The sequence below is a fragment of the Acidovorax temperans genome (genome assembly GCF_028596105.1).
Taxonomy (GTDB): domain Bacteria; phylum Pseudomonadota; class Gammaproteobacteria; order Burkholderiales; family Burkholderiaceae_C; genus Acidovorax; species Acidovorax temperans.
The window spans coordinates 2,825,303-2,937,898 of the sequence record NZ_CP117193.1 but is presented as its reverse complement, the minus strand read 5'-3'; the positions used below and the strand labels follow the sequence as shown (position 1 = coordinate 2,937,898).

General features: G+C 64.8%; 102 protein-coding genes and 1 pseudogene (2 of these 103 only partly in view). 32 read left to right on the top strand and 71 right to left on the bottom strand.

Going from position 1 to position 112,596, the window contains the following annotated elements; all coding sequences use genetic code 11:
• Positions 1-1,637, bottom strand: partial view of a xanthine dehydrogenase molybdopterin binding subunit gene (gene xdhB, locus PQV96_RS13790; protein WP_273625260.1) — the 5' portion only. It extends 652 nt beyond the left edge of the window; only the first 1,637 of its 2,289 coding nucleotides appear in the window; the start codon lies at positions 1,635-1,637; its stop codon lies beyond the left edge, outside the window.
• A 59-nt stretch (positions 1,638-1,696) separates the two neighbouring features.
• Complete coding sequence (gene xdhA / locus PQV96_RS13785; protein WP_273623205.1) at positions 1,697-3,220, bottom strand: xanthine dehydrogenase small subunit; 1,524 nt, start codon at positions 3,218-3,220, stop codon at positions 1,697-1,699.
• 99 nt (positions 3,221-3,319) lie between these two features.
• Between xdhA and PQV96_RS13780 the strand changes: the two genes are divergently transcribed.
• From PQV96_RS13780 to dcd, 10 genes are all read left to right on the top strand, one after another.
• The gene (locus tag PQV96_RS13780; RefSeq protein ID WP_207374551.1) at positions 3,320-4,252 is read left to right on the top strand and encodes a LysR family transcriptional regulator; all 933 of its coding nucleotides are present in this window, start codon (positions 3,320-3,322) and stop codon (positions 4,250-4,252) included.
• A 90-nt stretch (positions 4,253-4,342) separates the two neighbouring features.
• Positions 4,343-5,938 (top strand): ABC transporter ATP-binding protein, encoded by a 1,596-nt coding sequence (locus PQV96_RS13775; RefSeq protein WP_207374550.1) that lies wholly within the window; start codon positions 4,343-4,345, stop codon positions 5,936-5,938.
• Positions 5,931-7,001, top strand: coding sequence for an ABC transporter permease (locus tag PQV96_RS13770; RefSeq protein ID WP_207374549.1), 1,071 nt, complete (start codon positions 5,931-5,933; stop codon positions 6,999-7,001). The genes PQV96_RS13775 and PQV96_RS13770 overlap by 8 nt, the downstream gene beginning before the upstream one ends.
• On the top strand, positions 7,001-7,921 hold the full coding sequence (locus PQV96_RS13765; protein WP_207374548.1) for an ABC transporter permease: 921 nt from the start codon (positions 7,001-7,003) through the stop codon (positions 7,919-7,921). The genes PQV96_RS13770 and PQV96_RS13765 overlap by 1 nt, the downstream gene beginning before the upstream one ends.
• Positions 7,922-7,976: 55 nt before the next feature.
• Positions 7,977-9,140 carry a BMP family ABC transporter substrate-binding protein gene (locus PQV96_RS13760; RefSeq protein WP_044398879.1) on the top strand — a complete coding sequence of 388 codons (1,164 nt, stop codon included), beginning with the start codon at positions 7,977-7,979 and terminating at the stop codon, positions 9,138-9,140.
• A 128-nt stretch (positions 9,141-9,268) separates the two neighbouring features.
• On the top strand, positions 9,269-10,321 hold the full coding sequence (locus PQV96_RS13755; RefSeq protein WP_207375526.1) for an adenosine deaminase: 1,053 nt from the start codon (positions 9,269-9,271) through the stop codon (positions 10,319-10,321).
• A gap of 276 nt (positions 10,322-10,597) precedes the next feature.
• Entirely contained in the window at positions 10,598-12,178 is a 1,581-nt protein-coding gene (locus PQV96_RS13750; protein WP_207375525.1) for a methyl-accepting chemotaxis protein, read from the top strand.
• An 83-nt stretch (positions 12,179-12,261) separates the two neighbouring features.
• Positions 12,262-13,356, top strand: coding sequence for a BMP family ABC transporter substrate-binding protein (locus PQV96_RS13745; protein WP_207375524.1), 1,095 nt, complete (start codon positions 12,262-12,264; stop codon positions 13,354-13,356).
• A 379-nt stretch (positions 13,357-13,735) separates the two neighbouring features.
• Positions 13,736-15,034 (top strand): guanine deaminase, encoded by a 1,299-nt coding sequence (gene guaD, locus PQV96_RS13740; RefSeq protein ID WP_207375523.1) that lies wholly within the window; start codon positions 13,736-13,738, stop codon positions 15,032-15,034.
• A gap of 91 nt (positions 15,035-15,125) precedes the next feature.
• Positions 15,126-15,698: a dCTP deaminase gene (gene dcd / locus PQV96_RS13735; RefSeq protein WP_044396909.1), complete on the top strand. Its 573-nt coding sequence runs from the start codon at positions 15,126-15,128 to the stop codon at positions 15,696-15,698.
• 55 nt (positions 15,699-15,753) lie between these two features.
• On the opposite strand, the gene PQV96_RS13730 is transcribed toward dcd, so the two are convergent.
• A complete protein-coding gene (locus PQV96_RS13730) occupies positions 15,754-17,466 on the bottom strand; it encodes a sensor domain-containing diguanylate cyclase (RefSeq protein ID WP_273623203.1) in 1,713 nt (570 codons plus the stop codon).
• 285 nt (positions 17,467-17,751) lie between these two features.
• On the opposite strand from PQV96_RS13730, the gene ypfJ reads away from it, so the two are divergent.
• Positions 17,752-18,627 carry a KPN_02809 family neutral zinc metallopeptidase gene (ypfJ, locus tag PQV96_RS13725; protein ID WP_044396911.1) on the top strand — a complete coding sequence of 292 codons (876 nt, stop codon included), beginning with the start codon at positions 17,752-17,754 and terminating at the stop codon, positions 18,625-18,627.
• Positions 18,628-18,831: 204 nt separating this feature from the next.
• Positions 18,832-20,325 carry a DEAD/DEAH box helicase gene (locus PQV96_RS13720; RefSeq protein WP_207374989.1) on the top strand — a complete coding sequence of 498 codons (1,494 nt, stop codon included), beginning with the start codon at positions 18,832-18,834 and terminating at the stop codon, positions 20,323-20,325.
• Between the two features lie 115 nt (positions 20,326-20,440).
• On the opposite strand, the gene PQV96_RS13715 is transcribed toward PQV96_RS13720, so the two are convergent.
• The 8 genes from PQV96_RS13715 to PQV96_RS22395 all read right to left on the bottom strand — a co-directional run bounded on the left by PQV96_RS13715 (position 20,441) and on the right by PQV96_RS22395 (position 29,879).
• Positions 20,441-21,109, bottom strand: coding sequence for a nitrous oxide reductase accessory protein NosL (locus tag PQV96_RS13715; protein WP_242638287.1), 669 nt, complete (start codon positions 21,107-21,109; stop codon positions 20,441-20,443).
• 2 nt (positions 21,110-21,111) lie between these two features.
• Positions 21,112-21,690, bottom strand: coding sequence for a nitrous oxide reductase accessory protein NosL (locus PQV96_RS13710; RefSeq protein WP_273623202.1), 579 nt, complete (start codon positions 21,688-21,690; stop codon positions 21,112-21,114).
• Positions 21,687-22,502: an ABC transporter permease gene (locus PQV96_RS13705; RefSeq protein WP_273623201.1), complete on the bottom strand. Its 816-nt coding sequence runs from the start codon at positions 22,500-22,502 to the stop codon at positions 21,687-21,689. Before PQV96_RS13705 ends, PQV96_RS13710 begins: the two co-directional genes overlap by 4 nt.
• Before the next feature lie 3 nt (positions 22,503-22,505).
• Positions 22,506-23,462 carry an ABC transporter ATP-binding protein gene (locus PQV96_RS13700; RefSeq protein WP_273623200.1) on the bottom strand — a complete coding sequence of 319 codons (957 nt, stop codon included), beginning with the start codon at positions 23,460-23,462 and terminating at the stop codon, positions 22,506-22,508.
• Positions 23,437-24,714, bottom strand: a complete 1,278-nt coding sequence (locus tag PQV96_RS13695; protein ID WP_273623199.1) for a nitrous oxide reductase family maturation protein NosD — start codon at positions 24,712-24,714, stop codon at positions 23,437-23,439. The genes PQV96_RS13700 and PQV96_RS13695 overlap by 26 nt, the downstream gene beginning before the upstream one ends.
• Positions 24,714-27,335, bottom strand: coding sequence for a NosR/NirI family protein (locus PQV96_RS13690; RefSeq protein WP_273623198.1), 2,622 nt, complete (start codon positions 27,333-27,335; stop codon positions 24,714-24,716). The genes PQV96_RS13695 and PQV96_RS13690 overlap by 1 nt, the downstream gene beginning before the upstream one ends.
• 229 nt (positions 27,336-27,564) lie before the next feature.
• Entirely contained in the window at positions 27,565-29,496 is a 1,932-nt protein-coding gene (nosZ, locus tag PQV96_RS13685) for a TAT-dependent nitrous-oxide reductase (protein WP_273623197.1), read from the bottom strand.
• An 11-nt stretch (positions 29,497-29,507) separates the two neighbouring features.
• Positions 29,508-29,879, bottom strand: coding sequence for a DUF2946 family protein (locus PQV96_RS22395; RefSeq protein WP_353888087.1), 372 nt, complete (start codon positions 29,877-29,879; stop codon positions 29,508-29,510).
• A gap of 218 nt (positions 29,880-30,097) precedes the next feature.
• Between PQV96_RS22395 and PQV96_RS13680 the strand changes: the two genes are divergently transcribed.
• Both PQV96_RS13680 and PQV96_RS13675 read left to right on the top strand, forming a co-directional pair.
• Positions 30,098-30,505 (top strand): c-type cytochrome, encoded by a 408-nt coding sequence (locus tag PQV96_RS13680; RefSeq protein WP_066698730.1) that lies wholly within the window; start codon positions 30,098-30,100, stop codon positions 30,503-30,505.
• A gap of 10 nt (positions 30,506-30,515) precedes the next feature.
• Positions 30,516-31,556, top strand: coding sequence for an FAD:protein FMN transferase (locus PQV96_RS13675; RefSeq protein ID WP_207374982.1), 1,041 nt, complete (start codon positions 30,516-30,518; stop codon positions 31,554-31,556).
• Between the two features lie 63 nt (positions 31,557-31,619).
• Here PQV96_RS13675 and PQV96_RS13670 read toward each other — a convergent pair whose 3' ends face one another.
• The gene (locus PQV96_RS13670) at positions 31,620-32,465 is read right to left on the bottom strand and encodes a symmetrical bis(5'-nucleosyl)-tetraphosphatase (protein WP_207374981.1); all 846 of its coding nucleotides are present in this window, start codon (positions 32,463-32,465) and stop codon (positions 31,620-31,622) included.
• 359 nt (positions 32,466-32,824) lie between these two features.
• Here PQV96_RS13670 and PQV96_RS13665 point away from each other — a divergent pair, with 359 nt between their 5' ends.
• The 3 genes from PQV96_RS13665 to PQV96_RS13655 all read left to right on the top strand — a co-directional run bounded on the left by PQV96_RS13665 (position 32,825) and on the right by PQV96_RS13655 (position 37,977).
• On the top strand, positions 32,825-33,112 hold the full coding sequence (locus tag PQV96_RS13665; protein ID WP_044396922.1) for an H-NS histone family protein: 288 nt from the start codon (positions 32,825-32,827) through the stop codon (positions 33,110-33,112).
• A gap of 608 nt (positions 33,113-33,720) precedes the next feature.
• On the top strand, positions 33,721-36,648 hold the full coding sequence (locus PQV96_RS13660) for an aconitate hydratase (RefSeq protein WP_273623196.1): 2,928 nt from the start codon (positions 33,721-33,723) through the stop codon (positions 36,646-36,648).
• Positions 36,649-36,738: 90 nt separating this feature from the next.
• Positions 36,739-37,977: an FAD-dependent monooxygenase gene (locus tag PQV96_RS13655; RefSeq protein WP_066698709.1), complete on the top strand. Its 1,239-nt coding sequence runs from the start codon at positions 36,739-36,741 to the stop codon at positions 37,975-37,977.
• Between the two features lie 65 nt (positions 37,978-38,042).
• Here the strand turns inward: PQV96_RS13655 and PQV96_RS13650 are convergent, their stop codons facing one another.
• A complete protein-coding gene (locus PQV96_RS13650) occupies positions 38,043-39,302 on the bottom strand; it encodes an MFS transporter (RefSeq protein ID WP_273623194.1) in 1,260 nt (419 codons plus the stop codon).
• Positions 39,303-39,539: 237 nt separating this feature from the next.
• On the opposite strand from PQV96_RS13650, the gene PQV96_RS13645 reads away from it, so the two are divergent.
• Positions 39,540-40,529 carry a DNAJC11 domain-containing protein gene (locus PQV96_RS13645; protein ID WP_273623192.1) on the top strand — a complete coding sequence of 330 codons (990 nt, stop codon included), beginning with the start codon at positions 39,540-39,542 and terminating at the stop codon, positions 40,527-40,529.
• Positions 40,530-40,657: 128 nt separating this feature from the next.
• On the opposite strand, the gene kynA is transcribed toward PQV96_RS13645, so the two are convergent.
• From kynA to PQV96_RS13625, 4 genes are all read right to left on the bottom strand, one after another.
• A complete protein-coding gene (gene kynA, locus PQV96_RS13640; protein ID WP_273623191.1) occupies positions 40,658-41,545 on the bottom strand; it encodes a tryptophan 2,3-dioxygenase in 888 nt (295 codons plus the stop codon).
• Positions 41,546-41,563: 18 nt separating this feature from the next.
• Positions 41,564-42,901, bottom strand: coding sequence for a kynureninase (gene kynU / locus PQV96_RS13635; protein WP_273623190.1), 1,338 nt, complete (start codon positions 42,899-42,901; stop codon positions 41,564-41,566).
• 90 nt (positions 42,902-42,991) lie between these two features.
• Positions 42,992-43,633 (bottom strand): arylformamidase, encoded by a 642-nt coding sequence (kynB, locus tag PQV96_RS13630; RefSeq protein ID WP_273623189.1) that lies wholly within the window; start codon positions 43,631-43,633, stop codon positions 42,992-42,994.
• Positions 43,634-43,915: 282 nt separating this feature from the next.
• Positions 43,916-44,962, bottom strand: a complete 1,047-nt coding sequence (locus tag PQV96_RS13625) for a metal-dependent hydrolase (RefSeq protein WP_273623188.1) — start codon at positions 44,960-44,962, stop codon at positions 43,916-43,918.
• Positions 44,963-45,277: 315 nt separating this feature from the next.
• On the opposite strand from PQV96_RS13625, the gene PQV96_RS13620 reads away from it, so the two are divergent.
• Genes PQV96_RS13620 through PQV96_RS13610 form a run of 3 tightly spaced genes read left to right on the top strand, consistent with a single transcriptional unit; the run spans position 45,278 to position 47,780 of the window.
• Positions 45,278-45,619: a FeoA family protein gene (locus tag PQV96_RS13620; RefSeq protein ID WP_273623187.1), complete on the top strand. Its 342-nt coding sequence runs from the start codon at positions 45,278-45,280 to the stop codon at positions 45,617-45,619.
• Entirely contained in the window at positions 45,616-47,547 is a 1,932-nt protein-coding gene (feoB, locus tag PQV96_RS13615) for a ferrous iron transporter B (protein WP_273623186.1), read from the top strand. Before PQV96_RS13620 ends, feoB begins: the two co-directional genes overlap by 4 nt.
• Complete coding sequence (locus PQV96_RS13610; RefSeq protein WP_207375241.1) at positions 47,547-47,780, top strand: hypothetical protein; 234 nt, start codon at positions 47,547-47,549, stop codon at positions 47,778-47,780. The genes feoB and PQV96_RS13610 overlap by 1 nt, the downstream gene beginning before the upstream one ends.
• Before the next feature lie 124 nt (positions 47,781-47,904).
• Here the strand turns inward: PQV96_RS13610 and PQV96_RS13605 are convergent, their stop codons facing one another.
• The 3 genes from PQV96_RS13605 to PQV96_RS13595 form a co-directional block, all read right to left on the bottom strand.
• Positions 47,905-48,582 carry an HD domain-containing protein gene (locus PQV96_RS13605; RefSeq protein WP_207375240.1) on the bottom strand — a complete coding sequence of 226 codons (678 nt, stop codon included), beginning with the start codon at positions 48,580-48,582 and terminating at the stop codon, positions 47,905-47,907.
• Between the two features lie 173 nt (positions 48,583-48,755).
• Entirely contained in the window at positions 48,756-49,676 is a 921-nt protein-coding gene (gene argF, locus PQV96_RS13600; protein WP_198847093.1) for an ornithine carbamoyltransferase, read from the bottom strand.
• A 37-nt stretch (positions 49,677-49,713) separates the two neighbouring features.
• Positions 49,714-50,910 (bottom strand): aspartate aminotransferase family protein, encoded by a 1,197-nt coding sequence (locus PQV96_RS13595; protein ID WP_207375239.1) that lies wholly within the window; start codon positions 50,908-50,910, stop codon positions 49,714-49,716.
• Between the two features lie 240 nt (positions 50,911-51,150).
• Here PQV96_RS13595 and PQV96_RS13590 point away from each other — a divergent pair, with 240 nt between their 5' ends.
• Positions 51,151-51,474 (top strand): DUF3579 domain-containing protein, encoded by a 324-nt coding sequence (locus PQV96_RS13590; protein ID WP_066693411.1) that lies wholly within the window; start codon positions 51,151-51,153, stop codon positions 51,472-51,474.
• A gap of 418 nt (positions 51,475-51,892) precedes the next feature.
• Here the strand turns inward: PQV96_RS13590 and PQV96_RS13585 are convergent, their stop codons facing one another.
• The 20 genes from PQV96_RS13585 to PQV96_RS13490 all read right to left on the bottom strand — a co-directional run bounded on the left by PQV96_RS13585 (position 51,893) and on the right by PQV96_RS13490 (position 73,367).
• Positions 51,893-52,138 carry a DUF2274 domain-containing protein gene (locus PQV96_RS13585; protein ID WP_038212423.1) on the bottom strand — a complete coding sequence of 82 codons (246 nt, stop codon included), beginning with the start codon at positions 52,136-52,138 and terminating at the stop codon, positions 51,893-51,895.
• Positions 52,135-53,394 carry a TraB/TrbI/VirB10 family type IV secretion system protein gene (locus tag PQV96_RS13580; RefSeq protein ID WP_038212420.1) on the bottom strand — a complete coding sequence of 420 codons (1,260 nt, stop codon included), beginning with the start codon at positions 53,392-53,394 and terminating at the stop codon, positions 52,135-52,137. Before PQV96_RS13580 ends, PQV96_RS13585 begins: the two co-directional genes overlap by 4 nt.
• Before the next feature lie 2 nt (positions 53,395-53,396).
• The gene (trbG, locus tag PQV96_RS13575) at positions 53,397-54,377 is read right to left on the bottom strand and encodes a P-type conjugative transfer protein TrbG (RefSeq protein ID WP_103519348.1); all 981 of its coding nucleotides are present in this window, start codon (positions 54,375-54,377) and stop codon (positions 53,397-53,399) included.
• Positions 54,374-55,078, bottom strand: a complete 705-nt coding sequence (gene trbF, locus PQV96_RS13570; RefSeq protein WP_024537618.1) for a conjugal transfer protein TrbF — start codon at positions 55,076-55,078, stop codon at positions 54,374-54,376. Before trbF ends, trbG begins: the two co-directional genes overlap by 4 nt.
• An 18-nt stretch (positions 55,079-55,096) precedes the next feature.
• Complete coding sequence (gene trbL / locus PQV96_RS13565; protein WP_024537619.1) at positions 55,097-56,461, bottom strand: P-type conjugative transfer protein TrbL; 1,365 nt, start codon at positions 56,459-56,461, stop codon at positions 55,097-55,099.
• Entirely contained in the window at positions 56,458-56,781 is a 324-nt protein-coding gene (locus PQV96_RS13560) for an EexN family lipoprotein (protein WP_009523295.1), read from the bottom strand. The genes trbL and PQV96_RS13560 overlap by 4 nt, the downstream gene beginning before the upstream one ends.
• An 11-nt stretch (positions 56,782-56,792) precedes the next feature.
• Entirely contained in the window at positions 56,793-57,518 is a 726-nt protein-coding gene (gene trbJ / locus PQV96_RS13555; RefSeq protein WP_009523294.1) for a P-type conjugative transfer protein TrbJ, read from the bottom strand.
• On the bottom strand, positions 57,515-59,968 hold the full coding sequence (gene trbE, locus PQV96_RS13550; RefSeq protein WP_142082051.1) for a conjugal transfer protein TrbE: 2,454 nt from the start codon (positions 59,966-59,968) through the stop codon (positions 57,515-57,517). The genes trbJ and trbE overlap by 4 nt, the downstream gene beginning before the upstream one ends.
• A 10-nt stretch (positions 59,969-59,978) precedes the next feature.
• The gene (locus PQV96_RS13545) at positions 59,979-60,251 is read right to left on the bottom strand and encodes a VirB3 family type IV secretion system protein (protein ID WP_009523292.1); all 273 of its coding nucleotides are present in this window, start codon (positions 60,249-60,251) and stop codon (positions 59,979-59,981) included.
• Positions 60,248-60,625 carry a TrbC/VirB2 family type IV secretion system protein gene (locus PQV96_RS13540; protein ID WP_009523291.1) on the bottom strand — a complete coding sequence of 126 codons (378 nt, stop codon included), beginning with the start codon at positions 60,623-60,625 and terminating at the stop codon, positions 60,248-60,250. The genes PQV96_RS13545 and PQV96_RS13540 overlap by 4 nt, the downstream gene beginning before the upstream one ends.
• Positions 60,622-61,656, bottom strand: a complete 1,035-nt coding sequence (gene trbB / locus PQV96_RS13535; protein WP_103519349.1) for a P-type conjugative transfer ATPase TrbB — start codon at positions 61,654-61,656, stop codon at positions 60,622-60,624. Before trbB ends, PQV96_RS13540 begins: the two co-directional genes overlap by 4 nt.
• Positions 61,653-62,099, bottom strand: a complete 447-nt coding sequence (locus tag PQV96_RS13530; RefSeq protein ID WP_009523289.1) for a ribbon-helix-helix protein, CopG family — start codon at positions 62,097-62,099, stop codon at positions 61,653-61,655. Before PQV96_RS13530 ends, trbB begins: the two co-directional genes overlap by 4 nt.
• Positions 62,096-64,093 carry a conjugal transfer protein TraG gene (locus PQV96_RS13525; protein WP_024537622.1) on the bottom strand — a complete coding sequence of 666 codons (1,998 nt, stop codon included), beginning with the start codon at positions 64,091-64,093 and terminating at the stop codon, positions 62,096-62,098. Before PQV96_RS13525 ends, PQV96_RS13530 begins: the two co-directional genes overlap by 4 nt.
• Before the next feature lie 218 nt (positions 64,094-64,311).
• Positions 64,312-64,584, bottom strand: a complete 273-nt coding sequence (locus tag PQV96_RS13520) for an EexN family lipoprotein (protein ID WP_009523287.1) — start codon at positions 64,582-64,584, stop codon at positions 64,312-64,314.
• 35 nt (positions 64,585-64,619) lie between these two features.
• A complete protein-coding gene (locus tag PQV96_RS13515) occupies positions 64,620-65,513 on the bottom strand; it encodes a LysR family transcriptional regulator (RefSeq protein WP_009523286.1) in 894 nt (297 codons plus the stop codon).
• A gap of 69 nt (positions 65,514-65,582) precedes the next feature.
• Positions 65,583-68,771 (bottom strand): CusA/CzcA family heavy metal efflux RND transporter, encoded by a 3,189-nt coding sequence (locus PQV96_RS13510; protein ID WP_066787373.1) that lies wholly within the window; start codon positions 68,769-68,771, stop codon positions 65,583-65,585.
• A gap of 16 nt (positions 68,772-68,787) precedes the next feature.
• Positions 68,788-70,380 carry an efflux RND transporter periplasmic adaptor subunit gene (locus tag PQV96_RS13505; protein ID WP_142082053.1) on the bottom strand — a complete coding sequence of 531 codons (1,593 nt, stop codon included), beginning with the start codon at positions 70,378-70,380 and terminating at the stop codon, positions 68,788-68,790.
• A gap of 2 nt (positions 70,381-70,382) precedes the next feature.
• A complete protein-coding gene (locus PQV96_RS13500; RefSeq protein WP_066787370.1) occupies positions 70,383-71,708 on the bottom strand; it encodes a TolC family protein in 1,326 nt (441 codons plus the stop codon).
• A 166-nt stretch (positions 71,709-71,874) separates the two neighbouring features.
• Positions 71,875-72,228 carry a cation efflux protein, CzcI family gene (gene czcI / locus PQV96_RS13495; RefSeq protein ID WP_066787367.1) on the bottom strand — a complete coding sequence of 118 codons (354 nt, stop codon included), beginning with the start codon at positions 72,226-72,228 and terminating at the stop codon, positions 71,875-71,877.
• 176 nt (positions 72,229-72,404) lie between these two features.
• Positions 72,405-73,367 (bottom strand): IS110 family RNA-guided transposase, encoded by a 963-nt coding sequence (locus PQV96_RS13490; RefSeq protein WP_420482148.1) that lies wholly within the window; start codon positions 73,365-73,367, stop codon positions 72,405-72,407.
• Positions 73,368-73,586: 219 nt separating this feature from the next.
• Between PQV96_RS13490 and PQV96_RS13485 the strand changes: the two are divergent.
• A pseudogene (locus PQV96_RS13485) lies at positions 73,587-74,279 on the top strand (ATP-binding protein); the annotation flags it as partial.
• Between the two features lie 35 nt (positions 74,280-74,314).
• Here the strand turns inward: PQV96_RS13485 and PQV96_RS13480 are convergent.
• From PQV96_RS13480 to PQV96_RS13470, 3 genes are read right to left on the bottom strand one after another with little or no spacing between them, the layout of a single operon-like run.
• Positions 74,315-75,007 (bottom strand): ZIP family metal transporter, encoded by a 693-nt coding sequence (locus PQV96_RS13480; RefSeq protein WP_009523279.1) that lies wholly within the window; start codon positions 75,005-75,007, stop codon positions 74,315-74,317.
• Between the two features lie 3 nt (positions 75,008-75,010).
• A complete protein-coding gene (locus tag PQV96_RS13475) occupies positions 75,011-75,313 on the bottom strand; it encodes a double zinc ribbon domain-containing protein (RefSeq protein ID WP_082136747.1) in 303 nt (100 codons plus the stop codon).
• A gap of 22 nt (positions 75,314-75,335) precedes the next feature.
• Positions 75,336-77,774: a heavy metal translocating P-type ATPase gene (locus tag PQV96_RS13470; RefSeq protein WP_027477924.1), complete on the bottom strand. Its 2,439-nt coding sequence runs from the start codon at positions 77,772-77,774 to the stop codon at positions 75,336-75,338.
• A 103-nt stretch (positions 77,775-77,877) separates the two neighbouring features.
• On the opposite strand from PQV96_RS13470, the gene cadR reads away from it, so the two are divergent.
• Entirely contained in the window at positions 77,878-78,333 is a 456-nt protein-coding gene (gene cadR / locus PQV96_RS13465) for a Cd(II)/Pb(II)-responsive transcriptional regulator (RefSeq protein ID WP_024537628.1), read from the top strand.
• On the opposite strand, the gene PQV96_RS13460 is transcribed toward cadR, so the two are convergent.
• From PQV96_RS13460 to PQV96_RS13415, 10 genes are all read right to left on the bottom strand, one after another.
• Complete coding sequence (locus tag PQV96_RS13460; protein WP_142082055.1) at positions 78,334-80,328, bottom strand: relaxase/mobilization nuclease domain-containing protein; 1,995 nt, start codon at positions 80,326-80,328, stop codon at positions 78,334-78,336.
• A gap of 448 nt (positions 80,329-80,776) precedes the next feature.
• Entirely contained in the window at positions 80,777-81,340 is a 564-nt protein-coding gene (locus PQV96_RS13455; protein ID WP_142082059.1) for a S26 family signal peptidase, read from the bottom strand.
• A complete protein-coding gene (locus PQV96_RS13450) occupies positions 81,337-81,894 on the bottom strand; it encodes a DUF2840 domain-containing protein (RefSeq protein ID WP_060983862.1) in 558 nt (185 codons plus the stop codon). Before PQV96_RS13450 ends, PQV96_RS13455 begins: the two co-directional genes overlap by 4 nt.
• Entirely contained in the window at positions 81,891-82,175 is a 285-nt protein-coding gene (locus tag PQV96_RS13445) for a hypothetical protein (RefSeq protein ID WP_060983861.1), read from the bottom strand. Before PQV96_RS13445 ends, PQV96_RS13450 begins: the two co-directional genes overlap by 4 nt.
• Positions 82,172-82,810, bottom strand: coding sequence for a ParA family partition ATPase (parA, locus tag PQV96_RS13440; RefSeq protein ID WP_142082554.1), 639 nt, complete (start codon positions 82,808-82,810; stop codon positions 82,172-82,174). The genes PQV96_RS13445 and parA overlap by 4 nt, the downstream gene beginning before the upstream one ends.
• A gap of 253 nt (positions 82,811-83,063) precedes the next feature.
• The gene (locus PQV96_RS13435) at positions 83,064-83,921 is read right to left on the bottom strand and encodes a replication initiator protein A (RefSeq protein WP_142082061.1); all 858 of its coding nucleotides are present in this window, start codon (positions 83,919-83,921) and stop codon (positions 83,064-83,066) included.
• A gap of 26 nt (positions 83,922-83,947) precedes the next feature.
• Positions 83,948-84,238, bottom strand: coding sequence for a helix-turn-helix transcriptional regulator (locus tag PQV96_RS13430; protein ID WP_142082064.1), 291 nt, complete (start codon positions 84,236-84,238; stop codon positions 83,948-83,950).
• Between the two features lie 83 nt (positions 84,239-84,321).
• On the bottom strand, positions 84,322-85,083 hold the full coding sequence (locus tag PQV96_RS13425; protein WP_060987426.1) for a DUF2285 domain-containing protein: 762 nt from the start codon (positions 85,081-85,083) through the stop codon (positions 84,322-84,324).
• A gap of 330 nt (positions 85,084-85,413) precedes the next feature.
• On the bottom strand, positions 85,414-85,764 hold the full coding sequence (locus PQV96_RS13420) for a DUF2958 domain-containing protein (protein ID WP_060987425.1): 351 nt from the start codon (positions 85,762-85,764) through the stop codon (positions 85,414-85,416).
• Between the two features lie 109 nt (positions 85,765-85,873).
• Positions 85,874-86,824, bottom strand: a complete 951-nt coding sequence (locus tag PQV96_RS13415) for an IS30 family transposase (protein WP_031635932.1) — start codon at positions 86,822-86,824, stop codon at positions 85,874-85,876.
• Between the two features lie 373 nt (positions 86,825-87,197).
• Here PQV96_RS13415 and PQV96_RS13410 point away from each other — a divergent pair, with 373 nt between their 5' ends.
• Complete coding sequence (locus PQV96_RS13410; RefSeq protein WP_059400234.1) at positions 87,198-87,488, top strand: helix-turn-helix domain-containing protein; 291 nt, start codon at positions 87,198-87,200, stop codon at positions 87,486-87,488.
• A 383-nt stretch (positions 87,489-87,871) separates the two neighbouring features.
• Here PQV96_RS13410 and PQV96_RS13405 read toward each other — a convergent pair whose 3' ends face one another.
• Positions 87,872-88,186, bottom strand: coding sequence for a DUF736 domain-containing protein (locus PQV96_RS13405; RefSeq protein WP_273623179.1), 315 nt, complete (start codon positions 88,184-88,186; stop codon positions 87,872-87,874).
• A 710-nt stretch (positions 88,187-88,896) separates the two neighbouring features.
• Here PQV96_RS13405 and PQV96_RS13400 point away from each other — a divergent pair.
• Positions 88,897-89,031: a hypothetical protein gene (locus PQV96_RS13400; RefSeq protein WP_273623178.1), complete on the top strand. Its 135-nt coding sequence runs from the start codon at positions 88,897-88,899 to the stop codon at positions 89,029-89,031.
• Between the two features lie 6 nt (positions 89,032-89,037).
• On the opposite strand, the gene PQV96_RS13395 is transcribed toward PQV96_RS13400, so the two are convergent.
• From PQV96_RS13395 to rpsT, 7 genes are all read right to left on the bottom strand, one after another.
• On the bottom strand, positions 89,038-89,250 hold the full coding sequence (locus tag PQV96_RS13395; protein WP_009523265.1) for a hypothetical protein: 213 nt from the start codon (positions 89,248-89,250) through the stop codon (positions 89,038-89,040).
• A gap of 61 nt (positions 89,251-89,311) precedes the next feature.
• Positions 89,312-91,354: a ParB/RepB/Spo0J family partition protein gene (locus tag PQV96_RS13390; protein WP_273623177.1), complete on the bottom strand. Its 2,043-nt coding sequence runs from the start codon at positions 91,352-91,354 to the stop codon at positions 89,312-89,314.
• A gap of 65 nt (positions 91,355-91,419) precedes the next feature.
• The gene (locus PQV96_RS13385) at positions 91,420-92,250 is read right to left on the bottom strand and encodes a DUF932 domain-containing protein (RefSeq protein ID WP_114482660.1); all 831 of its coding nucleotides are present in this window, start codon (positions 92,248-92,250) and stop codon (positions 91,420-91,422) included.
• Between the two features lie 782 nt (positions 92,251-93,032).
• Entirely contained in the window at positions 93,033-93,425 is a 393-nt protein-coding gene (locus PQV96_RS13380; protein WP_060987422.1) for a hypothetical protein, read from the bottom strand.
• A 314-nt stretch (positions 93,426-93,739) separates the two neighbouring features.
• Positions 93,740-94,903, bottom strand: coding sequence for a PDDEXK nuclease domain-containing protein (locus PQV96_RS13375; RefSeq protein ID WP_142082068.1), 1,164 nt, complete (start codon positions 94,901-94,903; stop codon positions 93,740-93,742).
• Positions 94,900-96,105: a tyrosine-type recombinase/integrase gene (locus PQV96_RS13370; protein ID WP_142082071.1), complete on the bottom strand. Its 1,206-nt coding sequence runs from the start codon at positions 96,103-96,105 to the stop codon at positions 94,900-94,902. Before PQV96_RS13370 ends, PQV96_RS13375 begins: the two co-directional genes overlap by 4 nt.
• Positions 96,106-96,380: 275 nt before the next feature.
• Positions 96,381-96,680: a 30S ribosomal protein S20 gene (rpsT, locus tag PQV96_RS13365; protein ID WP_044398144.1), complete on the bottom strand. Its 300-nt coding sequence runs from the start codon at positions 96,678-96,680 to the stop codon at positions 96,381-96,383.
• A gap of 224 nt (positions 96,681-96,904) precedes the next feature.
• On the opposite strand from rpsT, the gene murJ reads away from it, so the two are divergent.
• Positions 96,905-98,470: a murein biosynthesis integral membrane protein MurJ gene (gene murJ, locus PQV96_RS13360; protein ID WP_207375238.1), complete on the top strand. Its 1,566-nt coding sequence runs from the start codon at positions 96,905-96,907 to the stop codon at positions 98,468-98,470.
• 95 nt (positions 98,471-98,565) lie between these two features.
• Positions 98,566-99,417, top strand: a complete 852-nt coding sequence (locus PQV96_RS13355) for a SirB1 family protein (protein WP_207375237.1) — start codon at positions 98,566-98,568, stop codon at positions 99,415-99,417.
• A gap of 26 nt (positions 99,418-99,443) precedes the next feature.
• Here PQV96_RS13355 and PQV96_RS13350 read toward each other — a convergent pair whose 3' ends face one another.
• Together PQV96_RS13350 and PQV96_RS13345 are read right to left on the bottom strand one after the other, a co-directional pair.
• A complete protein-coding gene (locus PQV96_RS13350; protein WP_207375236.1) occupies positions 99,444-100,310 on the bottom strand; it encodes a ParB N-terminal domain-containing protein in 867 nt (288 codons plus the stop codon).
• Positions 100,311-100,386: 76 nt separating this feature from the next.
• Positions 100,387-101,457 (bottom strand): transporter, encoded by a 1,071-nt coding sequence (locus PQV96_RS13345; protein ID WP_273623176.1) that lies wholly within the window; start codon positions 101,455-101,457, stop codon positions 100,387-100,389.
• Between the two features lie 156 nt (positions 101,458-101,613).
• Between PQV96_RS13345 and ppk2 the strand changes: the two genes are divergently transcribed.
• On the top strand, positions 101,614-102,528 hold the full coding sequence (ppk2, locus tag PQV96_RS13340; RefSeq protein ID WP_207375235.1) for a polyphosphate kinase 2: 915 nt from the start codon (positions 101,614-101,616) through the stop codon (positions 102,526-102,528).
• A 36-nt stretch (positions 102,529-102,564) separates the two neighbouring features.
• On the opposite strand, the gene PQV96_RS13335 is transcribed toward ppk2, so the two are convergent.
• The 5 genes from PQV96_RS13335 to PQV96_RS13315 all read right to left on the bottom strand — a co-directional run bounded on the left by PQV96_RS13335 (position 102,565) and on the right by PQV96_RS13315 (position 105,744).
• A complete protein-coding gene (locus PQV96_RS13335) occupies positions 102,565-102,954 on the bottom strand; it encodes a DNA-binding transcriptional response regulator (protein WP_207375234.1) in 390 nt (129 codons plus the stop codon).
• The gene (locus PQV96_RS13330; RefSeq protein ID WP_066783827.1) at positions 102,951-103,457 is read right to left on the bottom strand and encodes a GAF domain-containing protein; all 507 of its coding nucleotides are present in this window, start codon (positions 103,455-103,457) and stop codon (positions 102,951-102,953) included. Before PQV96_RS13330 ends, PQV96_RS13335 begins: the two co-directional genes overlap by 4 nt.
• Positions 103,458-103,549: 92 nt before the next feature.
• Positions 103,550-104,545: a GlxA family transcriptional regulator gene (locus PQV96_RS13325; RefSeq protein WP_273623175.1), complete on the bottom strand. Its 996-nt coding sequence runs from the start codon at positions 104,543-104,545 to the stop codon at positions 103,550-103,552.
• A 27-nt stretch (positions 104,546-104,572) separates the two neighbouring features.
• On the bottom strand, positions 104,573-105,187 hold the full coding sequence (locus PQV96_RS13320) for a DJ-1/PfpI family protein (protein ID WP_273623174.1): 615 nt from the start codon (positions 105,185-105,187) through the stop codon (positions 104,573-104,575).
• Positions 105,184-105,744 (bottom strand): isochorismatase family protein, encoded by a 561-nt coding sequence (locus PQV96_RS13315; protein WP_207375231.1) that lies wholly within the window; start codon positions 105,742-105,744, stop codon positions 105,184-105,186. Before PQV96_RS13315 ends, PQV96_RS13320 begins: the two co-directional genes overlap by 4 nt.
• A gap of 322 nt (positions 105,745-106,066) precedes the next feature.
• On the opposite strand from PQV96_RS13315, the gene PQV96_RS13310 reads away from it, so the two are divergent.
• Positions 106,067-107,188 carry an extracellular catalytic domain type 1 short-chain-length polyhydroxyalkanoate depolymerase gene (locus PQV96_RS13310; protein WP_273623173.1) on the top strand — a complete coding sequence of 374 codons (1,122 nt, stop codon included), beginning with the start codon at positions 106,067-106,069 and terminating at the stop codon, positions 107,186-107,188.
• A 77-nt stretch (positions 107,189-107,265) separates the two neighbouring features.
• On the opposite strand, the gene PQV96_RS13305 is transcribed toward PQV96_RS13310, so the two are convergent.
• The 3 genes from PQV96_RS13305 to purM all read right to left on the bottom strand — a co-directional run bounded on the left by PQV96_RS13305 (position 107,266) and on the right by purM (position 111,265).
• The gene (locus tag PQV96_RS13305) at positions 107,266-108,861 is read right to left on the bottom strand and encodes a methyl-accepting chemotaxis protein (protein ID WP_273623172.1); all 1,596 of its coding nucleotides are present in this window, start codon (positions 108,859-108,861) and stop codon (positions 107,266-107,268) included.
• A 206-nt stretch (positions 108,862-109,067) separates the two neighbouring features.
• Positions 109,068-110,186 carry an AI-2E family transporter gene (locus PQV96_RS13300; protein ID WP_273623171.1) on the bottom strand — a complete coding sequence of 373 codons (1,119 nt, stop codon included), beginning with the start codon at positions 110,184-110,186 and terminating at the stop codon, positions 109,068-109,070.
• Between the two features lie 26 nt (positions 110,187-110,212).
• A complete protein-coding gene (gene purM, locus PQV96_RS13295; protein ID WP_044398156.1) occupies positions 110,213-111,265 on the bottom strand; it encodes a phosphoribosylformylglycinamidine cyclo-ligase in 1,053 nt (350 codons plus the stop codon).
• A 175-nt stretch (positions 111,266-111,440) separates the two neighbouring features.
• Between purM and hda the strand changes: the two genes are divergently transcribed.
• Together hda and PQV96_RS13285 are read left to right on the top strand one after the other, a co-directional pair.
• Positions 111,441-112,139 (top strand): DnaA regulatory inactivator Hda, encoded by a 699-nt coding sequence (gene hda / locus PQV96_RS13290; protein ID WP_066697200.1) that lies wholly within the window; start codon positions 111,441-111,443, stop codon positions 112,137-112,139.
• Between the two features lie 70 nt (positions 112,140-112,209).
• Positions 112,210-112,596 carry the 5' portion of a histidinol-phosphatase gene (locus PQV96_RS13285; protein WP_207375554.1) on the top strand. It continues 333 nt past the right edge of the window, so the window shows 387 of its 720 coding nt (coding positions 1-387); its start codon is at positions 112,210-112,212; the stop codon falls past the right edge of the window.

Genomic DNA, 112,596 nt, shown 5'->3' with positions numbered 1-112,596 from the left:
GCGCCGCAGCCGTCCAGCCCGCACACGAAGGATGCCAGGTTGTCGCGCACATTGCGCGCGGCGTACTGGGCGGCGCGGCCGTTCAAGTCGGTGCCGCTGCTGGCGGCGGTGGCGCTGGCGTTGGGCACCTTGCTGGTGTCGCTTGCCGTCACCAGCACGCGGTGCAGCGGCACACCCAGCTCATCGGCCACGATCTGCGCCACCTTGGTGTGCAGGCCCTGGCCCATTTCGGTGCCGCCGTGGTTCACCTGCACGCTGCCATCGGTGTACACATGCACCAGCGCGCCTGCCTGGTTGAACAGCGTGGCCGTAAAGCTGATGCCGAACTTGACCGGGGTGATGGCGATGCCGCGCTTGAGCACCGGGCTTTGTGCGTTCCACGCAGCAATCTCGGCCTGGCGCTGGCGGTAGCGGGCGGTCTGCTCCAGCTGCGGCAGCAACTCGTGCAGGATGTTGTCTTCCACCGCCATCTGGTAGTGGGTGACGTTGCGGCCCTCGCTGGCATCGCGCCCGTACAGGTTGGCCAGGCGCACGTCTTGTGCATCGCGGCCCAGTGCGCGCGCGATGTCGCCCAGGATGGCCTCGATGACGATGACACCCTGCGGCCCACCAAAGCCGCGAAACGCTGTGTGGCTCTGGGTGTTTGTCTTGCAGCGGTACGAGGCAATCTCTACATCGCTCAGGTAATACGCGTTGTCGGCATGGAACACCGCGCGGTCGGCCACGGGGCCGGACAGGTCGGCGCTGAAGCCGCAGTTGGCAGCCATTTGCAGCTTCAGGCCCGTGATGCGGCCGGTGTCGTCAAAGCCCACGTCGTACTCGTACGCAAACGGGTGGCGCTTGCCGGTGACCATGAAGTCTTCGTCCCGGTCCAGTCGCAGCTTGACGGGGCGGCCCAGCTTGTTAGCCGCCACAGCGGCCCACACGGCCAGGTGTCCGGCCTGCGTTTCCTTGCCGCCAAAGCCCCCGCCCAGGCGGCGGCACTCCACCTTGACCGCATGGTTATCAATGCCCAGCGCGTGGGCTACCCAGTGCTGCACCTCACCGGGGTGCTGGGTGCTGGAGTAGATCCACCACTGTTTTTGCTCCAGCGGCAGGGCGTAGGCGATCTGGCCCTCCAGGTAAAAGTGCTCTTGTCCGCCCACCTCGAACGCGCCTTGCAGGCGGTGTGCCGATTGCGCGAGGCCTGTGGCCGCATCACCCCGGCGCACAAACACGGGGGGGAGCACATAGCTTTGTGCCTGCATTGCGTCTTGCACCGTCAGCACAGCGGGCAGGGGCGTGATGTCGAGCTTGACGGCGCGCACGGCGCGGCGCGCCTGCATCACCGAGTCGGCCACCACCAGCCCAATGACCTGGCCGATGTGCTGCACGGTGGTGTGTGCAAACACGGGCTCGTCGTGTGCAAAGGCAGCCAGCAGCTTGTCGCCGGGCACATCCTGCGCCAGCACCACGCCGCGCACACCGGGCAGGGCCAGGGCGGCGCTGGCATCCACACCGTTGAGCGTGCCATGGGCCACAGTGGAGAGGATGGGCGCGGCGTACAGCGTGCCCTTCACCTCCGGCAGGTCGTCGATGTAGTGCGCGGCACCCGCCACCTGGGCGCGGGCGCTCTCGTGGAAGTGCGATTGCCCCATGGCAGCGCGTGCGGGGGCGGGCAGGGCGGTGTCTGGCACGGTATGGTCGGTGGAAGGTTTCACAATGCGCTCTCCAAGTGGGTCGCCTGCAGTTGCGCGATGCTGGCCGGGGCGCCGCCGCCCTGGCTTTCCAGCCAAAAGCGTTGCAGCAGATTGCCCAGCACCGTGCGGCGGTAGTCGCCACTGGCGCGCATGTCCGAGATGGGGCTGAACTCGGCCTGCAGCACGCGCATGGCTTGCTGCACGGTGGCCTCGGTCCAGGGTTGGCCTTGCAGTGCGGCTTCGGTTTGTTGTGCACGCACCGGGGTGGCCGCCACGCCCCCCGCGCCGATGCTGGCGCGCTGCACCGTGCCGTCTGCGATGTCGACGTTGAGCACCAGGCAAACCGCAGAGATGTCGTCGTCAAAGCGCTTGGAAATTTTGTAGGCCCTGAGCTGTTCGGAGGAGGCGGGTTTGGGCACGACGATGCGTACCAGCAATTCGTCGGGCGCCATCACGTTCTGGCGGTAGCCGGTGTACAGGGCTTCCAGCGGCAGCGCTCGCTCGCCGCGCGCCTGGCTGGCCAGCACCACCTGGGCACGCAGTGCGATCAGCAGCGGCATGGAGTCGCCAATGGGCGAGCCGTTGGCCACATTGCCCCCCAGCGTGCCCGAGTTGCGCACGGGCAGACCCGCAAAGCGGTGGGCAAACTCGGCGAGGCTGGGCCACTGGGCGGTGAGCCGGGCAAACGCCTCGGTCAGCGTCGCGGCGGCGCCGATGGCGATGTGCTTAGGGGTGTCGTCGATGCGGCGCAGCTCGGCGGCGCGGGTCACGTCCAGCACCTGGGCAAACTGGCGGTGTTGCTTGGTCACCCACAGGCCCACATCGGTGGCGCCAGCCACCACTTGCGCCTGGGGGTGGGCAGCGCGGGCGGCCAGCAGTTCGGCCTGGGTGGTGGGGGTGATGTAAGCCAAATTGGCCTCTGGCGCTTGTGGGGTAAGCGCAAGCAGCTCTAGTTTTTGTAGCAATTCCGCTTCGTTCACGGCCATGGGGGGCAGCTGGGCCATCTGCTGCGCGGCGTCCAGAATGGGTCGGTAGCCCGTGCAGCGGCACAGGTTGCCCGACAAGTCCTTCGCGGCCTGGGCGCGCGAGATGCTGCGGCCCTGGCACACCCGGTTTTGGTACATGCCAAACAGGCTCATCACAAAGCCGGGGGTGCAGAAGCCGCATTGGGAGCCGTGGCACTGCACCATGGCTTCTTGTACCGGATGCAGTGCGCTCTTGTCCGTAGGCTGCGCCGAGGAAGCGACAGGCTGGATCAGCGGGTCTTCGGCCAGGTCTTCCGCCGTCCACAGCGCCATGCCGTCAATCGAATGGGCCAGGCGGATGCAGCTGTTGACGGCGCTGTAGCGCACCTTGCCGTGCCCATCGGCCTCGCCCAGCACCACGGTGCAGGCACCGCAGTCGCCCTCGCCGCAGCCTTCCTTGGTGCCGGTGCAGCCCAGGTCCTCGCGCAGCACCTCCAGCAAGGTGCGGTCGGGTGGTACATTGCCCAGCGCCACGGGCTGGCCTCGGCGCAGGAATTGCAAGGGTCTTGTGGTCATGACAAACGCTTCTTTGATCTTTGAAAGCCCCGCAGAGGGTAGAACGCAGCGCCACCATCGGCATACGCGCAAGCTTATGACAGCCATGCCCCTACCGCTATGAGAGACCAAGCCCTTTTCGACAAGATAGACCTCCATCTCATAAGGGTCTTGCACACCGTGCTTACTGAACGCAGCGTATCGAGGGCCGCCGTCCGTCTGGGCATGCACCAGCCGGCGGTGTCGGCCGCGCTCAAGCGCCTGCGCGACCTGGCGGGCGACCCGTTGCTGGTCCGATCGGGCGCCAGCATGATGCCCACCGACGCTGCCCTGCGCATGGTGGAGCCCGCCGCGCTGATCCTGCGCTCGGCCGAGGCACTGTTTTCTGACGCACGGGGGTTTGACCCGCGCACGGCCACCCGAACCTTCCGTGTGGCGGCCAGCGACTATCTGGACCCGCTCTTCTTGCCCCAGCTGGTGGCCCGCATCAAGTCACACGCCCCCCTGTGCCCGATTGAAATCCTGCCCCTGTCGGCTGATGCGCATTACCACGCCCACCTGGCCCAGGGCGATGTGGATGTGGTGATTGGCAACTGGCCCCAGCCGCCGGATGACCTGCACATGGGCCGTCTGTTTGGTGACGAGGTGGTGTGCCTGGTGAACAAGGACCATCCTGCCGTGCGCCGGGGCTGGACCGAGGCCGACTGGCTGGCGGCGGAGCACATTGCCCCCACGCCCACCCACCCTGGGGCGCGTGGTGTGATCGATGCGCACCTGGACAGCCTGGGCCTTTCGCGCAACATCACCGCGCGCTGTGCGCATTTCAGCGCCATTCCGCACATCGTGGCTTCCAGCTTGCTGGTGTTGACCACCGGGCGCCAGTTTTGCGAACGGTTCACAGCGCAGCTGCCGTTGGCCATCCTGCCCAGCCCGGTGGCGTTTCCAAGATTGATGTATTACCAGCTGTGGCATGCGCGCACCCACCACTCGGCTGCGGCCATCTGGCTGCGTGATACGGTCAAGTCCGTCGCCGCGTCGCTACGAAAAGAATAGCTGCTTGCGCATGCTGACAAAGCCGCAAGGCAAGATTTGCCCCTACACGCCCCGAGATAACAAGTTGTAATTCTGAGAGACAATCTCCGCATGAGTTCTCCCCCCATTCCTTCAGCGCCTGGTGCGGCGCCGCCACGGCTGCAGCTGGCGGGCATCACCAAGCGCTACCCGGCCGTGGTGGCCAACAGCGGTGTGTCGCTGACGGTGCAGCCCGGCGAGATCCACGCCGTGCTGGGCGAAAACGGCGCGGGCAAGTCCACGCTGATGAAAATCATCTATGGCTCGGTCAAGCCCGACGAAGGCAGCGTGCACTTCAACGGCCAGGCCGTGCAGGTGCGCAACCCGCAAGAGGCACGCGCCTTGGGCATTGCCATGGTGTTCCAGCATTTCAGCCTGTTCGACACCCTCACGGTGGCCGAAAACGTATGGCTGGGCCTGGACAAGAGCCAAACGCTGGCCGAAGTGACCAGCCGCATCACCGCCAAGGCCGCCGAATACGGCCTCGACATCGACCCCCTGCGCCCTGTACACACCTTGAGCGTGGGCGAGATGCAGCGCGTGGAAATCATCCGCGCCCTGCTCACCAACCCCAAGCTGCTGATCCTGGACGAGCCCACTTCGGTGCTCACGCCCCAGGCGGTCGAAAAGCTGTTTGTGGTGCTGCGCCAGTTGGCGTCCGAGGGCTGCAGCATTCTCTACATCAGCCACAAGCTGCACGAAATTCGCGCGCTGTGCACTGCTTGCACCGTGCTGCGGGGCGGCAAGGTCACCGGGGTGTGTAACCCTGCGGAAGAAACCAACGCCTCCCTGTCGCGCCTGATGATTGGCGCCGAGCCGCCTGCGCTGGAGCACCGCCCGGCGCAAGCCGGTGCTACGGTGCTGCGGGTGCAAAACCTGTCGTTGCCGCGCGCGGACCAGTTTGGCGTGGACTTGATTGACGTGGAGTTTGAGGTCAAGGCGGGCGAAGTGGTGGGCATTGCCGGGGTGTCGGGCAATGGGCAGAAGGAGCTGCTGTACGCACTGTCTGGCGAAGACCAGCGGGCCGATGCGGCCAGCGTCCAGGTCGCAGGCCAGAACGCGGGGCGCATGGGGCCTGCCCAGCGCCGTGCTTTGGGCCTGCACTTTGTGCCCGAGGAGCGGCTGGGCCGTGGCGCCGTGCCCACCATGGGCTTGGCGCATAACCTGCTGCTCACGCGCACTGACTCGGTCAGCGGCAGCGGCTGGATCAAGGTCGGGGCGTTGGAAAAGCACGCTGAGGACATCATCCGGCGCTTCAATGTGAAGGCCGGTGGCCCCCATGCCGCGGCCAAGTCGCTGTCGGGCGGCAACCTGCAAAAGTTCATCGTGGGGCGCGAGATCGACGCCAATCCCCAATTGCTCATCGTCTCGCAGCCCACCTGGGGGGTGGACGTGGGTGCGGCTGCGCAGATTCGCGGCTCGATTCTGGCGCTGCGCGATGCGGGCTGCGCCGTGCTGGTGGTGAGTGAGGAGCTGGACGAATTGTTTGAAATCTGCGACCGGCTGCATGTGGTGGCCAAGGGGCATTTGTCTCCCTCCGTGCCGCGTGCTGAGGCCACGGTGGAGCGCATTGGCGAGTGGATGAGCGGCCTGTGGCATGCCGATGTGCAAGCCCATCTGGCGCAGTCTGCGCAGCAGGCTACAGAGAAGGGGGCTCAGCATGTTTAAGCTGGAACCGCGCCCCCAGGCTTCTCGCCTGTGGACTTACGGCTCGCCGCTGCTCGCGTTGGCCGTGACGGTGCTCATCGGTATCGCCCTGTTCATGGCACTGGGCAAAGACCCGGTGCGGGGCTTGCAGGTGTTCTTCTGGGAGCCGATCAAGTCGCAGTACGCCTTGGGCGAGCTCATGGTCAAGGCCACGCCGCTGCTGCTCATTGCGCTGGGGCTGGCCGTGTGCTTTCGCTCCAATGTGTGGAACATTGGCGCCGAGGGGCAGTTTGTGATCGGCGCAGTGGTGGCGGGCGGCGTGGCGCTGCTGGCGGATAAGACCACCGGGCCGTGGATCGTGCCCGCCATCTTGCTGGCCGGGGTGCTGGGCGGCATGGCCTGGGCGGGGCTCACGGCGCTGCTGCGCGACAAGTTCAACGCCAATGAAATCCTGGTCAGCCTGATGCTGGTCTATGTGGCTACGCTGGTGCTGGGCTACCTCGTCTATGGCCCGTGGAAGGACCCCATGGGCTACAACTTTCCGCAGACCAAGACGTTCGAGAAGGTCACGCAGATTCCCCGACTGATGCAGGGCTCGCGCGTGTCCATCGGGTTGCTGCTGGCGCTCGCTGGGGCGGCGGCGCTGTGGGTGTTTCTGTTTCGCACCCGGGCGGGCTTTGCCCAGCAGGTGGGCGGGCTGGCCCCGGCAGCGGCGCGCTATGCAGGCTTTTCATCGCGCCGCGCGCTGTGGACAGCGCTGCTGATCTCGGGCGGCGCAGCGGGCCTAGCGGGTGCGCTGGAGGTGGCTGGGCCCATCGGCCAGCTCACGCCCTATGTGCCTGCGGGCTACGGCTTCGCGGCCATCATCGTGGCCTTTGTGGGGCGTTTGCACCCCGTGGGCATGATCCTCTCGGCCATCCTTATGAGCATGTTCTACATCGGCGGTGAACTGGCGCAGTCGCGCCTGGGGCTGCCCAAATCGCTCACGGGCGTATTCCAGGGGCTGCTGCTGTTCACGCTGCTGGCCTGCGACACATTGATTGCCTACCGCATCCGCTGGGTGGCCTCGAAGGGAGGCAAGTGATGGAATCGTATGCACTCCTTATCGGCGCCACGCTGAGTGCGGGCACCGTGCTGGCCATTGCGGCCCTGGGCCTGCTCATCAACGAAAAAGCGGGCATCGTCAACTTGGGGGCTGAGGGCATGATGCTCTGCGCCGCCATCGCAGGTTTTGCCACCGTGGTGCACACGGGCAACACCTGGCTGGGCTTTGCGGCAGGCATGGCCGCGGGGGCATTGCTGGCGGCCATCTTCGGTGTGCTGGTCATCTGGCTCAACACCAACCAGTACGCCACGGGGCTGGCGCTGAGCCTGTTTGGCGTCGGCTTCTCGGCGTTTGCGGGCATCAGCTACGTGCAGGCCAAGTTGCCTGAGCTGCCCAAGTACGCCATTCCCGTGCTGGGAGATCTTCCGCTGGTAGGGCCTGCGCTGTTCCAGCAGCACGCGCTGGTGTACCTCACCATGCTTCTGGTGCTGGCGCTGGTGTGGTTCCTGTATCGGTCGCGCGCCGGTTTGGTGCTGCGCTCGGTGGGCGAGTCGCCCGAGTCTGCCCACGCGCTGGGCTACCCCGTGCGCCGCATCCGGCTGCTGGCTGTGGTGGCGGGCGGCGCACTGTGCGGGCTGGCCGGGGCTTACATCTCTACCGTTTACACCCCGCTGTGGGTGGAGGGCATGGTGGCAGGGCGCGGCTGGATTGCGCTGGCGCTCACCACTTTTGCCACCTGGCGCCCGGCACGGGTATTGCTTGGTGCGTATCTGTTTGGTGGGGTGACGATGCTGCAGTTCCATTTGCAGGCCACGGGCGTGCAGGTGGCCAGCCAATTGCTGAGCATGCTGCCCTACCTGGCCACCATCGTGGTGCTGGCCCTGATCTCGCGCAACCCCACCTGGATTCGTGTGAACATGCCCGCATCTCTCGGCAAGCCGTTTTACCCCGGCTCATAATGGCTGTTTTTCGTTTTTCTCCTCCCGTTTCACAGTTTTCTCACAAGGAATCGACATGACCGATCTGCAAAAGCGTTCGTTGTTCAAAGTGGCGGCACTGTCTGCCCTGGCGGCTGCTGCCATGGTGGGCTGCGGCAAGAAGGAAGAGCCTGCGCCTGCTCCCGCCCCGGCACCTGCGGCAGAAGCCCCAGCACCCAAGCCCGAGCCACTGAAGATCGCTTTTGCCTACGTGGGCCCTGTGGGCGACGGCGGCTGGTCTTTTGCGCACGACAACGGCCGCAAAGCCATCGAGAAGGAATTTGGCGACAAGGTGGTGACCAGCTTTGTGGAAAGCGTGCCTGAGTCCGCCGACGCCGAGCGCGTGCTGCGCGACCTGGCGGGCCAGGGCAACAAGCTGATCTTTGGCACCACCTTTGGCTACATGGAGTCCATCCAGAAGATCGCGGGCGACCTGAAGGACGTGAAGTTTGAGCACGCCACAGGCTACAAGACCGCCGAGAACGTGCGCACTTACGACAGCCGCACCTACGAAGGCGCCTACATGGCCGGCGTGATCGCTGGGGCCATGACCAAGTCCAACACCCTGGGTGTGGTCGGCTCGGTGCCAATCCCTGAAGTGATCCGCAACATCAACAGCTTCACGCTGGGTGCGCAGTCGGTCAACCCCAAGATCAAGACCAAGGTGGTGTGGGTGAACGAATGGTTCAGCCCACCGAAAGAAACCGAAGCCGCCACCAGCCTGATCAACGGCGGCGCTGACGTGCTGTTCCAGAACACCGACTCGCCCGCCGTGCTGAAGACTGCCCAGGAAAAGGGCAAGCGCGCCTTTGGTTGGGACAGCGACATGACCGCCTACGGTCCCAAGGCCCACTTGGCTTCTGCCGTCATCAACTGGGGTCCTTACTACATCAAGGCCACCAAGGATGCACTGGAAGGCAACTGGAAGGGCGGCGAATCTTCCTGGTGGGGCGTGAAGGAAGGCGCGATCGACATCGTCTCCATCGCCGAAGACGTGCCTGCCGAAACCAAGGCCAAGGTCGAAGAAGTGAAGAAGGGCCTGGCCGATGGCAGCTTCGTGATCTGGAAGGGCCCCATCGCTGGCCAGGACGGCAAGCCCGTGCTGGAAAAAGACGCCGTGGCCGACGACAAGTTCCTGGGTGGCATCAACTTCTACGTCAAGGGCGTGGAAGGCAAGATCCCTGGTGCCGACAAGAAGTAAGGCACTGTTTTTCTGAAGCCAAGGCCGCCTTCGGGCGGCCTTTTTTTTATCTTGTGTCCTGGTTTGTTGGTTTGCATTGAGATGGCAAAAGGGCATGATGTTTTCAACGATACCCACGGAGTCTGCCCATGTTCAAAGTCCCCCCTGTTCCTGCCCAGCGCCTGCCCGAACTGTTGCGCCAGATGCCCAAGGCCGAGCTGCACATCCACATCGAGGGCTCGCTGGAGCCTGAACTGATCTTTGCGCTGGCCCAGCGCAATGGTGTGTCGCTGCCCTATGCCGATGTGGAAAGCCTGCGCCGCGCCTACGCGTTCACGAACCTGCAGAGCTTCCTCGATATCTACTACGCAGGCGCCAGCGTGCTGCTGCACGAGCAGGACTTCTACGACATGGCCTGGGCCTACTTCGAGCGTGCCGCGGCCGACAACGTGGTACACGCTGAGTTGTTCTTTGACCCGCAGACACACACCGAGCGCGGCGTGACCATGGCCACGGTGGTGCATGGCCTGCACCGCGCCTGCGTGGATGCGGGGCAGAAACTGGGGGTGAACGCCTCGTTGATCCTGTGCTTCCTGCGCCACCTGAGCGAAGAGTCTGCCTTTGAAACGCTGGAGCAGGCCTTGCCATTTCGCGACAAGTTCATCGGCGTGGGGTTGGACAGCAGTGAACTCGGCCACCCGCCAGAGAAGTTTGCCCGGGTGTTTGCCCGCTGCAAGGAGCTGGGTTTGCACCTGGTGGCTCACGCGGGTGAGGAAGGCCCTCCGGCCTATATCTGGAGCGCGCTGGATGTGCTGAAGGTGGAGCGCATCGACCATGGCGTGCAAGCCATCCACGACGCCGCCCTGATGCAGCGCCTGGCGCAAGACCGCACGCCGCTCACGGTGTGCCCACTGTCAAACCAGAAGCTTTGCGTCTTCCCCAACCTGGCTGACCACAACCTGGGCAAGCTGCTGGATGCTGGGCTGGCCGTCACCGTCAATTCCGATGACCCTGCTTACTTTGGCGGCTACATCAACGAGAACTTCACCCAGCTTTTTGCCGCCACCGGTCTGACGGCCAGGCACGCGTACCAACTGGCGTTCAACAGCTTTGAGGCCAGCTTTGCCACCAACCCGCAAAAACGGGCGTGGGAGCACCAGCTCAAGGAGACCTTTGAGAAGTTTGTTGAGCACGACTACTGAATCGTCGGCGGTTGATGCGGGGTTTCCATCCCCCGCAGCCTTGCCATGCTACTGGTTGGGGAAGATGGGGATTGACAATCTGTTCTCCATTTTTTGTTGTAAGGTTCGCGGGGTATCATGTTGCACTTTGTTGCGTTTGGCCCTGTGCACCAAGCGCGCGGACTGAAGCGCGACGACTCCCCCTGAGCGTTTTCCGGAGGAGGTCGCGCTGCTTGCCACCCAGCCCTCTGCGCGGCTGCTGGTCGGCCAGTTCCGTAACCCACCCCGTCATCACCTATGTTTCTCAATCAGTTATCCATTGCCAAGCGCCTGGCCTGCGTGCTCGGCCTCATTCTTTCCCTGTCGTTGCTGACCAGCCTGTTTGCCGTGTTCAAGCTGCAGCAAATGGGCGAGGTCACCGATGCCATGCTGGCCGTGAACCTGAAAACCGAGCGCGCCGCCGCCGACTGGCTGCGCAACACCACGGCTGGCGTGCAGCGTGCCGCTGCCATTGCCAAGAGCAGCGACCCCAGCCTGGTCGAGTACTTTGCCCCGGCCACGGCGGCTGCCATTTCTGAGACCAACGAGTTGCAGAAGTATGTGGAGTCGCAGATGGTGACGCCCGAGCAAAAGGCGTTGAACGACAAGGTGTCGGAATTGCGCAAGGGCTATCTGTCTGCGCGTGAGGAAGTGAACAAGCTGAAAAAAGCGGGTGATCCAGATGGCGCTGCCAAAGCCTTTGCCGAGCGTTTTGAACCTATGGCCCGCAGCTACGTGGCTGCTGTGCAGGAAGTGGCCACAGGCCAGCGTGCCCAGCTGGACGCTGCCGCCAAGCGCAATGACGACCTGCGTTCGCAAACCAGCGTGCTGCTGGTGGTTTGCGGCCTGCTTTCCTTGCTGCTGGGCCTGGTGCTGTCGTGGTACCTGTCGCTCAGCATCACCCGCCCCCTCAAGCTGGCCGAGGCCAGCGCCCGCGATATTGCCAACCTCGATCTGACCGGGCAGGCCCAGGCGTCTTACTCCAACGATGAAACCGGACATTTGCTGCGCGCCATCGACCAGATGCGCACGGTGTTGCAGACAGCGCTGCAGCAAGTGCGGGGCGTGGTGGACAACATCTCCACCGCCAGCCACCAGATTGCTTCGGGCAACCAGGACTTGAGCGCCCGCACCGAAAGCGCCGCCAGCAGCCTGCAGGAAACGGCCAGTTCCATGGAAGAGCTGACCAGCACCGTGCAGCACAGTGCCGATGCGGCTACCCAGGCCAGCATGCTGGCCAACTCGGCTGCGCAAGTGGCGCAGCGTGGAGGCGATGTGGTGGCCCAGGTGGTCAGCACCATGGACGAGATCAACAACAGCTCCAAGAAGATCTCCGACATCATCGGCGTGATCGACAGCATCGCCTTCCAGACCAACATCCTGGCGCTAAACGCTGCAGTGGAAGCGGCCCGCGCTGGCGAGCAAGGCCGCGGCTTTGCGGTGGTGGCCAGCGAAGTGCGCAGTCTGGCGCAACGTTCTGCCAATGCTGCGCGCGAGATCAAGAGCCTGATTGGCGCCAGCGTGCAAAGCGTGGAGGATGGAGCCCGCCTGGTGGGCGATGCGGGCTCGACCATGGACGAAATCGTGGCCAGCGTCAAACGTGTGACCGACATGATGGGCGAGATCAGTGCTGCCACCAAAGAGCAAAGCCATGGCATCGGCCAGGTCAACGTGGCGGTGACTCAACTCGACCAAATGACGCAGCAAAACGCAGCGCTGGTGGAAGAATCCACCGCCGCTGCGCAGAGCCTGAATGACCAGGCCCAGCGCCTGAGCGAAGTGGTGGGCCAGTTCCGTCTGGGTTACCAGGCAAACCCCAGCTTGAAGCGCCTCGCGTGATCCACCTGTAAAATCCGAATCTCTTGAAAACCGCTGCCCGGCGGTTTTCTTGTTTTTATCTTCGGGCCATGTAGAGGAACACCATGTACAAAAACCTCGCTGCCGCGCTCGCGGCCGCCTGTTTTTTCTCCCCCGCTTTTTCCCAAACCCCCGCGAAGCCGCAGGCCGAGCCCGTGAAAGCTGGCTTTGTCTATGTCTCGCCCATCACGGAGGCGGGCTGGACGCGCCAGCACGAAGAGGGGCGCAAGGCCGTCGAGGCCGCGCTGGGCAGCCAGGTCAAAACCACGTTTGTCGAGAACGTAGCCGAGGGCGCGGATGCCGAACGTGTGATCCGCGATCTGGCTGCCACCGGGCACCAGATCATCTTCACCCCCAGCTTTGGCTACATGGAGCCCACGCTCAAGGTGGCGCAGGATTTTCCCCATGTGAAGTTTGAATCCATCACCGGCTACAAGCAGACCGCCAATGTGGCTACAGCCAATGCCCGCTACTACGAAGGCCGCTACCTGGCGGGCATCGCGGCAGGCCGCATGAGCAAGACCGGTGTCGCCGGTTTTGTGGCGGGCTTCCCCATTCCTGAGGTGCTGCAGGGCATCAATGCCTTTACCCTGGGGATGCGCTCGGTCAACCCGCAGGCCACCGTCAAGGTCGTGTGGCTCAACGTGTGGTTTGACCCCCCCAAGGAACGCGATGCCGCCATGGCGCTGTTCAACCAGGACGTGGACGTGATCGCCTTCCACACCGGCTCCACGGCCGTGATGGCAGCGGCGCAAGAGCGCGGCAAGATGGCCGTGGCTTACCACTCCGACATGCGGCGAATCGGGCCTGATGCGCAGATCGTGGCCGTGACGCACCAGTGGGGGCGCTACTACACCGAGCGCGTTCGCGCTGCAGCCAACGGCACCTGGAAGAGTGCCAACCTCTGGGGCGGCGTGCGCGAAGAGATGATCCGCGTTGGTGCCTTTGGCAACCGCGTGCCGGCGGCTGTGCAGCAAGAGGTGCTGAAAGCGCAAAAGGCCATTGGAGCCGGCACGCTCCTGCCCTTCCGTGCAGGCAAGACCCCCGTGCGCGACAACGAGGGGCAGGAGCGGATTGCTGCAGGCCAGGCGCTGGGCGATGCACAGATCCTGCAGATGAACTGGCTGGTGGAAGGGGTGGTGGGCAAGCTAGCGCGTTGAGCGCGTTCGCGTTCCCGCATTGACTCGGCCCATGCCTTGCAAGCTGCCGTCCATAGCCACTATGGGGCGTGCAGTATGTGGGCATGGCGCGGTGCCAGTAAGCTAGGGCCTGTTCACACTATTTTTGCCAGATGCGTTGCAATCAAAAAGAGTCAGGCGCCAGGCGCCAAACGAAGCTGGGGTGCGGCCCCAGCGAGGCTTGGCAACGCCGCGGATGGCTCTTTTTGGTTGCAACCCGAAGGGAAGGCCATGAAAGCCGCGCCACTCGTTGTTGCGTTTCTAGCCAAGGCCCCGGCCTTGGCGTCGTCACGCGCCTAGATTGGCGCGGCTTTCATGGCCTTCGCACTGGCAAAAATAGTGTGAACAGGCCCTAGTACCCATGTCTGTATACCGTTCCGCCCTATTGCGCTTTGCCGACGACGGCCGCGCCCTGTATGACGAAGATGGCCTGCTGGCCATTGGCCCCGACGCGCAGGGCCGCCAGCGTGTGCTGGCGGCAGGTTCATGGCAGGCGCTGTGCTCGCAATACGCAGACCAGCCTGTCACCCACCTGCCGGGGCGTATCCTTGCGCCCGGGTTTGTGGATATGCACATCCACTTCCCGCAGACGGACGTGATCGGTTCGCCCGCTGACGGCTTGCTGCCCTGGCTGGAGAACTACACATTTCCGCATGAAAAACGCTTTGCAGCGCCCGATTACAGTGCGCAAGTAGCTCAGTTTTTTATAGCAGAGCTGTTGCGCAACGGCGTGACCACGGCGCTGGCATTTTCCACCTCGCACCCCGCCTCGGTGAATGCCTTGTTCACCGAGGCACAGCGCCAGCATTTGCGCCTGATCACCGGCAAGGTGCTGCAGGATCGCCACTCGCCCGATGGTGTGCGCGACGACACCGAACAAAGCCTCATCGATACCGAAGCGCTGATCCAGCGCTGGCACGGTGTGGACCGCCTGGGCTACGCCATCACGCCGCGGTTTGCCCCCACAAGCACGCCTGCGCAACTGCGCGGCGCGGGCGAGCTGGCGGCACGCTACCCCGATGTGTGGATCCAGTCGCATGTGGCCGAGAACCTGGACGAAATCCGCTGGGCGCGCGAGCTGTTTCCGCGCTCGCGCAGCTACCTTGGCGTGTACGACGACTTTGGCCTGATGCGCGAGCGTGCCGTGTATGCGCACTGCATCCACTTCGATGACGATGACCGGGCCCTGATGCGCGACACCGGCGCAGTGGCCGCCGTCAGCCCGACGAGCAACCTTTTTCTGGGCAGCGGGTTTTTCGACTACGCGAGTGCCGACCGGGTGGGATTTCGCTACGGACTGGCCAGTGACGTGGGCGGGGGCACCAGCTTCAGCCCCTTCCATACGATGATGGCCGCCTACTACGTGGGGCGTGAAGGGCAGACCAAGCCCGGCCTGAGCCTCTCGCCCCAGCAGCTGTGGTGGCAACACACGGCGGGTGCAGCCCGGGCGCTGGGCCTGGCGGGTGTGGTGGGCAACCTGCAGCCTGGGTGCGAGGCCGACTTTCTGGTGCTCAACCCCGAAGCCACGCCGCTGCTGGCGCGCAAGACGCGCCAGGCCCAGAGCCTGGATGAGCTATTGTTTGCGCTGATCGTGCTGGGCGACGACCGGGTGATCGAGCAAACCGTGATTTCTCAAGCAAAATACGCCCCTAGCGCTTGATGTAAAAGCGCTACCAGCTACATATTTAATAGCATCTCACCTGGCGCACCGATCTGCAGCCACGTGGGTGCTGCAGCGCAGGAGTCATTCGATGAGTATCAAGAGCGACAAGTGGATCCGCCGCATGGCCGAAGAGCACGGCATGATCGAGCCCTTCGAGCCTGGCCAGATCCGTGAACGCGAAGGCCACAAGATCATCAGCTACGGCACCAGCAGCTACGGGTACGACATCCGCTGCGCGCCTGAATTCAAGGTCTTCACCAACATCCACAGCACGGTGGTGGACCCCAAGAACTTTGATGAAAAGAGCTTTGTCGATTTCCACGGCGACAGCTGCATCATCCCGCCCAACAGTTTTGCGCTGGCCCGCACGGTGGAGTACTTCCGCATTCCGCGCAACGTGCTCACCATCTGCCTGGGCAAAAGCACCTATGCGCGCTGCGGCATCATCGTCAATGTCACTCCGTTCGAGCCCGAGTGGGAAGGCTACGTGACGCTGGAGTTTTCCAATACCACGCCACTGCCTGCGCGCATTTATGCGGGCGAGGGCTGCGCCCAGGTGCTGTTCTTTGAAAGCGATAAGGACGACGTCTGCGAGGTCAGCTACAAGGACCGCGGCGGCAAATACCAAGGCCAGGTGGGCGTTACCCTGCCCAAGGCCTGAGGCCCATCCGTTAGCGGGCGTTGCAGCCGAAGGCGAGTGAAGGCTCGCCCCCGCGCTACGCCTGCACCACCACGCAGTTGCGGCCCTCGCGCTTGGCCTGGTACAGCGCCATGTCGCCCCGCCGCAGCAGTTCCTGCGCCGTGTCTTCCGCGCCCCGCAGTGTGGACACCCCCGCGCTGATGGTGAGCCCGCCAATCACCGGGTAGCCCAGAGACGCTTGTGAATCCACCAGCTCCTGTGCAATGGTGCGCGCGCCTTCCAGGTCGGTGTCGGGCAAAAGCACCGCAAATTCCTCACCGCCCAGCCGGGTCACCACGTCGGATTGGCGCAGCCGCGTGGCCAGTGTGGCGGCCAGCCGCTGCAGTACCTGGTCGCCCACATCATGACCATGCGTGTCATTGATGCGTTTGAAGTGGTCCACATCCACCGTGATGATCGACAAGGGGCGGCCGCTGCGGCGTGCCAGGGCCAGGTCGTGGTTCATTTGCGCGTCAAAACCGCGGCGATTGAGCAGCCCGGTCAGCGGGTCGCTGCGGGCCTGGCGGTCCAGCTCCTGGTTGGCTTCTTCCAGCTGCTGGGTGCGCTGCCGCACCTGGGTTTCCATCGCCTCGTTGGCAGACAGCAGTTTGTGGATCATGTCGCGCAGCGCGGAGGACAGCCGCTGCACTTCGCGGCTGCTGTGGGCCGCAGGGATGTCGGCCCCACGCTTGCCTGCCTCCAGATCCTTCGCGGCCCGCGCCAGCGCGTCCAGGTCCTCGCTCAGCCGGCGCGCGGCCAACCAGGCCAGGAGCGATGCCACGGCGGCCGCTGCCAAGCCACCCAGCAGGGCTTTGGCCACGGCCTCATCGGCTTGGGCAAAGGCAATGTCCACGGGAATGCGCGCCACGATGTGCCAGCCCAGGTCGCTTTCAGCGTTGCGTGCGGGCAAGTGTGCGTGCGCGGTCAGGTAGGTCTTGCCGTCTTGCCAGCGCAGCACCTTGATTTCACGGGGCTGGTGGGCATCGCTGGGAACTTTGGCAAAGCCGGGGTCGGGCAGCGTCTGGCCCAGCCGCTGCAGCACCGCTTGCTGCCGGCCTGGGGCATGGATGAGCTGACCGCTTCTGTCAAAGATGAATACTTCCAGTTGCTGCTCACGCGCTACGGCAGGTGTCAGGGTCTGGATCATCTCGTTGACCCATTCCCAGTAGCCATGCACCCCCAGCACGCCCACCGTGGTCGATCCGATGCGGATGGGCGCGGCAAAGTCCACGAATCGGTAGGGGTCGCCGCTCTTGGTGGGCGGCAAGAGGCTTTCGAGCAGCTTGGCGGGTTGGACGTCACCCACGTAGGGCGCTTGCAGGCCAGCCCGGAACCAGGGCCGTTCTTCCACGTTCTGGCCCAGCAGCATGTTGCCGGTGGCGGCACGCACCACACCCTGGGCGTCGGCCACGCCAAGCCAGAGGCTGTGGGGTTGCATGGCGTGCTGGCGGGCCAGCACGTGCTTGACTTCGGCGGAGTCCAGCCCCTGGCGCCAGATGACTTCTGCGTCGGCCAGCACCTGCACTTCGCGAATGCGCTCAAACAAGCCATGGGCCAGGAAGGCAGCCGTGTTGTCCGTCACCATCTGCAGGGATGCGTTGGCGTCGCCCTGGATGCGGCGCTTGAGTGCCTCGCCAAATCCGAGCGACAGCAGCACCGCCAGCGTCACCACGAGAGCGCCGAACACCCAGGCAATTTGGGTGCGCAGGCTGCGCCCCGAGATGAGAGCGGGGAGGGTGTTCAATGGCACCGATGAAGTCCTTCAGGGGGCTGGTTGCCCGGGCCGCGCCTTGGCGCCTTCGTGAATGGGGGCGCGGCAAAACGGCCTGCAGGTTGCGTGGTCAGCATGGTCGCACTTTATACAGGCTTCAAGGGCGGCTGCTGTGCAAAACCCGCTATCCGGCACCGGCCAAGGGTGGCAGGCGAGCTCACTGTTGTTTACCAATCAGCGCCTCCGCGCCGGATGGACTGCCGGGAATTGGCCCTAATATCGAGGCCATACCCCGCGTGGTGGCGAGGTGCAGGGAGCAACAGCATGAAATGGGAAGGCAACCGCGAGTCGGACAACGTGGAAGACCGCCGTGGCAGTGGGGGTGGGGGCGGCATGCCCGTATTTGGGGGGCGCAGTATCGGCATCGGCACCATCGTGATCGCGCTTGTGGGCGGCTGGGTGCTGGGCATCAACCCGCTCACAATTCTTGGCCTGCTCAGTGGGGGTGGTATGCCTGCGCAGGTGCAGCAGGCCCCTGCGCAGCGCCCACCGGCAGACGACACCATGGCCCGCTTCGTATCGACCGTGCTGGCGGATACGGAAGATGTCTGGCAAGCGGTTTTCCGCGAGGGCGGGGGGCGTTACCAGGAGCCACGCCTGGTGCTGTTTCGCGGCGCCACACCCACTGCCTGCGGCACAGGGCAGGCAGCCATGGGGCCGTTTTACTGCCCCGCAGACCAGAAGGTGTACATCGACCTGGGCTTTTACGAAACCCTCAAGAGCCGCCTGGGCGCGCCCGGCGACTTTGCCCAGGCCTACGTGATTGCCCATGAGGTGGGCCACCATGTGCAGCACTTGCTTGGCATCACTTCCAAGGTGGACCAGATGCGCGGCCGGGTGAGCCAGAAGGAATACAACGCCATGTCGGTGCGGCTGGAGCTTCAAGCCGATTGCTTTGCCGGCGTGTGGGCCCACCACGCGCAAAACGCACGGCAGATTCTGGAGCAGGGCGATGTCGAAGAGGCCATGAATGCGGCCGCACGCATTGGCGACGACGCCCTGCAGCGCGCCAGTGGCGGCGCCGTGGTGCCCGACAGCTTCACCCATGGCAGCAGCGCGCAGCGCCAGCGCTGGTTCCACACGGGTTTGAAGCAGGGCTCGGTGCAGGCCTGCGACACGTTTTCTGCTCGCAGCCTGTAAAGCCGCGCTCGGCCCAGGGGAAGGCAAGCATGGCACTGCGTTGATTTTTTATGGAATCGTGCTGTAACGCCCATTAAGCAAGCGCTATTAGCTATGTTTTTGATAGCAGTTTGCATCGTCTGTCACCGCAGCTGCACGTATCCAGCCCCGCCCATCTGGAAAAAAATGCGTTCTTGGGCCTGCGGTGCGACAATAGTGGGCTAAATGACAAGTTCCTTTTCCAATTTATCGCTGGCCGAGCCGCTAGCGCGCGCCGTAGCCGAAATGGGCTACGAATCCATGACGCCCATCCAGGCACAGGCCATTCCCGTCGTGTTGACGGGGCAGGACGTGATGGGTGCGGCCCAAACAGGCACCGGCAAGACGGCAGCCTTTTCGCTGCCCCTGCTGCAGCGTCTGCTCAAACACGAAAACAGCTCCACCTCGCCTGCACGTCACCCCGTGCGCGCCTTGGTGCTGCTGCCCACGCGCGAACTGGCCGATCAGGTCGCCCAGCAGATCGCCCTGTACGCCAAGTACACCAAGCTGCGCAGCACCGTGGTGTTTGGCGGCATGGACATGAAGCCACAGACGCTGGAGCTGAAAAAAGGCGTAGAAGTGCTGGTGGCCACCCCCGGCCGCCTGCTCGACCACATCGAAGCCAAGAACGCTGTGCTCAACCAGGTGGAGTACGTGGTGCTCGACGAGGCGGACCGCATGCTGGACATCGGCTTTTTGCCCGATCTGCAGCGCATCCTGTCGTACCTGCCCAAGCAGCGCACCACGCTGCTCTTCAGCGCCACGTTCTCGCCTGAAATCAAACGCCTGGCCAGCAGTTACCTGCAAAACCCCGTCACCATCGAAGTGGCCCGCCCGAACGAGACGGCCTCCACGGTGGAGCAGCGCTTTTACAGCGCAGGCGATGATGACAAGCGCCGCGCCATCCACCAGGTGCTCAAAACCCGTGGCATCAAGCAGGCGTTCATCTTTGTGAACAGCAAGCTCGGCTGTGGCCGCCTGGCCCGCAGCCTGGAGCGCGAAGGCCTCAAGACCGCGGCGCTGCACGGTGACAAGAGCCAGGATGAGCGCCTGAAAGCGCTGGAAGCCTTCAAACGGGGCGAAGTGGATCTGCTGGTGTGTACCGATGTGGCCGCGCGTGGTCTGGACATCAAGGACGTGCCTGCCGTGTTCAACTTCGATGTGCCCTTCAATGCCGAAGACTACGTGCACCGCATTGGCCGCACGGGCCGTGCTGGCGCGTCTGGCTTGGCTGTGACGCTGGTGTCGGGCAGCGATGCCCGCCTGGTGGGCGACATTGAAAAGCTCATCAAGAAGAAGATCGATCTCGAAGCTATCGAATACGACGAAGACCGTCCCAAGGAACGTATCAACGATGGCCGCCGCGCATGGCGCGAAGGTGCGGATTCGAACGACCCGCGCAGCGCAGGCTCTGCCCACCGCCGCGAGGCGCGCGAACCCCGTGAACCGCGTGAGGGCCGCGAACCCCGTGACTACCGCGGCTTCCGCCCTGCCTCGGTGTCGCGTGACCCGTTCTTTGCCAAGCCTTACGAGCCCAGCGTCTCTGACGCAGCACCCGCTTGGGAAGCTGCCGCCAAGGTGCCCGCGCGCAGCGGCATTTCGGCCAACATCAAGCCCAAGCGCAAGGTCGCGGCACTGTTCAAGGCGGTTCCGGCCACCGAGCCCACCAGCCAGTCGTGATGAAGAAGCGCCCCTGTTGAGGGGCGTTTTTTATGGGTTAATCGAACTCCAGCGCTTGCTGGATAAGCGCTTGCAGCTATTGAAAATATAGCAAAAAGCCAGGCGTTTAGTGCGTTCAATGCGCGTGCTGGTCGCCAGTGCTGCGGCGCTGTGGTGCCAGGCTGGTGAGCAGGGGCGCGTCGATGGCGTCAAAACCCAGAATCCGCCCCCCGCGTGCCTGCACAAAGCGCTGGGCAGCGCCGCGGTCTGCAAAGGCAGGCAGGTTGCCCGCCCGCATGGGCCCCAGGGCTGAGGAGCCCGCCACATACACCGCTTGCTGCGCATCCACCCAGGCCCCACTGTCCATGTCGGTGACATAGCGGGCCACGATGGCGCTGGCCGTGCGGCCGCGCGTGTAGTGACCCACGTTGCCCAGGTACATCATCAGGCTCAGGGGGGAGTCGAAAAAGAATGCGTCCCCGTCGGCAAAGATGACCTGCCCCGCCCAGGCGCGTGAGCGAGCCGGGTACATACCGCACACCGGGCAGCGTGCGTCTGCGGGCACATCGCGCGGTGCCGCCAGGGGCTTGCCGGAAGCTGGGTCATACGGCGTGGGGGGCGCCACTACGCACACATCGCCGCCCACGGTGGGTGGCGTTGTAGTCTCTGCCTCCTGCTGTCCCCAGCCTGATTGCCACTGCCACGCGGCCGTCGCTGCAGTGCCCAGCAGCAGCGCAGCGACGGCCATGCGCCGGGTGGGCTGCGGGCCGCGGGCTGCGGGTGGGCAGGATGGCTGCGAGAGCATGGTTACATCCGCGTGTCGTGCAGCGCGCCGCCGCTCAGGTCCACCATGGCGGGCGTGATTTCAGCGAAGCGCAGCACCTTGCCGCCGTATTCGCCTGCAAACTTCTTCGCGTCGGCCTCTTGCGCAAAGCTGCCGATGGTTGGGCCCATCGAGCCATGGCGCTTGCCGCCCACCACATACACTGCTGTCTTGGCGTCAATCCAGTGGCCCTTGGGGGCGTTCCAGTCGGCCTGGCCCATGTCCTGCACGTACACCGCCTGGGCGGCCCGCACTTGTTCGCCTGCCAGCAGGGTGGCAAACAATTCCACCGTGTCGCAGAAGAACGAGGGCTTGTCTTGCCCCGCAAAGCGCACCTGCGCCTTGGGGCCGGGGTAGTCGGCCAGCAGCATGCCGTCGAGCTCGCAACTGGTGGCACCGTCAATTTCCATGGGCTTGAGGGATTGGGCGCTGCTGTTGTCGGCCTGGCTGCAACCGGTCAGCTCAGTAAGGCCCGTGATGGCGCCGATGGAGGCGAGGGCAGCCCAGCCCATCATGTGGCGCCGGGTGGCGCAGCCGCATTGAGGGTGATATGGATGGGTCATGGTTTGAATCTCCAGCTCGCCAGGCCAAGTGGCACCACAATCCAGGCCGCCATCACCGAGCCCATCAGCCATGGCTTGGCCAGGGCAGGGGGCACGATGCTGGTGAGCCCGTACAGGGTGCGCACGTCTTCCAGCGAGAACACGTTGAGGATGCGGAAAACGTCTGCGGGGTTGAGCAGCAGCAGGTAGGCCATGGCCGCACCGCCGTGGCTGCCGCCTGTGGCCACCAGGGCGCCGAGCAGCAACAAATCAAACACCAGCACAAAGAAGAACCAGGTGGCAATCGCCAGACCCGATGCGCGCGTGCGCTCATGGGTCAGGACGGACAGCAGCACGGCCAGGCTCAAGAAGGCCAGACCCAGCAGCACCGAACTGACCATGAAGCCGCCGTAGTGGAACAGGCCCGCCGAGTTGAACTGCCGGTACAGCAGCACAGCCACCAGACCAAAGCCCGCCAGGGTGGACAGCGTGAGTGCCGCCGCCAGCCCCAGGTACTTGCCCAGCAGCAGCTCAATCCGCGTGATGGGCAGGGACAGCAGCAGGTCGAGCGAGCCCCGCTCACGCTCGCCCACGATGGCGTCAAAGCCCAGCAGCAGCGCGATCAGCGGAATGAGGTAGATGACCAGGCTGACCAGGCTGGCGATGGTGAATTCGATGGAGCGAAAGCCCACGGTGCCTTGCTGCGCGCCGCCAAAGTAGGCAATGGCGAGTGAGAACACCGTGAACACCAGCGCCACGGCCAGCACCCAGCGGTTGCGCATGCGGTCGCGGAATTCCTTGCCCGCGATGGTGAGGATCTGTGTGAATTCCATGGCTCAGTTCTCCCGCAGACCGAAGTACACGTCTTCGAGCGAGGGCTCGATGATGTTGACATCCAGCACCTTGGCACCCAGTGGCCCCAGTGCGCCCAGCACGGCCATCTTGGCGCTGCGCGGACAGCTGATGCTGAGCCCGCTGGGGTTGGCGTTGGTGTTTGCGGTGGTGGTGATGCCCGCCAAGGGTGCCAGGGCCAGCACCGCAGCGGGGATGTCGGCTTCGTTCAGCGCCAGCTCAATGGTCAGCGGCATCTGGGCCTGTTCACGCAGTGCTTGCACGCTGCCCAGGGCCTGCAGCTTGCCTGCGGCCAGGATGGCCAGCCGGTCCACACGTTCTTGCAGCTCGGCCAGGATGTGCGAAGTGATGACGATGGTGACTCCAGCAGCCTGCAACTCGCGCAGCGTGGCGTAGAAGTCGCGGATGGCCTGCGGGTCCAGGCCGTTGGTGGGCTCGTCCAGCAGCAGCACCTGCGGGTTGCCGAGCAGCGCCTGCGCAAAGCCCAGGCGCTGGCGCATGCCTTTGGAGTATTCGCGCACTGATCGCTTGCCCGCATGGGCCAGGCCCACGCGGTCCAGCAGCGCCTGGCACTGCGACAGCGGCGCGCCCTTGAGGCGGGCGAAGAAATGCAGGGTTTCCAGCCCGTTCAGGTTGTCGTACAGCACCACGTTTTCAGGCAGGTAGCCCAGGTGGCGGCGCGCAGCGCGAAAGTTGCGGCCCTGCACCGTGGCGCCGCTGACCCGGATGTCGCCCGAGGTAGCGGGCACCAGGCCCAGGATCATCTTGAACAGCGTGCTCTTGCCCGCGCCGTTGTGGCCGATGAGGCCGAAGATCTCACCGCGCTCCACGCGCAGGTCGATGCCGTCCACGGCGTGCAGGGCACCGTAGTGCTTGTGCACGCCTCGCACCTCAATGGCGGCGGTTGCGCTCGGGTCAGTGGGGGGAGGTTTGCGTGTCACGCTGAAAACTCCGTTGGGGTTGATTCGGTTGCATGCGGGGCTTGGGGTCCACCACGGTGGGCACGCGCAGCACAGGGAACTGCTGGCCCACCAGGCGCAGTGCCTGCACCGCAGGGCTGGCCAGCAGCAGCTTGATGGTTGGGTGGCGCCAGGTCAGGCGGTCCACCATGTCGTTGGCTTCGTAGGGCACATCGCCCACGCCGTTGCCATCACGGTCCCAGCCCAGGTAGTTGCTCCAGTAGTTGCCGCTCTCGGTGCCCCAGCGCTCGTCGCGTGCGCCCACGTAACGCACCTGTTCGCGGTTGCCGATGAAGTCATTGCCTTCCACCTTGTTGCGGGTGGAGCCTGCTGAAAGGTGAACGCCCACGGTGTTGCGCAGGATGAGGTTGCCGCGCAGGGTGGCGTATTCCACGTCGTAGATGAAGAAGCCGCGTGCGTTGTCGGCCACCACGTTGTTCTCGATGACCGAGTCTTGCAGCGTGCGCAGCATGATGCCGTGGTCGCTGTTGCCCCAGGCGCGGTTGTTGCGCACCACCTGGTCGCGCACTTCCATCAGCGCGAGGCCCCCCCGGTTCAGGTAGGTGTCGTTGTCTTCCCACAGGTTGTAGTAGGAATTCATGTAGTGCGTGCCGTAGCGGCTGTGGTGCAGCTTGTTGCCACGGAAGATGGCGTGGTGCGAAACGTCCACATACAGCGCATCGCGCACAAAGCTGATGTGGTTGCCTTCGATGCGTGCGCCGGTGGTGTTGTACAGCTGCACGCCATTGCCGCGCTGCGATGAGTTCACGTTGCGCAGGCCGGTGATGGTGTTGTGCTCCACCCGCACATCGTTGGCCTTTTCAATCCACAGGCCGAACAGGTTGTAGGTGAGGTCGTTCTTGCGCACCACGGCGCGGTGCGCGCCAGGGTAAATGTAGATGCCCGCGTTCTGATCCTTGAGGCTGGTGCCTGAGTCGCGCACGATCAGGCCTTCCAGCACCACGTCGGGCGCGGTGACGCGGATGGTGTCGCCCACCTGCCCGCCGCTGAGCGTGGGACGGTTGATGCCCCGCAGCGTCAGCGCCTTGTCGATGCGCAGGTTCACGCGGTAAAAGCCCCGCTCCACCTCCACCGTGTCGCCAGGGGCGGCAGCTTGCACGGCGGCCTGCAGGTCTTGCCCGGCCTGCACGCGCACGGTGGCGGCGCTGGCAGGCTGGCTGAGCAGGCTGGCGGCAAAGGCCAGCAGCGCGATGGCGGCGAGGCTCGGCTTCATCACGCCAACCCTACCAGGGTCTTGATGGCCAGGAACAAGGCGGCGCCGATCAGCAGGTTCTTGAAGCCCACGTAGCTCAGCATGTCCATCACACCGGCCACGCGGTACTGGTCGCGCCACCAGGGGCCGTCTTTCACATAGCGCTTGCCCGACAGGCGGATCAGCACCTCGTACACGCTCCAGCCAAACCACCAGCCAATGATGGCGCCCGACGACAGCGAGCCCATGGCGGCCATGACCCAGGCCACGCTGGCAGCCACGGCCAGCGAGAAGCCTGCCACCTGCAAGGCGCGGCGCGATGCCCAGCCCTCACGGCTCCAGGGCCACAGGTGGTCTACCAGCTCCAGCAGCACCCAGCGCAGGCCGCGTGCACCGGACTTGGGGGCGGGCTGTGCAGGGGGCGTGGGCATGCGTGGATCAGGCCCTTGTGCGGCCTTCGCCGAAATCTGGTCAGCCACCGTGGCGGGGTGGATCGGAATGAAGTAGCCGTTCTTGCCGATAGGCGTGATCTCCAGGCCATCCTTCTCGCGGCGCTTGCGTTCCTTGGCCAGGGGCGGGCAGCCCTTGGTGTCGGTGTAGAGCACCATGCAGTCCAGGCAGTGCAGGCATTCGCGGTGGTCAATGCGGCCATCGGCATCAATGGCCTGTGCACCACAGCCCACGGCGCAGGCCTTGCAGCTGTTGCAGTCCTGCTTGCGCTTGAGGCCAAACCAGCGGAACGTGCTGGGCATCGCAAGCGACGCGCCCAGCGGGCAGATGTATTTGCAATAAGGCCGCTCGATGAAGATCGACACGCCCAAGATGGCAGCCACAAACAGGCTGTAGGGCCAGGCGCGGTTCATCACACCCACCAGGAAGGTGGTCTTGAACGGCTCCACCTCGGCCAGCTTTTCAGCCAGGCCCATGGAGAACATCGACACCACCAGCAGGCCGAAGAACACCGCGTACTTCACCCACTTGAGACGGTCGTGCCACTTCTGCGGCAGCTGGGTCTGGAAGCGCTTGAGGCCGATCATGCGAGCGACCTTGTAGATCGCTTCTTGCAGCGAGCCGAACGGGCACATCCAGCCGCAGAACAGGCCGCGCCCGAACAGGAACACGGTGACGATGATGAAGATCCAGAACAGGAAGATGAACGGATCAGACAGGAACAGCGACCACGTCCACTGGAACAGCAGCGAGTGGAACCAGGTCAGCACCTGCGTGATGGAGGGCTGCGCCATGGCGCCAAAGCCGATCCAGAAAATGGCCAGGGCCCAGAAGGTGTACTTGAAGCCATTGACGGGCCACTTGTTCTTGTGGGTGGACAGGCGGGTGAGCTTTTCGCGGAAGGCGTACACCACTGTGACGGCGATGAGCACCAGCGCGAACAGCGCAATCTCCACCGCACGCGTCTTCCACACGCGCACCCAGGGTGCGTCGGGTTCTTCAATGGTGGGGCGGCCGCCTTGCAGCATGCTGGCGGGCAGCCAGTAAGGCGTATCAAAGCTGGTGAAGCTGCGGGTGCCGGTGGCGCGGTCCACGCGGTTGCCCAGGAAGCTCAGCTTCCAGGGGTAGGCGGCAGAGAACGCGGCCGAGCGGATGATGAAGATGACGGACTCGTTGTAGCTCGGTGCTCCAGCCGCATCCAGGCCATAGAGGTTGAGCGCATCGAGGTCACGGAAGGTGAAGGAATCTGCCCCTTGGCGCACCTGCACCCGGTCGTAAATGCCGCCGCGCACAAAGCCCGAGCCCTTGAAGGATTCCTTGCCGCCCGTGCGGATGATGAAGAAGGCGTGCTCGCCTTCCTTGAGCTGCAGGCGCAGATTGTTCCAGCCGTTGTCGCCCAGCAGGCTCTTGCCCAGGTCGGGGTGGTTCAGGTCGCCAAACCACAGCTCGATGAAAGGCTCGGGGCCCTTGTCCAGCCCCACCTGTTCGGGCTGCACACGCAGGCGTTGCACCACGCCTTGCTGCACCATGTCGGCCCAGGTCAGGCGCTTGCCGGTTTCGGCATAGCGGGCGGGTTCGCGCACCGTGGGCGCGAGGATGCCCACCTGCCGCGCCACGGCCGAGCCCGAAGCCATCATGACCTGGTTCTGCGCGATGACGGTGACGGTGGCGCCCGAGATGGCATCGAGCCCGATCACGTTCTCATCGGGGCGCGACTGGCCCACCTCGATCTTGTCAGCCACCGACTTGCCCAGGTACTGGGCGTTGAAGTTGAGCAGTGCCGATTCAGGAATGCCCAGCAGCAGGATGGGCTCGGAATGCTTGAGCACCTTCACGCCCACAAAGCGGCCTTGCGTGTCCATGCCGATGAGCGTGACCACCGGCTTGCCCGAGTAGGCAGGCGTGTCGGTGATGTCGGTCGAGAGCATGACGTAGCCGAGCAGCTTGCGCGGCTCGCTGGCCTGGTCGTATGCCTCTACGTAGGGCGGCTGGCCCTTGCGTTCGGAAAAATGGGTGGCGCCCGGAAACACATCCTTGCAGGGCACGAGGGCGCACAGGTCGCGCGCGGTGGCCAGTTCCGCCGGCAGCTCTGCCTCGTAAGCACCCGCCGCCGCATGGGCACGCGACAGCAGCAACAAAGGCAACAGCAAGACCAGAACAAGTGCGGAGAACCGCCGACCGAGGGATGTCATGGGACTATCTTTTTGATAGCTGCCAGCGCTTATTTCATAAGCTCTAGAGCAATATTTGGCTTAAAAATCAGTGTGGCCTATGCCACTGACGCTGCCCAAGCGAAGGCAGCCGAGCAAGGGCCTACGCCGGCCGCGCCGCCCCGCAGCGAGGGCTGCGTCCCCCTTCCGCAGCGCGTAGCGCTGCAAGAGAAGGGGGAAGGCGCGCAGCGCCTCAGGGGGATGCTCCGAATCAAGCTTCGACGATCATGCGAGTACGCATCTCCAGGTGCAGCGCATGGCAGAAGTGCGTGCAGTAGCACCAGAACACACCGGGCTTGTCGGCGATGAAGGTCACCGACTTGGTCTCCAGCGGGTTCACGATGAAGTTCACGTTGTAGTTCGGGATCGCAAAGCCGTGCGTCAGGTCTTCGATCTTGTCCAGGTTGGTCAGGATCAGCGTGACCTCGTCACCCTTCTTGAGCTTGAACTCGCGCAGGCTGAATGCGGGGGCCTGCGAAGTCATCTTCACGGTGACCTTTTTGCCATTGCGGAACACGCCGGACTCCTTCGGGTCCTTCACGGCCAGCGGGAACTCGTCGAGCGTGTAGACCTGCTTTGGACGCACCAGATCGCGCTTGAAGATGATGAAGTCATGGGGCTCGCCACGCACGGGGTGGTCGGCCAGCAGCACCATCTTCTCGCCCGAGATGTCGATGAGCTGTTCGTTCTCGGGGTGCAGCGGGCCCGCGGGCAGGAAGCGGTCCTTGGAGAACTTGCAGCCCACAGCCAGGAACTTGCCGTCGGCGGCGATGGTTTCGGACTGCGAGGCATTGACGTGACCGGGCTGGTACTGCACGTCCAGGCGGTCCACCACATACTTGGCGTTCTTGTCGCCGGCGTGGAACTTGATGGCGGCTTCCACGTTCCACTTCACGACCTGGCTGTCCAGGAACAAGGTGGTGTAGGCGTTGCCACGGCCGTCGAAGGCGGTGTGCAGCGGGCCCAGGCCGATTTCGACCTCAGCGACGATGGCGGAGTCGAGCTTTTCCAGCTTGCCGTCGAACCATTCAAGCACCTTGGCCAGTTCGATCACGGTGGCGGTGGGCGAGAGCTTGCCGGCGCAGATGAAATACTTCTGGTCGGGGCTGGCGTTCACGCCGTGCGGGTTCTTGGGCACCGACACATAGGCGGTGAGGGCCGTCTTGGGGTCCTTGTTGGCTTCATGGGTGCCGTCCACCACGGGCACCTTGCTGGTGCCGATGGTCTTGAACTTGCCAGCCTTCACGGCGGCTTCGATGCGAGCAATGTTGAAAAACAGGCAGGCGTCGCGCTCGGCGGACATCATGTCCTCGTACTTCGCGCCCATCTCGGTGTTGTACTGGTTGGTGGCAGCCAGCTTGCCGTCATAGGAGGTGGCGGTCAGATCGCAGTTGCCGTCGATCAGCACTTGCCAGCGCACTTCCATGGTCTCGGCGTCCACGCAGGTGAACATCGAGCGGTACTTGGTGTGATCCTCGGAGCCGGTATTGGGCAGCGGGATGCTGAACTCGGCGCCGCAGAACACGCGCGTGGTGTAGTTGATCGCTGGATCGACCGGGTCGCGCTTGTCCGGGAAAATGCCGTGGAAGCCCTGCACATTGGGCAGCTGGGTGATCTTGTCGCAGACGAAGTAGTCCAGGCGGATACGGGCCAGACGGCTGTTGATCTTGTCGTTGATCCAGGCGTAGCGGCCGTCGTAGTTGCCGTCTTTGTACGAAGCGTGGGTGTGGTGGGTATCGGCCACCGTGTACGTCAGGCTGCCGTCGGGCTTGGTGCCCATCACGGCCTTGGATTCATTGGTGATGCCCCAGCCCACCAGCGCGTCGGGTACGAAGCAGGGGATGCGGGTGATTTCTCGGCCCGATGGCAGACCCAGCACGCGCATGTCGCCCGTGTGGCCACCGCTCCACAGGCCGTAGTAGGTGTCCAGTTCGCCGGGCTTGAGGTGCACGTTGGCTCCAGCACCTGAATGGCTCGATGCGGGGGCGGCAGGCGCTGCAGGCGCTGCAGGCGCGGCCGCTGTGCCGGGCTTCTCGGTGCAGGCTGCAACGCCAGCCGTCAGGCCAACCAGTGCGGCGGTGTTGATGAAACTGCGCCGGCCCAGGCCGCCGGATGCAAGTTGCTGGTCTTTCTTATCGATCATGGTTTACCTCGTTAGGTTGGCTCAGTGAAAAAAGGGGGAGCACGCGCGGGTGGGCGGTGCCTGAGAAGCAGTGGATGCAGCGGCTCCGCACGCCAGATCGCCAAATGCAACGGCGCTGGCATGGCAGAAACAAAGGGGGTGAGGTGCGGCGGCGGAACGTTGGAAGGCAGGCACAGAGGGCAGTCCATGCCCATGGCCTTCGCAGTGGAGATGTCTTTGGTCACCTCGGCGGCCACCCACTTGGCAGGGCCGCCGTTGCCCGAGCACACCAGTTCCATGGTGTGGTGTCGTATGGAAGGAGATGCCCCAGCCACCAGCAAGGCGAGCACGAACGAAGCCAATACCCATAGGCGCAGCGCTCGGTGTTTGCAATGGAAGGACATGGCCGCGATAATAGATTCACATAATATGAATCATATTGATGTACCTCATGCTTTTGCGGTGCGTACCCCTGTCCATCAAGACACTGCCAAATTACATTGGTGGCACGAGATGCGCAGGCCCACCGCCAAGGCGGACAGCGCTGGAGCAACTGCCCGCGTGCAACGCACAAGGACCTGCACCGCATTCAATGTTTATCCAATACGACAGGACGTTTGCTATGAAGAAAATTTCCATGATGTGCACGGCAGCCGCCGTGCTGGCCTTCACGCTTGCAGGCTGTGGTGACAAGCGGCCCGCCGAAGCGCCTGCCGCATCGGCACCAGCACCTGCGGCGGCCCCAGCGGCCCCTGCGGCACCGGCTGCCCCAGAGAACACAGTGGGCAAGAGCGTGTACGGCAAGACCTGCGCGATGTGCCATGCAGCCGGCGTGGCGGGTGCGCCCAAGCCTGGTGACAAAGCCGATTGGGGTCCACGCATTGCCCAAGGCAAAGACACGCTCTACAAGCACGCCATTGAAGGCTTTACCGGAGCCAAAGGCATGATGCCCGCCCGTGGCGGTGGCGCCAGCCTGACCGACGATGAAGTCAAGGCCGCCGTGGATTTCATGGCCGACCAGTCGATCTGACGGAGGCGTTATGCCGCAAGCATCTGCCCCCGCTTCTTCCCACTTGCTGAGCCGCAGGCGTGTGGCGCTCGCCATACCGCTGCTGGGCAGCTCACTGTGGGCTGCCACGGCCAAGGCATCCACTCCCGTGCTGCGTACACAGCGGCCGGTGGTGGGGACGGCCGTGGACATCGTGGTTGAGGGGGCCGATGCCCAGCAGCTGCGCAGCGCCACCGAGCACGCCTTTGCACGCATGCGTGAGCTGGAGGCGTTGCTGAGCAAATACGACCCCCAAAGCCCCGTCAGCCGCGTGAGCGCAGCGGCAGGCAAGCACCCCGTGGCGGTGCCGCCTGCCGTGATGGCGGTGCTGCGCGAGGCGCAACGCATCCATGCCGTGACCGGGGGGGCATTCGACGTCACGGTGGGCGGGTTGAAGGCCTGGCACTTTGGCGAGGGTGTGCAGCAGATGCCGCAGGCAGAGGAAGTCGCGCGGCAATTGAGCCTGGTGGGTGCGCAGGATTTGGTGCTGGATACCAACGCAGGCACCGCGTTTTTGCGGCGTCGCGGCATGGCGCTGGATTTGGGTGGGATTGCCAAGCTGCCCATCCTGGAAGCGGGCATGCGCGTGCTGCAGGAGCATGGCATTGACAACGCCATGGTCAATGGCGGCGGCGATGTGCTGGTGCGCGGGCAAATGCAAGGCCGCGCCTGGCGCGTGGGTCTGCGCGATCCGCGCACGCCTTCCCAACTCTTGGGTGCTGTATCGCTGCAGGGCAGCGCCGTGGTGGCCTCTTCGGGCGACTATGAGCGCTACTTCCTGCACCAAGGGCAGCGGCAGCACCATGTGCTCAACCCGCGCACGGGCTGGCCCACCACGGGCGTGCACGGCGTGAGCCTGATCGCATCTTCGGTGGCTGAGGTCAATGGCTTGGGCGCCTCCATCATGGTGATGGGCGCTGATGCCGGCAAGGCCTTGGCGCACCGCCAAGGTGGCCTGGCGGTGCTGATTGCGCAGAGCAATGGGCAGGTGTGGAAGTCGCCCGCCATGGCGCGCCAGCTCGGCTCTGCCTGATTCGATTCAGGCACGTGCCCTTGCCGCAGATTTTTGCGAGGGCACGGTCTTACCGTGCGATGGTCAGTTGCCCGGCACCTGGGCCTGTTCGCAATGCACTTGAATCAACTCCCGTTCTGCCAGCGTGTTTCCAAAACGCACTGCGCTGAGGCAGCCGCCCCACACGCAACCGGTGTCCAGCCCCAGCACATGGGGGCGGTTCAAGAACCCCAGCGTAGACCAGTGCCCAAAGGCCATCGTGGTGTCTGCCGTGCGTCTGCCCGGCACATCAAACCATGGCACCAGGCCCGCAGGTGCCTGCGCGGCACTTTCGGTGCTTTCAAAATCCATCACGCCGTCCACCGAGCAAAACCGCAGGCGCGTCATGGCGTTCACGATGGCGCGCAGCCGCTCGGTTCCCTGCAGTGCTGCATCCCACCGGTCGGGTGTGTTTCCGTACATCTGGTGCAGAAAGTCGTGCAGCTGGGCTCCTCGCAGCACCGCTTGCACTTCGCCTGACAAGGCCACCACGTCCTCCAGTGTCCAGCTTGGCAACACCCCCGCATGCACCATGAGCAAGGTTTCGCCAGCCAGGGTGTGCGTTCGCGCCAGCCTTTGCTGGCGCAGCCAATCGAGCAGGGCAGGGTGGTCGGGCGCTTCCAGAACGTGGGCCAGGGTGTCGCGTTTGGAGGGCTTGCGCGCACCGTGCGCTGCCGCCAGTAAATGCAGGTCGTGGTTACCTAGCAAGGCTTGAATGGCACCATCATTTCGCATGCACCGGCGCAATACGTCTGCGGAGGTGGGCCCCCGGTTGACCAAATCACCCAGCAGATAAATCGTGTCGCGGCTGGGAGAAAAACCAATCGTGTCCAAAAGTCGGTGCAATGCGTTGTCGCAGCCTTGGATGTCGCCTATGCAATAAATGGCCATGGGGTGAAGATGAGGGTCTGGGAGAATGAGGAAACTGATTTTCCTCGAGCCGAATCGCCTGAGGATACGCTGCACTGGAGCAGAGTAACTGGGGCCGATGGTGGGAAGAGGGCTGGCCTGGTTGACCATGCCAGGTGGGGATATGCTGTTATGCCACAAACGATCTGCAAAATCTGGGCTGTCCATTCTCAAGCGATCAGTGGCTTGCCGATGTTCTCCATGCCTTGTGGTGATGCGGCTGTATATCTTGCTCTCGGGCAAGGTGCAGGGAACTGAATCGAAATAACCAAGTCCAGCGTAAAGAATGTTATTTGTCCATATAATGGCTATTCCGCTCTACTTACTTTTGATTACACACCATGACCACCTACAAAGAACTATTGAAGCAACGCGAGGCTCTGGAGCAGCAAATCAGTGAAGCCCGCCGGCGCGAACTGAGTGATGCCATCAGCCAAGTGCGCTCTTTGGTGGCTGAATTTGGTCTGACTTCTCAAGATGTATTCCCCACTGGCCGTGCCCGCAGCGCCAGCGCTGGCACCAAGGTGGCGCCCAAGTACCGCAACCCCGCGACAGGCGAAACCTGGACGGGCCGTGGCAAGGCGCCCAAGTGGATTCAAAACCAAGACCGCGAGCAGTTCGCGATTTGAGTGGATTCCATGCATTAAAAAAAGCCCGCTTTTGCGGGCTTTTTTTATGGGCGCTGGTATTTTGTTCGTAATGCGAAAGATATTGAGCCGTTGGAGACAGGGCTTTCATTTCGTCACCTGTACGGCCCCGCATTAATGGATTCAACGTTCGGCAGTTCCACCCACCAGAGCGCTCTGACTGCCTGAGACACCGCTGGATAACCATTTTGCAAACTGGGGTGCTTGTTTCAGATTCTTGTGACATCTTTATGCGGGTGCATGGGTTATCTGACCCGCGTGGCTGTGTCACAGGCAGTAGCGTTCGAACAACCACGAACTCTGCCGCCACCTGAACTCTGCGGGGCTCATGCTTCCCCCCCTTTTAAGGCAGCAAAACTAATTCCGGGTTGAACGCGGCTACCTGCCAGAGCGTCATCGCTTTGGTCTATGGCATGCCTCGCATGGCCGATCAAAGCGTGAGAAACCGCTCTGTGTGTTGATCATCCAAAGCCCATCGCCGTTTAAATGCGCTTGATTGGGAGGTTTTCGGGTGCATAACCCTTCGGCTTGCGTATTGGTACAGGTCTGACGAAAATGGTTTCGTCACCTTTCATTCCAAGGATTTCGCCATGGCACGTTCACCCCAGCCTGTACCCCACGCGTTTCCCGAGACTTTGCGGAGTTTCCCAATCGCTTCTGGCAAAGAAGGCAAGCTCTATTCGCTGCCTGCGCTGGCCCAGCAGTTTCCGCAGATCGCAAGGCTGCCCGTATCGATTCGGATTGTTCTGGAGTCGGTGCTGCGCAACTGCGATGGGCGCAAGGTCACGGCAGAGCATGTGAAGCAATTGGCCCAATGGGCACCGAACGCAGAACGCAAGGATGAAATACCGTTCGTCGTGTCGCGGGTGGTGCTGCAGGATTTCACGGGCGTGCCCTTGCTGGCTGATCTGGCGGCCATGCGCAGCACGGCCGTGCGGCTGGGCAAGAACCCCAAGAAGATTGAGCCGCTAGTCCCTGTGGACCTGGTGGTAGACCACTCCATCATGGTGGACCACTACGGCAAGAAGAATTCGCTGGACCTGAACATGAAGCTCGAATTCCAGCGCAACCGCGAGCGCTACGAGTTCATGAAATGGGGCATGCAGGCCTTTGACACCTTTGGTGTGGTGCCGCCGGGCTTTGGCATCGTGCACCAGGTCAACCTCGAATATCTGGCGCGCGGCGTGCACAAGCGCAAAAACGGTGTCTACTACCCCGACACGCTGGTGGGCACTGATAGCCACACCACCATGATCAACGGCATTGGCGTGGTGGGCTGGGGTGTGGGCGGCATCGAGGCCGAGGCCGCCATGCTGGGCCAGCCGGTGTACTTCCTCACGCCCGATGTGGTGGGCTTTGAGCTCACAGGCCAGCTGCGCGAAGGCGTGACGGCCACCGACCTGGTGCTCACCGTGACTGAGATCCTGCGCCAGCACAAGGTGGTGGGCAAATTTGTGGAGTTCTTCGGCGAAGGTACGCGCACCCTGGCGCTGCCCGACCGCGCCACCATCGGCAACATGGCGCCGGAATACGGGGCCACCATGGGCTTTTTCCCGGTGGATGAAAAGACCATCGACTACTTCAAGGGCACCGGCCGCACCAAGGGCGAGATCGAAGCCTTCGAGGCCTACTTCAAGGCGCAGGGCCTGTTCGGTGTGCCCGCTGCGGGCGAGATCGATTACTCGCAAGTCGTGCAGCTGGACCTGGGCACCGTGACCCCCAGCCTGGCTGGCCCCAAGCGCCCGCAAGACCGCATTGAACTGGGCAAGGTATGCAGCGAGTTTTCCAGCCTGTTCAGCAAACCGATTGCCGACAATGGGTTCAACCGCCCCGCTGAGCTGCTGCACACCCGCTACCACGTGCGCGGCAAGGAAGCCCTACCGTTGGCTGCGCCACCCCGCGAAAAGCCAGCCCCCTCGGGCGCCCCGCGCTTTGTGGCAGAGATGGAGCAGAACCGGCCCACGCTGGCGGCGGCGCACGCCGAGGTGCCTGCGCAGCAGGCGGCACGGCCTGGCGATATCACCGTGGGCAATGGCGATGTGCTGATTGCCGCCATCACCAGCTGCACCAACACCAGCAACCCGAGCGTGATGCTGGCAGCCGGCCTGCTGGCCAAGAAGGCCGTGGAAGCGGGCCTCAAGGTCAAGCCCCACATCAAGACGTCGCTCGCGCCCGGCTCGCGCGTCGTCACTGAATACCTCACGCAAACCGGCTTGCTGCCTTATCTGGAAAAGCTGGGTTTTGCGCTGGCGGGCTATGGATGCACCACCTGCATTGGCAACGCGGGCGACCTCACGCCCGAGCTCAACGACGCCATCACCAGCAACGACCTGGTGTGCGCCGCCGTGCTGTCGGGCAACCGCAACTTCGAGGCGCGCATCCATCCCAACCTGAAGGCCAACTTTCTGGCCAGCCCGCCGCTGGTGGTGGCCTACGCCATTGCAGGCACGGTGCTGAAGGATCTGATGACCGAGCCCGTGGGCAAGGGCAAAGGCGGGCGCGATATCTATCTGGGCGACATCTGGCCCAGCAGCGAGGAAGTGCATGCATTGATGAAGTTCGCCATGAACGGCAAGGCGTTCCGCGAGAACTACGCCAAGGTTGCCAGCGACCCCGGCAAGCTGTGGCAAAACATCCAGGGTGTGAGCGGGAGCACCTACACCTGGCCTGCCAGCACCTACATTGCAGAGCCACCCTTCTTCGCACAGTTTGCTATTGAAGATGTAGCATCTGGCGCTTATGCAGAAAGCGCTGCAGGCCAAAAAGACCAAAAGCTCCCATCGGTGCTCGGCGCGCGCATCATGGCGCTGTTTGGTGACTCCATCACCACCGACCACATCTCGCCCGCAGGTTCCATCAAAGAGACTTCACCGGCCGGGCAGTGGTTGCTTCAGCACGGCGTGCAGAAGGCTGACTTCAACAGCTACGGCGCGCGGCGCGGCAACCACGATGTGATGGTGCGCGGCACCTTTGCCAATGTGCGAATCAAAAACCTGATGATTCCGCCCGCCGCCGACGGCTCACGCGAGGAGGGCGGTGTGACCGTGTTCCAGAGCGAGGGGCCGCTGGGGGGTGAAAAGATGTTCATCTTCGACGCCGCCATGCACTACATGGCGCAGGGCACGCCCACGGTGATTTTTGCGGGCGAGGAATACGGCACAGGCTCCAGCCGCGACTGGGCCGCCAAGGGCACGCAGTTGCTGGGCATCAAGGCCGTGGTGGCGCGCAGCTTTGAGCGCATCCACCGCTCCAATCTGGTGGGCATGGGCGTGTTGCCGCTGCAGTTCAAGGCGGGCGATTCCTGGGAGTCGCTGGGCCTCACAGGCACCGAAATCATCGACGTGGTGCCCGACCCCGCCCTCACGCCGCAAAGTGACGCGAAGCTGGTGGTGCACCGCCCGGACGGCACTTGCCAGGAGGTCACCGTCACCCTGCGCATCGACACCCCCATCGAAGTCGACTACTACCGCGCGGGCGGCATTCTGCCTTTCGTGCTGCGCCAGTTGTTGCAGGGCTGAGCAGGGTAGTGCGTCCATCGCCTGCCCAAACCTTGATGCGCGTCTAGCCTTTGCTGCGCTTTGCCGGGCAGCAGGTACGACAATGCACGTATGAAAAAGCAGGTATTGATTGCAGGGGGCGGTATTGGCGGCATGGCGGCGGCGCTGGCCGCTTCGCGTGCCGGGTGGGACGTGCGCATGTACGAGCGCGTGGCCGAGTTTTCTGAAGTGGGCGCAGGCGTGCAGCTGGGCCCGAACGTGGTGCGCTGCCTGCAGGCCTGGGGCTTGCAAAAAGCCCTGCAGCAGGTGGCAGCGTTTCCTGATCGCCTGCAGGTGCGCTGCGCCCTCAGTGGCGCAGAGCTGGGCGTGCTGCCCCTGGGGCGCACGGCGGTGCAGCGCTACGGCGCGGCTTACGCCACCATTCACCGGGCGGATCTGCACGGCCTGCTGCACACGGGTGTGCAGCGCTACACCGATGCCCAGCTGTACCAGGGCCTGGCCATTGAATCCTTCACTGACGCCAGCCGCGCGGCCCCGGTCATTCCGGGGGGCGAGACGGTGGTGTCGGTGCGCACCTCGCAGGGCAAAGAGATTGAGGGTGATGCACTCATTGGCGCTGATGGCTTGTGGAGCTGCACGCGCACGCAACTGCTGGGCTACCAGGCCCCGCGTGTGACGGGGCACCTGGCGTACCGCGCCCTGGTGCGGCAAAGCGCGCTGCCCAAGGCGCTGCGCACGCAGCATGTCACGGCCTGGCTGGGGCCACGGCTGCACATGGTGCAGTACCCCGTGCGGCGGGGAGAGTTGCAGAACCTGGTTGTCATCGTGCAAGGCCCCGCGCCGCAGAACCTGGAAACCTGGGACCACGACGCCAACGCGCGCGACCTGGAATTTGCGCTGCAGGGCACCTGCACCGCGCTGCAACACGCCGTGCATGGCGTAGAAGCTGCCGGTGCCGGCTGGCGCCTGTGGCCGCTGTGCGACCGCCCGCCCGTGCGCAGCCCCGAGGAGATGGTGCAAGGCCTGGTGGCGCTGCTGGGCGATGCCGCGCACCCCATGCGCCCCTACCTGGCGCAAGGCGCGGGCATGGCGATAGAAGATGCCGCCCAGCTGGAGCGGGCGCTGTCCATGCATGACCTGGAAGTGCCCTTGCGCCTGCGCCGCTACGCGGTGAACCGCTGGCAGCGCAACGCGCGGGTGCAGGCCCGGTCTACCCGCAATGGGCGCATCTTCCACGCCACCGGCCCAGTGCGGTGGGCGCGCAACCTGTCGCTGAAGATGCTGGGCGAGCGGCTGCTGGATGTGCCCTGGCTCTACCGCGGCGATGGCATTGACTCTGTGCGCTCCTGAATTGCTATTGAATCAATAGCTGGCGGCGCTTATGGGGCGTGCGCTAGAGGCCTATTTGTGCTGCATCACACCTGCTGGCGCGGTGCAGGCAGCCAGCGAAAGGCCGCCGCGCCCAGCGCCAGCATGCCGGCAATGGTGAACATCACCACCGCATAGGGCTCGGCCCCCTGGGCCTTGGCGGTGGATGCCGCCACGCCGGTGATCCACTGCATCAGCGCCACCCCCAGAAACAGCGCCATGGTGAAGACCGACATGGCGCGCCCCGTCATGGCCGCCGGGTAGGACGAGCGCACGTCTGCATACTGCAGCACCATGTAGCCCGACAGCACCCCCACCGCCAGCGGGCCCGCCACATCCAGCCACGCCAGTTGCCACACGCCCATGGCCGCAAACAGTGCCGCCATCAGCACCGTGAAGCCGGTAAGCCAGCGGCGGCGCGTGCCGGGGCCGGGGTCCATGCGGCCGAAGAATGCGGGGCTGAACAGCGACACCAGCGACATGGCCGTTGCCACATGCCCGCTGGCGACCAGCGTGTAGCCGTGCCGGTCAATCAGCAAAGGCCCCAGCCACAGGCCGCGCAGCGACAGCATCGAGGCATAGGTCATCAGCGCCAGAAGCAAGATGCCCACCGTGTGCGGCAGCAGGAACAGCGCCCCGAACCCGCGCACCGTCTGGCCCAGCGATTCGGGCGTTGCATGGGTGGCCGTGTCGGCATGGGCCGCCCGGGGCTCGCGCACCTTCCAGAAGATCAAAGCCCAGGCCAGCGCCGCCAGGCCCGCCAGCACCCCAAACCCCCAGCGCCACGACGATTGCTCCACCAGCCACGCCAGCGGCGTGCCGGTGAACAGCATGCCCAGCCCACCGACCCCCATGGCTGCGCCTGACACGGCGGCGAAGCGCGACGGCGCAAAGTAGCGGGCGATGAACACCGTGCACACCAGAAAGGCGGGCGCACAGCCCACCCCAATCAGCACCTGCCCCAGCAGCAACATGCTGTAGCCCGTGGCCACCGCAGACAGCGCAGCCCCTGCAATCGCCATCGGAAACGCCACCAGCAAGGTGCGCCGAATGCCCCAGAAATCGATGGCGATGCCCATGAAAAGCTGCATGGTGCCGAAGGCGAACGCGAAGGTGCCGGCAAACACGCCCAGCGCCTGGGCCGACAGGCCAAACTCTGCCTGCAGCCCCGTGGCCATGATGGCGGTGATGGTGCGAAACGCCTGGCTCAGCGCAAAGCCGCTGACCAGTGCCAGCAGCATGGCCCAGGCTTGTGGGGCAGTTAACGGTTGAGGGTGTGCAGCGGCGTTGGCGGAGGGCAGGCTCATGCCGCAAGCGTAACGCCCGCCGCTTCACTGGCCTGTCTCGTGGGTGCCGATGGCGGGTTGCCTCGCCACGAAAACATTTGGTACCAACTTTTGCCGAACAGATAATGCGCTCGGGCCATCCCGGTCAACGCGGGGCCCCGGCTTCCGTTACAAAGGGGCACTGGCTTGTTTTTGCCAGCCATCCTCACAAAAAAGCCGCGTTGAACGCGGTGATTCCAACACCCAAGGAGGTTCCCCATGCCATTTCGCCACTCTTTTTACGGCTTCTGGGCCGCGCTGCTGCTGTTCTTCGGGCTGCTGGCCCCTGCGGCCGCGCAGCGTGGCGGTGACGACGGGGCCTACCAGATCCTGAGCGCCCGCTACGGAACGAGCGAGCGCTATGTGGACGTGACCGAGCGCGTGCGCGAGCTGGCCAGCGGCGACCAGCCCTTTCTGGTGCACAACGACACCTTTGGCACCGACCCGGACCGGGGCCGCGTGAAAACACTGCGCATTGATGCCCGCGACGCCCGAGGCAAGACGCGCACCTTCAACTACCGCGAAGACGCGGTGGTCGATGGCCGCCAGTTCACCAGCTGGCGCGGCGGAAACGGTGGGTACGGCGGCGGCCAGGGCAATGGCCGCGACGATGGCGAGTTCCGCATCCTGCAAGCGGTGTACGGCACCCAGGAACACCATGTGGACGTGACCCGCCGCCTGCGCGACCTGGCACGCGAAGACCGCCCCATTGCGCTGACCAACGACACCTTTGGCGTGGATCCGCACCGCGGCCGTAGCAAGACGCTGCGCATTTTTGTGCGCACCCGCGACGGCCAGAACCGCATGTTCGAATACGCCGAAGGCTCCACCATTGACGGCGCGCGCTTTACCGGCTGGCGCAGCGGCAACTGGGGTAACGAGGGCTGGAACGGCGGCTGGCATGGCAACGGCGGTGGCTACAACCAGGGCGGCGCCTACCAGGGCGGCGGCTATGACCGCCCCGGCGCGGGCTACGGCGGGCTGGCCATCGTGCAAGCCGCCTATGGCGCTGACAACCGCGTGATCGACGTGACAGACCACGTCCGGGCCCAGGTGTCGGGCAATCAGCTGTCGGTGCGTGCCGGCAATGACCTGGCGGGTTACGACCCCGCCCCGGGCACGCCCAAGGTGCTGTGGGTCACGTACTCCATCGGTGGCCGCGAATACCAGGTGAGCGTGCGCGAGTCGGAATACCTGCGCCTGCCTTGATGGCTGGGGCGGTCATCGCCCTGTGCCTTGTTTGCTATCAAAAAAAGAGCTGCCAGCGCTTGTGAATAAAGCGCTGGCAGCTCTTTTTGTTGTGAAAGGCTGAATACCGCTGTGCAGCGGCCCTGGCCTTACAGGTTGGTGCGCAGGCGCCAGATCTCGGGGAACAGCACCACGTCCAGCATCTTGCGCAGGTAGCTCACGCCCCCGGTGCCGCCGGTGCCGCGTTTGAAGCCGATCACCCGCTCCACCGTCGTCACATGGCGGAAGCGCCACAGGCGGAAGGCGTCTTCCAGGTCCGTCAGCTCCTCGCCCAGCTGGTACAGGTCCCAATGCTGCTCAGGGTTGCGGTACACGGTGAGCCAGGCTTGCTCCACGGCTTCGCTTTCGGCGTAGGGCTGTGTCCAGTCGCGCTCGGTGTGGCTGGCAGGCACCTCAATGCCGCGCCGCGCCATCAGCCGCAGGGCCTCGTCGTACAGCGACGGTGCTTCGTACGCCGCCTGCACCTGGGCCAGCAGGTCGGCGCGGTGCTCGTGGGGCTTGAGCATGGCGCGGTTCTTGTTGCCCATCGAAAATTCAATGCAGCGGTACTGGTAGCTCTGGAAGCCGCTGGACTGGCCCAGGTACGGGCGCATGGCGCTGTACTCGGGCGGCGTCATGGTGGCCAGCACATCCCAAGCGTGCACCAGCTGCTCCATGATCTTGCTCACACGCGCCAGCATCTTGAAGGCGGGTGGCAACTCATCACGCGCAATGTGTGCAATTGCCGCGCGCAGCTCGTGCAGCATCAGCTTCATCCACAGCTCGCTGGTCTGGTGCTGCACGATGAAAAGCATCTCGTCGTGCGCGGGCGACAGGGGCTTTTGCGCGGTGAGGATGGCGTCGAGCTGCAGGTAGTCGCCGTAGCTCATGGACTTGCTGAAGTCGAGCTGAGCGCGCTCCTCGTGCACGATGGATTCAGGCAGCGCAGCGCCCGGTGCTTCGCTGGCGGACGCAGGGGTTTGAGAGAAAGGGCACATGGTGGTTTTCTTCCCGGTTCAGGTCACGGCGTGGGTCTGGTTGAACTCGGCCTTTTGCCACTCGCCGCTCTCCAGCACCTGGCGCAGGTGCTCCACCGCGTTCCACACGTCTTCAAACCCGATGTACAGCGGCGTCAAGCCAAAGCGCAGGATGTCTTTGTGCACCTTGCCGCCGTCGCCTTTGCCTGCACTTGGAGCCGCGCCGGACCCGGCGCGGTAGTCTCCAATCACGCCGCGTGCAATCAGCGCCTGCACGATGGCGTAGGCACCGCTGCCCTGGCCGTTCACGCCCGCGCCTTCGTCACGCGTCAGGCACACCTGCGAGCCCCGCTGGGCATGTTCACGCGGTGTGGCAAGGCCCAGGCCGTAGCCCGCGCAGCGCTCTTCCACCAGCTGGATGAACAGGTCGGTGAGCGCCAGCGACTTGGTGCGCAGCGCCGCCATGCCGCCCAGGCTTTGCGCGGCGGTGAATACATCCAGCCCGCACTGCAGGGCTGAGAGGCTGATGATGGGCTGTGTGCCGGACAGGTAGCGGGTGATGCCGGGGGCGGGCTGGTAGTCGGGCGTGAACTGGAAGGGCGATGAATGACCCCACCAGCCCGACAAGGGCTGCCAGCACCGGTTGGCATGGCGCGGGTGCACCCACACAAAGGCCGGTGCGCCGGGGCCGCCGTTCAAATACTTGTAGCCACAGCCAATCGAAAAATCGGCGTTCGCGCCCAGCAGGTCCACCGGCACGGCGCCTGCGCTGTGCGCCAGGTCCCACACGCACAAAATGCCCTGGGCCTGGGCGGCGGCGGTGATGGCGGCCATGTCGTGCATGGCGCCGGTGCGGTAGTTCACGTGCGTCAGCATCAGCACGGCCACGTCGCTGGTCAGCGCTGCGTTGATCTCTTCAGGCTCCACCAGTACCAGTTCCAGCCCGCGCTCCTTGCACAGGCCTTCGGCAATGTAGAGGTCGGTGGGGAAGTTGCTGCGCTCGCTCACGATGCGCTTGCGGGCGGGGCTGTCTTCGCGGGCGATGTTCAGCGCCGCGCTCAGCACCTTGTAGAGGTTGATGGAGGTGCTGTCGGTGCACACCACCTGGTCGGGGCCCGCGCCAATCAAGGGGGCGAGCTGGTTGCCCAAGCGCTGGGGCAAGTCAAACCAGCGGGCGGTGTTCCACGACTTGATCAGGTCGGTGCCCCATTCGCGCTGCACCACATCGGCAATGCGGGCGGGCGCGGCCTTGGGCAGCACACCCAGCGAATTGCCGTCCAGGTAGATCACGCCCGGGGGCAGGGCAAAGTGGTCGCGCAACGAGCGCAGGGGGTCTTGGGCGTCGCGGGTGCGGCAGTCTTGCAGGGTGATGGTCATGTTGATGTTGCTTTCATTTTGATAGCTGCTGGCGCTTGCTGTATAAGCGCTAGAGGCCGAAAATGTTTAAAAATTTGGTGGACGCGCTGGTCAACCAGGCAGCGAGCGAAGTACCGCCCGCACGGGGGATGCATCGGCCGTGGTCAGCTTGAGTGGCAGGGCGATGAGTTCGTAGTCACCCTCGGGCACATCGTCCAACACCAGGTTCTCCAGCACGCGCAGGCCCCGGCGGCGTATGACCTGGTGGCTGTCGAGCGTTTTGCTGTCGGCGGGGTCAATGCTGGCGGTGTCTATGCCCACCAACTGCACGCCCAGGTCCGCCAGCCGTTCGATGGTGGCGGGCGCATAGGCGGTGAGCTGGCCGTCCCACTGCGCGGGGGCCTGGGCGTAGGTGCGCACCAGCACGCGGGCAGGCAGCGTGGGAAGGGCTGGGTTGATGGCGTGGGCAATGTGCGCCCACTCAATCAGCGGCCCGCAGCCTATGGCATGGATGACGCGGCACGGGCCCAAAAACGCATCGAGCGACACGGCCCCAATGCTGGCACCGCCAGCGTCATAGTGCAGTGGCGCATCGGCATGCGCGCCTACGTGGGGCGATAGCGTGATGGCACTGACGTTGACCGGACAGCCCGGGCCGATGGTGGCGCACCACTGCTGGCTGTAAGGCGTATCGCCCGGAAACACCGGGCTACCTGCGTGAACGGGGGGGGAAATGTCCCAAAGCTTTTGCATGGGACGTGACGGTAATGGCGTGGATTTTTTGTGGTGTCGGTTATTTGCAACACCCCCTGATTTTTGGCGCAGGGTTTGCCCGACTCGGTTGACCGGGGTTCAGGGGTGTGGCTGCCTGCGCAGTCACGTTGGGGTCTGAACCGCCGATCAGGTGGCACCGCAATGTTCAGTGGACGGGCCACGGCAGGCGTGATCTCCAGCGCCCCACTGGCCCCCTTATTTCCCGATAGTGCGTTGAAAGCGTTGGCCGTCTGCACCCTGCCAGCTGTGTGCTGGCTTACCTCAAGGCGCTGTGCCGCAACTGATGCCGCCCGGCAAGGTGGAAAGGGTGCCGGCCGTGGGGTCTGTCAGGCGGCGCCACAGCCAGGGCAAGGCCGTTGAAAGATCAGGGCGCTGCCATTGCTGAACCACTGAGCCTGTCTCGCTCGCCGGGGAGTGGGCCGGGCCGATGTCGAAGTGGAAGGAATAGCAGGGCTCCAGCCCCATGCGCAGGTCGGTGATGGTGAGCCGCCCCTGGCTGTTCGCTTGCATGCGCATGAACCCGTGGCTGAACCATGACAGCCGTTGCACATGGGGGTTGTCTGCGTGCTGCAGGCGCAGATCGGCGCCGCGCGGATGTGAGGTCCAGGCAACGGGGTGCGCGCCATCCAGCAAGGAGTAATACGCTTCGTGGTAGTGCTCCGGCCCCATGGCCACAGCACGCCACAGCACGGTGCTGAATGGGGCGGGCGTGACCAGCATCTGGCTGGCTGCCATTCCGTTGTGACGCAACGAAGCCTCCAGAACGCCGCGCACATGCTGCTGTGCCAGCACACTCCACCCCAGGTAGGCGGTGCTGAGCGCCAACATGGCTGCATTCCAGCGCAGCCCCTTGGTAGATGACCCGATGACGGCGACCAGAACCCCGAGCAGCAGTGGCAAGGTGTAGAACGGGTCGATGATGAAAACGCTGCCCACGGCAAAGGGATGGTTGCTGAATGGCTGCAGCAACTGGGTGCCGTACACCGTCAGGGTGTCGAGCAGCGGGTGGGTGATGAGCGCCAGCGCCATGGCCATCCACCAGCGCCGCCACAGGTCGGGCTGACCCGAAAAGCGCGCGGCCAGCCAGCCCAGCGGGGCCGATGCCAGCGCGAGCAGTGCCAGGCCATGGCTCTCGGCCCGGTGGCGCACCATGTTGAGCAGCGGGTCGCCATGGTCGATGAAAGCGTCCAGGTCGGGCAGGGTGCCAGCGGCGGCACCCCACAGGGCTGCCTTCCATGCGGCAGTGCGGCGCCCGAGGGTGGCAAGCACCACGGCACTGCCCAGGGCGGCCTGGCTGATGGAGTCCATGTGCTACTCATGAAGTGAAGGTGCGCGCATTTTTGCAGCGCAAAGCGCACCCTGCATTCGAGGGGATTTGTCGTGCGGGATCAGCCGATGACCAGCCTGCGAGAAGGGGCGCAGCTTGAGCAGGTAACAGCGTGGGCTGGATGCAGCGGGCCAGCAATCGGCTTGGAGGAGTTCAGGGTGGCCCCGTGCGCCCGTACCTTGTGCAAAGTGCCTGCGATCTCCTGACCATCAGGGCTACTCTGATTTGAATCAACAGCCGCCAGGATTCAGTTTGTAGAATGAGAACCAAACTCATTTACGAAAAGGCTGATTCCCATGAAAACCATGCACGAGAGCGCCGCCGCCCTGTACCCCAGCGCGTTGGCCGCCACATTGGCCGTGGCCTCGGCGTCTCCGTCAGCGGCTTTGGGCCTGGATGGACTGAAAGTGCGCACGCCCGCGCTGGTGACCGGGCTGGTGCCGGCGCGTGATGGGCGTGAGCACAGCACTTTGCTGCGTTTGCTGGAAATTGGCTTTGTGCCCGGCGAAACCGTGCAAGTGCTGGCGCGGGGCGCTTGGGGGGGTGACCCCTTGGCCGTGCGGGTGGGGCAGGCCACTTTTGCGCTGCGGCACCAAGAGGCAGCGATGGTGCAGGTTCAGACGCAGGGGCAGTCATGAGCGCGGTACGGAACGCTGGGGGCGTGTCGCCCAAGGCAGATTTCCTGCGTGTGGCTTTGCTGGGCAACCCCAATTGCGGCAAGACGGCGCTGTTCAACCTGCTGACCGGTGCGCGCCAGAAGGTGGCCAATTTCGCCGGTGTGACGGTAGAGCGTAAAGAGGGCACGATGCACACGGCCAGTGGCCGCAAGGTGCGCGTGCTGGATTTACCCGGTGCCTACAGCCTGCACGCGCACAGCCTGGATGAAGCCATCACCCGTGACATCGTGCGTGGCCGCCGCCCCGGCGAGCCGCTGCCCGACTTGCTGGTGTGCGTGACCGATGCCACCCACCTGCGCCTGAACCTGCGCCTGGTGCTGGAGGCCCGGGCCTTGGGCCTGCCCATGGTGCTGGTGCTGAACATGAGCGACATGGCCGAGCGCCGGGGCATTCAGATTGACCGTGAGGTGTTGGCCCGTGAGCTGGGGATGCCCGTGCTGGCCACGGTGGGTGTGCGCGGTGATGGCGCGCAGGAATTGCTGGCCTGGCTGGATTCGCCCGCCGCGCAGGCCCTGAAGGCCCCGGTGGTAGCCGCCCAGGAGGCGGTGGCGCTGGATGCCTCGCCGCTGGACGCTCAGACCCAGGTCATTCGCACCCATCAGCAGGTGCACCGGCTGATGGAACTGGCCGTGCGGGCCCCTGCAGCCAGTCTGCGTGTGGATGACCGCATCGACGCCGTGGTGCTGCACCCCGTGTGGGGCATGTTGCTGCTGCTGGCCACGTTGTTTTTGATGTTCCAGGCGGTATTCACCTGGGCTTCTGTGCCTACCGACTGGATCAACGCAGGCGTGGAATGGACATCTGCCTTCATCCAGCAGCACATGGCCGATGGCCCGCTGCGCAGCCTGCTGGTGGACGGCATCGTGGCCGGCGCGGGCGGGGTGCTGGTGTTCCTGCCGCAAATCCTCACACTGTTCCTGTTCATCCTGGCGCTGGAAGACTCGGGCTACCTGCCGCGTGCCGCCTTCTTGCTGGACCGCGTGATGGGTACCGTGGGGCTGTCGGGCCGTTCGTTCATTCCACTGCTGTCGAGCTTTGCCTGCGCCGTGCCGGGCGTGATGGCTACGCGTTCCATCACCCACTGGCGTGATCGGCTGGTCACCATCATGATCGCGCCGCTCATGACCTGCTCGGCCCGCTTGCCGGTGTATGCGCTGCTGATTGGCGCCTTCATCCCCGAGCGCACCGTGGCGGGCCTGTTCAATCTGCAGGGCCTGGTGTTGTTTGCGCTGTATGGGGGCGGTATTGCCAGTGCCATGGCCGTGGCGGGCGTTGCCAAGCTGGCCCGGTCTGACCAGCGGCCCCCGCAGTTGCTGATGGAATTGCCCGCTTACCGCTGGCCCAGCCTGCGCAGCCTGGCGCATGGTCTGTACGAGCGGGCGGTGATTTTCATCAAGCGCGTGGGCGGCATCATTCTGGCGGTGACGGTGCTGCTGTGGTTCCTGTCCACCTACCCCGCCCCGCCCGAAGGGGCCACCGGGGCGGCCATCACCTACAGTTTTGCAGGCCAGTTGGGCCGCCTGCTGGAGGTGCTGGTGGCGCCCATCGGTTTCAACTGGCAGATCGCCATCGCCCTGGTGCCCGGCATGGCGGCGCGCGAGGTGGCCGTGGGTGCGCTGGGCACGGTGTATGCGCTGTCGGCCACGGGGGACGAAGTGGCCAGCCAGCTCGCGCCGCTGATTGCGCAGAACTGGTCATTGGCCACGGCGCTGTCGCTGCTGGTGTGGTTTGTGTTTGCGCCGCAGTGCATCTCCACCATCGCCGCCGTGCGGCGCGAGACGAACAGCTGGCGCTACCCGCTGCTGATGGTGGCCTACCTGTTTGGCTTGGCGTATGCCGCCAGTTTTGTGACCTACCGAATCACTTTGGCCCTGGGAGGTGGCGCGTGATGTGGCAACAATGGATCACCGGTTTGATCGTGGCGCTGGCCGCCGCTTACATGCTGTGGCGCTGGCTGCCCGCCGGGCTGCGTAAAAAGCTGGGCCGGGTGCACCCGGCCATGGGGCAGAGCGCAGGCTGTGGTGGTGGCGGGGGCGGCGGTTGCAGCAGTTGCGGCGGGTGTTCGTCGTCTGCAGCACCCCGCGCGACGGTGCACGCCGCAGAGCGCCAGGAGCGGTTCTGATCTGAATGGGCGGCCCTTGCGCCTGTTCAGCCGCCGTTCGGGCTGAGCGGCCGCAAGCGCCCTGTGCAACGCGTTGGCGCTGTCTGCCTGGTGGTGGTTGGCGTTTGTCGATGCGTGCGCCGCGTCAGGCGTACAACTGGCCTTGCTGCAATGCTGCCAGTGCTTGGCGCAGATTGGCGCGGGCCTGCGATTCATAGCGGTAGAAAAACCACTCGTCGTGATAGATGCGCGGCCTGTCCAGAAAGCCTTGCAGCACTGCGCTGCGCCCCGCTACGTAGCGCGGCCAGCGCACAAAGAAATACTCCTTGCGCACGTTGCGCTCAAACTGGCGGTACACCGCATCGCTTTGGCCCAGCACGGCCAGGTCGATGTCCACGACCCAGGTGGCGTCGCCTTGCAGCGCGCCCGAGTTGTGGCATGTGGCCATGATGTGTGCGTGAACGGTTGAAACCAGGCTGGGTGGCACGTGCTGGCCGTTGAGAAAGCGCGATGCCCACTGCGCGCTGCGTAGCTCGTTGTGGGCACTCCAGGGCCAATACACCGCGTCATGAAACCACAGGGCCAGCGCTACGGCATGGGGTTGCTCCAGCGCGCCGGGCAGTTCGTTTTGCACCGTCTGCCAGTGGCCCAGGCAGGCCTGCAGGTGCGATGCATTGTGGTACGCCCGGGGCCAACGCTGCCAGCTGCGCAGCAGGCGCTGGCCTTCTTGCATCCACGGATTGGCGGGGCAGCCCAGGGCCGTGCCCAGGACTGCCCATTGGGTGAGCAGCGCGTCGGTGTTTACCGTGCTGCGGTCGAACATGCCGCTTTGGCGTTATGCCACGCGGCCGAGCAGAAGGTACTCCATGAGTGCCTTCTGCACGTGCATCCGATTCTGGCTTCGGCCCGCAGCCTGCGGCTGCTTCACGTCCGCATGGCGGACATGAGCCTGCGCCGAAACAGTCTGCCGGCGCTGGCGCGCCACCGCGTTGCATTTCATGCCACGCGGCCGAGCAGCAGGTACTCCATGAGTGCCTTCTGCACGTGCATCCTGTTTTCTGCTTCGTCCCACACCACCGATTGCGGGCCGTCGATCACTTCGGCCTCCACCTCTTCGCCACGGTGCGCGGGCAGGCAGTGCATGAAAAGGGCGTCAGGCTGGGCGGCGGCCATCATTTCGGCGTCCACGCACCAGTCGGCAAAGGCCTTCTTGCGGGCCTCGTTCTCGGCTTCGTAGCCCATGCTGGTCCACACGTCGGTGGTGACCAGGTCGGCGCCCTTGCAGGCTTCGAGCGGGTTGCTATAGAACTGATAGCTGCTGGCGCTTACCCCTTGGGCGCCAGAGGCCAATTTCTCATCAATTTCGTAGCCACGCGGTGTGCTCACGTTCACCTTGAAGCCCAGCAGTGCAGCGGCCTGCACCCAGGTGTTGGCCATGTTGTTACCGTCGCCCACCCAGGCCACCGTCTTGCCTGCGATGGAGCCACGGTGTTCGATGTAGGTGAAGATGTCGGCCAGGATCTGGCAGGGGTGGTATTCGTTGGTCAGCCCGTTGATGACGGGCACGCGCGAATGGGCGGCAAAGCGCTCGATCTTGGTTTGCTCGAATGTGCGGATCATCACCAGATCGGTCATGCGGCTGATGACCTTGGCGCTGTCTTCAATTGGCTCGGCGCGGCCCAGCTGGCTGTCGCCCGTGGTCAGGTGCACCACACTGCCGCCCAGCTGGTACATGCCCGCTTCAAAGCTCACGCGGGTGCGGGTGCTGGCCTTTTCAAAAATCATGGCCAGGGTGCGGTCGGCCAGCGGGTGGTACTTTTCGTACGACTTGAACTTCTTCTTGATGATGGCTGCGCGCTCGAACAGGTAGGCGTATTCGTCAGCGGTGAGGTCGGTGAACTGCAGGTAATGTTTCATGGCAAAAAAGGGCACGCCGTGGCGCGCCCTGCAAGGTTTATTCGGCCAGGATGGCTTTGACCAGAGGGGTGAGCTTGGCGACGATTTCGTCGGCTTCAGCCACGGTGAGGATCAGCGAGGGCACCAGGCGGATGACGCTGTCCGCCGTCACGCTGATCAGCAGGCCTGCTTCAGCGGCGCGGCCGGTGAGGGCGCCGCAGGGCTTGTTCAGTTCAATGCCCAGCATCAGGCCCTGGCCACGAATTTCCTTCACGCCGGGCAGGCTGCCCAGCTCACGCTCCAAGGCCGCCTTCAGGTGTGCGCCCACGGTGGCTGCGTTCTCCAGCAAGCCTTCTTCTTCCATGATGCGGATGGTCTCGTTGCCTGCGCGCATGGCCAACTGGTTGCCACCAAAGGTGGTGCCGTGGTTGCCCGGCTGCAGCACGTTGGCGGCCTTGGGGCCCGCCACCACGGCGCCAATCGGCACGCCAGAGCCCAGGCCCTTGGCCAGGGGCATCACGTCGGGCACGATGCCTGCCCACTGGTGGGCAAACCACTTGCCGGTGCGGCCCATGCCGCACTGCACTTCGTCAATCATCATCAGCCAGCCGCGCTCGTCGCACAGGGCACGCAACTGCTGCAGGTATTCGACGCGGGTGGGGTTCACACCGCCTTCGCCCTGGATGGTTTCAAAGAACACCGCCACCACGTTGGGGTTGCCCTCGGTGCGCTGCTTGATGGCCTCGATGTCGTTCAGTGGCACGCGGATGAAGCCCTCGACCAGCGGGCCAAAGCCGCTGTAGATTTTGGGGTTGCCGGTAGCCGACATGGTGGCGATGGAGCGGCCGTGGAAGGCCTTTTCGTAGACCACGATCTCGGGCTTGGCGATGCCCTTGTCCACGCCGTACTTGCGTGCAATCTTGATGGCCGCCTCGTTGGCTTCCAGCCCCGAGTTGCAGAAGAACACGTTGGTCATGCCAGAGCGTTCCACCAGCTTGGCAGCCAGCGCTTCTTGCAGCGGCGAGTGGTAGTAGTTGGAGGTGTGGATGAGCTTGGTGAGCTGGTCTTGCAGTGCAGGCACCAGCTTGGGGTGGTTGTGCCCCAGCGTGTTCACGGCAATGCCGCCCAGCGCGTCCAGGTATTCCTTGCCATTGACGTCCCAGACTCGGCAGCCCTGGCCTCGGGCCAGCGCGATGGGTACGCGGCCATAGGTGTTCATTACGTGGGGCGAGGCTGCCTCGATGAAAGCGGTCATGCAGAGATCTCCAGACGGTGCAGAAAAAGGTTGGGCTTGTGGCCTGCGAACAGGGTGTTTCACCCGAAAAGCGAAGCACGATTCTAGGGGGAGTGCCGTGGCTGGCCATTGACAATTGCGCATCACTGCGATGCGTTACCCGCCTGGGCTGCAGGAGTACCGGGTTAGCTCTTATATAAGAGTTAGAATGGATGGCTGTAGCAACCCTGCGGTGAGCTGCCACTTACCCAACCGACCGCGATGGTTTCCCCCTCCACCAAAGAAGTCTTCATCCAAGGCGTTACCCACGACGGGAAAACCTTTCGACCCAGCGATTGGGCCGAGCGCTTGGCGGGCGTCATGAGCCAGTTTCGCCCTGGTGGCTCGCGGCCGGGCAGCCACCTGAGCTATTCGCCCTGGTGCATTCCCACCACCCTCAACGGCGTGAAATGTGTGGTGGTCCACCGCGACTTGCAAAACCACGAGCCCATGGCCTGGGACTTTGTGATCAACTTCGCAAGGGACAACAACTTGCAAGTCGCTGAGGCCTGTTTGCTACCCGACGCTCCCCCCCCCAAGGCCTGACTGGCCTTTTTTTACGCCTGCTCGCGCCGCAGGTGGGGGCCATGAAGGCGGCATGCAAGGCATAGGGATCCGCCAGATGTGCCAAGAAGATGGTTTGCGCCGCACCTGAAAACCAAGCGGGCACAAAATATTGCTCATGTCAAGCCCTGGCCCGGAATTTCCAGGGTTTGAAATCATAAGCAGGGCAATAGGTTAGCTCTGTTTTGGGCCACTTGAAGTGACTGCTGCGTCGTGGGCTAGGTGCCACATAAGAGCGTCGGGAGAGAAAGCCGGATCGCACTTGGTCGTGCTGGATTGCCGGGAGGCGGCGGGCTTGTCGCACCATGATAGCCCAAGTGGCTTCGCAGCATCCAGAACGAAGAACGCGCAGCCGAAGGCTGCGCGTTCGATGAATGCCGTTGGATGGCACGCGACGCCATCAGGCCGGTTTCGTTGGCGCGCTCCGTATCGCCGAGCCCTTCCTGAATCCCCTGTCCCCCGCCATGAAGGCTTCCAGCATGTACGGAATCAGCGTCATGGCATCGACCACCTCGCCATACGCTTGAGCGTGCAGCGCGGCGTAGCAGTCGAGGTCGGCCTTGAGGCTGGCCGGGCACGAGAACGTGAGCTTCGTGCTCTCAGTCTTGGGAAGCGGCCCGAGCCGCAGCTTCTTGGTGGTGTTCATCGCATTGCTCCCCGGTTGAAGAACATTGGCTGGTACGGTCGCAGCACCAGATCGCGGTTGACGATGATCCGCACCGGCAGGCCCGGCCGCTCCGTCAAAGTCGGCTGGATGTTCATGTTGCGCCTGGTCATCTCCTGGCCCACCTGGTTGATGCTGTCTTGTGCGCTGTCGCGCCCAGCGATCACGATGCGGTTGCCGTTCTGCCGGTTCTCCGGCGCGGCCAGCTCGGCACCCACGCCCAGCAATGTGGTCAGCGCCGCACCGGCAAAGACGCGATCCCAGTGCCAATCGACACCATCCTCCAGGCCGGCATAGCCGGCCGGATCGGTGCCCGCGAGGTTGTCGAGCTTCAGCGAAGACGTGTCCGGCAGGATGATTCGGTTCCACACCACCTGCACGCGGCTTTGCCCGTAGCTCACCTGGCTGTTGTACTTGCCCAGGATGCGCGATCCCTGCGGGATCAGCAGGAACTTGCCCGTCGCCGTGTCGTAGACCGGCTCCGTCACCGTGGCGATCACGTCGCCCGGCAAATCAGACTTGATGCCCGTCACCAGCGCACCGGCGATCACCGTTCCCGCCATGACCTGATACGGCGAGGACGGCATTTGCAGACTGGTGGAATTACGGGTTTCCGTAGAGGCGCCTTTCAGGAAAGCCTCTTTCTGGTTTTGCCGGTTCTGCACGGCGGTTGGGTCGGCAGGCTGGGCCGCCGTCGAGGCCGGGCCAGCGGCCAGCGGGTCGAAGCCCGCCAAGGCCGATGCCGGGCCAGCTGCTTGCGCGGTCGCTGGCGCTGCGGTCTTGCCGGGAGTGCCTGAGCGGAAAAACACCGACGAGGCTGCGGCTGCTTCGGCCTCCTTGCGCCGCGCATCCTCCGGGTCATGACCCGGTGGCGCATAGGTCGGCGTCACCGGCTGCTGCGACTTCACGATGGCCGGGCCAAGGTCGCCGGGCAGCGGCGGCCCCAGCTCCGGCACCTTCGGCAGCTTGGAGTAGTCGGAGGGCAAGCCATCCAGCCCTTCAGACTTCGACACGCGATCGACGTTGTACAGCTCGGTCCGCTCGCCTGCGCCGCGCCGATGTGACTGCAATGACCAGATCGTGGCTCCCAGCACGGCGACCGACAGGCCGCCGGTGAGCATGGCCAAGGTGCGCCGGTTCAGGCGCGTTACCGGGCGCGGCTGGGCGCGCAGCGCCACCGCCTCGGGCGCGACCTTGCCCGCCTGCGCCGCAAGATCAGGGGAGTCGTCCTGGCTCATGGTCAGTTCCTCCGCGTTCCGTCCGTGCGCTCGATCCGAACCACATCGCCCTTGTCACCGCCCAGGCGCAACTCGGCCGCGCCGAACAGGCGATCCACGATGTAGTACGGCGAGCGGAAGCGGTAATTCACCAGTTGCCCATCGCCCTGGGCGCCGATGACGAACAGCGGCGGCAGTTCGCCTTGGGCGATGCCCGGCGGAAACTGGATATAGACCTTCTCGCCGTCATCGAAGGCGCGCAGCGGCTTCCAAGGCGGATTGCTGCCGCTGACCGCATAGCGGAACCGGATCTTCTCCAACGACAGCCCGGCATCGACCGGCGCGGCGGCGCTGGCCGCCTGCGCCTGGCGCTGCAAGGCCAGCATCTTGTCCTTCGGGTACTCCCAGGACACCGACGCCATCCACGTCTTTTCGGTAGAGGTCAGCTCCAGCAGATAGGTGCGCCGGCTGGTCGTGATGACGAGATTGGTCTTCAGGCCCGAGCGGATCGGTTTGACCATCACATTGACGCGCAGCGCGTCAGCGCTGCCGCTCGATGTGTCCCCGACGATCCAGCGCACGGTATCGCCAGCGGCCACCGTCACCAGTTCCTCGCCGGGCTGGAGCGCGATCACCGTCACGCGGCCCACGGCCGCATAGACCTGATACAGCGCGCCATCGGTGAAGGGCCAGACCTGGATCGCGTTGACGTAGCCCTCGCGCGTGGGCGCAATGCGCGCCTCGGCGTTGGCGCGGGACACACGCACGGTTTCATCGGCGGGTTCCGGCGTGGGCTTGGCATCCGGCACAGGTTTCATCTGCGCCGGCATCGGCAGCACCTGCGGCACGGCCACCACTTCCACAGGCGCAGGCGGCTCCGGCAGCGGCTGCGCCTGCGCCGGCTCATCGAGCGAAATGGACGGCGGCGGCTTGCCCTGCGTGGCGCAGCCCGCGAGGGCAAGCAACATGATCGGCAAGGCGGATTTACGGAAAAGATCATTCATGGCTTTGCTCCTTCGTTTCCTTCCAGTTCGCGGCTCCACGACAGCCCGTTGACGTAGATACCCAGAGGGTTCTTGCGCACGCGCTGCTCGGTGCGCGGCGTCTGCTGCACGATGGAAACCACGGCGTTCCAGCGTTCGGTGCGATCCAGCGCGCCATTGACAAAGCGCGTCTCCGTCCAGCGCACGTTGAAAGACGTGTCGCTGGCGCGGGTCACGCTGGTGATCTGCACCGTCACCGACTCCTTGCCGATGCGCGCGAACGGATCGTTCACGCGGGCGTACTCGTTGAGCACCACGGCGCCCTTGTCAGTGGTGTAGTCGTAGGCATCCAGCCAGTTCTGCCGCACCACGATGGGGTCGATGGACAGCGAGCGCACCAGGCCGATGAAGCGGCCCAGGTGATAGGCCACCTGGGCATCGCTGGGCCGATACGGCGTAGCGGCTTCACCGACCGCGCGCACCTGGCCCGCGTTGTCCACCTCGATAACGTAGGGCGTGACGATGGACTGCGCCGAGCGCCAGACCAGCCCGCCCGCCATCAGCACGGCCAACGTGAGGCAGCCAAAGGCCATGAAGCGCCAGTTCTTGGCCTGCACGCGGGCCGAGCCGATACGGTCGTCCCAGACCTGCGCGGCGGATTGGTAGGGGGTGGCAGGCTGCGGCGTATCGGCGTAGCGCACCTGCGGTCTTTTGAATCGCATGAGGGTTCTCCTTGAAGATCAGGAATCGGAATCACGCAGGCTTGGCCCCTGGCTGGAGCTGCCGCCGTCGCCGCCGCGCAGCGTGTGGGCGGCGGTCGTGGCGGCATGGGTGAGCTGCTGCCTGCGGTGCAGGCGCTTGGCCCAAGCGGGTTGTGCGGTGGATGGGGCTGTGACGGGAGATTCGCTCGCAGCCCGTGCGGCACTGTCCCCCGACGCCGATCCGGCGTCATCAGGCCGGAAGGCGGCGGCGACGCGCTCCTTCATCGAGCGTGCGCCTTGGGCCACCTTCTGCCCGGCTGCCTGCGCGCCAGTCTTGGCGACATTGCCCACACCGGCGGCGGCGCCCTGGAGGCCGCCACCGGCCGAAGCGGAGCCCGCCTGATAGGCCGACTTGGCGCTGCTGGCGGTCGATGCCATCGAACGGGCGCCACTGACCCCTGCTTTGGCGGCTGCGGGCGCCATACGCGCTCCGGCCGCCACGGCGCCGCCGACACCCGTAGCAGCAGCGCCGACCGCAACGGCGGTTCCGGCTGCGCCGATGGCAGCACCGGCCATCGCGCCCGCGCCAAGCTGCGGGCCGCCGGACACCAGCCCGGTCGCAATGCCCGGCCCGAAGATGCCCAGGGCCAGCATGGACAGCGAGACCAGCATGATGACCAGCGCCCGGTCGATCGAAGGCTCCGAACCTGCCGGGATGTTGAACTCGGAGAACAGCCCCGAGCCGATACCGACGATGACGGCCAGTACCAGCACCTTGATGCCCGACGACACCACGTTGCCCAAGACCTTCTCGGCCAGGAATGCCGTCTTGTTCCAGAGGGCGAACGGCACCAGCACGAAGCCCGCCAGCGTGGTCAGCTTGAACTCGATCAGCGTCACGAAAAGCTGCACCGCCAGCACGAAGAAGCTGACGATGACCACCATCCATGCGAAGAACAGCACGACGATGGGCATGATGTGAATGAACACCTCGGGGAAGCCCGCCATCTCCTTGATCTGCTCAAGAATGGGCGCCCCGGCGTCGATGCCCACTTTGGCGAGCCGTCCCGGCTGCAAGAAGTTACCCATGCTCAGGGTCGAGCCGCTGGCCGTCAGGCCCAGCCCGGCGAACGAGCGGAACACGATGCTCGCCAAGGTGTTGAAGTTGCCGATGATGTAGGCGAAGGCACCGACGTACAGCACCTTGCGGATCAGCTTGGCGATCACGTCCTCGCCCTGGCCGCTGGCATGGCTCATGGCCCAGAACAGCCCGGCGAGCGTCATGTCGATGACGATCAGCGTGGCTGTGAGGAACGCCACCTCCCCGTGCAGCAGGCCGAAGCCCGAGTCGATGTAGCGCGAGAACACATCGAGGAAGCGATCAATGATCGAAATGTCATTCATGGCGAGTCCTCCTGCCCCGGCAAGGCCGCTGCCACCGCCTCGCCGTCTTCGGTGGGTTCATCGAAGCTGGCCGGAATCGGCGGCAATTCGGCCAGCGTCCGGTACTCATCAGGCCCGGCCTTGCCGGAGAAAAAGCGGCGCAGGTCGGCCTTGACCACCTGCGCGCATAACGCGCCGTCGAGCTGACCCGCGCGGCATTGCTCCTTGAGCAAGCGCAGCCGCGCCGGATGGGCCGAGAGTGCATCGACCGAAGGCACCTCCTGCTGGCCGCAACCGGCCAGCAAGAGCACGAGACCGCAGAAAGCAGGCGCGCGGGTCATGGCAACACCTGTCACCGGCCGTAGAAATCGACGGTCTGCGGCGTGTACGGCGTACCTTCACCCAGGAAACGCCGGTTCACCTCGCGGCCTCGCTCCACGGCGGCAGCCTGCCGCGCCAACTCCAGCGACGCGGCGCGATCCTGGGTGATGCTCAGGCGTTGCGTTTGGATGGACTGCTTGGCCTGCAAAGCCAGAAGCTGATTGGTGGCTTGCATGGCCTGCAAGGCGCCCACGGCCGATTGGCTCTTGCCCACGAGGTCGGCCAGCACGCCTTCGTCGTCGCTCAGGTTCTGCGACGCCTGGGCCTGCATCTGCATGGTGGTCTGCAAGCCGTTGAGCGTGTTCTTCCAGCGCTCCTGCGCGTCGCGGTACATCTGGTTGCCGCTGACGGTAGCGGCATATTGCTCGGGATACAGGCGCTGGAACTCCCGATCCAGATTCGTCACGTCGTAGGCCAGTCCTCTGGCCTGGGCGATCAGCCGCTGTGTGGTCGCCAGATTGGCGCGCAACTGGCCGACCACGCTGGACGGCAGGCTGGCGAGGTTGCGCGCCTGGTTCATCAGCATCTGCGCTTCGTTCTGGAGCTGCTGGATCTGGTTGTTGATCTGCTCCAGCGTGCGGATCGCGGTCAGCGTGTTCTGCACGAGGTTCGTGGGGTCGATCACGACCCATTGCGCATGGGCGGTGGCGGTGCAAAGCATGGCCGCGATGGCGGCGGCGATGAGACGTTTCTTCATGGCTGGTTCTCCAGGGGTTGGTCAGCGAGGGAACCCGGCGCGAGGCCGGGGAACGAGGGCAGCAGGTCGGCCGCCCAATCGAGGCCGCGATGGCGCAGCCAGGCGCCCGCGAAGCCGGGCACGCCGGCGTCGGCCAGCACCGCGTCCATGTCGCGCTGGTCTTGCGGCGTGGACGCGCCCGCGAAGGCCAGCGCCGCCGGCCCCAGGTCGAGGTCGAACAGGCGATTGCCGAGGCGCGATTGGTAGTAGTAGTCGCGCTTGGGCTGCGCGGTGGCGACGATCTCGATCTGCCGCCTGTTGAGGCCGAAGCCCTCGTAGATCGTGCGAATCTGCGGCTCGGTGGCCTGCGGGTTCGGCAGGAAGATGCGACTCGCGCAGCTCTCGATGATCGCGGGCGCGATGCTCGAATCCTTGATGTCGGCAAGGCTCTGCGTGGCGAAGATGACGCTGACGTTCTTTTTCCTGAGCGTCTTGAGCCACTGGCGGATACGCGCGGCAAACACCGGGTCATCGAGGAACAGCCACGCTTCATCGAGGATCAGCAGCGTGGGCGCCCCGTCGAAGCGTTCATCGAAGCGCGCAAAGAGGTAATGCAGCACCGCCATGACGGCGGCCTTGCTGTGCATCAGCTCCTCCATCTCGAAGCACTGCACGTCGGCCATGCCGAGCCGGTCATGGTCGGCGTCCAGCAGCTTGCCGTGGGCACCGCCCAGCACATAAGGCGACAACGCCTGCCGCAGCGTGTTCGATTGCAGCAGCACGGACAGCCCCGTCATCGTGCGCTGCTCCACCGGCGCACCGGCGAGGCTGCCGAGCGCCGACCAGATGGCGGCCTTCTCTTCGGGGCCGACGACCACGCCCTCATGCCGCAAGCGGCCTTCGATCCACTCTGCCACCCAGGTGCGGTAGCCCTCGCGGTCGATACGAGCCAAGGGCTGGAAAGCGATTTCGCCATCCATCCCGAGGTCGTAGTGCTCGCCGCCCAGGCCCAGGATGGTGGCGCGCATCGAGCGGTCCATGTCGAAGGCGAAGATGCGCGAGCCGCGATAGCGACGGAATTGCATCGCCAGGGTGGCGAGCAAGACCGACTTGCCCATGCCGGTCGGGCCTGCGACCAACGTGTGGCCCACGTCGCCGATGTGCGTCACCAGCCGGAACGGCGTGGCGCCATCGGTGCGCGTGACGATCAGCGGCGGGCCGTCAAGATGGGCATTGCGTTCGGGGCCGGCCCATACCGCCGACACCGGCATCATGTGCGCCAGGTTCAGCGTCGAGACGATGGGCTGGCGCACATTGGCGTAGGCATTGCCGGGGAGCGAGGACAGCCACGCATCCACGGCGTTCAAGGTTTCAGGGATCGTCACGAACCCGCGCCCTTGGATGGCCCGCTCCACCATCCGCAACTTCTCGTCGGCCACGGCCGGGTCGGCATCGAGCACTGTAACCGTGGCGGTGAGATAGCCGAAGGCGACTTGATCGCTGCCCAGCTCCTGCAAGGCGGCATCGGCGTCGGTGGCCTTGTTGCTCGCGTCGGTATCGACCAGCGGGCTTTCTTGCTGTAAGATCGTTTCGCGCAGCAGCGCGATGACGTTCTTCCTTTTCGCAAACCACTGGCGACGCAGGCGGACGAGTTCCTTTTCCGCTTCGGCTTTGTCGAGGCACAGGAACCGGGTTGACCAGCGATAGGCAAATCCAAGCCGGTTGAGGTCGTCCAGAATCCCCGGCCAGGTCGAGGGCGGAAATCCCCGCACCGACACCACGCGCAGGTGCCGGTCGCCCAGCATGGGCGCCAAGCCACCGACAAGTGCGGAGTCGGTCAGCAGCGCGTCGATGTGGAACGGCACTTCGGGCACGCCGACGCGGTAGCGCCGCGTCGAAATGGTGGCGTGCAGGTAGGTCAGCGTCTGGCTGTCATCCAGCCAGGCGATTTCCGGCATCACGCCGTCGAGCAGGTCAAAGATGCGATCCGTTTCTGCGGCGAAAGCTTGCAGCCGCTCGCGCCAGTCCACGCCGTCGGTAGGCCGGTTCTCGTACAGCATCCCCGCCGCGCGGGCGTGCGATTCCTCGGGCGGCAGGTACACCAGCGTCAGGTGATAGCCGCTCTCGAAGTGATTGCCCGAGTCCTCGAATGTGGCCCGGCGTTCCTCGTCCACCAGCCACGACAGCGGCTCGGGGAACGCCGAGTGCGGATAGTCGGCGGCGGCGCGGCGCTCGGCCTCGATGAACAGTGCCCAGCCCGAACCCAGGCGGCGCAGCGCGTTGTTCAAGCGCGCCGACGTGGCGATCAACTCGCCTTGCGTCGCGCTGTCGAGGTCAGGCCCGCGAAACCGGGCCGTGCGCTGGAAACTGCCGTCCTTGTTCAAGACGACGCCCGGTGCGATCAGCCCGGCCCAGGGCAACCAGTCAGCCAGCAAGGCCGGGCGCTGGCGATATTCGGCAAGGTTCAGCATGGCATTCCCCTCACACGTCCAGCAGCGGCCGGTGCTTGATATGGCGCGCGAACACGGCCATGAACTGCGGATCGACACGCGCACCCCAGACCGCCAGCGAATGGCCGACGATCCAGAGCACCACGCCTGGAATCCACATCTGTAAGCCCAGCCCGACAGCAGCGGCCAAGGTGCCGTTAGTGATGGCCACGGTGCGCGGCGCACCGCCCATCAGGATCGGCTCGGTCAACGACCGATGCAGCGGCACCTCGAAGCCGGGTATTCCATCGTGTGGGCCGTTCATACGACGGCCCCACCGGAGAAGCTGAAGAACGACAGGAAGAAGCTCGAAGCGGCGAACGCGATGGACAGGCCAAACACGATCTGGATCAGCTTGCGGAACCCGCCCGAGGTATCACCGAAGGCCAGCGCCAAGCCCGTAGCGATGATGATGATGACCGCGACGATGCGCGCCACCGGCCCCTGGATGGATTCGAGGATGGATTGCAGCGGCCCTTCCCAGGGCATCGAGGAACCGGCGGCCTGCGCAGTACCTGCGAGCAGCAGCATGAAGGCAGCGAGCATCAAGCCCTGCATGGCCGGGCGAGCCAGGCCATCCAGCCGTGCGGGCCGAGGAAGCGGATTTGCGGAAATACGGAAAGCATCAGCGTGCGTCATGGAAGTTCTCCAGAGTGGTCAGGGGACGGGGAGGAAAGGTCGGACTGCGACAGCAGCTCCGGGAATGGAGCCTCCAGCGCATCCGCCAGGTGGTAGCCCACGCCATCGAAGCCGATGACGCGGACGATGCTCTCGATGCGGCGCTTGCGCCCGCGCCCAGCGATGTGGATGACCACATTGACCGCTTCCGCGATCAGCGCACGGGGCGGGTTCACCGCCACTTCGAGGATCAGTTGCTCCAAACGCAGCAGCGCGCCCAGCGCGGAGCCGGCATGGATGGTGGCGATGCCGCCCGGATGGCCAGTGCCCCAGACTTTGATGAGATCCAATGCCTCGGCGCCACGCACCTCGCCGACGACGACACGATCCGGGCGCAGGCGCATCGAAGATCGCACCAGCTCGGTCATGGACACCACGCCCTGGCGTGTGCGCAGCGGCACGTGGTCGCGGGCCGCGCATTGCAGCTCCACCGTGTCTTCGAGCACCAATACGCGGTCGCCCGTGGCGGCGATCTCGGCCAATAGCGCATTGGCCAAGGTGGTCTTGCCGGTACTCGTCCCGCCGGCGATCAGGATGTTCTGGCGTTCGCGCACGGCGCGCACCAGCAAGCCCGCCTGCGCGGCGGTCATCATTTCGTCCTCGATGTAGCGCGACAGCGGGATCACGCCAAAGGCGCGCTTGCGCAACGCAAAGGCCGGCCCCGGCGCAGCGGGCGGCAGGATGCCCTCGAAGCGCTCGCCCGTCTCGGGCAGCTCCGCCGTCAGGAGCGGCTGGCCGCGATGCACCTCGGCGCCGACGTGGGCCGCGACCAGCCGGATGATTCGTTCGCCGTCGGCCTCGGACAGCTCCACACCCATCGGCGCGCGGCCCGACGAAAGCCGGTCGATCCACAAGGTGCGATCCGGGTTGAGCATGATTTCCACCACGTCCGGGTCTTCCAGCGCGGCGGCGATCAGCGGCCCCATCGCCGTGCGCAGCATCAGGATGCGGCGATCCAGTGAAACGGCGGTGAAGGAAGGAACGGCGCTCATGACGCGCGCTCCTGCGCGTCGTCCATGCGTGCCGGGTCTGGATGCAGTTCTTCCACCACGTCTCGCACCAGACTGCGACCGCGCAGCAAATGCCGCCCGAGTTGTTCGACGAACTGCTCGAAGCGCGCCTTGCCCTGGGCGCGCGCTGCGTCCTGATGCGCTTCGGGCACGGGCGTGCTCACCGTGAGGAAGTAGCGGATGAACAGTGCCAGCGTCTCGATCTGGATGTTCTGGTCGCGCTCCATGCGTTCGGCCTGCCGCGACAGGCGATCCAGCCGCTTGGCAATGGCCGCCTCGCGCTGGTCGGCGGCATCGGGCGACAGCCACGATGCGAGCGCCGCCGCGACGATGGACGACTTGGACACGCCCTTCTTGGCGGCCAGCTCATCGAGCCGCTTGGCGTGCTCCGGCTGGATGAACACGTTGAGGCGGTGTTGGGTCATAGGTCGATTCCGTCATCAGGGTCGAGGGATGCCAGCCGGGCCGTGCGTTGCAGGGCAGGGTCGAGCTGGCGAGGAAGGGGAAGCGGCAGGTCGTCGTCATCGAGCAACCCAAGGTCGGCCGCAGGCGCGGCCAGCTCGGGGTCGTAGGCGGCGATTTCGGAGAGTTCGGGCTGGCGACGCGGGCCGCCGTCATCGGCGCTGCCAAGGTCGCCAACGGTCTCCGCGACGAGAGGTGCCGGCACCGCAGGAATTGCCAGCCCGCTCCAGTCATCGGCGCGGGCCGGCGGCGCGTCGGCGTACTGCCCGTCCGCCAGCGTGGGCGGCGGCAGCACGCGGCGCTTGAAATTGGCGTCCGCGTAGTAGCGCAGCTTCTTCGCCTTGATGGGCGCCACGCTGGACACCATTACCACGGCCTCATCAGGCGGAAGCTGCATGACTTCGCCCGGCGTCAGCAGCGGACGCGCGGTTTCCTGGCGCGACACCATGAGGTGGCCCAGCCACGGCGCGAGCCGGTGGCCCGCGTAGTTGCGCTGCGCGCGCAGCTCGGTGGCGGTGCCCAGCGTCTCGGAGATCCGTTTGGCGGTGCGCTCGTCGTTCGTGGCGAACGTCACGCGCACATGGCAGTTGTCGAGGATGGAGTGGTTTTGCCCATACGCCTTGTCGATCTGGTTGAGCGACTGCGCGATGAGGAAGCTGCGGATGCCATAGCCCGCCATGAAGGCCAGCGCCGTCTCGAAGAAGTCCAGGCGCCCCAGCGCAGGGAACTCATCGAGCATCAGCAGCAGCTTGTGGCGGCGCTCGATGCCATCGGAGCCATCGAGCGACTCGGTGAGGCGCCGCCCGATCTGGTTGAGGATCAGGCGAATGAGCGGCTTCGTCCGCGATATGTCCGAAGGCGGCACCACCAGATACAGCGATACCGGATGCTCGGCCGCGATCAGGTCGGCGATGCGCCAATCGCACCGCGACGTGACTTGGGCCACCGTGGGATCGCGGTACAGGCCGAGGAACGACATGGCGGTGCTCAACACGCCGGAACGCTCGTTGTCCGATTTGTTGAGCACTTCGCGCGCAGCCGAGGCCACCACCGGATGAGGCCCATCGCCGAGGTGCGGCGTGGTCATCATCCGGTGCAGCGTCAACTCGAAGGGGCTGGCCGGGTCGGAGAGGAAGTTGGCGACGCCGCGCAGCGTCTTGTCTTCGCCCGCGTAGAGCACATGCAGGATGGCCCCGACCAGCAGCGCGTGCGAAGTCTTTTCCCAGTGATTGCGCTTCTCCAGCGCACCTTCGGGATCAACCAGAATGTCCGCGATGTTCTGCACGTCGCGCACCTCATGCGCGCCGTGTCGTACCTCCAGCAGCGGGTTGTAGGCCGCTGACTTCGCATCGGTGGGGTTGAACAGCAGGCAATGCGAGAAGCGCGAGCGCCAACCGGCGGTGATCTGCCAGTTCTCGCCTTTGATGTCGTGGATGACGGCGGATGCAGGCCAGGAAAGCAGCGTCGGCACCACGAGGCCCACGCCCTTGCCCGAGCGCGTAGGCGCGAAGGTCAGGACGTGTTCCGGGCCTTCATGCCGCAGGTACTGTTGGCGATGCAGGCCGAGGAACACGCCCGCAGGGTGGTCAAGGCCCGCCTTGTGAATGTCCTCCACATTGGCCCAGCGGGCCGAGCCATAGGTCGTGACCAGGCGCGACTGGCGCGAGCGCCAGATCGACATGCCGATGGCGACCACAACCGCCAGTAGGCCACTGCCGCCCGCGATGGCGCCGCCGGTATCGAACACGCGCGGCGCGTAGGCATCGAAGAAGAACCACCACTCGAACAACCGCCACGGGTGATAGACCGGTGTGTCCAGGAAATCGAACCACGGCGAGCCCAGGCGTAGTTGGTAGCCCAGGGCCGCCGCTGTCCATTGCGTGGCGCTCCACACCCCAGCGATCACGATGCCGAACACCACGGCAATCTGACCGAACAGCACGTTCGTTCCCTGCATCATCCAGCCTCCGATCGCAGCACAGGCATGTGCCGCCCTCGTGAGGATCAGTGCCGCTGGGCGTGCCGGTCAAAGACCGTTATCGGCAGGTTGATGCCGCAAAAAACATGGTTTCCGGCAGGGAAGAACTGGGGCGAAAGACCGCCACAATGAGCGCGCTGCTGCGCAGCGCGCAAAAAGGCGCAGGCACGCGCAGGTGCGTTGCGGCAAGCCGACCATCAGAACTTCGGCGGTTCCTTCGGTGGCGTATAAGGCACCTTGCCGTCGCCCAGGAAACGTCGGTTCGTCGCCTCGGCCACTCGGTTGCACAGCACGTCGCCCATCGTCGGACGATCCGTCTTGCACTGCTGGCGCAGTTCTCGCAAACGCACGGGGTCAGCAGCCAGTTCCTCCACGCTGGGCACGGCAGCGGGCTTGGACGGCTCAGACTTGCCGCAGGCGACCAGCAGAACTGCTAGCGACGACATAGCGATGATCTTGGATAGGTTCATGGCTTGAATCCTCCGAAGTGAAACGGGGCCAATGGCTAAGCGTCTCCCGGTCCCAGGGCTTCGACCCGCTCGATAAAGCGGGCTAGCGCCTGCGACGGCTCGGCGTCGCGGCGCAGCAGATAGGTAGTGAGCATGGGCGACTTTCCCGCGAGCGGTCGGCCCACCACGCCCGGCTCGCGGCTGGAAGCGATGTGCGCGGCGCCTGCGAGCCCTAGCGCCAAGCCGGCCGACACGAAAGTCATCATCACGTCGAACGTGGCGACGTACTGTTCGATCAAGGGCTCCCGGTCCTGCTTGCGCAGGATGCGGTCGATCTGCTTGGCATGGCCTTCGCAAACTGCCGGGTCGCCCAGCACCAGGGGATGTTGCAGCACTTCATCCAGCGGTACCCGCTTGTGGGCCAGTAGTTCATGGCGCGCGGGCATGGCGACCATCAGCTCATCCTCCCAGGCGGGTTCGATGATGATGCCGTCGCCCACCTCGTCGGCCATCGAGAAGCCCACGTCGTATAGATCGTCACGCAGGCCGCTGAGCTGCTGGGCCAGCGGCACCTCGAACAGGCGGATCTCGATCTCCGGGTCTTCCTCGCGGCAGCGCGCCAGCAGCGCCGGCAAGCGCGAGGGGGTGATGCCGTCGGACAGCGCCACGCGCAACCGGCCGTGAAAGCCATTGGCCGCTGCCTTCACGCTCTCACGCGCCTGGTCCAGCGCCAACAGCACGCGAGGCGCGTTCTCCATCAGCAGCTTGCCCGCAAGCGTCAGGCGCGTGCTGCGGCTGGTACGCACGAACAGTTGTGCGCCCAACTCTTCTTCCAATTCCCTGATGGCGCGCGACAGTGGTGACTGTTCGATATGCAGCCGCTCCGCAGCGCGGGCGAAGTGCAGCTCCTCGGCAACGGCCAGAAAGTACCGAAGGTGACGAAATTCCATGAGTCGATGTCCCTGTAAAGCTCGAAGGAGTCTGTCGTGGTGCCGTAACGGCGTTCATCGTTGTTCCTTTCAAGCGGTTACGCCCTCATGTGCGGGCTCTGCCGTGACATCCTCTTCTTGCTCGTCCGGGCGATGAGCCAGCCGATACAGAATTGGCAACACGAGCAGCGTCAGTACGGTGGACGACAAGATGCCGCCGATAACCACGGTGGCCAGAGGCCGTTGGACTTCCGCGCCCGTTCCCGTGGCGATGGCCATCGGGATGAAACCCAGCGACGCCACTAGGGCCGTCATCAGCACCGGCCGCAAGCGTGTCAGCGCGCCCTCGCGGATGGCTTCATCCAGCGGCGTTCCGTCCTCGCGCAAGCTGCGGATGTAGGAAATCATCACTAGGCCATTGAGCACGGCCACACCTGACAGCGCGATGAAGCCCACGGCGGCGGAGATGGACAGCGGAATGTCGCGCAGCCACAGCGCCAGGATGCCGCCGGTCAGTGCAAACGGAATGCCGGTGAAGACCAGCAAGCCGTCCTTGACATTGCCGAACATAGCGAACAGCAGCACGAAGACCAGCAGCAGCGACACTGGCACGACGATCTGCAAGCGCTGCGTGGCGGATTGCAGGTTCTCGAACGTGCCGCCCCAACTCGTCCAATAGCCAGTGGGAATCTTGACTTGCGCCAGCGCTGCCTCGGCGTCGGCCACGAAGGAACCCACGTCACGGCCGCGCACGTTGGCGCTGACCACGATGCGGCGCTTGCCGTTTTCCCGGCTGATCTGGTTGGGGCCGGGCGCCAGCTCGAAGCTCGCCACCTCGGCCAGTTGGATGAAGTTGGTTCGGCCCTCGCCGCCGCCCGCGCCACCCGTTGCGCGCGGCAGAGGAATCGGCAGGCGCTTCATGCTTTCCAAGTCATTACGCAAGGACTCGGGCAAGCGCACCAGAATGTCGAAGCGGCGGTCGCCCTCGAACAGCGTGCCGGCCTCGCGCCCACCGATGGCGGTGGCCACGGCGTCCTGGATGTCGGCCACGTTCAGCCCATAGCGCGCGGCTTTCTGGCGGTCGATGTTCACGGTCAGCATCGGCAAGCCGGTGGTCTGCTCCACCTTGACTTCGGAAGCGCCGGGAATCTTCTGCAGCATGGACGAGACCTCCTCGGCCGTCTTATTCAGGACATCCATGTCGTCGCCAAAAATCTTCACCGCCACATCGCTGCGCACCCCCGAGATGAGTTCGTTGAAGCGCAACTGGATCGGCTGCGAGAACTCATAGTTGTTCCCCGGCACCTTGCCCACGGTCTCCTGAATAGCCGCCAGCAATTCGTCGCGCGACTTGCGCGGCTCGGGCCACTCGGACACGGGCTTGAGCATGATGTAGCCGTCGGAAATGTTCGGCGGCATGGGGTCGGAGGCAATCTCGGCCGTGCCGGTGCGCGCGAAAACGCGGTCGATCTCGGGGAACTTGGCCTTCAGCGTGGCTTCCAGTTGCTGCTGCATCGCAACCGATTGCGAAAGGCTGGTGCCCGGAATGCGCAGCGCCTGGATGGCGAAGTCGCCTTCGTTCAGACTGGGCACGAACTCGCTGCCCATGCGGGTGGCGATCAAACCGCACAGCACCACCGCCACGGCGGCTGCCGCCAGCATCACTGCTTTGGCCGCCATCACGCGATCCAGCAGCGGGCCATACCAGCGCTTGGCCTGCACGACCAGGAAGTTTTCCGTCTCGCTGACCCGATGGCCGATGAACAGGGCGACCGCTGCCGGGATGAAAGTCACCGACAGGATCATGGCCCCCACGAGTGCAGCCACCACCGTGAACGCCATCGGGTGGAACATCTTCCCTTCCACCCCCGTCAGGGCGAAGATGGGCAGGTAGACCACCATGATGATGAGTTGCCCGAACAGCAGCGCGCGGCGTGATTCCTTCGATGCCAGGAACACCTCGTGAAAGCGCTCCGCCCGCGTCAAGGGCCTGCCCTGGTGCGCCTGCGCATGGGCCAGTCGGCGCACGCAGTTCTCGACGATCACCACCGCCCCGTCGATGATGATGCCGAAATCCAGCGCCCCCAGGCTCATCAGGTTGGCGCTCACCTTGTAATGCGCCATGCCGGTGAAGGTGAACAGCATCGACAGGGGAATCACCGTCGCCGTGATGATGGCGGCACGGATGTTGCCCAGGAACAGAAACAGGATCACGATCACCAGGATCGCGCCTTCCAGCAGGTTCTTCTTCACCGTGGCGATGGCCTTGTCCACCAGCACGGTGCGGTCGTACACCGTCACCGCATGCACGCCCTCGGGCAGGCTGCGGTTGATCTCCACCATCTTCTTGTCCACGGCCTGCGACACCGTGCGGCTGTTCTGGCCGATGAGCATGAACACCGTGCCCAGCACCACTTCGCGGCCGTTGTCCGTGGCGGCGCCGGTGCGCAGTTCGCGCCCCATCCCCACGTCCGCCACGTCGCGCACCCGGATCGGCACACCGCCCGCGCTGCTGAGGATGACATTGCCAATGTCCTCCAGCGTCTTGACCTGCCCGGGCGCCCGGATCAGATACTGCTCGCCGCGCTTCTCGATATAGCCCGCACCCACGTTGCCGTTATTGCGATCCAGTGCCGTCACGATGTCTTGCAGGGTAACGCCGAGCGAAGCCAGGCGAGCGGGTATAGGTGCGATCTGATACTCCTTGGCATAACCGCCAATCGAGTTGATTTCAGTCACACCGGGCACGTTGCGCAACTGCGGCTTGATGATCCAATCCTGAATCTCGCGCAGGTCTGTTGCCGTGTAGGGCATCCCGTCGGGTTTCTTCGCACCGTCCTTCGCCTCGACCGTCCACAGGTAAATCTCCCCCAGGCCGGTGGAGATCGGCCCCAGCGCAGGCGTGATGCCGGAAGGCAGTTTTTCCCGCGCCTCCTGGATGCGTTCATTGACCAACTGGCGCGCGAAGTAGATGTCGGTGCCGTCCTTGAAGATCACGATCACTTGCGAGAGGCCGTAGCGCGAAAGAGAGCGGGTTTGCTCCAGGTTGGGCAGGCCCGCCATCACGGTTTCAATGGGATAAGTCACCCGTTGCTCGGTCTCCAACGGTGAATAGCCCGGCGCCTGGGTATTGATCTGCACTTGGACGTTGGTGATGTCGGGTACGGCGTCGATGGGCAACTTCTGGTAGCTGAACACGCCGACGGCGGCCATGCCAATGGCGGCTAACAACACTAGCCATCGGTGCTCGATGGCCGCGCGAATAAGTTTTTCAAACATGTGCGTTGCTCCGGCATCAATGGGTGTGTTCGGCAGAGGCTTTGCCAAGCTCTGACTTCACGACGAAACTGCCTGCGGCCGCATATGCCGCCCCTGCTTGAAGACCTTGCAGTACCTCGACCCGCTTGCCATCGCTGCGACCCAACTGCACAGGCTGGGCCACAAAGCCGTCCTTCACCTTGACGAAAACGACCGGCTTGTCCCTCACGCTCTGAATAGCGTCGCTAGCCACGCTGACTGGCACGGCGGTTTCGGACGCGATCACTTCCACATTGACGAACAGGCCGGGACGCCAAGCGCCTTGGGGGTTGGACAAGACCACGCGGGCCTTGGCCATGCGGGTTTGTTCGCCAATCAGCGCGCCAACAAAGGTGATGGTGCCTTGCGCGCTGGCATCGAATGCCGTTGCCTTGATGGTGACCTTTTCGCCGACCCTGACCAGTGGCAAGTCCTTGGCAGGTATGTTGATTTCAGCCCAGACCTGTCCCAGATCGGACACGGTGAACACGGCGGCGTCTTCCTTGACGGCCTCACCCAGGCTGAGATGCTTTTCAATCACCAGGCCATCGAACGGGGCGCGCAACTCAAAGCGATTCAGCCCTCCCGAAGATCCCGCGCTCAACCCCAAGGCCGACAGCTTCTGCTGAGCATTGGCCACAGCGACTTGCGCCTCGTTTAACGCCTGCCCTGCTTGTAGGTAGTCCTGCTCGGCGGAAATTTTCTGCTCCCAGAGCCGCTTTTCACGCTCGAACGTGGTCTTGGCCAAGGCCAGACGCTTTTGTGCTGTCTGCAACTCGCTGCGCTGCTCAGACGCAGCCGGGCTGGCAATGACTGCGAGAACCTGTCCCTTCTTGACTGCTTGACCCAGACTGGCCTGAACGCTCTCGACCACTCCTGCAATGCGTGGGACAACGTGCGAAGTCCGGTCTTCGTTCAAGCGAATTTCCCCGGGCAATTGCAAGGCTGACTTGATTCGTGCCGCGCCAGCCGTGTCGATGCTAATGGATGCCGCTTTGATTTGTGCATCACTGAGTTCGACTTTCCCCTCCTCTTGGTTGAGGACGAACATGAAGGGTTCGTTGGCTGTCTGGGCAACGATGCTGATCTCGAACGCGTGCGGCTCCGGCACGACCTCGCGGCTCAGCAGGCTGTCCTTGTCAGGCGCGAAGTTGAGCGCCTGCTTCTCGCCGGTCAAGCGCGTGACGGTGGCGCTGACCTTTGCAGTGTTGCTGGCAAGTGGTTTGCCCTTGTCATAGAGCCAGATTCGCAAACGAGGCTCACCGCCTTCCTCCGCGAGCAACGCCTCCAATCCGAAATCCCCTTCATTGAACAGTTTGCCGCCATGCACCCCCTTGCTCGGCCCTTCGTGGTGCTCACCGTCCGCATGGCCCTTGTCGTGGTCGTGCTGGTCACCACTTGCCTTGTCGTGATGCTCACCATCACTGTGGGCCTTGGCTTCAACGTGGCTGCCGTGACCCTCGCCCTCGGCGCTCTTATCCGTCTTGCCGCCGAGAATGGCGCTGCCCAGTCCTATGCCCACTGCGGCGATCACGGCGATGGCAAACCACTGCTTCTTGCCGACGTTCAGTTTGTTCGTTTCGGGTTTCATGTTCATTCCTTGTTTGCAGGCAGGGTGGTCGTGGATTCGGATGCGCCGATCACGCGATCCATGTCCGCCGCCGCGCGGTGCGCATCGGCGAGCGCCTTGAGGTACTGGGACTTGGCGGCAAAGTAGGTGCGTTGCGCGTCCAGCACTTCCAGGTAGTTGAACTTGCCGTAACCAAAGCCCACGGTGGCCGCGTCATAGGCGCTCTTGGCCCCTGGCAGCACCTCTCGCTGCAATATGTCGATCTCGCCGCGAACCGACGCCAGCCGTTCGCGGGCTTGCAGCACCTCCGTGCTCAGGCGCACGTTCAGCGCCTGGAGTTCGTCCCGCGCCTTGTCTTCGCGCTTCAACGCTTCCAGCAAGTTGCCCTGATTGCGGTCGAACAAAGGCAGCGGCACGGAAACACCAAGCATCAACTGATTGCGTGCAAGCTCGTACGGGCGCTTCACGCCCAGGCTGACCGTGACGTCGGGCGTCTGCTTGCTGCGCTCCACGTCGGCCAGCGACCGGCGACGTTCGATCTCCAACTGCGCCCGGCGCAGTGCCGAAGAGGCCGACAGGCGCTGCTGGATGTCATCCAGCGAAGGGACGTTGGGAAGATCATCCACGCTGCCCGCTACCTGGGTGAAACGCGGCGGGTTGGCCCCGAGCAAACTAGCCAGCCGCGCGCGGGCACTGCGTTGTTCGCTCTGCGCCTGTGCCAGTTCAACCCGCACGCCGGCTTCGGCCACCCGAGCCTTGGTTTCTTCGACCGGGGACACCTTGCCCGCCGTCACGCGCTTGGCAACGGCATCCGTCGCTTGCCTGGCCAGGTCAACGCTGTCCTGGGCTAAGGCCGTGCGATCCTGGGCGGCCAGCGCCTCAAAGAAGGCGGCAACCACAGCGGCGCGAATTTCGACGCGCCGCGTGTTCAGTTCTTCAACTGCGACGTCACGCCCTCGCTCTGCCGCGGCAATGCGGGCAGCGCGCTTGCCCCCCAGCTCGATGGGCAGATTGATCTGGACGCTTTGCGTGCGGGTTGGCGTGCGTTGGTCTTCGAGCGAGTACGCCAGCTCGGGATTAGGACGTACTCGTCCCTGAATTACCTGGCCCTCCACGGCCTCGATCTCCCGTTGGGCGACAGTCAGGTCAAGATTCGCCTCCAAAGCCAGCGCGACGGCCTTTTGCAGGGTCAGGGGCGTTGCTGCTTCAATCTGCTCTACGCCGTTGGCGCTCTGCCCAAGAGCTGGTGCCGTCGGCAATAACTGAGCGAAAGCCGTCCCCGTCATGAGCGCAAGGAGCAAGCCTGCCGCAACCGCCCTCGCGTTGTAATTGTGAATATCCTTCAGCATCCGATTCTCCAGTGATTTGAAATACACAAGGGAATCGGCGGGGGGCAATCCAGATGATCGCCAGCAACGTCATCACATCAGCCGCGCGAAGCCGGCTGGATACCGTAGCGCGCCATGCGCGACGGCAGGGGTGAGGACGAAGGGAAAGGAACGCGCTCCCCGCCGATCAGGCGAGGACACGCCACTGAGGGCGCTCTAAACGTTCAGGTGGAGGCGCAGCAAGGTGCTCCGGGGGATACCCCGTAACCAGGGACGGGCTGACTGGCGACGCCAGCTTCACATCCCCTGACAAGACCGAGAAGCACCCGGCATGACAGGACGCGCAATCAGGATCGCCACCCAGGGTCTTGGCCGGATCAGGGCTGGCATCCTTGCCGTCGGCCGCCTTGTGCTGATGCGCGTGGTGGCCGAAGTGCTTGGCCGCAGCCCCGGTTTCATGCTGGCAATAGCTGGCCGCTGCCGCCCAACTGAATTGAAGCGGCAAGAACACCAGCAAGACGATGGCCAGCCATTTGCGCATAGGGGTAACAGTGTAGCAGCTACATGCTTTACTTTGCCACTCCTCGCTGCTTGGGTTTTCTCAGAGCCCCGTGCGCGTAGCGTGCCTCCTCTCAGGTTCATCCTGCATCAAATCAGAGCCGCTTCGATATTCGGCGAGTTGTGGCCGCTTTGACGACTGAGTAACCGTCTTCGAAGTCAAGCGCAATGAAGCGACTTGTCCCAAGGTTTTCCAGTGCGCACCATGGCGTTGAGCGTGGTGAGCAACTTGCGCATGCAAGCGACCAGGGCGACCTTGGGCAACTTGCCAGCGGCCTTCAGACGCTCGTAGAAGGCCTTGATGGCCGGGTTGTAGCGGGTGGCCGTGAGCGTTGCCATGTACAGCACGCGGCGGATCTCGAAGCGCCCGCCTTGTACGCGCCGCCTGCCCTTGCTGCCGCCGGAGTCATTGGCCATGGGCGCCACGCCCACCAATGCAGCGATCTCGCGCCGGTTCAGCCGGCCCAGCTCTGGCAGCTCGGCAATCATCGTGGCACTGGCCACCGGGCCGACTCCCGCAGCCGACTGCAGCAGCGTGTCGAGCTCCCCAAAGTGCTCGCGCACATGCGTGACCATCTGCTCTTCGATCTCATCGAGCTGCGCCTTGATCGCCGCCTCGATGGCCTCGATGCTGGCGTGCAGCTTCTTGGGCGTGATCTGCAGCCGTTGGCGCTCCGAATGGAGCATGGTCAGCAACTGGCGCCTGCGCGTGACCAGGGCCGCGAGCCACTGCTGGCGCTCATCGGCCAGGGGGCGCAAGAAGCGCTGCAGATCGTCGCGGCGCAGCAGCACCGCTGCCAGCTCGGCCAGCGTGCGCGCATCCACCGCGTCGGTCTTGGCCAGGCGTCCCATGGATTTGGCGAAGTCGCGCGCCTGGCGCGGGTTGATGACCGCCACGGGCAGGCCTGTGGCCTGCAGGGCACACGCTAACGCGGCCTCGTAGCCGCCGGTGGCCTCCATCACCACCAGACCCACGTCCAGGGGCTGCACGGCAGCCGCCAGCGCCGAGTGGCCTTCGGCATCGTTGTCAAACCGCTGGGCGCTGCTCTTGGCACCCAGCACACAGACATCCACGTGCGCCTTGGCCACGTCGATGCCCACCGTCACTGAGGTAACAGACATGATCTTCAGATCCCTTGCTTGTGCATGCGCGCTCAATCAAGGCGCGCGTAACCGTTCGGGCTTCACGAAGACCAGCGCGGCGGCCATGCGTTCTGTACTCAGTCACGGGCTCTATCACCCCAGCGCCTACCAAACTGCACGGGCCGGTCTGGCCGCCTCAACGGCGTTCAGACTCTACCGCGCTGGTCTGGTTTAAAGATACAAGGCGACACGAGGGGGCGCCACAGCGCAGGGTACGGGCAACTGGAAGCCTTCAATGCTGATGTTGCGCATGAACTGTTCACGCCGTTGGCGACGTTGATGGGGGGCACTGAAGTTGCTTTGCGCAAAGCACGCGATGCCGACACGTTGCGAGATGTGTTGGGCTCGCACCTCGAAGATCTCCAGCGCATGTCGATGATCGTGCAGGACATGCTCTTTCTGTCGCAAGCCGACCGTGGGGCTGAGGCCCGCCGCGAGCATGTCGCCTGTCTGGCCGGCGTTGCGCGCGCGGTGGTGGAATTGCACGAGGCGGCCATTGAAGAGGCCGGGCTGAAGGTTCGTATCGACGGCGATGCCACCGGCTTGGCCGATGTGCGCCTGTTGCAGCGCGCGCTATCCAACCTGATCGGCAACGCAACCCGACACGCGCATCCGCACAGCACCGTTGTCGTGCAAATCGACCGGCTGGACGGCGAGATCGCCCTGCGGGTGGTGAACGAGGGGCAGACGATTTCAGCCGAGCATTTGCCCAATCTGTTCAACCGCTTCTACCGGGCAGATGCGGCGCGGTCGGATGCCGCCCGCAATCATGGACTGGGCTTGGCCATCGTGGCTGCCATCGCCCGCATGCACGGAGGGCGGACGATGGTCGATTCGAGCAACGGCATCACGTCTATCGGGCTCATGGTGCCCACCCCGCGCGCGCAATAGTCAACGGATCGGGCACCACCAACAGACTGGCTCCACTAGCCAATTACTTCTTCCAGCAGGAGAAGCGCCAGAAAGCCGACAAAGAACATCGCCGTCACCCAGGGGCGATCTGGCGTTTCGTGTGCTTCGATCAGCAGTTCTTCGGTCACGAGGTAGAGCAACGCAATCAGACCAAACGCGAAGAAGCCAGTCAGAAGAGGGTTGGGCAACAGCGCCACCGGCGCTCCAAGCAAGGCCCCGATCGGCAGCAAGAGCACGAGCGCGGCCGTGATCCAGACGACCCTGGCACGGGAGCGAACGCTCTCGCCGAGTTCCGTGGCCACTGTCAATCCCAGGAACAGAACCTCGATGGTCAGGGCGATGGTCAGAAGCAAGCCGACCTTTGGGCCAGCCGCAAACCCGATACCAAGCACCAAGCCATCAATCAGGATGTCGATGCCGATCACGGTCAGGAGACCGGCCGGCCCCTTCGCCAACGCTTCCAGATGCTTCACCAGCAGCATGGTGGCGACGCCGATTCCGCCGCCGATCATCGTCGCCCAAGGCGAGGCCCGGTGCATGATGTCGGGCAAGATTTCGCCGGCCGCCGCCGCGAACACGACGCCAGCGGCGAAATGCTGAATCGCGCTGACCAGTGTTGGCCCCGGCCGCACGTTCACCGCGACCGCAGCTCCGATGATGGCGGCCGCTGCCGGGATCAAGGTGTAGATCCAGGCCGAGATCACCATGACTTAAGTTACCGCGTTGCCGCACTGAGCACAGAATTTCGCGCCGATCGGAATGACGCTACTGCACTTCGTGCACGACGCTGGCACCAGCGATGTCCCGCACTGGCCGCAAAAGCGAGCGCCGTTCGGATTGATCGCTTTGCATTGCGGGCAAGTGATGCCGCTGGCCGAAGGCGCCGGATTGCGCCCCCAGTCGTGACTGCTGGGGCCACCGTGGCCATGGCTACTGCCATGCCCGTGGGAGCCGCCATGCCCCCCGCCGTGGCCGCCGCCATGCCCACCAAAAATTCGATCCAGGATTCCCATTTTCAACACTCCATATTCGGTTTTACTGACCCGCCTGCTGCCTGAGCAGCCTCAGCCCGTTGAAGACCACCAGCAAGCTCGCCCCCATGTCGGCGAACACGGCCATCCACATGGAGGCATCGTCGAAGATCGCCAGCAGCAGGAACACTAGCTTGATGCCCAGCGCGAGCGCGATGTTCTGCCATAGCACGGCGTGGGTGCGCCTGGACAGCCGGATCGTTTCGGGCAGGCGGCGTAGGTCGTCGTTCATGACCACCACGTCGGCGGCCTCCATCGCGGTGTGGGTGCCCGCGCCGCCCATAGCGAAGCCGATGTCAGCCTTCGCCAGCGCGGGGGCGTCGTTGATGCCGTCGCCGGTCATCGCCGTGACGCCCATGCGCTGCTGAAGCTCGCCGATGGCCTGCAACTTGTCCTCGGGCAGCAGGTTGCCACGCACCTCGGCGATGCCCGCCTGGGTGCCGACGGTTTGCGCCGTCGCCAGGTTATCGCCCGTCAACATCACCGGCGTCACGCCCAATGCCTTCAGGTCGGCCACGGCCTGCGCGGATGAGGATTTGATGGTGTCGGCTACTGCACAGATGGCCATGACCCGTTCGCTGCTGGCCAACAACGTGACGGTGCGGCCAGCTTGCTCATGCACTGCAAGGCGGGCTTCGAGGTCAGCCGAACACTGCCCGCGCTCTTCAATCCAGCGGTGGTTAGCCAGCACATAGGTATGGCCGTCGATCACCCCCTGCACGCCGCGCCCGGCAACAGCCTGAAACTCATCCACTTCTTGCGTGGCGGACGACACGCCATCTGCGATGGCCTTGGACACTGGATGATCCGACCGCGCTGCGAGGCTCTTGGCCAGCCCCTCCAGGGCTTGTTGGCCGAGTCCTGTGTCCACGGGCTCGAAGGCCACCAGCTTGGGCTTGCCTTCGGTGATGGTGCCGGTCTTGTCCAGCGCCACGGCCTTGATCTTGCGCGCCTCTTCCAGGTACACACCACCTTTGATCAGGATGCCTCGCCGCGCCCCAGCGGCCAAACCGCTGACGACGGTGACGGGCGTGGAAATCACCAAGGCGCAAGGGCAGGCGATGACCAGCAGCACCAGGGCCTTGTAGGCGGCCTGCATCCAGGTCAGCCCCATGAGCCAGGGCGCCAACAACGCAACGGCAACGGCCAGGACGAACACCGCAGGCGTGTAGACGGCGGCAAAGCGATCCACGAAACGCTGCGTGGGCGCACGGGAAGACTGGGCCTGCTCAACGGCGTGGATGATGCGCGCCAGCGTGCTGTCGGACGCGGGGGCCGTGACACGGATTTCCAACGCCGCAGCCTGATTGATGGTGCCGGCGAAGACTTCATCGCCGGGGCTCTTGTCCACCGGCAAGCTTTCGCCGGTCACGGGGGACTGGTCAATAGCGCTCTGACCTAGGCTCACGATGCCATCCAGCGGAACGCGCTCGCCAGGGCGAATACGCACGGTCATGCCCACAGTGACTTCCTTGACTCCCATGCGCACCCAATTGCCATCGTCTTGACGCACTTCAGCTTGCTCCGGCGCGAGCGCCAGCAGGCTCTTGATGGCGCCGCGCGCCCGATCCACGGCGCGGGCCTCGATGGCTTCCGCAATCGCATATAGGGCCATCACCATCGCCGCTTCGGGCCACTGGCCGATCAGGAAAGCGCCGGTCACGGCCACGGTCATCAGGGCATTGATGTTCAAGCGGCCCTGCCGCAGTGCAGCCAGCCCCTTGCCGTAAACCGAGAAACCCGACAGCGCGATGGCCGCCGCGGCCAGCGCCATTCCCAGCGCCTTGACAGGTACGCTGTCTGGAAAGGCGAATGCCAAGCCCTCGGCCGCCACAGCCAACCCCAGGGCGCCCAGCGACTTGCCCCATGTCGTCCAGAAGCCCGTTGGCGAGGCAACCGCAGCAGCCGACGAGCCTGTGTCGCCAAGAGGTTCCGGCTTGAAGCCTGCCTTGCGGATTGCGTCTAGCGCCTGCTGCAAGACAGGATCATCGGCGGCAATGGCCAACTCGCGTTCGCCCAGATTGAATTGCAGGCTACGAATTCCCGCCATGCCGTCCAACGCCCGGCGGATTTCCGACTCCTCCGAGGCACAGTCCATATTCGCAATGCGGAAGCGCTGGACATTCTTCGCGCCGAGGGGTTCTGGCTTGAAACCCGCTTTGCGGATCGCTTCTAGGGCCTCGGGCAGCGCGTGGTCATCGGCGGCAATGGCAAGCTCTCGATCCCCCAGGTTGAATCGCAGGCTGCGAATCCCCGCCATGCCTTCCAGCGCCCGGCGGATTTCCGACTCCTCTGAGGCACAGTCCATGTTTTCTATGCGAAAGCGTTGCGGCCCAATAGTCGTTGCATCAGACGCTGTTGGCTCGGGCGCCACAGGCACTGTTGCACAGCCACTCCCGCAGCAGGCAGCGTCGGCGTGTTGGCGTTGGTGGGCAGAGTTCATGAAATTCTCCTTTTCAGTCAGATTGGAAACCCTGTACCCACTACAGAGTCAAGCGCCTACAATGAGCCTTGGAGAAAAACCCGCGACCGCTGAAGATGAACTCATGAAAATCGGCGAACTGGCTAAGGCCGCACATACCCAGGTAGAGACGATCCGGTACTACGAGCGTGAAGGCTTGCTACCCGAAACGGCCCGTACGGATGGCAACTACCGCATGTACGCAGAAGAACACGTTGACCGGCTGTCCTTCATCCGGCACTGCCGGGGGTTGGACATGACGCTGGATGAAATCCGGGTTCTGTTGCGCTTCAAGGATGCACCGCACGAGAACTGCGCCCAGGTGAACGACCTGCTCGACGAGCACATCGACCATGTGGCTACCCGCATCAAGGAATTGAAAGCGTTGGAACGACAGCTCAAGACCTTGCGGGAACGCTGCCGTGAATCCCAGCAGGCCAGCCAGTGCGGCATCTTGACCGAGCTGTCCTCAGCATCGCGCCATCTGCACGAACCGGCGACGCGCAGGGGCCATGTTCATGGGGCACATAGCCTCAAGTGACTAGCCCAAAGAAACCCCAAGCCGACGCCCGATTTCCCATGAGGTCGTTCCGCCACGCACTGTCGCCGCAAGCGGCTGCCCCAACCGCTGCTCGATCACTGGCCTCCACGGTACCAGGCTGAAGCCCATGCCGTCGTCCAGCATCGCATACCGACCGCTGGCGAGCATGAGGCTGCGGCGGTAGATGCCGGCCACGCGCTGGCCGTCGGCCACCGGGCGGTGCTCCAGGCCGGTTTCGGCGGCGATGTCCTTGGCGGCCTGCGCCAGCTCGCGGCTGCGCAGCGTGCCCAGCAGGTTTCGGGCGAGGATCACGCGCTGCCCGCGCCGCTCGGCCAGTCCCTGTTCGGCCAGGAAGTCGGCGCGCTGCTGCATCGCCTGCTTGGCCTCGCCGCCAAAGCCGAGGTCGCCCAGGCCCGAGCCGCCGCCGATCAGTTGCTGGTCGAGCCAGGTAGCCCCGATGACGCGGGCCTGCCGCTCGATGGGCAGGTGCGATTTCAGTTCCACGGCCACGCCGCCCAGGCGCTGCGCGTCGTACTGATGGCCACGCTCGGGCAGATCGTCCGGCACCTTCCATAGCCCTTCGGCCACGCGCTCCACGATGCCGGCGCGGCGCAGGGCTTCGAGTCGGCGGATGTGGGCCGCGACGACTTCCTGCGGATCACGGCCCGGCACGGCCTGACCCTGCGCGACGGCCAGGTGATGGTCGGTGCGGTATAGGCCGCCGCTCGCCAGTGCGGTGATGTTCTTGTCGGCTGCGCGCACGTCGGCCGATCCCTTCACCTCCACTACGGCGCCGGCCGGATAGTTCGCCAGTTCATCGTGTGCGTTGAGCGCGACGTAGTGGGCCTTGCCGTCCACGCCGTCGATGACCAGATAGCCCCGGTCGCGCAGCTCGTCGGCCAGCCCCTTCGCTGCCACGCGGCCGAGAATGGTTCGGCCATCGTCTCCCGGCTCGAACACCGCCAGCTCGCGCGGCTCGCCGCGCATGGCCCGCCGCATGGTGCGGATGATGTCGCCACGCTCGCCCAGGGCGCACAGGGTCTTTTCCGCGTCGGCATGGACGGCCCAGGTGCCCGGCTGCATCTCGTCGGCCAGGCCCAGGCGCTGCAAGCGTTGCAGTCGGCCGATCAACAGCAGGCGTTGGCGTTGCAGCTTCGGTTCGTTGAAGCGTTCGATCTGCACTCTGCCGTCTTCGCCGGCCTCTCGTTGCAGCGTCCGATCCAGACTCGTCCACCGCTCCTGCTCCACCTCGCGCTGCAAGGTCTGCTGGATCTCCAATTCGGTGCGTGGCCCCAGCCATTCGGTTGCCAGCTCGGATGCTCGATGGCGGAAGCCATCGGCGATGTAGTCGCCCGCGATGATGAGGTCTTTGCCCGTGTCGTCGCGTCCGCGCACGATCAGATGGGTGTGCGGGTTGTCGGTGTTCCAGTGATCGACCGCCACCCATTCCAGCCGCGTGCCCAGGTCGGCTTCCATGCGGCCCATCAGATGCCGCGTGTAGGTGCGCAGGTCTTCCAGTTCCGTGCCATCCTCTGGCGAAACGATGAAGCGGAAGTGGTGCCGATCATCGGCACAGCGTTCCTTGAAGGCATCAAGATCGGCTTCGTCGGTCTGCGGCCCGTAAGCCCGGCCCGGTTCACCGTCCCGGCCCACGCCGTCGCGCTCGATGTAGCGCAGGTGCTTGGCGAGCGACTGCGGACTGGCCCGCTGCTGGTTCACCAGCAAGGTCTTGATGGTCACGCGCCGCGACATGGGCGTGAGCTTCGCCCCCGCGAAGCGCGCCGCCGTATGCCCACGCCCCAGGCGCGAGCCGGGTCGCTGGCCAGTGGTCTTGCTGCCACCAGTCGATGCCGGACGGCGCACCGAGGACTTGCCGCTGCTGGCTTTGCCCGCCTGCTTGAGCACCTTGGAAACGAAGCTCTGGCCCTGGCTCTTGCCCCGGTTCTTCGGAGCGCTGGGACGGATGCGGAAATCATCGTCGCGGCGGTCGGTCATGGCCGCGCTCCCTGCAAGCTCTGGCGTGTCCGGTCGTGCGAAGCACGCGGACATGCCCGCATCGGCGCGGGCCTCGCGCCCCACGCGGCACGGAGGCGAAGCCGCGCCGTGCCGCGCCACCCCCACGTGCAGACTGGCTTTGCGGGCCGACAGGTGCCGCCCCCTTTTGTCTTGCCTTCCGCCTTTGCCCCTCGCTGACGCTCCGGGCAGCGGCGGCCCGGCGGCGCTGCTGCGCGAGCAGTCAGCGCGCTGGCGAACACGGCGATGGCCACAGGCCAACCGTGTTCGAGGCAAGACGCCTGCACGTGGGACGGCTGCGCCGAAGGCAGTGCGAAGTGCGGTGCGAATGCACCCGCACTGCACGCGCGACGACACGGCGACGGCCAGCAGAACGACACGCCCGATGGCACGATGAGATGCACGGCAACGTGCAGCGAATCGGCGGCCATCATGGGCGTGACTCCAGCCAGACCGGGCGCGCAACGCCGATCACGGCGGCGGCGCTGATCGGCCCGAAATACCGGCTGTCGAACGACGCCGGGTTAGTCACGCTCAAGAGGAACAGTTCGCCAGGTCGAAGGCGGCGGCACTGCTGCCAGGACGGCAGTGGACGGCCCAGCCGATCAGCGGGCAGCACGGCGGCCGAAGGCACGCCGTCGATGCGGACGCTGCCGCCAGCGATGCACACCTCCTGCGGCGCGATGGCGCCCACGCGCTTGAGCAGTGGGATGCGCGTCGGTAGGTAGCCGCGCTGCGCTGCGAGCGCAGCGGCCTCGGCGGGCAGCGGAACCAGCACGATGCTGTCCACGGACAACGGACGTGGCAGCGAGCTGGTGCGACGGTCGAGCGGATCGACGCGATACCAGCCGACCGCCACGCTGTCGGACGGGTTGTAGGTCAGGCGCGGCAGTGGATGCACGAAGGACGCCCAGGCCAGCGCAGCGAGGCCGTAGGCGGATAGGCCCGCCAGCACGAGGCGAACGCGCAGGCGGGAGCGAGGATGGGCCGTCATGGCAGCACCCTCCCGGCCAGCCAGGCGGCGTGCCGCTCGGCACTGTATTCGGGCAGCGGCAAGCGCGCCGCGAGCCGGTTGCCCAGTGCGCGCCAGTACGCGGGCGAGGCGGTAGCAGGCGCGATGCCCAGCGCCTCGATGGCGTCGATACGCTCCAACACGGCGCGCACCGCGTTGTCGCCCTCGGCGTGCAGCAGCAGGCGCGCGCCCGGCTGCACGCCGGGGATGCGCTGCGCGTCATCCAATGGCGTGCAAGCCTGCATCACCATGAGCTGCCAGCGGATCGTGCCGTAGTCGTTGGCCTGCCAGCGAATGCGGCAGAACACGGCGTTCGGCATGAACACGGCGAGACTGCGCCAGCGGTCGAGCCGCAGCGTGCGCGCGGGTTCGCCAAAGCGCAGATAGAGCTTGAAACGGTGCTCCAGGAAGGCCAGCGAAACGCGCGTCAGCGGCGTTAAGGTGTGCCGCGCCGCGAGCACAGCGAGCGACGGCGACGGTGCAGCCGTGGCCGCGATAGGAGCCTGCACGTCGGCAGGAAAAGCGGATGCGTTCATGGCGTGTTCTCCCTGCGTTGCTCCGGGAACTCCCGTTCCAGCAGTGCGCGCAGCAGATCGGCCACCGTCACGCCCCGCGTGAAGGCCGAAACCTTGATGCGCGCCCGCATCGCGGGCGTGATGTCGAGGGTCAAGCGGGCGGTATAGAGATCGCCCTTGTTGAGCGCATCGCCGTCGCCCTGCCGAATCCACGCCTCGGCGTGCGGATTCGCAGGCGGGCGGGCGCCGATGCCGACACGCTTGGCAGCACGTTTGCTGCTGGGTGTGGGCTTCGTGGTCATGACGGCCACCGCAGCAGTTCGTCCACCAGTGCGGTGATCTCGCGCGCGGCGGCGCTGTCCGGCGCCGTCTCGCGGGCGAGCCGCCCAGCGGCCACGCTGTCGGCGAAGACGATGCGCTGGCGCACTTCCGAGCGCAGCGCAGGCAGCGGCTGCTCGGCCAGCGCGCCGCGTGCCTCGCGTCCGATCACGGTGGTGCTGACGCGCCGGTTGATGACGAAGGCCGCGCGCAGCGCAGGCCGGAAGACTTGCGCCTCGCGGATCAGCGCCACCATCTCGGCAGAAGCCCACAGGTCGTAGGGACTCGGCTGCACCGGGATCAGCACCCGCTCGGCCGCCAGCAGCGCGGAGCGCGCCAAGGCGGCGATGCGCGGCGGGCCGTCGATGACGACGTGATCGGCCCGCCTGGCGAGTTCTGGCGCTTCCTGATGCAGCGTTTCGCGTGCCAGGCCCACGGCGCTGAACAGCCTTGGCAAGCCTTGCTGGCTGCGGCGCTGCGTCCAGTCCAGCGCAGAGCCTTGCGGGTCAGCGTCCAGCAGGATGACCGACTGCCCACGCATCGCCAGCTCGCCGGCGATGTGGGTGGCGAGCGTGGTCTTGCCCACGCCGCCTTTCTGGTTGAGCAGCGCGACGATCATGGCCTGGCCCTCCGTGTTGGAAAGCCCGGCTGTTGCTGCTGCTTTTCGTGCCGCGTGGTGGTTGTCCACCGTGGCGCGGCGCTTCTACTAAAAGTTAGAGAATTTAAGTTAGGGAAGTTAGGAGAGGCCGAAACCCGCGCCAGCATTGGCTTTGCGGCCGATTTTGTTGCCTGATAGCACGAGGATTCGTTGCCTGATAGCACGATACCTCTGTTGCCTGATAGCACGAGTCCGTCCACAGGCTTTGTCGCAGTTATCCCCGTGCCGTTTGCGGCACGGGCCGGAACGTCAGTAGCGGCGAGGAAATGCCCGAGACGTACTCGATGCCCAACTGGTAGCCCGGCAGGGCTTGCCGCGCCACCAGCGCCCGCAGGTCGGCGGCGAAGTCGTAGTACCGCGCCACGCTGCCCGACTTGCGATACAGGTGCTGGAAGTCGAATTGCCAGCCGCCCGGTTGGCGCCCGCCATGTTTGCGCACCAGCCGGTACAGCCAGCGCTCGATCCCCCCCGTGAGCCGGAAATACGCCGGGTCGATGGTCAGCACCAGGGCGGCGTCGAGCACACCGGCAAAGAACCAGTCCGGCAGGATCAATTCGAGACCCAGCGGCGTGCCCTTGGCATCGGCCAACTCCTTCCACTCGTTGATCCACGAGAAGCGGTGCAGCCGTCTTCCCGTGATCTCCCGGATCGACGTGGCCACCGTCGTGGATTGCAGTCGATCCAGCGCGGCCTTGAGGCGCTGGTAGTCGCGCAGCGACGTACCGCGCCCGATGAAGCGCAGGATCTCGTAGGGCGTGGCTTGCATCAGCCGCGACGGGCGCAAGCCCGCGTCGCGCGCTTCCACGATCTGCGAGGCCGCCCAGATCAGCACGTCCGCATCCCAGATCGTGGCGATGCCGTGCTCGGATGTCCCCTCCACGCGGATCGTGATGCCGCTGGCGCGGAAGTCGATCGGCGCCACGCGCCGCGACTTCGCCAGCGAGAAGAACGGAAAGGCCATCAAATCCTGGCTGTCGCGCGGCGCCATGTCGCCCGGCAGGGCACGGAACAGGTCGAGCTGTTCGCGCTCTGGCACGGGCCGCTGCCGGGACGGCAGCGCAGGGCTGGACATGGCGAAGGCCACCCGCGTGCCTGCGATCAGCGCGCACGGCTGTCCGCCGAGTGCTGCTCGGCGTATTCGGGATCGGACGTGCTCTCAAAGCTGCGATCCGCAGCCCAGGCATCGAGGTCGGCCACGGCGTACATCACGCGGCGGCCGAACTTGCGGAACTTGGGGCCGCCACCCAGCACGCGCTGCTTCTCCAGCGTGCGCGGCGACAGCCGCAGGTAGTCGGCGGCTTCGTCGTTGGTGAGATAACGCTGCGGTTGCGCGACAGCGGTCGAGGTGGTTGCGGGAGCGGCGGCAGGCCGCAAGGGAGCAGGACGCATGGTGAGAACCTCCATCGGTTGCAGGGCTCCGGCCGCACAGCGCAACCGGATGGAGGCAGTCTCAGAAAACGAAGCGCTCCTGCTCAGGGTCGTTTTGCGTGGCCTTCAAAACGACCCTTCTCAAGCGGAGCAAGCTGTGCTAGGCGGCGATAGCCGCCGCGCATCAGCGCATCGCCTCGACGCACCAGGCGGCGCACCTTGGAACGCAGTCCACCATCGCTGTACCAACCAGCCGCGGCATCCACGCCGAACAAACCTTCGGCCACGTCGCGCAAGGACGCGCCCGTCAGGGCCGCGTCGAGCGCCTGCAAGGTGTGCAGTTCCAGCAAGGCCGAATGCGATGGCCGGGGCCGCGCATCGGCCAGCGCCGCACCGGGCGCATGGCCGCGTGCAGGTGCGGCAGCACCGCCGTGATGGGCATAGGCGACAGCCATGCCGTCCTCCAGGCCGGGCGCCAGCGCGAAGCGCAGGCACTGGCCGGGGCTGCGCGCGATCAGCGCCAGTCGCTTGCCGTCGTGGAGCAGGTGCTTGTGGCCGGGGATGTTCCAGAAGTCGAATGCGGCGGCGTCGGGCGGCGGATCAGCATCAGGGTAGAGCTGCACCACACCAGTGTGGCCGGGCAGCCAGGCCGGGTGCGCGTCACGCGCATCCAGCGCCGGGTCTTCCAGCAAGCGCAAGCCCCAGCGATGCGCGGCATCGGGGCGGCGCGCACGGCGCAGCCAGTCGAGCCGGTAGTCAGGATGGCGGCGCAGGTACTCCCAGGCCAACGCGAGCGCATCCAGCCACAGAACGTAGAGGTAGGCGGCAGTGGGATACCAGTGTGCAACATGATGAGGATCGACCATGACCAAAGCTCCCGTCGAATAGCAGGAACGTCGCCACGGCGGCAGGTATGCGGGAGCGTCAAATCAACGTACAAATCCGGTTGAGCTGTAACTTCTAGTGTCAAAGACTAATTGGCTCCGGCGTGTTGCGAAATCCGTCTGAATGCGACGGCCGCCTGACCCAAAAATGTCACGCGGCACAAAACACCGTGCCGCAAGCCGCGCGAAAGATCGTGACTGTTTCAGTCACAGATATTCCGGTTAGATGCAGAGTGCGGATTCAGACCGAACAGGTCTGGAGCAAGACCGAAATAGTCTGAATTCGCCCGGCTTGGCCGGGGCGCGAACGGTTCAATCAACGATGGAACCGTTCTCCTGCGCCAGCCGCAGATATTCCGACAGCGGGCGCACCCCCTGGAAATACAAATCCCGCGTCACGGGCTGTTTGTTCGGGCCAACGATGGAGGCCAGGTCGGACAGCTTGATGCGGCCCACCTCGGGCATGCCGATGCCCACGTCCATGATGCCGAACGCCGTATCGCCATCGGCAGGATCGAGCGAGGCCAGCAGCCAGATAGCGTGCGCGTCGGGGGTGAACAGCCGCATGACCGGCAACGGGTCGTCCGGTTCACCGGCGGCGGCCCGCCGCCCGTTCTCCAGCAGCGCGGCGCGCTGCGCCTCGGTGACGAGGGGAGCTTTCATCGTGATGCTCCTGTTCCAACATGGAATGCCGGTTTTGCGCTTCCGCGCCGAAACACGGATGTGTGTTCCACCAAAGTCGTGGAAACACGAAAGCGCAAAAACGGCGGATTCAAGTACGAGGTGCAACACGGTTTAACGAGGCGTGAAACACCTCGTGGGGTGTCTTGAATCCGAGCCGCTTTCGAGGTCTGTGATTCAATCTGTTTTGGATCATAGCCAGCTCTTCATCCGTCACGGTTTCCATGCGCCGCTTCTTTGGGATGTACTGGCGCAGCAGCCCATTGAAGTTCTCGTTGCTTCCGCGCTGCCAGCTGCAATACGGATCGGCAAAGTAGGTCTGGATGCCCAAGGCCTGATCGATGGCCTGGTGGTTGGCAAACTCCTTTCCGTTGTCCACCGTCAACGTCTTCACCCGCGCAGCCAAGGGCCCCAGTTTGTCCTCAATGGCTTGGCCCACCAGATCAGCGGTCTTGTTGCTGACCTTGGCCAAAACGGCATAGCCGCTCTTGCGCTCTACCAAAGTCACGATGGCCTGCTTGTGTGCTGCGCCAATGACGGTGTCGCCCTCCCAGTGGCCTACCTGCTTGCGCTCTTCAATATGGCCTGGCCGCTCGCTGATCGGGCGTCTGTTGGGGATTTGCCCGCGTCTGTCGCGGCCGTGTAGATAGCGTTTGCGCCGAGGTTTTTGACTGCGCAGGTTCTGGTGCAGCTTGCCACCAGCGGCCTTGTCCGCATAGACACGCAGGTACACGCTCTCGTGGCTGACTGCAACCTTCTGGGCAATCTGCTCAGGACTCCATTGCAGTCCAAGGTAGAACACTACATCGCCCCAGACCTGAGCACTCACGCGTCGGGCGTTGCGGCTGCGCTGCGCTCGTTGGGCTGCCTTGCGGCACGCCTGCTCAGCGCGGTACCCGCGCTGACCACGACCGCGGTTCAATTCGCGGCTGATGGTGCTGCGGCTTCGACCCAGCAGGCGGGCAATCTCGCTGATGGTGTGATTGGCTTTCAAGAGACTGTGGATTTGGTATCGTTCTTCTCGGCTGAGGTGCTTGTACATCGGGCAACTTGGACTTGGCGGTTTGAGCGGCCATGATGCCTTGGCATCCTCAGCCACCCGTCACCGGGTTCATCTTTGTTGCGCTTCGTACTTGAATCCGCCAACAGAATTGTAGAAATCTGGAAAGGCACGTAGGCGGTTCTCCGGTTCTGTCGGAATCCGCAAAAGCGGATTTCCGTAAAAGCACGAATAAGGCCAGAGCCATGAAAGAGTTAAAGATAACGTGGTTTTATTGATCCGGCACGGTTTATTGCAGAGTCCAGATGCCGTTCAACTTGAGCCCGTCGAGGGGCTTCGACACCTCAGCCCGAGCAAGGTTTACGAATAAAGCCTGCCGGATCAATAATTGTGCTGCGACTTGACGCTTCTGTCCATGCAGAAGCGATCCATCCAGCGCGGCCGACCGGCCGGCGCCACCACCTACGATGCCGAGTTGGCGCAAGCCTTCGGCGCGGCGGTGCGCGCGCTGCGGACGGAGCGCGGCATCGCGCAGGAATCGCTGGCGCACCTGGCGGGCATCGAGCGTTCCCACATGGGCAAGGTCGAGCGCGGCGAGCACATGCCCACGCTGGCGATCATCTTCAAGATCGCCAGCGCACTCGAATGCAGCACGGCGCTGCTGATGAGCAAGGCCGAAGAACTGCTGGCGGTAGCCCAGGCGTAGCCACCTGAAGCCCTGCTGTCATGGCGGGGCGTGTCGGGCCGATCCGGCGCCAGCCGGTTCGGCGGTATCGAGGGGCGCCAAGCACCGCGCGGCGGGGATGGGCCTGGCGCCGATCCCCTGGAGGCAAGCGCAGCGCCACAGGCGCGAAGGCGGGAGGGATTGGAGCCGAATGGCTGTGACGGCGTAGTCGGCACGGGGCGGAGCCCGCAAAGCCCGGTGGTGCGCAGCACCGACCCGCCCCGCATGTACCTCTACCAATTCAAGCCATTGCTTGGTGGCCAGGCAAGACACATCCCGCACACTGCCAAGCCCTTCTGCTTGCCGATACAGCGCAGCATTCGCAGCACAGCGCCCCGCCGCGTGGGCGAGGCGCCGGCGGCCCGTCAGGCCGCCTGGGGCTTGCTGCGCGACCAGATCAGGTCGTGCGTGCCGTCCTCGCCCTCGATCAGGCGGGCGTAGACCGTTGCCGGGAACGAGGGGTCATCAAGGGTCACGGAGACGTAATTCCGTCCGGCCTCGCTGGTCTTCTTCCATGTCGCGCCGATGTCGTGACTGGCGGCCTGAACGCGGAAGTCCGGGGCTTTCTCGTTGTCCCCCTTGTCGTTGGGAACCAGCTTGGCCTTGACGTTGAGCGTCAGGGTGCGCAGCGTGCCGGTGAAACCGTCTTTGTCCGCGGTGAAGGTGCCGATGGTTGCCATGATGAAACTCCTTACGGTTGAACAAGGTTCGCGCCCATCGCGTCCTTGTTGTGATCCGGCCGGCGGAGGAAGGGCTGGCTGCACCGCTTGCGGGCGCAACGCAGTGAAGCACCTGGAAGACCAAATAATTTGCCCCGCGAGGAATGCGCGCAGCGCAGGGGAAATTATTTGGGCTGGAAGGTTGCAGACATGAAGCCCGCGCCACCGCCAGGATTCACAACAACACAAGGACGCCTTGGGCCGAACCACCCCAATCCGAAAGGAGTCATGGCCACCACGGCATCCCCGCACGAAGGTTTTACCGGCACGCTCTCTGACACAGGCAAGGCCATTCCCCAACGACCAGCAGGAACACGCCCCTGCCCATGCGGGCGGCCCTGCTTGCAGCGCGGCATGGAACCCAAAAGCATGGCCGGGCGGCGTATTCGTGAACCATCCTTCGTGACACACAGGCAACGAGCCGCCAGCGTCGCGGACGGCACGCATTCGCACAACCTGCCGCAGCAAGCCCCGGCGCACCCACCGAGCACTGCCCAGCGGCGGGGCGTTGACCTTGGCCGATCCGGCGCTGCCGGTTCGGTGGTATCGAGGGGCGCCAAGCCACGCGCGGCGGGGATGGCCCGCAGGGCTTTCCCCTGGAGACAAGCGCAGCGCGCAGTGCCGCAGGCGCGAAGGCAGTTGGATGAGGAATCGGGCGTGCCGCCCGCATATTGCAACGCCGCCGCCTGAGTGCCAGCGAAGGCGGCGGCGTGATGTTCGGCTTCAACACCGGGCGCGGCCACCGCCGCGCCCGGATTTTTGAAGTTCACCGCGCCCAGGGCGGAACGGCCTGGGCGCGGTGCTGACGATGGCTATTCCTTCGTCTCGATGATCCACCATACGGCACGCGGCAAGGCGCGGCCCGTGACGGGGTGAATGTCGGTGAGGTCGGCGCGGGCCGTCCAGCCCGAAGGCGGACGGTAGCCGCGCACGTCGCCATCGCCGTGCCAGCGGCGGGCGCGCACTGTGCCGGGTGCGTAGATTGCCGCCATGCGCGGGCGGCTGGTGGTGTTGATGGTGGGCATCATTCGGCTCCCTGCGGCGAAGCGCCCCGGTCTGAACCGGGGCGCTTCGCTGCGGTGAGGGTCAAGCAGCCAATGCCTCGGCGGGTTCATCCGCCACGGCGGCGGCGTCCTCCGCCCCGTCTTCGGGCACGTCCTCCGGTGTCACCTCCTGCGGCCCTGCGGCCTTGAATATGGCGGGCATCCATCCCGTGCCATCGGCCAGTCGCTCCGCTTCGCTGGCAATGTCGGCCTTCTTCAACTTTGCCAGCCGCGTGACGTGCTCGGGTGCGTATTCGCCCACAGCCTCCAGAATCACGGCCTTCGGCACATGCCGGAAATACCCCTCGGCGGTCGGCTGCCACCATGCGGCCATGTCGAGGCCCACGGCCTGCGCCAGTTTCGCGCCCGGCTGGTGCGGCGTGGCGCGAGGCGTCACCACGTCCACCGTGGACGCCACGCACACAGCCAGCAGCGCCATCAGTTCGGCTTGGCCCATTGCCAGCAACGCGGGGAACAATTCGGCATCGTCCTGCGGAAGCCTTTCGGCCCAGGCCTGCTGCATTTCGCGCAGCGCCACGGCGGCGGATGATTCGGGCAAGTCCGGGGCCATGCCTTCCAGCCGGTCTTGCACCGTGAGCCGCACGCCCAGCGGCAGGTCATGTCCATAGCGGCGATCAAACAAGACGGTCTGCACCATGCCATGCACCAGCGCGGCCAGCGCCACCTGCGGACGGCAGGCCACCCCGATTTGCAGCGCGGCGGTGCGGTGGGCGCTCAGGCGCTGGGCCAGCCGGTCGGACATGGCTGCGGCCTTGGGCTGCTCGTCTTCTTCGCCTTCGTCATCGTTCGCGGCCTCCGGGTCGCTGAAGCCCTGCCGCAGCTTCTCCAGTGTGCGCAACGCCTTGGCCTCGGCTTCCCGCAGCAGCCCGCGATGGATCACGGCTTCGCCGTTGCGGTCAATGGTGACGATAGCCCCGGCAGCGGCCTTCACGTTCGGACTGTAGTCCTGCAAGCCATCTTCCAGCGCCTGCAACTGCTCGCCTACTGTTTCGCCTTCCTCCTGCAAGGCGTCCGCCTTTTCCTCGTCGTCGGCGTCCAGCGCAGCATCCACGGCTTCGGCCAATTCGTGCATCTTGATTTGCAGCTTCTCGATGCGTGCGGCTTCGCGCTTGTTCGGCTCGCGCCGCTCCCTCCGCGCACGCTGGAAGGCGTGCAGGTCGGCATGGGTCACACCCGGCGTGGCATCGACCCACGCCCAACCCTCGGCGCGGACAGTGGCGGCAATGCCTGCCAGCTTGTCTTGCGCCAGCCGTTCCAGCATTGCGGCATCGGTCAGATACACGCCCGCATCGCCTTCCGCGAACAGGTCACGGCGAATGCCGCCGCCTGCGGCTTCGTAGCTATCCAGCCCGACGAAGCGCACCAGCGGATGCCGGTAAGCGTCGATTTCCCTTTCGGTGAGGCGTTCGCGCAGGTGCGGGGGATGGCGCTGCCACTGCGGCGCATCGTAATACGCGGCTTCCTGCGCGGCGTGGTCGTCGGTGATGGCAAGGGCCATCAACTGGTCAAGGCTCACGGCATCGGCGCGATAGTCGGCCATCAGGCGCGGCGACACGTTGGCGAGCTTCAAGCGACGCTGCACCACCAGCGGCGTCACGCTGAAATCCGCCGCAATGTCCTCGATGGGCCGGCCTTCGGCCACCAGTGCCGCGAAGGCTTCAAACTGGTCTGCGGGGTGCATGGTTTCGCGTTGCACGTTCTCGGTCAGGCTGGCGGTTCGGGCGGTGCCATCGGCCACCAGCAGGCAAGGCACTTCCCATTCCTTGCTGATACGGTGTTTCTTCGCCAGCAGCTTCAACGCGGCGAGGCGACGGCCACCGGCCACGACTTCGTAATGCTCGCCATTGGCGGATGCAATCACGATCAGGTTTTGCAGCAGGCCCACGCGCTGGATGGATGCGGCCAGCTCGGGGATGGACATGCGCGGGGTCTTGCGCACGTTGCGGCCCGTGGGGCGCAGCACCAGCCGCGACAGTGGAACCAGAATCAGGTTCTTGGTCGGGTCGGCGGCTTCCAGCACAGGGGTTTGGATGGCGCGGGCTTCGGTTTGGGTGATGGCGTTCATGGTGTATCTCCAATCGAGTGAAACAAGGGAATGGAGGGGAACCGCCCCTCCGGCGGGGGAACGGTTCAGGCTTTCAACTGGCGCAGGCCATCGGCCAGCATCCAGAGGGCGCGATTCAGGCGCACATCGGAATCAATGCCCTGTACGGGTCGGGTCTGCTGGCGGCGTCCATTGGCGCTGCGGCCATGCAATCCACCCTTGGTCAGGTTCTCCTGCGTGCGGTTGAACACGCTCCACAGGTCGGGGCGGCGGTCGTCGAACCGGCGCGGCATCAGGATTTGCGATTCGGTGATGGGCGCGGGCTTGCTGTCGGTAGGGTCGTACTTGAGCGCCAGCGCGGAACGGGCGAACACTTCGGCTTCACCTTCGTCCAGCGTGATCGCACGCATGGCATCGCGGGACTCCTTCACTCGGTCGAAGCCGCGCAAGACTTCGTAAGCGCCTTCGATGACATGCCCGGAAACATCGCCTTTGTGGGGCACGCGCACATCGGCCACGGTGTCGCCGCAGACAAGGCCATTGCTGCAAACGAAGCGGAACATTCCGGCCAGCATCTGATAGCTGCTGGTGCCGTCGTGCGAGTTCAGCAGCACGATTTCGTTAGCCTCCGCACCGTTGATCTGGCTGGCGTGGCGCAGGCGCAGCATGTGTTTCGTGTGGTCGCGCTTGCCTTCATCGCGCACGCGGGTCTGCGTCACCATGAAGGGCTGAAACCCCTCCTTGCGAAGTTCGGTCAGTACGGCAGCCGTGGGGATATAGGCGTACCGCTCGGAACGGCTTTCATGCGGAGCGTCCGCAAAGATGGACGGGGCTACGCGGTGAATCTGGTCATCGGACAGCGGGTAATCGCTGCGCAGCGAGGGGGAACGGGAAGCGAAACGGGATGCGAGTTGCATGGTCTTTCTCCTGACAAAAAGAGGTTTGCTGTTCACACCGCACACCGGATTCCTAGATTCGGAGCCCAGCCTTTCGGCTGTTCGGTGCGGTCGGCACGAGGAACCCGGTTGGCCCTGTTGCCACCGTCTTTCCTGAGTTCATCGCCCGCGACGAAAGGGAGCCCGTGGACGGGGGCCGTCAAGGAAACAAGCGCAGGGTTGGTGCGGCCCGCAGGCGCAGCCGAGGACACGGCCCTGCGCGCCTTGACGGCACACGGCCGCGGGCTACAGTCGCGGACAAGGTGATGAAGTCAGGGAAGACGGCTGGACATGGCAACGGCCTCCCCACACGCCGACCGCACGGCAAGCGCAAGCGCGCAGGCCCGAAGCTGGAAGCCGGGCCGGAGGCGTCAGCCGAGCGGAGCGAGGGAACGATGGAAGCCCGACAGGGGCGAGACGCCGCAGGCGGCTCGATGCGCTACGCGCACGAGAGCGCGACCGGCCATCTCCCAGGTGGCCGGAGACGCCCAGCCTTCAATGCCAAAGAAACGGCAAGATCAGGACGAGCACACGCAAGGCACTGTGGGTGTGATGCGGCTGCTGTCTGGCCGATCCGGCGCAGCCGGGTCGGCGGTCTTCGAGGGGCGCCAAGCTTGCGCGGCGGGGATAGCCCGCAGGGCTTTCCCCTGGAGTGCAAGCGCAGCGCGCAGCGCCGCAGGCGCGAAGGTATCGGCTCCGGGCGCAGCAAGAAGAAAGGTGCGCCGCTCCCGAAGGAACGACGCACCGAAGGCAGCGCGGCGCGATCAGCTCGCCGCCGGCGCCGTCATCGACTGCAACTGTTCGATCACGCCAGGCTCAACGAATACGCAAGCCTGCTTGTCTTCGATCAGCACGTTGAATACCTGCGCGAACACCGTGCGCCGTAGATGGGCCAGTCGGCCCGTCCGGTACGCCTGTTCGGGCTTCATGCGACCACTGGCCTGCGAGCCGCTGCGCTGCGGATCGCATTCGACCAGCGTGACAAAGCCATCGTCGGCCAGCTTCTGATGCTCGGGGCACAGGCCCCAGCCGGTCGCCGTATGGCGTTCCATGCTCGCGCGCAGGTGCTTGTCCAGCAGGATGGCGCCGGTATCGAACGGCTTGCCGCAAACGAGGCAAACATGCTGTTCGAGGGAAACGTGTGATTTGTCGTTCATGACGATCTCCGGTTGCACGGGCGGAATTGCCCGGAACCGTCGCCCTCACGGCGCAGCGCAAGCAGTCAAAGATCGAAGACGGCCGCCAGGCCGCAAGCGTGCCTGCACGCGCAGTCATTGACGGCGCGAACGCCGTGATACGGTGAAGGGAACAGCAAGACCGCCCACACCCCGCCCACTGCACAACCTGCCTTGGGGCAAGCGCAGGCCCGAGAGGGCCGGAGGCGTCAGGGATCAAAGCCGGATGGCCGCGATTCGGCACGAAACGCGGGGCGCAGCCCGCGAGCCCGACGGCGGCACGCCGGGACGCCCGGTTATGGCTTACGCTTCTTGGGAAGTACGGTCACGCGAGATTCGATCAGCCGCCGCGTGTTCTCCAGTTCCTTTTGCAGCACTTCGGCATCCGGCAGCACCATCTTGTAGTTCGCTGCCATCACCTTGTTGGGCAAGCCTTCCAGCGCGTACCGCGCCAAGGCGTGTCCCTTGTCGGCGCAGAGAATCAGGCCCACGGGCGGATTTTCCTCGGGGAACGTCCAGTGTTCCTTCGCATAGTTGCAATACAAGTGCATCTGGCCCACGTCGGCATGGGTCAACGCACCGAGCTTCAAGTCGATGATGACCAGGCAGCGCAAGCGCCGATGGAAAAACAGCAGATCGACGCGATACCACGTCTGGTCGATGCGCAAGCGACGTTGCCGCCCGACGAAGGTGAAGCCGTCGCCAAGCTCAAGCAGAAAATCCTCCAGCCGTCGAATCAAGGCTTGTTCGAGGTCGGATTCCGAATACTCGTCCTTGAGGTCGAGGAACTCCAGCACATACGGGTCTTTGATCGCATCATCGACCGTCACGGCGTCGTCTGGCTTCGGCACAGCGCCCTTGACCAGCATCCCTGCCTTGTTCTTCGACAGCGCCGTGCGCTCGTAGAACTGGCTGCCGATCTGCCGGTCGAGCTGGCGCACGCTCCAGCCGCCGCGCAGGGCCTCGGCTTCGTAGAACTGGCGCGCATGGTCGTCCTTGACCATCAGCAGCCGCACATAGGCCGACCACGGCAAGGGGAAGACCTGGGCCAGTTCGTCCAGCCGCTCAGGGCGCCCCTGCGCCAGCAGGAAATGCCCTTGCGACGGCGCCAGGGAAGATTCGCTAGACACTGTCTGGCGAATTGGCCAGGTCAGGAAGAACGACCGCATCTGCTGCAAGTTCGGGCGGCTGAACCCACGCCCGAACTGCGCAGTCAAGTCGGCAGACAGCCGTTCGATCAACTGCTCGCCATACCCCGCGCGGCGTTTGCCCTGCTGCTCGGCTTCCACGATGCGGCGGCCGATTTCCCAATAGCTGGCGGTCATCAGCGCATTGACGCTGCGCGCCGTTGCACGGCGTGCAGCGTCGAGCAGTTCCACGATGCCGCCGTGGATGCCGGCGTAGCCGGCAGGCAAGGCGGCAGGCTTGACCGCCACTGCGGCCGATTTCTTGCTGTTCATGCTGTTGCCTCCCGCGGCTGACTCTGCCGCGCACCCGTGATGGCCTGCCGCCGGCTGGCCACCAACTCGGCCGCATCGCGGACGGGCTTGTCCTCGGTGTGGACGTAGTGCATGAACTGCGCGACGGTCTTGTGCTGGGTCAGCTCCATGCCGACCTTGATGGGGACGCCAGAATTGGCAATGTCCGTCGCCGAGCGGTGGCGGATGCCGTGCGTGCCAACGTGCGGCACGCCAGCGGCCTTGAGCACTCGGCACCAGCCACCGTAGTGCTCGCCGAAGGTCAGGTGCTTGTCCGGGTCGTTGGGCGAAGGCAGGACATAGGGGCAGCCTTCCCGGCGCGGAGCCGTCGAAAGCAGCCGATAGGCTTCCGCGCTCATGGGCTTGGACATGCCGCCGGTCTTGCTGTCAGGCCACTTCACTCGCCGCCCCTCGAAATCCAGCCAATCCCATTCGAGCGGGCAGATTTCGGAGCGACGCGCGGCAAACTCGAATTGCAGCCGGATCGCCAGCGGAATGACGTAGTTCTCCAGTCCCTCCGCTTCCAGCTTCTCCAACTGACGGAAGACGCGCACCAGTTCATCGTCCACGATGAGCCGCGTTTCCTTGCCGGGCGGGTACATCGGAACGTGGCGGCACGGATTCGTGCCGTCCGGGCGGAAGCCCCACACTTCGGCCAGGTTGAACATCTTGCGCAGCACGCCGAAAGCCTTGTTCGCTTCGGTCGGCTTGTAGGCCAGCTTCTCCATCAGGCCGGCAATGTCGGGCCGTTTCACGTCCTGAACCTTCTTGCGGCCTAGCAGCGGGACGATGCAGCGGTCGATGACGCCCTGGTAGCCGTCCTGCGTGCTGGGCTTGTTGCGCTTCTTGGAGTAGTCCTCCATGAACTTCTTGCACAACTCGGCCATCGTAGGCGCCTTGCGCGCCTCGGCCTTGGCGCCGCCGGGGTCGCCGCCCCGGCGAACCTCGGCCAGCCAGTCCTGGGCCATGACGCGGGCCTGTTCAACCGTCAGTTCCCCGAACAAACCCAAGGCGGGCTTGCGACGTTCTCCGGCGTTCGTGCGGTACTGGAGCATGAACACCCGACGGCCCGCCGGGGTGATCTTGCAGAGGAATCCGGGCACCACGGTGTCCCGCAGTTCGATGGCCATGACCTGGGGTTGTGCCGCCTCTACGGCGGTCTTGGTGAGCTTGATCTTTGCCATGATGACTCCTTGGAACGACCCGATTCCAGGAGCCAGATAGGAGCGGCGCGAGGGGAAACCGGGTCAGGTTTCGGAAAGCACCGGCATATGATGGACGCGCGTAAGTTATTGATAAACCTGCTGTATCGGGCTACAGCGCAGTCCAGCGCAATGTCGGGCTGGAGTCATCGTGAAACAAAAAAACCGCCCGAAGGCGGTTTTGATGTTTTGCTGACAGCGCACCCGTTACAAACGGCGGGCAGTTTGCACTACCCGTGCTGTTTGCCTGAAGTGGGTCAGGCGGCCAGTGCCAGGGCTTTCACCTTGGCTGCCAGGCGGCTCTTATCGCGAGCTGCCTTGTTCTTGTGGAAGATGCCCTTGTCGGCAACGGTATCCACCACGCTTTGTGCCTTGGCAAAAGCTTCAGCAGCCTTCACCTTGTCGCCAGCCAGAACAGCCTTTTCGACGTTCTTGACGGCAGTGCGGTATTTGGAACGCAGCGATGTGTTGGCTGCGTTGATCTTGACGTCCTGACGGACGCGCTTACGGCCCGACGCCAGGCGTGGGTTCTTTTTCTTTGGTTTAGCGGATGCCATGATTTAGTTCCTTGAGTCTGAGGATGATGTCAGCAAAGCCGACGATTATAGCCCACTGGCTGAGAAGGGCGGGGCTTTTCGCCAGCGGGCCCATTCCGGGCATCTGCTCGCCGGGCATATGGGCCCTGCGCGGCGCTGCATCCGCCCGGATGTTTCAGGTAAGGGCGTGAAACAACCCCACAGCCGCCCAGGCGGGGCCGTGCGCTGCGAATACACTCCCGGCGGTGTCTCTGTTCAAAGCCGCCTCCACCGTATCCCTGCTGACCCTGGCCTCCCGCGTGACGGGCCTGGTGCGCGACCTTTTGATGGCGTCCATGTTTGGCGCCAGCGCCCTCACGGACGCCTTCAACGTCGCTTTCCGCATTCCCAACCTGTTTCGCCGCCTGTTTGCCGAGGGTGCATTTGCGCAAGCCTTTGTGCCCGTGCTGGCAACCACAAAGACCAAAGAAGGCGAGGAGGCCACGCACCGGCTGATCGCTGCGGTGGCCACCGCCCTGGCCTGGACGCTGCTGTTGACTTGCACGCTGGGTGTGCTGGGGGCGCCTGCGCTGGTGTGGGCCCTGGCCAGCGGCATGCGCCAAACCCCCGAGGCTTTTGACGCTGCCGTGTTGATGACGCGGTGGATGTTTCCCTACATCGGTTTCATGTCCATGGTGGCGCTGGCCGCCGGAATTCTCAACACCTGGAAGCACTTTGCCGTGCCCGCCGCCTCGCCCGTGTTGCTCAACCTTTCCATGATTGGCGCGGCCTGGCTGGGGGCGCCCCAGCTGGAGGCGCGCGGCATCGAGCCCATCTACGCCATGGCGGGTGGGGTGATGCTGGGGGGCGTGCTGCAACTGGGGGTTCAAATCCCGGTGCTGCTTCGCATGGGACTCATGCCCCGCATTGGGGTGACCTGGGGTGCCCTGGGCGCGGCCTGGGCTGAGCCGGGCGTGCGCCGGGTGCTGACGTTGATGGCGCCCATTCTGCTGGGTGTGGGGGTGGCGCAGGTGTCCCTGATGATCAACACGCAGATTGCTTCTTACCTGGCGCCCGGCAGCGTCACCTGGTTGTTTTATGCCGATCGGCTGATGGAATTCCCCACGGCCTTGCTGGGTGTGGCTCTGGGTGTGGTGCTCACCCCCCAGCTCACTGCCGCCAAAGCGGCGGGGGATGCGCAGAAATACTCGGCCATGTTGGATTGGGGTTTGCGCATCGTGGTGCTGCTGGCCGTGCCCTGTGCCGTGGCGTTGCTCACTTTTGCCAAACCCTTGGTGGCCACCTTGTTCCACTACGGCAAGCTGGCAGACACCGATGTGGGGCAGATTGCCGTGGCGTTGGCTGGCTATGGGGCGGGCTTGCTGGGCCTGGTAGCCATCAAGGTGCTGGCGCCCGGCTACTACGCCAGCCAGGATGTGCGCACGCCGGTCAAGATTGCCATCGTGGTGTTGGTCATCACCCAGATCCTCAACGCCGTTCTGGTGCCGCTCATCGACCACGCGGGGCTGGCCCTGTCGATTGGCCTGGGGGCTCTGGTCAACGCGCTGTGGCTGTTGATCGGGCTGGTGCGGCGCGGCAGCTACCAGCCTCAGCCGGGCTGGTCGCGCTTTGCCTTGCAGGTGGTGGCGGCCAGTGCGTTGCTGGCAGTGCTGCTGGCCTGGGGCTCACATTACTTTGACTGGGTGGCCCTGCGCGCCCACAGCGGCCAGCGGGTGCTGCTGTTGCTGGGGTTGATGGTGGCGGCTGCCGTGGTGTATTTCGGTGCCCTGTGGGCCGCAGGGCTCAAGCTGCGGCAGATGCTGCGCCGCTGAGCGTTCTTTGCACGCGGCGCAGTGGCGGTAACACCGGGGTAAAGCCCCCGGTTTTGCGCCTTGACTGCCATGCAGCCCCCACCTAAAAATCTGCCATGTCCCTGAGCTATACCGTTCCTTCGTCCCTGGAGTATTTCGCTTGCCTAGTGCAAAGCGACGAGCACTTTCCGCTGCTCGAAGCCGCCGCCAGCATCGCGCAGGACGAGTACCCCGAGTTGGATGTGCAGCAACTGCTGGGCGATGTGGACCAGATGCAGGCCCGCATCCGCCGACGCCTGGCCAGCGATGCCCCGTCGCTGCAGCGGTTGCACATGCTCAACCAGTTCTTTTATTCCGACCTGGGCTTCGCGGGCAACGTCAACAATTACTACGACCCCGACAACAGCTACCTGAATGCGGTGCTGCGCACGCGCAGGGGCATTCCCATCAGCCTGGCGGTGTTGTGGATGGAGCTGGCCCAGGGGCTGGGTCTGCATGTGCGCGGGGTGGGTTTTCCGGGCCACTTCATGGTGAAGGTGCTGCTGCCCAAGGGGCAGGTGGTGATGAACCCGACCACGGGCCAATCGCTCAGCCGCGAAGACCTCTCCGAGCGGCTCGAGCCCTACAAGCGCCAGAGCGGGCTGGTGGATGACTATGACGTGCCGCTGGGCCTGTATCTGCAGGCGGCCACGCCGCGCGACATCATTGCCCGCATGCTGCGCAACCTCAAGGAAGTGCACCGCTCGCAGCAAGACTGGCAGCGCCTGACGGCGGTGCTGGACCGCTTGGTGGTGCTCTCACCCCAGGCATGGGGTGAGCGGCGGGACCGTGGCCTGGCCCATGCCGAATTGGGCAACGCGAAAGAAGCAGTGCAAGACCTGGAAACCTACCTGGCGCACGCCGAAGACGGGCTCGATGCCGACATGGTGACCGAGCGGTTGAACGCCCTGCGGCGTTCGCTGGGTTAACCCAAAAGATTGGCGCCTAGCGCCCTTTAAAACGGCTGGCCGTCTTCTGCTGAGAGTTGTGCGCGCAACTGGGCCAGTTGCTGGCGCAGGGCCTCGTTTTCGGCCGTCAGCTCGGCCACACGCGCGCGCAGTGTTGTCAGCTCATCGGCGTTGCTGGCGTCAGCGGACTGTGAGGTCTCGTCTGCATTTTTGGGTGCGGCTTCTTCGCGGGTTTTGCGCTTGGCTTCGCGCACGCGCTTGGCGGCTTGTTTGAGCTCGTCTTTGCCTGCGGTGGCGGCAGCCACCTGTTCTTCCGCAGGCAGGGTGGCCACGGCGGCTGCGGCGTTGAGCGAGATGGTGCCGGACTTCACCGCCGCCACCAGCTCCGGCGCTGCCTGCTTCTGGATTTTTTCAATCATGACCACCTGGCTGCTGCTCAGGCGGGCCGCGCGCGCAATGGCTTCGCGGCTGCTCAGGTCTTCGGGTGGCGCCACGCTGGCCGCCGCAGGGGCGGCGGTTGCAGAGCTTTCTTCAGGCTGCGTTTCTGCTTGCGCATTGCCCGCCACAAAGGCTGCAGCCGCGCGTGCACGGCGCTCTGCCACGATCTCGCGCTTGCGCAGCGCCAGCACGCCGCGCTGAAAGTCAGAAACGCTGCGGCGGCCCAGGTGCTGGTCAATCATCCACAGGTGCACATCTTCCATCGATTGGAAGCGCGTGTTCTGCACGGTTTGGAAGGGTAGGCCGTGCTTTTGGCAAATGCCGTAGCGGTTGTGGCCGTCCACCAGCACATCGCCCCACAGCACCAGGGCATCGCGGCAACCCTCGGCCAGAATGCTGCGCTCCAGCGCATCGTGTTCTTCCGGGGTCAGGGGGTCGATGTAGGCTTTGAGTTCTTCGTTGACAACGATGTTCATGGTGTGTGGGCGCGTGGCCGGGTCTTCAAGGCAGGGGCGGCATTGTAGTTGCGCCGTGCTTGCTGTCTGGCAAGGCTCAGTTGTCCCGCGTGCCGCGCAGGGCCAGCCAGCCCGCCACTGCTGTGAACACCACGAGGATGCCCACGATGACCCAAAAGCCATGTTCGCTGTTGGCCAGCGGGATGCCCCCCACGTTCATGCCCAGCAGGCCCGCAAGAATGTTGATGGGCAGCGCCAGCACGGTGACCACGGTCAGCACGAACAGGCTGCGGCTGTTGGCCTCTTGCACGCTGGCCGCCAGTTCTTCCTGCAGCAGCTTGATGCGCTCTTGCAGGCCCTGCATGTCGCGCAGCACCACCGAGAACTCTTCGGTGGAATCGCGCAGCTCCTGCACATCGTCGGCGCCCATCCAGGTGGGTGGGTGCTGCAGCAGGCGGAACAGGGCTGCAGGCTCGGGGGCCAGCAGCCGCTGCAGCCGCACCAGCAACCGCCGCAGCACGCCCAGCCGGGCCCGCTTGTGGTTGAGCCGGCCCGCCAGCAATTCATCCTCAATGCCGTCGATGCGCTGGGTGACGCCGCGCACGATGTCCACCAGCCCGGCGGCCTGGGTGCGCATCAGTTGCTCCAGCAGCGCCACGCTGGAGCGCGGCGTGTAGCCCTGCCGCACGGCCGTGCGCAGGGCGTCCACCGACCGCAGCGGGTGGGCGCGCGCGGTGATGACCACGTGGGGCAGCACGCAAATCCACAGCGTGGCAATGTCAAAGGGTTCGAAGGCGAAGTCGAAATGTGCGTCGTTGAGCACGCCCACCAGGGCATCGTCGTCGCGTTCGATGCGGGTGGAGTGCGAGCCCTCTTTGAGTGCCTCAAAAAACGCATCGGGCAGCTGGGCGTGCCGCTGTATCCAGCGCAGGGCCTGGGCGTGTGCCAGGTTGAAGTGCAGCCAGACGAAGGGAGCCGCGACAGCCCGCGGTGTGCCGCCCCGCACGGTGGGCGTTGCCTGTGGGTGCGCCTGCAGCCATCGCGCCGCCTCGGCGCTGTCCAGCGGTGTGGCCGGCACGCTGCCCTGCATGAGGTAGCCGCACACCAGACCTGCCGAGTCGCCGCCGTAGCTGTGGTGTGGCAGCGTGCCAGCGGAGTGGACTGTCATGAAATGGGTAGGCAGAAGGAACAAGGGCCCGGACGGGAGGGCAGCCTGCCATCGTGCGCTGCGAGCGTGACGGTTTGATGACCGTTTGGTGGCTGTCACTGTGTTGTCACCAAGGCAGGGCAGCATGGGCGCACCTTTTTGCACCGTTTCACAGCCATGCTCCAGAACGCCCCGTTCGATGCCCAAGACCTGATGCAGCGCATCGCCAATGACTTGATGGACAGCTACGACGAAGAGTTGGAGCTGGAGATTGAAGACCGCAACGTGGATGAGGCGGGTGACCTGGTGGCCACCGACAAGCTGGAGCGCCAGCGCTACTTCAAAGAGCTGTTTCGCCTGCAGGGCGAGCTCGTCAAGCTGCAGGACTGGGTGCAGCACAGCCGCCAGAAGGTGGTGATTCTGTTTGAGGGCCGCGATGCGGCGGGCAAGGGCGGGGTGATCAAGCGCATCACCCAGCGGCTGAACCCACGGGTGGCGCGTGTGGCCGCACTGCCTGCGCCCAACGACCGCGAGCGCACGCAGTGGTACTTTCAGCGCTATGTGGCCCACCTGCCAGCGGCTGGCGAGATCGTGCTGTTTGACCGCAGCTGGTACAACCGTGCGGGAGTGGAGCGTGTGATGGGCTTTTGCTCGGACGATGAGTACGAAGAGTTTTTCCGCACGGTGCCTGAATTTGAAAAGATGCTGGTGCGCTCGGGTATCAAGCTTGTCAAATACTGGTTCTCGATCACTGACGAAGAGCAGCATTTGCGCTTTCTGGGGCGCATCCATGATCCCCTCAAGCAGTGGAAGCTCAGCCCCATGGACCTGGAAAGCCGCGTGCGCTGGGAGGCCTACACCAAGGCCAAGGAAACCATGCTGGAGCGCACCCACATCCCCGAAGCTCCCTGGTGGGTGGTGCAGGCGGTGGACAAGAAAAAGGCGCGCCTGAACTGCATTGCGCACCTGCTGTCGCAGCTGCCCTACCAGGAGGTGCCGCACCCGCCCGTGGTGCTGCCTGACCGCGTGCGGAACCCCGAATACCTGCGCCAGCCCGTGCCGGCCAGCATGTACGTGCCAGAGATCTATTGAGATGGAGGCACCCGGCGGGCTGCGCGGTGGGGGCGGCTATCCGTCCTTCAGCAGACCAATGGTGGCGATCACGTCCCGCACCTTGAAGGGCTTGATCAGCACCGGCCGCACCTGCAAGGCCTTCATCTTCACGGCGGTGGACGCATCCACCTGCGTGGTGGTGACCGCCACCGGCACATCGGCGCTGACAGCCAGGGCGTCGTTACGCACCTGCTCCAGCAGGGCGATGGCCTCCTGCTCTTGCTCGTCCAGCGAGACGATCACGCCCGCATAGCTCTCATGGCTCAGCCGCTGCTGGGCCATGCGTAAGCTGTTCACCTGCCGCACCACGGGTAGGTTCAGCTGGCGGGCCGTGGCCACGATGATGCTGCCGGTCAGCGAACTGGGTTCGATCAGCAGGATGTCCTGGGGGCTGCGGTCGTTCATGGGGCAGCGTCTCCGTGCTCGCAGCGCACCAGTTCTTCCACTGCCAGATCGCGCAGCGATCCCAGGATGGCCAGGTCGATGTCGTCCAGGGTGCGCGGTTTGCTATCGATCAGGCACAGCGTGCCCACGTTCTGCCCACCCGGCAGCTTGAGCGGGGCGCCGGCATAGAACTGGATGTGGGGCTCGCCCGTCACCAGCGGGTTGTCGATAAAGCGCTCGTCCTGGTTCACATCGGACACCACCATGATGTCGTCCTGCAGGATGGCGTGGCCGCAGAACGAGATGCCCCGCGAGGTCTCGCACTGGTCCATGCCCACGCGGGACTTGAACCACTGGCGGTCGTCGTCGATGAGCGAAAGCAGTGCCGTGGGCACGTCGAACTCCTGCGCGGCAAAGGCCGTCAGGCGGTCAAACCGCTCCTCGGGGGGCGTGTCCAGAATCAGCAGCTGGCGCAGGGCCTGCAGGCGGTCGGGCTCGTTGGCGGGGCGGGGTGGTTCTTGCATGGTGGCGACCCGGCGGGTGGTGTGGCAAAGGGCTTGATTATCGGCGGGTGCTGGGTCGAGTGCATCGCGCGGCATCACGCAGGACGGGCCCCTCAGTGGCTGCGCGCACTGCCCTGTGATGGCGTGCCGCCACGCCCGAACTGGTGCCAGGCCCGGCGCAACTGCGTGTCAGAGCTGAACCCCGCCATCAGCGCCGCCTGCGTCACGTTCTGGCCCGAGCGCAGCGCGGCCTCGGCCGTGGCCAGGCGGATGCGGCGCAGGTACTGCAGCGGGGCGATGCCCGCATGCTCCAGAAAAAGTCGTGTGAGGTGGCGTGACGAGGTGTGCGCCACCTCGGCCATCTGCGGCACGCTCCAGTCGGCCTGGGGTTGTTGTCCCACGGCGTCCTGCACGCGGTGCAGGGCCGGGTGCAGGTGGTTGCGGTGGTGCAGAAAGGGCGAAAACTCCGGGTCGTTGGGACCCCGGCGCAGCGCCACCACCATGGCCTGTGCCACCTGGGCTGCCAGCGCCGGGCCGCAAGTGTCGGAGACGCGGTGCAGCAGCAGGTCGATGCCCGTGGTCACGCCAGCGCTGCTGTACACCGCGCCGTCGGCCACAAACACGCGGTTGGCCACCACGTCGCAGCGCGGGTCCACGGCGGCCAGTTCATGAAGGTGCTGGTGGTGCGTGGTGGCGCGGCGCCCCGTCAGCAGGCCGGCGTGGGCGGCCAGCACCGAGCCCGCGCACACGGTGATCAGCTCCAGCTGCCCTGCCACAGGGCGCAGCCCGCGCAGCCAGTGCAGCAGTGCGCGGGCCTCGTCACCGTCCACTACGATGTGTTGCCCGGCCAGGCCCACCAGCACCACCCACGCGGGGCGTGGCAGGGTGGCGGGCAGTGGCTCCAGCTGGGTCAGCACGGCGCCGACCGACGAGACAGACTCGGGCGTGGGGCTCACAAAGTGCTGCACAAACCGCTCAGGCTGGCCTTGCTTGGCCAAGGTCTGGTTGGCAATGCGCAGCGCCTCGGCGGGGCCGGCCCAGTCCAGCACCAGGCTGCCCGGCGGCAGGGCGAAATATACGTGGATGGGAGAGGGGGCCGGGTTCTGCATTGATGGCGTTGAGTGGCTAAAAGCGTGTCATGGCTGAGGGTTCCAGGGCGTGTCCATCTGGCGGGCCGTGCGCTCGGACAGCGCCGCGCCCAGCAGGCGGGTGACCAGGTGCAGGCTCATGTCGATGCCCGCGCTGATGCCTGCGGACGTGACCAGCGCGCCCCGGTCCACCCAGCGCAGATTCTCCAACACGTCGAGCGCGGGGTACTGCGTGCGCAGGTCGGCAATGTCCTCCCAGTGCGTGGTGGCCGGGCCTTCGGTCAGCACCCCGGCTGCCGCGAGGATGAAGGCCCCCGTGCACACCGAGGCCGTGATCTGCGCGGCCCCAGCCGCCTGCGCCACCCAGGCGCGGGTGGCGGGGCAGGCCGCTGCGGCGTCGACCACGCCGCCGGGCACGATGACCACATCGGGTGCGGCGGCGCTGGCAAAGTCTGCATCGGGCAACACACGCAGGCCCGCACGGGCGCGCACCGGGGCCATGCTGCGGGCTACGCACTGCACCACAAAGGGTGCGGCGGCCTCCGGGTGCTGTCGCTGGTGCACGCGGCTGGCGGTGGTGAAGACCTCGTAGGGCCCGCCCAGGTCCAGGGCCTCCACGTCATCGAACACCAGGATGGTGACCTGTAGTGGCTGCGTGCTCATGCGGCCGCCCGGTCCAGCGCCTGCTGCACGGTGCACAGCGTGGCAAAGCGGCCCTGCAGCACGGTGGCGGTGCGGGTCTTGATGTCGGCCGCTGCCAGCACCTGGCCGTCGGGCTGCACCATGTCCCAGGTCAGGGTGGCGTCGATCACGTAGTCCACGTCCCAGCCCAGGTCGGATGCGTGGCGGGTGGTGGTTTCGCAGCACTGTTCGGTGCGGATGCCGCTGATGATCAGGCGCTGAATGCCATGGCGCGTGAGCCACACATCCAGCCCCGTGCCCACCAGCGCGCTGTGGCGCGACTTGGTGAAGGTGGCCGCCGCCTCGAAAGGCGCCAGGCCATCGAGCGCACGCACCTGGCCGGAGGCCTGCGAGAACGGGTTCTCGGCCACTTCGGGGCCGTCGCTGTGGAACACGCGCAGCACCGGGATGCCCTGGGCGACGCAACCGTCGATCAGCGCGTTCTGCGCTTGCAGGTAGGCGGGCAGGTGGCGTTCGGTGAAGAAGGGGCGGTGGCGGAAGGATTCCTGGACATCAATCACTATCAGACAGGTTTTCATGGAAGACTCGCGGAGGCAGTGGTTGGGATGCGCTTATCTTCCGTGCGCAGCGAGCCGACGTCCGAACCGCCGAGGACAGGATTCGATCAATTTCAGTCATCAGTATTCTGCTGGCGAAGTGGCCTGGCTGGCGCCGCTTGCCGGGTGGGGTGGCCTGGGTTGCCGCTGGAGGGTGGTTTGAAGAAAAAGCAGCCTCAAGCGCCAGTGAATCATGCCCTGATAGCTATAAAAAAAGTAGCAATTCGCCAGGCATGGCAAGAAGCTGTTAAGGTGACTAGGGTTTTCCCTGTGTTTTGAACATCGCCCGCACGCCCTCCTGCCTATGCCCCGCCGCTCCCGCCTGTTTTCCCTGTCGTCCCTGGCACGGGCCTACCAGCGCAATCTCAAGGCCTTTGCCCGTGCGGCAGGGGCGGCCAGCAAGCCCGTGCGGGCCAAGGCGGTGTCAAAGCTGCGCGCTGCACCGCGCAAAAGTGCGGTGGCCCCAGTGCCGTCCACCGGCCGTACGCCGCGCGCAGCCACCAAGCCGGTGCCGCTGCGGGGCGAGTGGATCTCTGGCGTGGCCCCGGGCCCGGCAGGGGCGCGGCGGTTCCATGCCTACGTGCCCAGCGGGCTGGCCCTGCGCCCGGGCGAAAAGCTGCCGCTGCTGGTCATGCTGCATGGGTGCCGCCAGACGGGAAGTGACCTGGCCGCCATCTCGCGCATGAACCGCATTGCAACGCGCAAGCGCTTTCTGGTGCTCTACCCGGAGCAAGAGCGCATGGCCAACCCCCAGGGCTGCTGGAACTGGTTCGAGCGCCGCAGCGGCAAGGCCGACGCCGAGGCGGCCACGGTACTCGCCGCCGTGGACCAAGTGGCGCGGCGGCACCCTGTAGACCTCTCACGTGTGGCCGTGGCGGGCCTGTCGGCGGGTGCCAGCATGGCTGCGCTGCTCGCGGCGCTGTACCCCACGCGGTTCTGCGCCGTGGCCATGCATTCGGGGGTGGCACCGGGTACGGCCGAATCGGCCGCCAACGCCTTGGCCGCCATGCGCGGCACCCGTGATGCGCAATTGCCTGATGCATGGCCCGCGCTGCCAGCCGCCATGACCGACACAGGGTTGCCCGCAGCCCCCCAGGGATTGCGCCTGCCGCCCCTGCTGGTGCTGCATGGCGATGCCGACCGCGTGGTGTCCGTGCGCAACGCCACGGCCACAGCACTGCTCTGGGCCCAGGCGTCGGGCGCCCGTGCCACGGCAGAGCGCACCGTGGCGCGCGGGCAGCGGTATCCGATGCGGGCGGTGGACTTCAAGCTGCGCGGCCAGTTGGCCGTGTCGTTGCGCGAAATTGCCGGGCTGGACCACGCCTGGAGCGGCGGGGCTTCCCGTTGGCCTTACAGCGATCCGGCGGGACCGGATGCATCCGCCCTGATCTGGGCTTTTGTGGCAAGGCAGTTCAAGAAAATTTGAAGAAAAATGGCCGCTAGCGCTTATGCATCAAGCGCTGGTAGCTATCATTTTTGATGGCTGGCGTGTACGAAGGCCGCTCAGGTCAGTCGCAGCGGTGCCGTGCCGGTCGAGCGTGCAGCTGGGGCCTGGTGGGATTCGTCCAGATGGAAAGTCGCCACCACCTGCGTCAGCTCTTGCGCGTGCTGCTGCAAGGCTGCGGCAGCCGCTGCGGCTTCTTCCACCAGCGCGGCGTTCTGCTGCGTGCCCTGGTCCATCTGCGCCACGGCCTGGTTGATCTGCTCGATGCCGTCGGTCTGTTCGCGGCTGGCCTGGCTGATTTCTTCGATCACGGACGACACCTGCAGCACGCTGTTCACCACCGCCTGCATGGTGGTGCCGGCTTCCTGAGCCAGTTGCGTGCCGGCCTTGACCTGTTCAGCGGAATTTCCGATCAGGGCCTTGATTTCTTTGGCCGCTTCGGAGGAGCGCTGGGCCAGGCTGCGCACTTCGGTCGCCACCACCGCAAAGCCCCGGCCTTGTTCACCGGCGCGGGCCGCTTCCACCGCCGCATTCAGCGCGAGGATGTTGGTCTGAAAGGCAATGCCTTCAATCACGCCTGTGATGTCTGCGACCTTGCGTGACGACGCTTCAATCGAGTCCATGGTCTGCACGACCTTTTCCACCACAGCGCCCCCCTGGCGCGCCACGTCGGAGGCAGACTTCGCCAGCATGCTGGCCTGGCGTGCGTTGTCGGCGTTCTGTTTGACGTTGGAGGTCATTTCCTCCATCGACGCAGCCGTTTGCTCCAGCGCACTGGCTTGGGATTCGGTGCGGCCCGACAGGTTGCTGTTGCCCGCCGCGATCTGTTGCGAGGCGCTGGCGATGTGCTCGGTGCCGCTGCGTACCCGCTGCACGATGCGGTGCAGGCTGTCGCGCATGGCCTGTATGTCCAGCATCAGGCTGGACTCGTCACCGGGCCGGGTCTTCACCGCCACGGCCAGGTCACCCTGGGCAATGCTGCGCGCGACGAGGCGCGCATAGTCGGGTTCGCCACCCAACTGCCGCAGCAGGTTGCGTGAGATCAGGGTGCCCACCACCAGCACCGCTGCACCCAGCGCCAGTGCCACGGCACCAAAGCCCATGGCGCGTTTCCAGATGGCGGCGTTCACGGTGTCGATGTAGACGCCTGAACCAATCACCCAGCCCCAGGGCTCAAAGCCTTTGACGTAGGAGGTCTTCTCCACCGGAATATCACTGCCAGCCTTGGGCCACATGTAGGGCACAAAACCGGCGCCTTGCGTCTTCACGATGCGCACAAATTCCATGAACAGCGCCAGGCCGTTGGGGTCTTTGTTCGCAGAGAGGTCCTGCCCGTTCAGCTCAGGCCTGACGGGGTGCATCACCATGCGGGGATGCATGTCGTTGATCCAGATGTATTCATTGCCGCTGTAGCGCAGCGCTTGCATGGCCGCTGCTGCGCGCTGGCGGGCTTCTTCGTCGGGCATGGCGCCCTTGGTGCTCAGCGTGTGGAAATGCACGGCAATGCCATGAGCCACCTCGACCACCTGGCGCACACCGGTTTGTCGCTCTTCAAGGATCAGCTTGCGTTCGGAAACCAGGAACCAGGCCGTCATCACCACCATGCCTAAAAGGGCGAACAGCACTAGAAGGGCGAGTTTTCTTGCAATGGTCATGGCGCGCTCCTAAAGTGAAAGGAGAGGTGCAAATTTGCAAATTTTTTACAAAAAGTTGCAAATTGTGCTGGTTTGCGCTGATTTTAGTCTTTGGGTTTGCAATGTGCGGAGATTGAACCCGTTCTTCAGGTTTTATCCCGACAGAGCTGCGCAAGCGCGAGAACACCTACAGGCGCGGGTCGCGCTTCAGAGGTGGCGACCCAGGGTCACACCAGTCGCGCGGCGACCAGTTCCTTTTTGAGGTAAGCGTAAAACAGTGGCGCGGCCACCAGTCCCGCCGGGCCAAAGACGGCCTCGGCCACGAACATCACGCTCAGCAGTTCCCACACACCCATCTGCGTGCGCTGGCCCACCACCTTGGCGTTGATGACGTATTCGGCCTTGTGGATCAGGATGAGAAAGCCCAGGCAGGCCGCAGCCGCCAGGGGCGACACCGACAAGCCCACAATGGTCATCACCACATTGCACAGCAGGTTGCCCACGATGGGTATCAGGCCCGCCACAAAGGTCAGGGTGATGAGCACCGGCGTGTAGGGCAGGGCCATGTCCCACATCGGCAAAATGAACAGCAGAAACAGGGCCGTGAGCAAGGTGTTGAAGGCAGCAATCCAGAACTGTGCCGCCACGATCTGACGGAATGCTTCGCCAAACAGGGTGACGCGCTGGGCCAATTGCTGGGCCAAAGGCCCCAGGCCTGCCTTGGTAGTGCGCACGGCGGCCAGTGAGCCAATCAGCAGGCCCACATAAGCAAACAGCACACTGCCCAGCCATGCACGCCCTGCCATGGCCAGTGCGCCTGCCTTGGCGCCCAGGTAATGGGCGATGATGCGCTGGATTTCGGCCGCCCCCTCGGGCAGGTGGGAGGCCATGTCGGCCGGTAGCTTCAGGCGCAGCTCCAGCACCGTGCGGGCCATGTAGGTGAGCAGTTCGCGGTATTGCTGGGGTGCATCGACCAGGTAGCCGCGTGAATGCGTCAGCCCCGCGGCCAACAATGCCAGAGGCATCAGCATGACCACGGCAGCAGCCAATACCTGGGCTGCCCGCGGCGCGGCAGGGGGCGCGTGGTTCACACCGGGTAGCCTGCGCATGCCTGCAGCGAACCACCCAGTGAGGGCACGGGTGAGCAAAAAGCCCAGGCATACGCACAGCAGCCCTGGCAACAGCCCGCGCCACATCACCAGCAGCAGGGTGCCTCCCATCAGCAGGTAGCTCGCCAGCACCACACCCGAGCTCGCAGCCCAGAAAGGCTGTTTGGAGGGGGTGTAGCTGGTGAGCGCCGCCGGGGGCGGCTCTTGGGAGAGGGCTGGGGGCTGGTGCTGCGCCATGCGCGTGGTGCTGGAGCAGTGCGGGGTTAGGCGACGACCACTGCGGCACCCTCGCCGCGCTGCGCAATCGTGCCAATGGTGTACACCTGCTCGCCAGCGGCGCGCAGCGTGGCGGCCGTGGCTTCGGCGTTGGCGGCGTCTACCACCACCACCATGCCGATGCCGTTGTTGAACGTGCGGTTCATCTCGATGTCGTCAATGCCTGCGGTCTTTTGCAGCCAGGCAAACAGCTCAGTCTGGGGCCAGCTGCCCTTCTTCAGGTGAGCGGCAGTGCCTTCGGGCAGCACGCGGGGAATGTTTTCCAGCAGGCCGCCGCCGGTGATATGGGCCAGTGCCTTGATGGGGTGGGCGGCCAGCGCGGCCAGCACGTTCTTCACGTACAGGCGGGTGGGCTCCATGATGGCTTGCTTGAAGGGCTTGCCGTCCAGCGTGGCGGGCACGGTGCCCGCGGCTTCGGCACGTTCAATGCACTTGCGCACCAGGCTGAAGCCGTTGGAATGCACGCCGTGGCTGGCCAGTCCCAGCACCACATCGCCAGGGGCGACGTTCTGGCCAGTCAGGATCTTGGACTTTTCGACTGCGCCCACGGCAAAGCCGGCCAGGTCGTATTCACCTGCGGGGTACATGCCGGGCATTTCAGCGGTTTCACCGCCAATCAGCGCGCAACCCGACAGTTCGCAGCCTTTGGCAATGCCGCCCACCACGGCGGCGGCGGTGTCCACGTCCAGCTTGCCGCAGGCAAAGTAGTCGAGGAAGAACAGGGGCTCGGCGCCTTGCACCAGCACATCGTTCACGCTCATGGCCACCAGGTCGATGCCCACGGTGTCGTGCATGTTCCATTCAAACGCCAGCTTGAGCTTGGTACCCACGCCGTCGGTGCCGCTGACCAGCACGGGTTCCTTGTAGCGCTTGGGCACTTCAAACAGGGCGCCAAAGCCGCCAATGCCTGCCAGCACGCCTTCGCGCATGGTTTTCTTGGCCAGGGGCTTGATGCGCTCGACGAGTGCGTCGCCAGCGTCGATGTCAACGCCAGCGTCTTTGTAGGACAGGGGGGTAGGGGTAGCGGCAGAGTTGCTCATGGCAGGGTAAGCACGGACCAGCGTGCACAGCAGACTAAAATTTGCGCAGATTTTACGGGGTGCGCGCCGCCTGCCCGGCGGCTCTCCCTTCACACCGTCCTGTTTTCTCTCTGGAGCCCATGCTGTTCTTCGCCTTTTCTCCTTGCTCCAGCGTGTTCGCCAGCAGGCAGTTGCCATGAAGCAACTGGCGCTGGATATCGGCCTGGCCACGGGGCCGACACTGTCAAGCTTCTATGCGGGCCCCAATGAAGCCGCCCTGCAACACCTGCGCTTGTGGGCTGGTGAAGGCAGCAGCCAGAACACCCGCTCGCCCGTGCCCACCTACCTGTGGGGCGAGGCCGGCAGTGGCAAAACGCATTTGCTCAAGGCGGTGTGCGAGGCCCTGCACGAGCAAGGCGCGAGCGTCGGCTGGATGGATGCCTCGGTTGCCAACCCCCCTGACTTTGACGAGCGCTGGGCGGCTGTGGTGATGGACGAAGTGCATCTTTACAACACGGCCCAGCAGGCCAGCGCGTTCAACTGGTTCGTGAACGCCATCAACCCCGCTACCGGCGGCCAGCGCTGGGTGCTGGCTGCGGGCGATTTGCCGCCTGCCGACCTGCCGCTGCGCGATGATTTGCGCAGCCGCATGGGCTGGGGGCATGTGTTCCAGCTGCAATTGCTGGATGAAACCGCGCGCCGTGCCGTGCTGCGCCAGGAAGCAGACGCCCGGGGCGTGTTTTTGGGCGATGAGGTCATGGACTTCATGCTCAAGCGCTTTTCGCGCGACCTGGGCAGTCTGATGCAGTTGCTGGACCAGCTCGATGCCTTTGCCTTGCGCACCCAGCGTGCCATCACCATTCCGTTGCTGAAGGCGATGCTTGAATCGGAATGAAAAGGCTGAGGCCTGTGGATTGCTGTGGATCCACCCAAGCCCGCCCACGCTCAATGCACTTAAAGAATCAATGACGGATACCCAGACCCCTCGCCTTCGGTTGGCCTTGTTCGACCTGGACCACACCCTGCTGCCGCTCGACTCCGACTACGAGTGGGGTGAGTTCACCATTCGCCTCGGCTGGAATGACCCCGTGGAGTTTGCCCGCCGCAACGACGAGTTCTATGCCCATTACCAGGCGGGCACGCTCGACGTGCACGACTACGTACGCTTCGCCACCGAGGCGGTTCGTCTGCGGGGGCCTGAGGCCGCGGCGGCAGCCCATGCGCAGTTCATGCGCGAGGTGATTGCCCCCGCCATCCGTCCTCAGGCGCTGGATTTGATCCGCCAGCACCAGGCGGCGGGGGAGCAGGTGCTTATCGTCACGGCAACCAACGAATTCGTCACCCGCCCCATC

Bases quoted from the DNA above. Each gene is read 5' to 3' on its own strand.
- kynB (WP_273623189.1), bottom strand. From the start codon at position 43,633: ATGCAAAAGCTTTGGGACATTTCCCCCCCCGTTCACGCAGGTAGCCCG.
- PQV96_RS13320 (WP_273623174.1), bottom strand. From the start codon at position 105,187: ATGAGCACGCAGCCACTACAGGTCACCATCCTGGTGTTCGATGACGTG.
- PQV96_RS13545 (WP_009523292.1), bottom strand. From the start codon at position 60,251: ATGAACGGCCCACACGATGGAATACCCGGCTTCGAGGTGCCGCTGCAT.
- PQV96_RS13520 (WP_009523287.1), bottom strand. From the start codon at position 64,584: ATGAACCTATCCAAGATCATCGCTATGTCGTCGCTAGCAGTTCTGCTG.
- kynA (WP_273623191.1), bottom strand. From the start codon at position 41,545: ATGTGCCCTTTCTCTCAAACCCCTGCGTCCGCCAGCGAAGCACCGGGC.
- PQV96_RS22395 (WP_353888087.1), bottom strand. From the start codon at position 29,879: ATGTCCTTCCATTGCAAACACCGAGCGCTGCGCCTATGGGTATTGGCT.
- PQV96_RS13670 (WP_207374981.1), bottom strand. From the start codon at position 32,465: ATGGCCATTTATTGCATAGGCGACATCCAAGGCTGCGACAACGCATTG.
- trbF (WP_024537618.1), bottom strand. From the start codon at position 55,078: ATGCGATTCAAAAGACCGCAGGTGCGCTACGCCGATACGCCGCAGCCT.
- PQV96_RS13335 (WP_207375234.1), bottom strand. From the start codon at position 102,954: ATGAACGACCGCAGCCCCCAGGACATCCTGCTGATCGAACCCAGTTCG.
- PQV96_RS13460 (WP_142082055.1), bottom strand. From the start codon at position 80,328: ATGACCGACCGCCGCGACGATGATTTCCGCATCCGTCCCAGCGCTCCG.
- PQV96_RS13445 (WP_060983861.1), bottom strand. From the start codon at position 82,175: ATGACCACGAAGCCCACACCCAGCAGCAAACGTGCTGCCAAGCGTGTC.
- PQV96_RS13415 (WP_031635932.1), bottom strand. From the start codon at position 86,824: ATGTACAAGCACCTCAGCCGAGAAGAACGATACCAAATCCACAGTCTC.
- PQV96_RS13435 (WP_142082061.1), bottom strand. From the start codon at position 83,921: ATGTCCAGCCCTGCGCTGCCGTCCCGGCAGCGGCCCGTGCCAGAGCGC.
- dcd (WP_044396909.1), top strand. From the start codon at position 15,126: ATGAGTATCAAGAGCGACAAGTGGATCCGCCGCATGGCCGAAGAGCAC.
- PQV96_RS13680 (WP_066698730.1), top strand. From the start codon at position 30,098: ATGAAGAAAATTTCCATGATGTGCACGGCAGCCGCCGTGCTGGCCTTC.
- PQV96_RS13430 (WP_142082064.1), bottom strand. From the start codon at position 84,238: ATGCGTCCTGCTCCCTTGCGGCCTGCCGCCGCTCCCGCAACCACCTCG.
- czcI (WP_066787367.1), bottom strand. From the start codon at position 72,228: ATGCGCAAATGGCTGGCCATCGTCTTGCTGGTGTTCTTGCCGCTTCAA.
- PQV96_RS13625 (WP_273623188.1), bottom strand. From the start codon at position 44,962: ATGGACTCCATCAGCCAGGCCGCCCTGGGCAGTGCCGTGGTGCTTGCC.
- PQV96_RS13705 (WP_273623201.1), bottom strand. From the start codon at position 22,502: ATGGAATTCACACAGATCCTCACCATCGCGGGCAAGGAATTCCGCGAC.
- PQV96_RS13655 (WP_066698709.1), top strand. From the start codon at position 36,739: ATGAAAAAGCAGGTATTGATTGCAGGGGGCGGTATTGGCGGCATGGCG.
- PQV96_RS13775 (WP_207374550.1), top strand. From the start codon at position 4,343: ATGAGTTCTCCCCCCATTCCTTCAGCGCCTGGTGCGGCGCCGCCACGG.
- PQV96_RS13585 (WP_038212423.1), bottom strand. From the start codon at position 52,138: ATGAACACCACCAAGAAGCTGCGGCTCGGGCCGCTTCCCAAGACTGAG.
- PQV96_RS13560 (WP_009523295.1), bottom strand. From the start codon at position 56,781: ATGACCCGCGCGCCTGCTTTCTGCGGTCTCGTGCTCTTGCTGGCCGGT.
- PQV96_RS13390 (WP_273623177.1), bottom strand. From the start codon at position 91,354: ATGAACGCCATCACCCAAACCGAAGCCCGCGCCATCCAAACCCCTGTG.
- PQV96_RS13515 (WP_009523286.1), bottom strand. From the start codon at position 65,513: ATGGAATTTCGTCACCTTCGGTACTTTCTGGCCGTTGCCGAGGAGCTG.
- PQV96_RS13420 (WP_060987425.1), bottom strand. From the start codon at position 85,764: ATGAAAGCTCCCCTCGTCACCGAGGCGCAGCGCGCCGCGCTGCTGGAG.
- PQV96_RS13580 (WP_038212420.1), bottom strand. From the start codon at position 53,394: ATGAGCCAGGACGACTCCCCTGATCTTGCGGCGCAGGCGGGCAAGGTC.
- PQV96_RS13500 (WP_066787370.1), bottom strand. From the start codon at position 71,708: ATGCTGAAGGATATTCACAATTACAACGCGAGGGCGGTTGCGGCAGGC.
- parA (WP_142082554.1), bottom strand. From the start codon at position 82,810: ATGATCGTCGCGCTGCTCAACCAGAAAGGCGGCGTGGGCAAGACCACG.
- PQV96_RS13405 (WP_273623179.1), bottom strand. From the start codon at position 88,186: ATGGCAACCATCGGCACCTTCACCGCGGACAAAGACGGTTTCACCGGC.
- PQV96_RS13665 (WP_044396922.1), top strand. From the start codon at position 32,825: ATGACCACCTACAAAGAACTATTGAAGCAACGCGAGGCTCTGGAGCAG.
- PQV96_RS13470 (WP_027477924.1), bottom strand. From the start codon at position 77,774: ATGAACTCTGCCCACCAACGCCAACACGCCGACGCTGCCTGCTGCGGG.
- trbE (WP_142082051.1), bottom strand. From the start codon at position 59,968: ATGCTGAACCTTGCCGAATATCGCCAGCGCCCGGCCTTGCTGGCTGAC.
- guaD (WP_207375523.1), top strand. From the start codon at position 13,736: ATGTCTGTATACCGTTCCGCCCTATTGCGCTTTGCCGACGACGGCCGC.
- PQV96_RS13765 (WP_207374548.1), top strand. From the start codon at position 7,001: ATGGAATCGTATGCACTCCTTATCGGCGCCACGCTGAGTGCGGGCACC.
- kynU (WP_273623190.1), bottom strand. From the start codon at position 42,901: ATGACCATCACCCTGCAAGACTGCCGCACCCGCGACGCCCAAGACCCC.
- PQV96_RS13315 (WP_207375231.1), bottom strand. From the start codon at position 105,744: ATGAAAACCTGTCTGATAGTGATTGATGTCCAGGAATCCTTCCGCCAC.
- hda (WP_066697200.1), top strand. From the start codon at position 111,441: ATGAAGCAACTGGCGCTGGATATCGGCCTGGCCACGGGGCCGACACTG.
- PQV96_RS13710 (WP_273623202.1), bottom strand. From the start codon at position 21,690: ATGACCCATCCATATCACCCTCAATGCGGCTGCGCCACCCGGCGCCAC.
- PQV96_RS13330 (WP_066783827.1), bottom strand. From the start codon at position 103,457: ATGCAAGAACCACCCCGCCCCGCCAACGAGCCCGACCGCCTGCAGGCC.
- PQV96_RS13660 (WP_273623196.1), top strand. From the start codon at position 33,721: ATGGCACGTTCACCCCAGCCTGTACCCCACGCGTTTCCCGAGACTTTG.
- PQV96_RS13300 (WP_273623171.1), bottom strand. From the start codon at position 110,186: ATGGCGCAGCACCAGCCCCCAGCCCTCTCCCAAGAGCCGCCCCCGGCG.
- PQV96_RS13410 (WP_059400234.1), top strand. From the start codon at position 87,198: ATGCAGAAGCGATCCATCCAGCGCGGCCGACCGGCCGGCGCCACCACC.
- ppk2 (WP_207375235.1), top strand. From the start codon at position 101,614: ATGCTCCAGAACGCCCCGTTCGATGCCCAAGACCTGATGCAGCGCATC.
- PQV96_RS13355 (WP_207375237.1), top strand. From the start codon at position 98,566: ATGTCCCTGAGCTATACCGTTCCTTCGTCCCTGGAGTATTTCGCTTGC.
- nosZ (WP_273623197.1), bottom strand. From the start codon at position 29,496: ATGATCGATAAGAAAGACCAGCAACTTGCATCCGGCGGCCTGGGCCGG.
- PQV96_RS13530 (WP_009523289.1), bottom strand. From the start codon at position 62,099: ATGACCCAACACCGCCTCAACGTGTTCATCCAGCCGGAGCACGCCAAG.
- PQV96_RS13780 (WP_207374551.1), top strand. From the start codon at position 3,320: ATGAGAGACCAAGCCCTTTTCGACAAGATAGACCTCCATCTCATAAGG.
- PQV96_RS13525 (WP_024537622.1), bottom strand. From the start codon at position 64,093: ATGCAGGGAACGAACGTGCTGTTCGGTCAGATTGCCGTGGTGTTCGGC.
- PQV96_RS13750 (WP_207375525.1), top strand. From the start codon at position 10,598: ATGTTTCTCAATCAGTTATCCATTGCCAAGCGCCTGGCCTGCGTGCTC.
- argF (WP_198847093.1), bottom strand. From the start codon at position 49,676: ATGAAACATTACCTGCAGTTCACCGACCTCACCGCTGACGAATACGCC.
- PQV96_RS13770 (WP_207374549.1), top strand. From the start codon at position 5,931: ATGTTTAAGCTGGAACCGCGCCCCCAGGCTTCTCGCCTGTGGACTTAC.
- PQV96_RS13720 (WP_207374989.1), top strand. From the start codon at position 18,832: ATGACAAGTTCCTTTTCCAATTTATCGCTGGCCGAGCCGCTAGCGCGC.
- PQV96_RS13450 (WP_060983862.1), bottom strand. From the start codon at position 81,894: ATGAACGCATCCGCTTTTCCTGCCGACGTGCAGGCTCCTATCGCGGCC.
- PQV96_RS13380 (WP_060987422.1), bottom strand. From the start codon at position 93,425: ATGAACGACAAATCACACGTTTCCCTCGAACAGCATGTTTGCCTCGTT.
- PQV96_RS13745 (WP_207375524.1), top strand. From the start codon at position 12,262: ATGTACAAAAACCTCGCTGCCGCGCTCGCGGCCGCCTGTTTTTTCTCC.
- PQV96_RS13675 (WP_207374982.1), top strand. From the start codon at position 30,516: ATGCCGCAAGCATCTGCCCCCGCTTCTTCCCACTTGCTGAGCCGCAGG.
- PQV96_RS13595 (WP_207375239.1), bottom strand. From the start codon at position 50,910: ATGACCGCTTTCATCGAGGCAGCCTCGCCCCACGTAATGAACACCTAT.
- PQV96_RS13690 (WP_273623198.1), bottom strand. From the start codon at position 27,335: ATGACATCCCTCGGTCGGCGGTTCTCCGCACTTGTTCTGGTCTTGCTG.
- PQV96_RS13425 (WP_060987426.1), bottom strand. From the start codon at position 85,083: ATGGTCGATCCTCATCATGTTGCACACTGGTATCCCACTGCCGCCTAC.
- PQV96_RS13350 (WP_207375236.1), bottom strand. From the start codon at position 100,310: ATGAACATCGTTGTCAACGAAGAACTCAAAGCCTACATCGACCCCCTG.
- PQV96_RS13345 (WP_273623176.1), bottom strand. From the start codon at position 101,457: ATGACAGTCCACTCCGCTGGCACGCTGCCACACCACAGCTACGGCGGC.
- PQV96_RS13760 (WP_044398879.1), top strand. From the start codon at position 7,977: ATGACCGATCTGCAAAAGCGTTCGTTGTTCAAAGTGGCGGCACTGTCT.
- PQV96_RS13715 (WP_242638287.1), bottom strand. From the start codon at position 21,109: ATGCTCTCGCAGCCATCCTGCCCACCCGCAGCCCGCGGCCCGCAGCCC.
- purM (WP_044398156.1), bottom strand. From the start codon at position 111,265: ATGAGCAACTCTGCCGCTACCCCTACCCCCCTGTCCTACAAAGACGCT.
- PQV96_RS13620 (WP_273623187.1), top strand. From the start codon at position 45,278: ATGAAAACCATGCACGAGAGCGCCGCCGCCCTGTACCCCAGCGCGTTG.
- PQV96_RS13490 (WP_420482148.1), bottom strand. From the start codon at position 73,367: ATGTCTGTTACCTCAGTGACGGTGGGCATCGACGTGGCCAAGGCGCAC.
- PQV96_RS13455 (WP_142082059.1), bottom strand. From the start codon at position 81,340: ATGACGGCCCATCCTCGCTCCCGCCTGCGCGTTCGCCTCGTGCTGGCG.
- PQV96_RS13480 (WP_009523279.1), bottom strand. From the start codon at position 75,007: ATGGTGATCTCGGCCTGGATCTACACCTTGATCCCGGCAGCGGCCGCC.
- xdhA (WP_273623205.1), bottom strand. From the start codon at position 3,220: ATGACCACAAGACCCTTGCAATTCCTGCGCCGAGGCCAGCCCGTGGCG.
- PQV96_RS13755 (WP_207375526.1), top strand. From the start codon at position 9,269: ATGTTCAAAGTCCCCCCTGTTCCTGCCCAGCGCCTGCCCGAACTGTTG.
- PQV96_RS13590 (WP_066693411.1), top strand. From the start codon at position 51,151: ATGGTTTCCCCCTCCACCAAAGAAGTCTTCATCCAAGGCGTTACCCAC.
- PQV96_RS13505 (WP_142082053.1), bottom strand. From the start codon at position 70,380: ATGAAACCCGAAACGAACAAACTGAACGTCGGCAAGAAGCAGTGGTTT.
- ypfJ (WP_044396911.1), top strand. From the start codon at position 17,752: ATGAAATGGGAAGGCAACCGCGAGTCGGACAACGTGGAAGACCGCCGT.
- PQV96_RS13650 (WP_273623194.1), bottom strand. From the start codon at position 39,302: ATGAGCCTGCCCTCCGCCAACGCCGCTGCACACCCTCAACCGTTAACT.
- PQV96_RS13605 (WP_207375240.1), bottom strand. From the start codon at position 48,582: ATGTTCGACCGCAGCACGGTAAACACCGACGCGCTGCTCACCCAATGG.
- PQV96_RS13695 (WP_273623199.1), bottom strand. From the start codon at position 24,714: ATGAAGCCGAGCCTCGCCGCCATCGCGCTGCTGGCCTTTGCCGCCAGC.
- rpsT (WP_044398144.1), bottom strand. From the start codon at position 96,680: ATGGCATCCGCTAAACCAAAGAAAAAGAACCCACGCCTGGCGTCGGGC.
- trbG (WP_103519348.1), bottom strand. From the start codon at position 54,377: ATGAATGATCTTTTCCGTAAATCCGCCTTGCCGATCATGTTGCTTGCC.
- PQV96_RS13310 (WP_273623173.1), top strand. From the start codon at position 106,067: ATGCCCCGCCGCTCCCGCCTGTTTTCCCTGTCGTCCCTGGCACGGGCC.
- trbL (WP_024537619.1), bottom strand. From the start codon at position 56,461: ATGAATGACATTTCGATCATTGATCGCTTCCTCGATGTGTTCTCGCGC.
- PQV96_RS13375 (WP_142082068.1), bottom strand. From the start codon at position 94,903: ATGAACAGCAAGAAATCGGCCGCAGTGGCGGTCAAGCCTGCCGCCTTG.
- PQV96_RS13305 (WP_273623172.1), bottom strand. From the start codon at position 108,861: ATGACCATTGCAAGAAAACTCGCCCTTCTAGTGCTGTTCGCCCTTTTA.
- PQV96_RS13385 (WP_114482660.1), bottom strand. From the start codon at position 92,250: ATGCAACTCGCATCCCGTTTCGCTTCCCGTTCCCCCTCGCTGCGCAGC.
- PQV96_RS13325 (WP_273623175.1), bottom strand. From the start codon at position 104,545: ATGCAGAACCCGGCCCCCTCTCCCATCCACGTATATTTCGCCCTGCCG.
- trbJ (WP_009523294.1), bottom strand. From the start codon at position 57,518: ATGAAGAAACGTCTCATCGCCGCCGCCATCGCGGCCATGCTTTGCACC.
- PQV96_RS13645 (WP_273623192.1), top strand. From the start codon at position 39,540: ATGCCATTTCGCCACTCTTTTTACGGCTTCTGGGCCGCGCTGCTGCTG.
- PQV96_RS13610 (WP_207375241.1), top strand. From the start codon at position 47,547: ATGTGGCAACAATGGATCACCGGTTTGATCGTGGCGCTGGCCGCCGCT.
- PQV96_RS13475 (WP_082136747.1), bottom strand. From the start codon at position 75,313: ATGGGAATCCTGGATCGAATTTTTGGTGGGCATGGCGGCGGCCACGGC.
- trbB (WP_103519349.1), bottom strand. From the start codon at position 61,656: ATGAGCGCCGTTCCTTCCTTCACCGCCGTTTCACTGGATCGCCGCATC.
- PQV96_RS13370 (WP_142082071.1), bottom strand. From the start codon at position 96,105: ATGGCAAAGATCAAGCTCACCAAGACCGCCGTAGAGGCGGCACAACCC.
- feoB (WP_273623186.1), top strand. From the start codon at position 45,616: ATGAGCGCGGTACGGAACGCTGGGGGCGTGTCGCCCAAGGCAGATTTC.
- PQV96_RS13540 (WP_009523291.1), bottom strand. From the start codon at position 60,625: ATGACGCACGCTGATGCTTTCCGTATTTCCGCAAATCCGCTTCCTCGG.
- PQV96_RS13510 (WP_066787373.1), bottom strand. From the start codon at position 68,771: ATGTTTGAAAAACTTATTCGCGCGGCCATCGAGCACCGATGGCTAGTG.
- PQV96_RS13395 (WP_009523265.1), bottom strand. From the start codon at position 89,250: ATGCCCACCATCAACACCACCAGCCGCCCGCGCATGGCGGCAATCTAC.
- cadR (WP_024537628.1), top strand. From the start codon at position 77,878: ATGAAAATCGGCGAACTGGCTAAGGCCGCACATACCCAGGTAGAGACG.